Genomic DNA, 110,335 nt, shown 5'->3' with positions numbered 1-110,335 from the left:
TGGTCAAATGCCCTTGCAACGACGCCTCCCTAAAAGAGGTTTTAAATCTTTAACAGCATCAGCTAATGCACAGCTTCGTTTAAGTGAACTGGAATCAATTGCTGTTAATGAGATTGATATTTTGGTCTTAAAGCAAGCAGGTCTGATTGCATCTACAGTCTCTAATGTTAAAGTTATTGCTTCTGGTGAAATTTCTAAGGCAGTTGCTTTGAGGGGTATTAAAGTTACCAAAGGTGCGAGAGCTGCTATCGAGGCTGCTGGTGGTAAGATTGAAATGTAAGGTTTAATATTGTGGCTAATCAACAAACGTCATCAGGTTTATCCAAGTTTGGAGATCTTAAGAAACGTCTTTTGTTTCTATTTGGAGCATTGATTGTTTTTCGAATTGGTGCCCATATACCCGTACCTGGAGTTGATGCTGTTGCTTTAGCTAAATTATACGAAAGCGCTGGAAACGGCATCCTGGGAATGTTGAATATGTTTTCCGGTGGGTCGTTAGAGCGCTTTAGTATATTTGCAATAGGAATCATGCCATATATTTCAGCTTCTATTATTGTACAGCTCGCTTCTGAAATTTTGCCGTCATTGAAGGCTTTAAAAAAAGAAGGGGAGGCTGGTAGAAAGGTAATTACGAAATATACTAGGTATGGTACTGTTTTGTTAGCAATTCTTCAAAGTCTAGGTGTTGCATCTTTCGTATTTCAGCAAGGAGTTGTTGTAACAAGTTCATTTGAGTTTCATGTTTCCACGGTAGTTTCTTTGGTAACGGGAACCATGTTTCTTATGTGGCTTGGGGAGCAAATTACTGAAAGGGGTATCGGGAACGGTATTTCTTTAATTATTACGGCAGGTATTGCTTCAGGTATTCCTTCGGGTATTGCAAAGCTGGTTACACTGACGAACCAAGGTTCTATGAGTATGCTTACGGCGTTGCTTGTTGTATTTGGTGCCTTATTATTAATTTATTTGGTTGTATACTTTGAAAGTGCACAGCGGAAGATTCCTATTCATTATGCAAAACGCCAGTTTAATGGCGGGGTGGGTAGTCAAAATACGCATATGCCTTTCAAGTTGAATATGGCTGGTGTTATTCCCCCAATTTTTGCTTCCAGTATTATTCTATTTCCATCTACTCTTTTAGGTTGGTTTGGTTCGGCTGATACAAATAGTGTTTTGCACAAAATAGCTGGATTGTTACAACACGGTCAATTGCTGTATATGGCTTTATTTGCAGCGACAGTTATTTTCTTTTGTTATTTTTATACGGCTTTGTTTTTTAGCCCTAAAGAAATGGCAGAGAATTTAAAAAAGAGTGGTGCTTTTGTTCCTGGGATTAGACCTGGTGAGCAGACCTCTAGGTATTTAGAAAAAGTTGTATTACGTTTGACATTGTTTGGAGCTCTTTATATTACAACTATTTGTTTAATTCCAGAGTTCTTAACTACGGTTTTAAATGTACCTTTTTATTTGGGTGGCACGTCTTTGTTGATTCTAGTTGTTGTAACGATGGATTTTAGTACACAAATAAATTCGTATAGGCTTACTCAACAGTATGATAAGTTAATGACTCGTTCAGAAATGAAATCATTTTCTCGGAAATAGAATTATGGCGAAAGAAGATACTATCCAAATGCAAGGTGAAATTCTTGAAACTTTACCTAATGCAACATTTAAAGTAAAACTTGAGAATGACCATATTGTATTGGGTCATATTTCTGGGAAGATGCGGATGCATTACATTCGTATTTCTCCGGGAGATAAGGTCACAGTAGAGCTGACACCTTATGATCTAACTAGGGCTCGAATTGTTTTCAGAGCAAGATAAACCAATAAAAGGAAAATAAAATGCGTGTACAACCATCTGTTAAGAAAATTTGCCGAAATTGCAAGATTATTCGTCGAAATCGTGTAGTTCGTGTAATTTGTACTGATCCCCGTCACAAACAGCGTCAAGGTTAATGGAATATTTCTTTTAATGTGATTCTGTGATATAGTGACACACTTTGCCCTAAAAAGGAAAAAATATGGCTCGTATTGCAGGGGTAAATATCCCTAATAACGCACACATCGTAATTGGTCTTCAGGCTATTTACGGTATTGGTGCTACTCGTGCTAAATTGATTTGTGAGGCTGCAAATATTGCGCCTGATACTAAAGCAAAAGATTTGGACGAGACTCAATTAGATGCTTTACGTGATCAAGTTGCCAGGTATGAAGTAGAAGGTGATTTGCGTCGTGAAGTAACTATGAGTATCAAGCGATTGATGGACATGGGCTGCTATCGTGGTTTCCGTCATCGTCGCGGCTTACCATGCCGCGGTCAACGCACTCGTACAAATGCGCGTACCCGCAAAGGTCCGCGTAAAGCGATTGCTGGTAAGAAATAAATTTTAAGGAATTTTATTAATGGCTAAAGCAAACACAGCTTCACGTGTACGTAAAAAAGTACGTAAAACCGTGAGTGAGGGTATTGTGCACGTTCATGCATCTTTCAACAATACCATCATTACAATCACTGACCGTCAAGGCAATGCGTTGTCTTGGGCTACCTCTGGCGGCGCTGGTTTTAAAGGTTCTCGTAAAAGTACACCATTTGCAGCACAAGTTGCAGCAGAAGCAGCTGGTAAAGTTGCCCAAGAGTATGGCGTTAAAAATTTAGAGGTTCGTATTAAAGGTCCAGGTCCTGGTCGCGAATCCTCTGTACGTGCTTTGAATGCTCTTGGTTTCAAGATTACCAGCATTACTGACGTTACCCCGTTGCCTCATAACGGTTGCCGTCCGCCTAAAAAACGTCGTATTTAATATTGGAGTGATTTGAAACATGGCACGTTATATTGGCCCTAAATGTAAGTTGGCACGTCGCGAAGGTACGGATTTGTTTTTGAAGAGTGCGCGCCGCTCTTTGGATTCTAAATGTAAAATGGATTCCGCTCCCGGTCAGCATGGTGCAAAAAAACCGCGTTTGTCAGACTATGGTTTGCAGTTGCGTGAAAAACAAAAAATCCGCCGTATTTATGGCGTATTAGAACGTCAGTTCCGTCGTTATTTCGCAGAAGCTGATCGTCGTAAAGGTTCTACTGGCGAGTTGCTGTTGCAATTGCTGGAATCTCGTTTGGATAATGTCGTTTATCGTATGGGTTTCGGTTCTACCCGAGCTGAAGCAAGACAGCTTGTTTCTCATAAGGCGATAGCTGTAAATGGACAAGTTGTCAATATTCCTTCTTTCCAAGTGAAAGCTGGTGATGTTGTCTCGGTTCGTGAAAAAGCCAAAAAACAGGTACGTATTCAAGAAGCATTGGGTTTGGCAACTCAAATCGGCTTGCCGGGTTGGGTTTCTGTAGATGCAGATAAACTTGAGGGTGTGTTCAAAAACATGCCGGATCGCTCGGAATTGACCGGTGATATTAATGAACAGCTGGTGGTAGAGTTCTACTCTAAATAATGCTAGCTCAGTGAGGGACAGTTAAATGCAGAATAGCACAACCGAATTTTTGAAACCTCGTCAAATTGATGTAAATACTTTTTCTGCAACTCGTGCAAAAGTATCTATGCAACCATTTGAACGTGGTTTCGGTCATACCTTAGGTAATGCTTTGCGCCGTATCTTACTGTCATCCATGAATGGTTTTGCTCCTACTGAAGTGGCTATTGCCGGTGTATTACACGAATATTCTACTCTTGATGGTGTTCAGGAAGATGTTGTTGACATTTTGCTGAATATTAAAGGTATTGTATTTAAGCTCCATGGTCGTAGCCAAGTTCAACTTGTGTTGAAGAAATCAGGTTCAGGTATCGTATCTGCCGGTGATATTGAGTTGCCGCATGATGTAGAAATTCTGAATCCTGGTCATGTCATTTGTCATTTGGCTGATAACGGTCAAATTGAGATGGAAATTAAAGTAGAGCAAGGTCGTGGTTATCAATCTGTTTCAGGTCGTCAGGTAGTTCGTGATGAGAACCGTCAGATTGGTGCAATCCAGTTGGATGCGAGCTTTTCGCCCATCAGCCGTGTTAGCTTTGAGGTTGAACCTGCACGTGTAGAGCAGCGGACGGATCTTGATAAGTTGGTTTTGGATATCGAAACCGACGGTTCTATTGATCCTGAGGAAGCTGTACGCAGTGCGGCACGTATTTTGATTGATCAGATGTCTATTTTTGCTGATTTGCAGGGTACGCCTGTGGAGGAGGTTGAAGAAAAAGCACCTCCTATCGACCCTGTTCTTTTGCGTCCGGTGGATGATCTGGAATTGACAGTACGTTCAGCTAATTGTTTGAAAGCTGAGGATATTTATTATATTGGCGATTTGATTCAACGCACTGAAACCGAGCTTCTTAAAACGCCGAATTTGGGACGTAAATCTTTGAATGAGATTAAGGAAGTATTGGCATCTAAAGGTTTGACACTGGGTTCTAAGTTGGAAGCATGGCCACCTGTAGGCTTGGAAAAGCCTTAATGAAGAATTAAAGGATAATTGATATGCGTCATCGTAATGGCAATCGCAAATTAAACCGTACCAGCAGTCATCGTGCTGCAATGCTGCGTAATATGGCGAATTCATTATTGACTCACGAAACTATTGTAACAACTCTGCCTAAGGCCAAGGAATTGCGCCGTGTAGTAGAGCCGTTGATTACATTGGGTAAAAAGCCGTCATTGGCAAACCGCCGTTTGGCATTTGACCGTACTCGCGACCGTGATGTTGTAGTAAAACTGTTTGGCGATTTAGGTCCTCGTTTTACTGCTCGTAACGGTGGTTATGTTCGAGTGTTGAAATACGGATTCCGTAAAGGTGATAATGCACCTCTGGCACTGGTTGAATTGGTTGACAAACCGGCTGCTGAGTAATTTTAGTCATATAACGCCATCTGCCGAAAAGCAGGTGGCGTTATTTTTGCAATATCTGATAGGTAATAGAGTATTGGCTATCATGTTTAAAATATTAATTGAATAGCTAAGGTTTGCGCGGTAAACTTATATCATTAAAAAATTCTATGATGGTCTATATGATGAATGCCTTCGATATAAAGTCGACAAAGATGGACGTATTGTCTATATCTTTGCATACATCAGACTTGTTTGATTTGGAAGATGTGCTGGTCAAATTGGGCAAGAAGTTTCAAGAGTCTGGTGTTGTTCCATTTGTTCTGGATGTTCAAGAGTTTGATTATCCCGAGTCTTTGGATTTTGCTGCATTGGTTTCGTTGTTTTCAAGGCATGGTATGCAAATTTTGGGTCTGAAGCATTCTGATGAACGTTGGGCTGCTGTGGCTATGAAGTATCATTTGCTATTTTGTCTGTCTCATTCGGAAAATGTTAAAGAACTGGGTCAGGTTGAGGTGCAGAAAACGGAGGATGGTCAGAAAGCAAGGAAAACAGTATTGATTACATCCCCTGTCCGTACCGGTCAGCAGGTTTATGCCGAAGATGGCGATTTGATTGTTACAGGGGCGGTCAGTCAGGGGGCGGAATTGATTGCGGATGGCAATATACATATTTATGCGCCGATGAGGGGGCGTGCTTTGGCCGGTGCCAAAGGCGATACTTCTGCCCGCATATTTATCCACTCCATGCAGGCAGAACTGGTTTCTGTGGCGGGTATTTACCGTAATTTTGAACAGGATTTGCCGGACCATCTGCACAAGCAGCCGGTACAGATATTGTTGCAGGATAACCGATTGGTTATCAGTGCAATTGGCTCAGAGTAATTGTTTGATATTTTGAAAAGGAAATATTGTGGCAAAAATTATTGTAGTAACTTCAGGTAAGGGCGGTGTCGGTAAAACGACTACCAGCGCAAGTATTGCGACAGGTTTGGCATTACGCGGATATAAAACGGCGGTAATTGATTTTGATGTGGGCTTGCGTAACCTCGACCTCATTATGGGTTGCGAGCGTCGTGTCGTTTATGACCTGATCAATGTCATTCAGGGTGAGGCGACACTCAACCAGGCTTTGATTAAAGATAAAAATTGTGAAAACCTGTTTATTTTGCCGGCTTCCCAGACTCGGGATAAAGACGCTTTGACACGCGAGGGTGTCGAAAAAGTGATGCAGGAGCTGTCCGGCAAGAAAATGGGCTTTGAGTATATTATTTGCGACTCTCCCGCCGGTATTGAGCAGGGTGCATTGATGGCGTTGTATTTTGCTGATGAAGCCATTGTAACGACCAATCCTGAGGTTTCCAGTGTGCGTGACTCCGACAGGATTTTGGGAATTTTGCAAAGCAAATCCCGTAAGGCAGAGCAAGGCGGTTCGGTTAAAGAACATCTGTTGATTACGCGTTATTCTCCCGAACGTGTGGCAAAAGGCGAAATGCTGTCTGTACAAGATATTTGCGATATTCTGCGTATTCCTTTGCTGGGTGTGATTCCCGAATCCCAAAACGTCTTGCAGGCATCCAATTCCGGAGAACCGGTCATCCATCAGGACAGCGTAGCGGCTTCCGAGGCATATAAGGACGTTATTGCCCGTCTTTTGGGTGAGAACCGTGAAATGCGTTTCTTGGAAGCTGAGAAAAAAAGCTTCTTCAAACGTCTGTTCGGAGGATAAGGTATGTCATTGATCGAACTTTTATTCGGTAGAAAGCAGAAAACGGCAACCGTTGCCCGCGACCGCCTTCAAATCATCATTGCCCAAGAGCGCGCCCAAGAAGGTCAGGCTCCGGATTACCTGCCGACTTTACGTAAAGAGTTGATGGAAGTCCTGTCCAAATATGTGAATGTTTCATTAGACAATATCCGTATTTCCCAAGAAAAGCAGGATGGTATGGATGTGCTTGAGTTGAACATTACTTTGCCGGAACAGAAAAAGGTATAGGACATGACCTTAACCGAATTGCGGTACATCGTCGCAGTCGCCCAAGAACGTCATTTCGGCAGGGCGGCGCGGCGTTGTTTTGTCAGCCAGCCCACTTTGTCTATTGCCATTAAGAAATTGGAAGAAGAGCTTGCCGTCTCTTTGTTTGACCGGAGCAGCAACGATATTATTACGACCGAGGCGGGGGAACGTATCGTCGCACAGGCGCGTAAGGTGTTGGAAGAGGCGGAGCTTATCAGGCATTTGGCAAATGAAGAACAAAACGAGCTGGAGGGTGCGTTCAAACTCGGGCTGATTTTTACGGTTGCGCCGTACCTGCTGCCGAAACTGATTGTCTCGTTGCGCCGTACTGCACCGAAAATGCCTTTGATGTTGGAAGAGAATTACACGCATACTTTGACCGAGTCGCTCAAACGCGGGGACGTTGACGCGATTATCGTTGCCGAACCGTTTCAAGAGCCGGGCATTGTTACCGAACCCTTGTATGACGAGCCGTTTTTCGTGATTGTCCCGAAAGGGCATTCATTTGAGGAACTGGATGCCGTTTCGCCCCGGATGCTGGGTGAGGAGCAGGTTTTGCTGCTGACGGAAGGCAACTGTATGCGGGATCAGGTGCTCTCAAGCTGTTCCGAATTGGCGGCGAAACAACGCATACAGGGGCTGACCAATACATTGCAGGGCAGCTCGATCAATACAATCCGCCATATGGTCGCCAGCGGTTTGGCAATCAGCGTGTTGCCGGCAACCGCACTGACCGAGAACGATCATATGCTGTTCAGCATTATTCCGTTTGAGGGTACGCCGCCAAGCCGGCGGGTCGTATTGGCGTACCGCCGCAATTTTGTCCGTCCGAAGGCGTTGTCGGCGATGAAGGCGGCGATTATGCAGTCGCAGCTTCACGGGGTAAGTTTTATCCGCGACTAGGCGCAGGCAATGCCGTCTGAAACGGGTTTCAGACGGCATTTGTTATCTAGTCATCAATCAGACAAACTTATCTAATCTGCAAGTGTTTTTTACTGCACTTTCGTACATACATCACGGGAAATTCCGTCTTCGGACACTAATTTGCCTGATTTATCCAGTTGATACACATCATCTTTACCGGGTTTGTCCATCTGCGCGACCAATCCGGTGTACATCATGCTTTCCAAGAGTCGTCCATCCTCCGACTTTTCCAACCACGCCAGCGTTTCGGGGCTGTGCTGTCGTGAAACTTCGCTATATTTGATTTGGCTTTCCGTCAAGGCATTGTTTTCAAAACGCCATTTCCCTGAGCCGACAACACGGTATGCCAAGATATTGCCGTCATCATCAATTTTGAGTATAGCATCGCCACGGAAACTGCCGTCCTGAAGATATTCGACTTTTGCATCACCGTGAATGTTTTCATCAGTGCCGATGCAATGCCATGTACCGACAATCGGAGAAGCTAAGGCGGTTGTTGCGGATAAAAGTACCGGCAGAATAAAGAGTTTCATCGTATTTCCTTTGACGTTCAAGAGATGTAAATCACGAGGCCGGCAATCAGCACCAGTTGGACACCCAGCTTCATCAGTGCGGTACGGCTGACGAAGTAGATAAACCAAGTGCCGGTCAGAATCAACAATAGAATAATCAGCCACGGCCGCCATTTGTTGAGGTGGACGGCTTCGGTAAAGCAGGTATGAATATGAAGTACGACGATGGCGACGATGAGCAATATAGGAACGATGAAGTCCATCATTTGATTTCCTTTTGAGGAGGCCGTCTGAAAACCCCGGTTTCAGGTTTTCAGACGGCATTATTTATTCAATCAAATCAGTCTTTCAACTTCGCCAACTGCGTTTGAACTTTCGCCATTTTGTCTTCCAACTCTGCTAAATCGGCTTTGTCTTTTTCCACCAGATGCGCCGGGGCTTTTTCGGTGTAGCCGGGTTTGGAGAGTTTGGCATTGAGTTTGTCCAAGGCTTTTTGCAGCTTCTCGGCTTCTTTACTCAAACGGGCGGTTTCGGCAGCTTTGTCGATTTCGACTTTCAACATCAGGCGCGCGCCGTTGCAGACGGCGACGGGCGCGTCTTCGCTTTCGGGCAGGGCGGCGACTTGCCGTGCTTCGGTCAGGCGGGTCATCATCGGCAGGTATTTGAGGTAGTCCGCCAAGTCGTCCGCGCTTTCGACAAACAGCGGGGCTTTCACGTTGGGCTGGATGCCCATTTCGCCGCGCAGGTTGCGGACTGCGCCAATCAAATCCTGCAACACGGTCATTTGCCCGAATGCCGTCTGAACAATCTCGCCGCCGTCGGCTTCGGGGAAGCGGGCGAGCATGATGCTGTCGGCGGTTTTCGCGTCGCACATAGGGGCGACGGTTTGCCACAATTCTTCGGTGATGAACGGGATAATCGGGTGCAGCAGGCGCAGGGCGGCTTCGAGTACGCACAATAAGGTATGGCGTGTGGCGCGTTGGCGGCTGGCGCAGCCGGTTTGGAGCTGTACTTTGGCGAGTTCCAAATACCAGTCGCAATAGTCGTTCCACACGAAGCTGTACAGGGTTTCCGCCGCCAAATCAAAGCGGTAGGTTTCATAGGCTTGTGTAACCTGCTCGATGGTCTGATTCAGACGGCCTATGATCCACATATCGGGGAAGGAGTAGCCGAGCGGCTCGGTGGCGGTTGCGCCGTAGCCGCAGTCTTGGTTTTCGGTGTTCATCAAGACGAAGTTGGTGGCGTTCCAGATTTTGTTGCAGAAGTTGCGGTAGCCTTCGGCGCGTTTGAAGTCGAAGTTTACGCTGCGCCCCAAGCTGGCATAGCTCGCCATGGTGAAGCGCAATGCGTCCGCGCCCATGCTGGGGATACCTTCGGGGAAGAGTTTTTTCGTGGCTTCTTCCACTTTCGGCGCGGTTTCGGGTTTGCGCAGGCCTGTCGTGCGTTTCACCAGTAATTTGTCCAAGTCGATGCCGTCAATCAAATCCACAGGGTCGATGACGTTGCCTTCGGATTTGGACATTTTTTTGCCTTCGTGGTCGCGCACGATGCCGTGGATATACACGTCTTTAAACGGCACTTTGCCGGTGAAGTGGGTGGTCATCATAATCATGCGCGCCACCCAGAAGAAGATGATTTCGTAGCCGGTAACCAAGACATTGGACGGCAGGAAGGCTTTGAGTTCGTCGGTTTCAGACGGCCAGCCGAGTGTGGAGAACGGCACGAGCGCGGAGGAGAACCATGTATCCAGTACGTCTTCTTCGCGGGTCAAACCGGTTTTGCCGGCTTGTTTTTCAGCTTCTTCCTGATTGCGGGCAACGTACACATTGCCTGCTTCGTCGTACCATGCAGGGATTTGATGACCCCACCACAGTTGGCGCGAGATGCACCAGTCTTGGATGTTGTTCATCCATTGGTTGTAGGTATTGACCCAGTTTTCGGGGATAAAGCGTACCGCGCCGCTGTCGACGGCTTTTTTGGCTTTGTCGGCGAGGCTTAAGCCTTTGAATTCGCTGTCAGGTTCGCCGCCGTTTGGCGTGGCGGACATGGCAACAAACCATTGGCTGGTCAGCATCGGCTCAATCACCGAACCTGTGCGGTCGCCTTTCGGCGTCATCAGCGTGTGCGCTTTGATTTCGACCAACAGGCCTTGTTCCTGCAAATCGGCAACCATTTGTTTGCGCGCGGCAAAGCGGTCTAAGCCTGCATATTTTTCAGGCAGGGCAAAGCCTTGTTGCGCTTCGCCTTTGAAGTTGAACACTTCGGCGTTTGCCAGCACTTTGGCTTCCAAATCGAACACGTTAATTAGGCGCGTGTCGTGGCGTTTGCCGACTTCATAGTCGTTGAAGTCGTGCGCAGGCGTGATTTTCACGCAGCCGGTACCGAAGTCTTTTTCAACGTATTCGTCGGCGATAACCGGAATGGTGCGGCCGGTCAGCGGCAGGATTAATTCTTTGCCGATTAAGTGGGTGTAACGTTCGTCTTCGGGATTGACGGCAACGGCAACGTCGCCCAGCAGCGTTTCAGGACGGGTGGTTGCCACGATAACGGCTTCGGCGGGATTGCCCGCCAGTGGATAGCGGATATGCCACATAGAGCCTTGTTCTTCCACGCTTTCCACTTCCAAATCCGATACCGCCGTGCCAAGAACGGGATCCCAATTTACCAGGCGTTTGCCGCGATAAATCAAGCCCTGTTCATACAGGCGTACGAACACTTCGGTCACGGTTTCGGCGCGCACGTCGTCCATCGTGAAATACTCGCGCGTCCAGTCGGCAGAGCAGCCCACGCGGCGCATTTGTTGGGTAATCGTGCCGCCGGACACTTCTTTCCATTCCCACACTTTTTCCAAGAATTTTTCGCGGCCCAAGTCATGACGGGACACGTTTTGCGCGGCAAGCTGACGCTCGACCACGATTTGCGTGGCGATGCCCGCGTGGTCGGTGCCCGGAATCCAGGCGGTGTTGTAGCCTTTCATGCGGTAGTAGCGGGTCAGTCCGTCCATAATGGTTTGGTTGAAGGCATGACCCATGTGCAGCGTGCCGGTTACATTGGGCGGCGGCAGTTGGATGGAGAAAGACGGTTTCGTCAAATCCATATCAGGTTGGAAATAGCCTTGGCTTTCCCAGTTTTGATAGTGTTTGGATTCGATTTCGGCGGGGGAGTATTTGTCTAACATATGAAGCCCTGAGAAATAAGATGATTTGATGGTTTGAATTATAGCGCAAATGCCGTCTGAAACGCTTTTGGAGGTTTCAGACGGCATTAAAAGGGTACGGTCAGCGGATGATGCCGCGCGTCGATTGTGCGAAAAAGTCTCGGAATACGGCAAGCTCGGCTTGGGTTTCGGCGCGGCGGAGAATGTCTGCCTTGGCTTCTTCAAACGGAATGCCGCGATGGTAGAGGGTTTTGTACACGTCTTTGACGGCGGAAATCTGCTCTGCGGTAAAACCGTTGCGGCGCATGCCTTCGCTGTTGAGCCCCGCCGGTTCGGCGCGGTAGCCCGATGCCATAAAGTAGGGCGGTACGTCTTTGTGTACGCCTGCGGCGAAGGCGGTCATGGCGTAGTCGCCGATGCGGCAGAATTGGAAAACCAGCGTGTAGCCGCCCAAAACGACGTAGTCGCCGACGGTAACGTGTCCGGCAAGCGAGGCGTTGTTGGCGAAAATGGTGTGGTTGCCGATGACGCAGTCGTGCGCTAGGTGGCAGTACGCCATAATCCAGTTGCCGTCGCCGACGCGTGTTTCGCCGATGCCGGTTACCGTGCCTAAATTAAAGGTGGTGAATTCGCGGATGGTGTTGCCGTTGCCGATAATCAGCTTGGTCGGCTCGTCGCGGTATTTTTTGTCCTGCGGGATTTCGCCGAGGCTGGCAAATTGGAAAATGCGGTTGTTTTCGCCGATGGTGGTATGACCGTTGATGACGGCGTGCGGGCCGATTTCTGTATTCGCGCCGATTTGGACGTTGGGGCCGATAACGGTGTACGCGCCGACTTTGACGCTGGAGTCGAGTTCGGCTTTGGGGTCGATGACGGCGGTCGGGTGGATAAGGGTCATGTTTTTAATACTCCGCTGCTTGTTAAGACAAATAATAGAAAATCACAGTTTGTCGATTTCATCGCAGACCGCAATCACTTGATCGCTAAAATGGCTAAATACTGAAGTAGTATCTACATCCATGTAATTAAGCAGTTCAAAAATAGATTGGTGAATATTTCTAGCGTAGTTGGTATCTTTTATTGCACCTTTAAAACAAATCGGTTCGTGATGTGCCAAACGATTACGGAAATTGTTAATATTGGAAAGTTCTCGAAAAATCCATTTTTGGTTATATTGCACACTTGGTGTAGATTTGGGCTTTTTTGGAAAAACTTTCATCAATACTTTCCCTGTAGCATCAAATTGGGCATCTTTCCCTCCTGCAAATAGATACCGCCAAAAACCGAATCCTAGTCCTGCAACCAATTGGTTGTGGTCAAACTTTCCCCCGCTATTATTTTGTATTTTAGATAATGCAACCTTGATTAATTCAGCAGATTCTTTCGTGCCATTTCTTAAAAAACAACCTTGATATTTCAATGCAGGATTCGTTTGTGGCTGTATGCTGTTATATAACCAGTTTCTGTCTTTAAACGCCTGCTGAAGGCAAATATCAATTTTGTTTCTTAAAACAATCTCAAGTATTGAAACAACATGAAAAAGTTCTCTTGATAAAGATAAATTCAATAAATACAATTCAGCTGCTTTGTCTTCCCCAACGGCATTTTTATACCGTTCCATTCTGAAATCAGAAAAAATACTACAGCATTCCTTATAATTCACGCTAACCCCTGATTCTTTATTTTTAAATTGACGTTTCAAACTATATTTGATATAGTTAGATAAAACTAATCCCCACCGTGTCCCTGGGTTTGAATAAACCTAAACCGGTGGGTTTTCTTTTTATTAGGTCGTCTGAAACTTTCAGACGACCTTTTCCGAACGCTCAAACCACGCGTTTGGCACACATAATCACGGCTTCGACGGCAACTTGCCCGTCCACTTTGGCAACGGCGTTGAATTTGCCGATGCCGCGCCGGCTGGTCAGGAGTTCGACTTCAAAGACGAGTTGGTCGCCGGGGATGACTTGGCGTTTGAAACGGGCTTCGTCTATGCCGGCGAAGAAGAAGAATTCGTTTTCCTTGCGCCCGCCTTCGCTCAAAATCGCCAACGTGCCGCACGCCTGCGCCATCGCTTCGATGATGAGTACGCCGGGCATAACGGGCAGGTCGGGAAAGTGGCCTTGGAACTGCGGCTCGTTCATGGTGACGTTTTTAATCGCGGTCAGGGTTTTCATCGGCTCGAAGGCGGTGATGCGGTCGAGCTGGAGAAATGGGTAGCGGTGGGGGATGAGTTTTTGGATGTCTTTGGCTTCGATGGGGAGTTGAACGTCCATGTTTTTGTGTTCCTTGGAAAAATCGGTTTGGATTTATTGCGTGTCTTTGCCGTCTGAAAGCTGCTGCTCCAGCGTTTTGAGCCGTTTGTTCATTTCGCTTAAGCGGTGGATGTAAACGGCGTTGCGCGCCCATTCTTTATGTTCGGACATCGGGAAGATGCCGGCGAGGTGTTTGCCGCTTTCGGTAATGCTGTGGGTCACGGACGTGCCGCCGCCGATGGTGGTTTTGTCGGCGATTTCGATGTGTCCGACCGTGCCGACACCGCCGCCGATGATGCAGTAGCTGCCTATGGTTACGCTGCCTGAGATGCCGGTTTTGGCGGCGATGACGGTGTGCGAACCGATTTTGCAGTTGTGTCCGATTTGGACTTGGTTGTCGATTTTGGTGCCGTTGCCGACGGTGGTGTCGCTCATCGCGCCGCGGTCGATGTTGGTGTTCGAGCCGATTTCCACGTCGTCGCCCAGCGTTACCGCGCCGGTTTGCGGGATTTTAAACCATGAATCGCCGGCGAAGGCGAGTCCGAAACCGTCCGCGCCGATGACCGCGCCGCTGTGGATTTCGACGCGGTTGCCGAGTGTGCAACCGTAATAAACGACGGCGTTGGGATGCAGGACGACTTCGTCGCCCAGTTTGCAATCGTGTTGGACGACGGCGTTTGCCAAGATGCGGCAGCCTTCGCCGAGTACGGTATTCGCACCGATGTAGGCGTTCGCGCCGATTTCGCAGCTTGCGGGGACGGTCGCGCCCTCTTCGACGACGGCGGTCGGATGGATGCCGCCGCGCGCTTTGACGACGGGTGAAAACAGGCGCGCGACTTTGGCGAAATAGAGATAGGGGTCGTCGGCGACAATCAGGTTGCGCCCTTCAAATCCGTCTGCTGCTTTGGCGGAAACGATGACCGCGCCCGCGCTGCTGTCGTGGACTTCGGCTTTGTATTTCGGGTTGGCGAGGAAGCTGATGTGTTCCGCCTGCGCGTCTGCGAGCGGGCGCACGGCGGTAACGGAAATGTCCTTGCCGCGCCATTCGCCGCCGAGCCGCGCGGTAATTTGGGACAGGGTGTAGGTGGCCGGAATCATGGTTTTCCTGTTCGGTATGCCGTCTGAAAGGGTCAGCGGGCGTTCATTTCTTTAATGACGCTGTCGGTAACGTCGTATTGGGTGTTGACGTAAATCACGTCCTGCAAAATGACATCGTAACCTTCCTGTTTGGCGATTTTGACGATGACGCGGTTGGCGTTTTGCTGGAGGGAGGCAAACTCTTCGTTGCGGCGGAGGTTGTAGTCTTCTTCAAACTGCGCCTGTTTTTTGCGGAACGCTGCGACCAGCCCGCGCCATTTTTCTTCGGCTTGCGCCTTTTGTGCGTCTTTGAGTTTGCCTTCGGCAAGCTGCCTTTCCAAATCCAGGCCTTCGCGTTGCAGTTTTTGCAATTCGTCCTGGCGGGCGGAAAATTCGCCGTCCAGCGTTTTTTGAATGTCGCGCGCCTGCTTGGATTCGAGGTAGATGCGCTCGGTGTTGATAAAGCCGATTTTTTGGAAGGTGTCGGCGTACGCGCCTGCGGTGCAGCACAAACCGATCAGGGCGGCGGCAAACGCGCGGGTAAAACGGGTCATGGTAAAACTCCTTCGGATGTTGCCGCGAAATGCCGTCTGAAGGGCTTCAGACGGCATTTGCGGGATTAGAACGTCGTGCCGAGTTGGAATTGGAAGCGTTGGATTTCGTCTTCCGGTTTTTTCTTCAGCGGGTAGGCGTAGCTGAATTTCATCGGGCCCAAAGGCGAGAGCCAGGTAACCGCGCCGCCGGCGGAATAGCGCAATTCGGTGGCGAAGGTCGATTTGTGGGTATTGCCGGCACCGTAAACGTTTTGAACCCTGCCGCCGGACGTGCCGGCAGCGCCGGTGCCGCCGGTCGCGGAATTGCTGCTGTTGTCGTCGTAGGTTTTGCCGTCCCACACGCTGCCTGCGTCGGCAAACAGGCTCAGGCGGACGGTGCGCGCGTCTTTTGCACCCGGCATCGGGAAGAGCAGCTCGGCGGAAACGTTGGCTTTTTTGTTGCCGCCGTAGCTGATTTTGTCGCCGTATTCGTCATACACTTTCGGGCCGAGCGTGCCGCTTTCGTAGCCGCGCACCGAACCCAGACCGCCGCCGTAGAAGTTTTCAAAGAAGGGGATTTCTTTGGTTTTGCTGTAGCCGTTGGCATAGCCGGCTTCGCCGCCGAGCATCAGCGTGAAGGTTTTGCTCAGGGGGAAGAACCAGGTTTGGTTGTGGGTGGCGGAGTAGTATTGCAGTTTGCTGCCGGGCAGGGCGATTTCGGCATTCACGCCGGTCAGGTAGCCGCGCGTCGGCCACAGGGCATTGTCGGTTTTGTTGCGCCCCCAGCCGACGGTACCTTTGTACAGCCAGCCTTTGAAGCTGCCGTCTGTGCCGTTGGTTTTGCCGTATTGTTTGATAAAGTCGGCATAGCGTTTGGGTGCTTTGCTGTAGGTGTTGACGGTCAGGTGTTCCGCCGCCAGACCGAAATTCACGCGGTCGTATTCGGTAACAGGGATACCCATCCTTACGCCGCCGCCGACGGTGGTGGTTTTATATTGTTTGACACTGGTCGATGCTTTGCGCGGGTCGAAGGCTTTTCCGTAAACATCGTAGCCCAGGCTGACCCCGTCTGCCGTGAAGTACGGGTCGGTAAACGACAGCGAGCCGTTGAGCGTGGTTTTGCTCCGTGAGGCGCGCACGGATGCGGATTTGCCCGTGCCGAAGAGGTTGTCCTGCGATACGCCGGCGGACATCACCAAACCGGTATCCTGCACCCAGCCCGCGCTCAAGTCGAGCGAGCCGGTGGAGCGTTCGGTCAGGCTCATGTTCAAATCGACTTTGTCGGGCGTGCCGGCAAGCGGGACAGCATCAAACTGTACGTTGTCGAAGTAGCCCAACAGCTCGACACGCTCTTTGGAACGTTGCAGCTTGGAGGTGTCGTAAGGCGCGGATTCCATTTGGCGCAATTCGCGGCGGACGACTTCGTCGCGGGTTTTGTTGTTGCCGGTGATGTGGATTTCGTTGACGTAGATTTTCCGGCCCGGTTCGATGTGCAGGACGAAATCGACGGTTTTGGTTTCGGCGTTCGGCAGCGGCTGTACGCTGATTTCGCTGTATGCGTAGCCTGCCGAGCCCATGCGGTTCTGAATCTCACCTAAAACGGCGGTCATCTGCTGACGTTCGTACCATTTGCCGGGCTTCATGGTCAGCAGTTTTTCCAGTTCGGCCTTGGGGACTTCGTTAGTGTCGCCTTCAATCGACACTTTGCCCCAGCGGAAACGTCCGCCTTCGTGGACGGTGATTTTGATGGTCTGCTTGGTTTTGTCTTCGTTGGTTTGGATGTCGGTATCGAGGATGCGGAAATCGAAGTAGCCGTTGTTCTGGTAGAAGTCGGTTACTTTTTCCATGTCTTGGGCAAATTTCTGCTCGTTGAATTGGTTGCTTCGTGTCAGCCAGGTCCAAATGCCGCCTTCGGTCAGCGACATCTGCCGCATCAGTTTGCGGTCGGAATAGACTTGGTTGCCTTCAAATTCGATGTCGGTGATTTTGGCGGATTTGCCCTCGTCAATCGTGATGTCGATGTCGACGCGGTTGCGGGCGAGTTTGGTTACTTTGGGCGTGATTTGGATATTGAGTTTGCCGCGTCCGAGATATTCTTCTTTCAGTCCGGCAACTGCCTGGTTGAGTGTCGCCTGATTAAAGTATTGAGACTGCGCCAGCCCGAACGATTCGAGGTTTTTCTTGATGGCGTCGTTTTGCAGCATTTTTGCGCCGGTGATGTTGAGCGAGCCGATGGTGGGGCGTTCGATGACGGTCAGCAGGAGCTGCCCGTCCGCAGTTTCGACGCGCACGTCGTCGAAAAAGCCGGTGGCGTACAGGCTTTTGATGATTTCCCCGCCGCGATCGTCGTTGTAGGTATCGCCGACTTTGACGGGCAGGTAGTTGAATACGGTGCTCGGCTCGGTACGCTGCAAGCCTTCGACACGGATGTCTTGGATGGTGAAGTCGGCAAATGCCAAAGGCGATATGCCCAATATCATCAGTGCGGAAGCAATCTGTTTCAGTTTCATCGTAAGTTCCTTGTGGTGCGGAATGCGGTTTCAGACGGCATTCCGAAACGTAAAATCTAACCGAGCAGCCGGGTAACGTCGTTGAAGAAGGCGACCGCCATCATCAGCATCATGAGGGCAAGCCCGAAGCGCAAACCGATGTTTTGGACGCGTTCGCCCAAAGGTTTGCCGCGTATCCATTCGGCAGTATAAAACACGAGGTGCCCGCCGTCCAAAACGGGGACGGGCAGCAGGTTCAGCACGCCGAGGCTGATGCTGACCAACGCTAAAAATTCCAAATAACTTTGCAAGCCGAGTTCGGCGGACTGTCCGGCAATGTCGGCAATGGTCAGCGGCCCGGAAATATGGCTGACGGAGGCGTTGCCGCTAATCAGTTTGCCGAAAAATTTGAGGGTTGTCCATGAGTGGGAAACGGTTTTTTCCCAGCCCATGCCGAATGCGCGGACAACAGACGGACGGTAGCTGCGGCGGATCTGCGCGTCCCACGCCCTGTCCGGCTGCGGACGGAGGCCGACGCGCCCGATCAGGGTGTGGTCGGGCTGTTCGACAGTATCGGGGCGGATGTCGGCGGTGTGGGTTTGTCCGGCGCGTTCGTAGGTCAGGGTGATTTTTTTGCCGGGGCTTTGGCGGGTCAGGTTTGCCCATTCCTGCCATGAGGCGATGGGTTTGCCGTCGGCGGCAGTCAGCCTGTCGCCTGGTTTCAGACCTGCTTTTTCGGCGGGGCTGCCTTTTTCCACGCCGCCTGCAACGGTTGTGATTTTAAAGGGCATCAGCCCGATGTAGCCTTGGTTTTTTGCGATTTTGCCGGCTTCCGGCGTGCCTGCGGCATCGATGGTGCGGACGGTTTGCGCGCCCGATGCCGTCTGAACGGCGACGGCGACTTTGCCGGCTTCGAGGTTGAGGACGATTTCGGTTTGCGCGCCGCCCCAATCTGCAACGGGTGTGCCGTTGACGGATTGTATTTTGTCGCCGCTTTGGAAGCCGGCGCGGGCGGCAATGGTGTCGGGTTCGACTGTGCCGACATAGGGGCGCAGTTCGGTTACGCCGAAGGAAAAGCTCAGTCCGTACAGCAAAACCGCCAGTGCGAGGTTGGTCAGTGGGCCGGCGGCGACGATGGCGATGCGCTTGGCGGGGTGTTGTTTGTCAAAAGCGTAGGGTAAATCGGCTTCTGATACTTCGCTTTCGCGCGTGTCGACCATTTTGACGTAACCGCCCAACGGAATCGGGGCGAGGCACCATTCGGTGTCGCCGCGCTTTCGGGTGAAAAACGGTTTGCCGAAGCCGACGGAAAAACGCAGCACTTTTACGCCGCATAATTTTGCAACGGCGTAGTGTCCGAATTCGTGCAGGCTGACCAAAATCAGGATGGCGAAGATAAAAGCTAGAAGGGTGTGCAAATGGTTTTCCTTTGATAACGGTGTTCAGACGGCATCAGCGCAGTGTGCCGATAAATGCCCGCGCTTGTGCGCGTGTCCGAGCATCTTGCGCCAAGAGCTCCCCTATATCGCCTATGCCGTCTGAAAAGTCTTGTGCAAGACAATGGGCGACGGTTTTGGCAATGTCGGTAAACTTAATCTGTCCGTCCAAAAAGGCGGCGACGGCGGCTTCGTTGGCGGCGTTCAATACGCAGGGCGCGGCTCCGCCTGCGTTCATGGCTTCATAGGCGAGCTTCAGGCAGGGGAAGCGGTCAAAGTCGGGCTTTTGGAAGGTCAGCGCGGACAATGCGTCGAAATCAAGGTCGCCGACACCCGAATCGATGCGCTCGGGCAAGCCCAAACAATAGGCGATGGGCGTTCGCATATCGGGATTGCCCAGTTGTGCCAACACGGAGCCGTCGCGGTAGCGCACCATGCTGTGTATCACGGATTGCGGATGGATGACGACTTCGAGCTTGTCAGGCGGACAGTTGAACAGCCAATGCGCTTCAATCAGCTCCAAACCTTTGTTCATCATGGTGGCGGAATCGACGGAGATTTTGCGCCCCATGCTCCAATTGGGGTGTTTGACCGCTTGGGCGGGCGTAATGCTGTCGAACGTGCCTAAATCGGTCGTTAAAAATGGGCCGCCGGAAGCGGTCAGGATAATCGAACGGATGCCGTGTTCGTTCAGACGGCCTGTGTAATCGCGCGGCAAAACTTGGAAAATGGCGTTGTGTTCGCTGTCGACGGGCAACACTGCCGCGCCGTTTGCACGGGCGGTTTCCATAAACAACGCGCCGGAAACCACCAGCGTCTCTTTGTTCGCCAGATAAATGGTTTTGCCTTTTTGCGCCGCTGCGAGCGCGGAAGGCAGCCCCGCCGCCCCGACGATGGCGCACATGACACCGCCGACTTCGTCGGCAGACGCAACGTCAACCAATGCCTGCGCGCCGTGTAAAACCTGAGTCGCCGTGCCGTCGCGTTTCAACAGGGCTTCAAGCCGGGCGGCGTGTTCCGCATCGGCAACGACGGCATATTCGGGGCGGAACGTTTGACATTGAGCCGCCAGTTTCTCGACCTGCTTATGCCCTGCCAGCGCGAATACGCGGAATTTTTCGGGGTGGAGGGAGACAACGTCCAGCGTGCTTTCGCCTATGCTGCCGGTACTGCCTAATATGGTCAGGACTTGTGGTGTCATAATGGGGATAACTTTATACCGGATGCCGTCTGAAGCGTTTTCAGACGGCATAGAATCAATTTAAAACCGACATCATCGCCGCATAGACGCTGATAACGGCAATCAGGCTGTCGGTACGGTCGAACACGCCGCCGTGTCCGGGCAGCAGGTTGCTGCTGTCTTTGATGTCTGCCGCGCGCTTGAGCCAGCTTTCCAAAAGGTCGCCGCATACGCTGACAACGGTCAACACCAAACCGATTAACACGGTATCGAACCAGCCTGTATCGAATGCCAGCCAGCCGGCACTTCGTACGGCGGTCATGTACACGGCCACGCAAACCGCGCCGCCGATTGCGCCTTCCCAGCTTTTTCCGGGGCTGATTGCCGGTGCGATTTTGTGTTTGCCGAACGCCTTGCCGCTGAAATACGCGCAAACGTCGGCAACCCAGACCAGACCCATCACGGCGAGCAGCGGCAGGGCATCATCGGGATGCGGGCGCAGGGATACGAGCGCGAACCAAAACGGCATGACCAGAAGCCAGCCGACGGCATAAACCTGCCAACCGCCGTTGAGCCTCCATTTGAATCTCAACCATAAAGGCATGATGGCGAGCCAAAATGCCAAAACAACATACCAAACCAAATTAGGCAGCATCCAGCCGCCCGCATAGGCAACCACGCCGAAAACCAAGGTTGCGGCGAGGTAATGGTTGGTTTTGATTTTGCACAAACCGCCCATACGGGCATATTCCCACAAGGCAATCAGGGCAATCAGCCCGCAAAATGCAGCCCACAACCATTGCGGCGCGTAAAACAGCATGCCCAGCATCAGCGGCAGCAGCCACATAGCGGTTATTACCCGTTGTTTCAGCATATTCAGTTCCTTTGCTGTTCGATAGGCAGTTGCTCGGAGGTGCGTCCGAACCGCCGTTCGCGTTTTTGGAACGAAGCGACGGCATCGTCCAAAGCCTTGCCGTCAAAATCGGGCCACAAAATATCGGTGAAATACAGTTCGGCATAAGCCATTTGCCAGAGCAGGAAATTGCTGATGCGCGTTTCGCCGCCCGTGCGGATAAACAAATCCGGTTCCGGTGCATCGCCCAGCATCAAGTGTTTGGCCAGCGTGTCTTCCGTAATCTCGGATACGCCTTCGGCAATCAGTTTGTTTGCCGCCTGCAAAATATCCCAACGTCCGCCGTAATCGGCGGCAATGCTCAGGGTCAGGCCGGTATTGTTTGCCGTCAAGGCTTCCGCTTCTTCGATGCCTTGCAGAATCTGCCGATTAAAGCGTTCGCGGCTGCCCAGTATTTTCAGGCGCATATTGTTTTCGTGCAGACGGCGTACCTGTTTTTGCAAAGCCTGTAAAAACAGCCCCATCAGGAACGAAACTTCGTCTTCGGGGCGGCGCCAGTTTTCGGTTGAAAAGGCAAACACGGTCAGATATTGCACACCCAGTTTGGCGCAATGCTTCACCATATTTTCCAATGCGTCCAAACCGCGTTTGTGTCCCATTATGCGCGGGAGGAAACGTTTTTTCGCCCAACGGCCGTTGCCGTCCATAATCACGGCGATGTGCCTCGGGATGGCGGTGTGTTCTAAAACGGCCTGCGTGCTGCTTTTCATGTCTGCCTTTCGCGGTTCGGCGTTCAAATGCCGTCTGAACGCCGAACCGTGCAGGTTAAATTGCCATCAAATCTTCTTCTTTGGCAGTCAGGAGTTTGTCGGCTTCGGTAATGTATTTGTCGGTCAGTTTTTGAACCGCTTCTTCGCCGCGACGTGCCTCGTCTTCGGAAATTTCTTTGTCTTTGAGGAGTTTTTTGATGTGGTCGTTGGCATCGCGGCGCACGTTGCGGATAGAGACGCGGCCTTCTTCCGCTTCGCCGCGCACGACTTTAATCAGGTCTTTGCGGCGTTCCTCGGTCAGCATGGGCATCGGTACGCGGATCAGGTCGCCGACCGCTGCCGGGTTCAGTCCCAAGTTTGAATCGCGGATGGCTTTCTCGACTTTGGCCGCCATATTGCTTTCAAACGGTTTCACGCCGATGGTGCGCGCGTCCAAAAGCGTTACGTTGGCAACCTGGCTGACGGGGACCATGCTGCCCCAGTATTCGACTTCCACTTGGTCGAGCAGGCCGGTATGCGCGCGGCCGGTACGCACTTTCGCCAGATTTTCTTTCAGCACTTCGACCGAACGCTGCATCTTGCCTTCGGCTGTTTTTTGAATATCGTTGATCATATTGTTCTTTCGGTAAGATAAGGTAGGCGGGCAGCCGTCTGAAACGCGCTTCAAACCTTTCAGACGGCATGAAAACTGTTAACTGCGAATAGTACCGTTATTCGGGCATGACGACAAGGCAGGCGGATTGGGGATGCCGTCTGAAGCGGCAGGTGTTTCAGACGGCATCGTGTCCGGCCGTCAGCCGTGTTCCCGTGTTTCAAGCAGGCTTTGGCGCAGGTGTTGGCGTTCGTGGGCATCCAGCCATTTGCGGCGGGTGCGTTGCAGCAGGATGACGAGGGCGGAAATTTCCTGACGCATATTGGTGCTGAGCCAGAGGAAGCCCTGCCATTGGTAGTGGAGGTGTTCGGCGAGGGCTTCCAGTTCGGGGTTGATGTCGGTGTCGATGCGGATGCGGCGGGCGTGTCTGCCGTTGATAAGGGCGACGGTTTGTTGCAGGTCGGTTTGGAGCAGTGTGAAGTGGCGGTCGAGCAGCCGGATTTCGCTGCCGTTAAGTTTGGGAGACTGTAACTTGGCGGCGGTGGTCAGGAGCAGCTCGGTGGTGTTGACGATTTTGCGGTGGGCGTGCTGCATCGCTTCCATCATATTGCCGCCGATATGGCTTTCGCCGGATGTGGCGGCGAGGTGGCTGCGGCTTTTGACCATACGGGCGTTGATTTGGCGCATTTTAACCATATTCTGCTCCAAACGTTCGCGCGTCATGCGCCTGCCGTTGCTGATTTCGGCAATCATTTTGCTGCAGTCGGTCAGGTTGTCGGCAAGCATGAAACGCCACATCAGTGTGGATTTCAGCGGCAGGAGTTTGGCGGCGGCGATGGCGATGGCCGCGCCGATGAGGACGTTCATCGCGCGCATGAGTCCGCTGTCGAGCCATTCGCTGCCGTTGTCGCCGATGAGCATGCACATTGTCAGCCCCGCCAGCATAGGGACGTAACCGTTTTTGCCGACCGCCGCCCAACCGGCCAGTGCGCTTGCCGTGCCGATAGTAAGGTAGAAGAGGAGGTTGTCGTGGAAATAATGTTGGTTAAGCCATAAAACGCCCAAACCCGCGCCCAGTCCGATAACTGTGCCGAGCATGCGTTCCACTGCCTTAGAGTAAATGGCGCCTTGGAACTGGAGCATGCCGAGGACGACGAAGACGGTCATGCCTATCCATTCGCCGTGTTGGAGGTGGAGCAGCCGGGCGAGTGCGGTGGCGAAGAGGACGGCTCCGCCGAGCCGCACGGCGTGGATGAGGCGGCGGTGGCGGTAGCGTTCGTAGGAGTTGAGCCAGCGGCTGACGAGGCGGTTGCGTTGCGAGGAGTTCATATCGGTTGTGCCGTCTGAAGCGGAAATGTGAAAAAGCACAGGCTTCCCGGGGAAGGGAGGGTCTGTGCTTGGTATTGGTGCCGGAGAAGGGAATCGAACCCCCGACCTTCGCGTTACGAATGCGCTGCTCTACCGACTGAGCTACACCGGCGTTTTTTGTTATGATATATATGAACGGTTGTTTGTGCAACTTTTCAGGCGGCTGCCTGGGTTTTGCACGGTATAATGCGGTTTGCTTCGGAAGAGGGGGGCGGAGATGTTTGTGAACGAGAAATATCCTTATGCGGCCCTGTTTGCGGGGCTGGTGTTTTTGACGCTGCCGTTTGCGTTGGCGGTGCATGATGCCTTGGCATTTGCGTTCGGACGGACGGGGCTGCTGGTGTCGGTGTCGGACGGCGGATTCGGCTGGCGAGGAGGCTGGGACGGCGTGGTGTGGTTTGTGTATGGCGTGTTTGCGTTTTTGAATGTGGTTGTATCGGCGGGTCTGACGAAGCTGGCGTATAAGAAGATGATGCGGCGGCATTCCCGTTACGCGCTGTTTCTGTCGGGCGTGGCGGCTTGCGCGGCGGCGGCGGTGGCTTGGATTTTCGAGCTGTTGTTGGGCAGTGCCGCCTTGGGCGGGCTGCGCGGGGAGGCGGTGTTGGAATATGCGTTTGCCGTGTGGCTGGTGGCGATGCTGACGCTGCCCAAACGCTTGACGCGCGCGCCGGTGCAGCCGGTGGTGTTTCACAGGAAAAAATAGGTTGGAACGGGAAATGCCGTCTGAAACGCCGATACGCGGTTTCAGACGGCATGTTTTTCCGTTAACATTACGCCTGAACATGGACAGGATAGGGATATGGAACGCAAAGAACGCCTGCGTGCAGGCATTGCCGCGATGGGGCTGGATATTTCGGAAACGGCGCAGGACAGGCTTTTGGCCTATGTGGATTTGTTGAAAAAGTGGAACAAAACCTACAATCTGACCGCCCTGCGCGACGAGGAAAAAATGGTTGTCCATCATCTTTTGGACAGCCTGACGCTGCTGCCCTATATCGAAGGCGCACAGACGATGCTGGATGTCGGTTCGGGCGGCGGACAGCCCGGCATTCCGGCGGCGGTGTGCCGTCCCGATTTGCAGATTACGCTGTTGGATGCGAATACGAAGAAAACGGCTTTTTTACAGCAGGCGGTTATCGAGTTGGGATTGGACAATGTGCGCGTGGTGTCGGGGCGCGTGGAGGCGGTTTCGGACGTGTGTGCCGATGTGGTTACCAGCCGTGCGTTTGCAGAACTGGCGGATTTTGTGTCGTGGACGGGGCATCTGTTGAAAGACGGCGGATACTGGGCGGCGATGAAGGGTGTATATCCGCAGGAAGAAATCGACCGCCTGCCGCAGGATGTGTGCGTCGAAAAAGTCCAAAGGCTCGACGTGCCGGATTTGGACGCGGAACGCCATATCGTTATCCTGAGCAAGCGTTGAGCGCGCTTCAGACGGCATGAATACCTTTTTTGTGCGGATAAAGGTAAAATTCCGCACTGTTTTTCTTTTTTCAACATCAGACGGGACACGGGCGGGATATGAGTGCGAACATCCTTGCCATCGCCAATCAGAAGGGCGGTGTGGGCAAAACGACGACGACGGTAAATTTGGCGGCTTCGCTGGCATCGCGCGGCAAACGCGTGCTGGTGGTCGATTTGGATCCGCAGGGCAATGCGACGACGGGCAGCGGCATCGACAAGGCGAGTTTGCAGTCCGGCGTTTATCAGGTTTTATTGGGCGATGCGGACGTGAAATCGGCGGCGGTACGCAGCAAAGAGGGCGGATACGCTGTGTTGGGCGCGAACCGCGCGCTGGCCGGCGCGGAAATCGAGCTGGTACAGGAAATCGCCCGGGAAGTGCGTTTGAAAAACGCGCTCAAGGCAGTGGCGGAAGATTACGACTTTATCCTGATCGACTGTCCGCCTTCGCTGACGCTTTTGACGCTTAACGGCCTGGTGGCGGCGGGCGGCGTGATTGTGCCGATGTTGTGCGAATATTACGCGCTGGAAGGGATTTCCGACCTGATTGCCACCGTGCGCAAAATCCGTCAGGCGGTCAATCCCGATTTGGACATCACGGGCATCGTGCGCACGATGTACGACAGCCGCAGCAGGCTGGTTGCCGAAGTCAGCGAACAGTTGCGCAGCCATTTCGGGGACTTGCTGTTTGAAACCGTCATCCCGCGCAATATCCGCCTTGCGGAAGCACCGAGCCACGGTATGCCGGTGATGGCTTACGACGCGCAGGCAAAGGGTACCAAGGCGTATCTTGCCTTGGCGGACGAGCTGATGGCGAGGGTGTCGGGGAAATAGGTCAATCCAAATCGGGCTGCCCGTGCCTTTATGCTGTTTGGCCGAGTGCGTTAATATGGCGGATTAAAATAAAAATACTTATATCGTGATTTCTAGAAATATGAACAGCAAAACTAAACTTCGAGTTAATAAAATAATCGAACTGAAGCATCATATTGAGAATTGGGAAACTCAAACAAGCGAAGAGATCGAAAAGCTTCTTGTTGATTTTGAGAAACAGCCTAGGCAAGAAATGTCTTCTTATTATACGGAGCTTTTTAGAGATGTTCAATTTGCGGGTGTTTTGGTGCAAATAGCAAATAAGTATGCGGAAAACAGTAAAATCAATCGCTGTATAGTATCTGCTCTTGGAATGATGATGTGGAGGTATAAGCTTCCTGAGAGTGAGGAAATATATCGCCTTATGTTAGCGAATATTCAAAGAAAGGGAGTAGCTCTTTTTGTAGCATTTCATCTCCCTAAGATGAAAATGTTTGAGGAATTCCCGAATAAATGGGCCTATTTTATGAGTATACCTAAACTCTCTCCTAAAAAGACTTCTGCGGAATACTTTACTAACTTGGTCGAAGAATACATTTACTTTGTACCTATGATGTATAAGTCAGAATTGATTCAATACTTCAGTTTGAAATATAGTGAAACAAAAAGTGAATATCTAAAAGATAGATATAAAAAAATACTAATAACCCTGCGGGATTAGTACTTAATTGAGTAATTTTTATAGTGGATTAACAAAAACCGGTACGGCGTTGCCTCGCCTCAGCTCAAAGAGAACGATTCTCTAAGGTGCTGAAGCACCAAGTGAATCGGTTCTGTACTATTTGTACTGTCTGCGGCTTCGTCGCCTTGTCCTGATTTTTGTTAATCCACTATATCGTCATTCCCGCAAAAACAAAAAAAATCAAAAACAGAAAACTGAAATATCGTCATTCCCGCGCAGGCGGGAATCTAGGTCTGTCGGTACGGAAACTTATCGGGAAAATGGTTTTTCCAACCCTGAGACTCCGGATTCCTGTTTTCGCGGGAATCCGGTTTTTTGAGTTTCAGTCATTTTTGATAAATTCTTGCAGCTTTGGGTTTCTGGATTCCCGCTTTTGCGGGAATGACGAAATTTCAGTTTTTGATTTTTTGTTTTTGCGGGAATGACGGATTTTAGGTTTCTTTTTTGATTTTCTATTTTTCTCGGGAATGACGGTTTGGGTTCTTTCTCTTTGAAGTTGCGATGCTGAAAATGCCGTCTGAAGTTCAGACGGCATTTTTGTGCCGGTTTAAAACAAGGCCTGCTGCGCGAGCAGGTTTCTGACGGGGGCGAAGTCGCGGCGGTGTTCGGGCAGCACGCCGTATTGTTTGAGGGCTTCCAGATGCTGCTTCGTGCCGTAACCTTTGTGTTTGTCGAAACCGTATTGGGGATGGCGTTGCGCCAGTGCGTACATTTCCGCATCGCGTGCGGTCTTTGCCAAAACGGATGCGGCGGAGATTTCGATGATTTTGCTGTCGCCTTTGACGACGGCTTCGGCAGGGATGTTCAAATGTTCGGGAATGCGGTTGCCGTCGATGAATATTTTTTCGGGACGCACAGCCAAACCGTCAACGGCGCGTTTCATGGCGAGCATGGTGGCGTGCAGGATGTTGAGGCTGGCGATTTCTTCGGGCACGGCGGCGGCGACGTGCCACGCAACCGCCTGATTTTTTATCATTTCGGCAAGCGCGTCGCGTTTTTTCTCGCTGAGTTTTTTGGAGTCGGTCAGTCCTGGCAGGTCGAATGTTTCCGGAAGGATGACGGCGGCGGCAAACACGCTGCCGACTAAAGGTCCGCGTCCTGCCTCGTCTACGCCGGCGGTCAGTATGTGCATGATGTTTCCTGTCGGGATGGCGCGATGCCGTCTGAACGGTGTTTCGGACGGCATCGTACCGATGTGTTTATCTCGCGTCTTTAAATCCGCGCTTCAAATGCACCATCAGCAATGCGACGGCAGCAGGTGTTACGCCGGAAATGCGGCTTGCCTGCCCGACGGTTTCGGGTTTGTGCTGGTTGAGCTTTTGCTGCACTTCTGCCGACAAGCCTTTGACTTTGCCGTAATCGATGCCGTCGGGCAATTTTAAGGTTTCAATGTCGCGGCGGCTGTCGATTTCTTCGTTTTGGCGGTCGATATAGCCTTGGTATTTGACTTGGATTTCGACTTGTTCGATAACTTCGGCGGAGAGGTTTTCAGACGGCATCGCGCCTTCGAGCGTCATCAGCGCGGCGTAGTTGAGGTTCGGGCGGCGCAGGAGGTCGTGCAGGTTGGCTTCGCGGCTGAGTTTTTGTCCGAACACGCGGATTTGTTCGCTTTCAGCGAGTTTTTGCGGCGTGTACCACGTTGTTTTCAAACGTTGGATTTCGCGTTCGACGGCTTCGCGTTTTTCGTTGAACATACGCCATTGTTCTTCACCCACCAAGCCGATTTTGTAGCCGTCTTCGGTCAGGCGCATATCGGCGTTGTCTTCCCTGAGTTGCAATCGGTATTCGGCGCGACTGGTGAACATGCGGTAGGGTTCGTTCACGCCTTTGGTGATGAGGTCGTCCACCAATACGCCGAGATAGGCTTGTTCGCGGCGCAGCAGGAGTGGGTCTTGTTCGCGGACGTATTGCACGGCGTTCGCGCCTGCGAGCAGGCCTTGCGCGGCGGCTTCTTCATAGCCGGTGGTGCCGTTGATTTGTCCGGCGAAAAACAGTCCCTCAATGGTTTTGGTTTCGAGGCTGGCTTTGAGGTTGCGCGGGTCGAAGTAGTCGTATTCGATGGCGTAGCCGGGGCGCAGGATATGGGCGTTTTCCAAACCTTTCATACTGCGGACGAGCGCGATTTGGATGTCGAACGGCAGGCTGGTGGAGATACCGTTAGGATAGTATTCGTGCGTGGTCAGGCCTTCGGGTTCGAGGAAAATCTGGTGGCTGTCTTTGTCGGCGAAACGGTTGATTTTGTCTTCGATAGACGGACAATAACGCGGGCCCACGCCTTCGATTTTGCCGGTAAACATCGGGCTGCGGTCGAAGCCTGAGCGGATGATGTCGTGGGTTTGCGTGTTGGTATGCGTAATCCAGCAGGACACTTGGCGCGGGTGCATTTCGGCGTTGCCGCGTACGGACATGACGGGAACGGGCGTGTCGCCGGGCTGTTCGGTCAGTTGGGAGAAATCAATCGTGCGTCCGTCAATACGCGGCGGCGTGCCGGTTTTCAGACGGCCTTGCGGCAGCTTCAATTCGCGCAAACGCCCGCCCAGCGATTTGGCGGCTGGATCGCCCGCGCGGCCGCCTTCGTAGTTTTCCAAACCGATGTGGATTTTGCCGGACAAAAATGTGCCGGCGGTCAGCACCACGGCACGTGCTTTAAACTCCATGCCCATTGCGGTGATCACGCCGCTGATGCGTTCGCCGTCGAGTGTTACGTCTTCGACGGCTTGTTGGAAAAGGTCGAGGTTTTCTTGGTTTTCTAGCATCTCGCGGATAGCGGCTTTATACAAAATACGATCCGCCTGCGCGCGTGTGGCACGGACGGCCGCGCCTTTGCTGGCGTTCAGGCGGCGGAATTGGATACCTGATTTGTCGGTTGCCAACGCCATCGCGCCGCCGAGCGCGTCGAGTTCGCGCACCAAATGTCCTTTGCCGATGCCGCCGATAGAGGGGTTGCACGACATTTGTCCGAGCGTTTCGATATTGTGTGTGAGCAAAAGCGTCTGCGCGCCCATACGGGCGGCGGCGAGCGCGGCTTCCGTGCCTGCGTGGCCGCCGCCGACGACGATGACATCGTAGGTTTTGGGGTAAATCATGTGGGTCATGTGTGTATTGCCTGACGGTGTTTCAGACGGCATTTATAGTGGATTAACAAAAACCGGTACGGCGTTGCCTCGCCTTAGCTCAAAGAGAACGATTCTCTAAGGTGCTGAAGCACCAAGTGAATCGGTTCCGTACTATTTGTACTGTCTGCGGCTTCGTCGCCTTGTCCTGATTTTTGTTAAACCACTATAAATGCCGTCTGAAAAACGAAATGGATTCAAAAGTAAAGGGTTGGGATTGTACGCTTGTTCGCCCTGTTTTTATAGTGGATTAAATTTAAACCAGTACGGCGTTGCCTCGCCTTGCCGTACTGGTTTAAATTTAATCCACTATACAGTGCGCGGAAAGGGAAAAGCCGCTTCGTGAAGAAGCGGCTCCGGTAAGGGCGGGATTTACCAAACGTCGGATTTGATGCGGCGTTTCAGACCCGGATGTTCGGAAAGTTTGAACTCGGGGTCTTTGCCCATTTTCAGCTTGGCGGTGTAATCGCGCAGCAGCATGAATGCCAAGGGCGAGAGCAGCAGGATGGCGACGAGGTTGATCCACGCCATAATGCCCATTGCCATATCCGCCATATCCCATACCAAAGGCACATTGGCAACCGCGCCGAAATAGACCCACGCCAAAACCAGCATACGGAAAACGGCGGTAATCAGCCAATGGCTTTTGATGAATTGGACGTTGGACTCGGCATAGGCATAGTTGCCGATAACGGTGGAAAAGGCAAACATAAACAGGATGACGGCGAGGAAGCCTGCGCCCCATTGCCCCACCTGGCTGACAATCGCCGCCTGCGTCAGTGCCGCACCGCTCAAATCGCCGTAAGGCTGTTGGTAAATCAGGACGATAAAGGCGGTACACGAACAGACGATAATGGTATCGACGAACACGCCCAGCATTTGAATCATCCCTTGCGAAACAGGGTGTTTCACTTCGGCGGCGGCGGCGGCGTTCGGCGCGGAACCCATACCCGCCTCATTGGAATACAGGCCGCGTTTGATGCCCATCATCATGGTGGTTGAAATCAGGCCGCCGAGGAAGCCGCCGCCCGCCGCTTCGACATTAAACGCGTTGCCGAAAATCTGACCGAATACGTCGGGAATCAGGGAAATATTGGCAACGATGATGAAGAATGCCATCAGGAGGTACAAAACCGCCATCAGGGGGACGACGATTTCCGCCGCTTTAGATACGCGCCTGATGCCGCCGAAGATAATCGGCGCGGTTAAAATCACCAGGGCAACGCCGACATAATGAGGCTCCCAGCCCCACGCCGCTTTGACGGTATCGGCGATGGTATTGGTCTGAACCGCTTCAAACACAAAGCCGAAGCAGAAAATCAGGCTCAAGGCGAACAACACGCCCAGCCATTTCTGCCCCAGGCCTTGCGTGATGTAGTAGGCGGGACCGCCCCGGAAATGGTGGTTGTCGTAGTCGCGGACTTTAAAGAGCTGCGCCAGCGAAGATTCGACAAACGCCGAACTCATACCGATTAAGGCGGTTACCCACATCCAAAACACCGCGCCCGGCCCGCCGAGCTTGATGGCGATGGCCACGCCCGCGATGTTGCCCACGCCCACGCGGCTGGCGAGTCCGGTTACAAATGCCTGAAACGGCGTGATGCCGTGAGGGTCGTCCCCCCGTTTGCGGCCGCCGAGCATTTCTTTGATGCTGCGTCCGAGCAGGCGGAATTGGACAAAACCCGTGGCGACGGTGAAGAAAATCCCCGTGCCCAAAAGCATATAGACCAAGTACGACCACATCGGATCGTTGATGGCGCCGACCCAGCCGTGCAGCCATTCGGTAAAGTTTCCGTTCATATTGCTTCCTTAAAGTTGAAACCCGCACATATGGCGGTATGTAAGCAGGCTTTAAATTTTGTAAACGCCTATTCTAGCAGATTGTCAACAAAATCAGAAAAATTTACATCGCCGCGCGCCTGCGGCGTTAGAATCGCATTTTGTTTGGAGCAGACACGATGAAACAGCCTGTTTTTGCCGTTACTTCCGGCGAGCCTGCCGGCATCGGCCCCGATATTTGTTTGGACTTGGCATTTGCACGCCTGCCTTGCCGCTGCGCGGTATTGGGCGACAAAAACCTATTGCGCGCGCGCGCCGAAGCCTTGGGCAAAAGCGTCGTCTTGCGCGACTTTGATCCGGAATCAGGCGGCGTGCCCGAAGAAGGCGTGCTGGAAGTGCTGCACATCCCGACCGCCGAAGCGGTTGAGGCGGGCAAACTCAATCCCGCCAACGCCGCCTATGTGCTGCAACTTCTAGACACCGCGCTCACAGGCATTTCAGACGGCATTTTCGACGGCATCGTTACCGCGCCGCTGCACAAAGGCATCATCAACGACGCGCGCGCAAGCACAGGTTTTTTCAGCGGACACACCGAATATCTGGCGGAAAAAAGCGGCACGGGGCAGGTCGTGATGATGCTTGCCGGCAAAGGCCTGCGCGTCGCCCTCGTAACGACCCACCTGCCGCTGAAAGACGTTGCCGCCGCCATCACGCAACCGCTGATTGAAAGCGTCGCACGCATTCTGCATCACGACTTAAAACACAAATTCGGCATCAAAAATCCCAAAATCCTAGTCGCCGGACTCAACCCCCACGCCGGCGAGGGCGGACACCTCGGACACGAAGAAACCGACACCATTATCCCCGCGCTCGAAAACCTGCGCCGCGAAGGGATAAACCTCGCCGGCCCGTATCCGGCGGATACCTTGTTCCAACCGTTTATGCTCGAAGGTGCGGATGCCGTATTGGCGATGTACCACGACCAAGGGCTGCCCGTGTTGAAATACCACAGCTTCGGACAGGGCGTGAACATCACGCTCGGACTGCCCTTTATCCGCACCTCCGTCGATCACGGCACCGCGCTTGATTTGGCGGCAACCGGCAGGGCGGACTCCGGCAGCCTGATAACTGCCGTAGAGACCGCCGTCGAGATGGCGCGCGGCAGCCTTTAAAGATGATAAAAGACCCGTCATTCCCGCGCAGGCGGGAATCCAGACCTTTGGGCGGCGGCAATATTCAAAGATTATCCGAAAGTTTGGGGTTCTAGATTCCCGTTTTCACGGGAATGACGGAATGTTGCGGGAATCATGGGAATGGCGGAATGTTTCAGTAATCACGGGAATGGCGAAGTTTCAGACGGCATTGCAGGTATCCGAATCTATGTAAAAAAGAGGTTCTGCGAAACAGAACCTCTTTTTGCCGCCGTCGGTTCAGCCTTGCCGGGTTTCGACTTGGATCATTTCTTCGGCAGGGACGGTTGCGGCTTCAGACGGCTTGGGCTGTTCGGAACGGCGCAAACCGCGTCCGGCTTGGACTTCAGGTTGTGCCGCCCATGCCTTCAATGCGGCAGGGTCGGTTTCGATCAGGACGAGTCCGCCGGTTTGTGCGGTTTCCCGTGCCTGTTCCGCCGCAGCCGTAAAGGTTGCGGTTTCAGACGGCATTTCCTGTGTTGCGGCTTTCGGTGCCGCGCCTTCGGGCAGGATGGCGGCGGCGGCACGGCGGATTTTTTCCGCCGCATCATAAACCAGTGCGTCGCCGTTTGAAACGGCGGAAGATGCCGTCTGAACGGGTGTGGCGATGAGCGGATCGGCAATGCTGACGGTAATCGGCGCGTTTGCGTCGGTTTCCCCGAAAACATGGGCGACAGCGGAACGGACTTTGTCGGCGGTATCGTGAATATTCAGGTACTGCTCGATTTTGGCGGCAGACGGGATATTGCGTTTTTTGCCGTTTTGACGGCGGTCGCGCTGATTGTTGCGCTCGCGGCGTTCTTTGGCATCTCGGCTGTCGCGTTCGCGGCGGTTGCGTTCGGATTTGGGCTTGCTGCCTTTGTCTTCTGCGGTATGCGGTTCGGACGGCGTGTTTTCCGCTGTCTGAACGGCTGTTTCGGCAACGGCGGCGGTTTCCAGCGCGGTTTGGCCGCGTTCGTTGCGGCTGCCGTTGCGGCGGCGTTTGCCGGTTTGCACTTCGGTTTCGGACAGTGCGGCATCTGCAACGGTTGCGGCAGGCTGTATGTTGCGGTCTTGGATTTCCGCTTCGTTGGCGCGTTCGGCGGCACGGTCGCCGCGTTCGTTGCGGCGGCGGTTGCCGTTGTTGCGCGTTTCGGCTTTGTCGGCACGCGCTTCCTGTCCGGCAGTTTTGCCTGCCACTTCGCGGACTTCTACTTTGCTGCCTTCGCGTTTGCTGCGGCGCGGGTTTTGGCGGCGGTTGTTGGCGCGGCTGCCGCTGCGGTTTGCCGTGCTGCGTTTTTCGGAGGTTTCGGCAGCGGGTGCGGTTTGGGTTTCGCTGCCGCCGAAAATGCGTTTGAGCCATGCTTTGAAGCTGTCCCACCAGGAGGTTTTTTTCTCGGGGGCGGCAGTCGGGGCGGGGCTGGTGTGGCGCACGCCTTTGACGGCGGGTTCGGGGCGGGCGGCTTTGGCTTTTTCGCCGCCGAACGGTTTGGCGGATTCGTCTTCTTCAGGCTCGGCAACGCGCTTGTAGCTCGGTTCGCCGTCTTCTTCTACGTCGTCGGTGCGGATGCGGTTGATTTCGTAGTGTGGATTTTCGAGGTGGATGTTTGGAATCAGGACGACGTTGACATCCAAACGCTCTTCCATCGCAAACAGCTCGGCGCGTTTTTCGTTCAGCAGGAAGGTGGCGACATCGACGGGCACTTGGGCGTGTACTTCGCCGGTGTTGTCTTTCATTGCTTCTTCTTGAATGATGCGCAAAACGTGCAGGGCGGTGGATTCGATGCCGCGGATGACACCGGTGCCGGCACAGCGCGGACACGCAACATGGCTGCTTTCGCCCAAAGCCGGTTTCAAACGTTGGCGGCTCAATTCCAAAAGGCCGAAGCGGGACAGTTTGCCCATTTGCACGCGGGCGCGGTCTTTTTTGAGCGCGTCGCGCAGGACGTTTTCCACATCGCGCTGGTGTTTGGGGTTTTCCATATCGATGAAGTCGATGACGACCAAACCGCCCAAGTCGCGCAAACGCATTTGGCGGGCGACTTCTTCGGCGGCTTCCATATTGGTTTTGAAGGCGGTGTCTTCGATGTCCGCGCCGCGTGTGGCACGTGCGGAGTTCACATCGATGGAGACGAGGGCTTCGGTGTGGTCGATCACAATCGCGCCGCCGGAAGGCAGGCTGACGCTGCGCGAAAACGCGCTTTCGATTTGATGTTCGATTTGGAAGCGGGAAAACAGCGGCGTGTGGTCTTCGTAGAGTTTCAGACGGCCTATATTGCCCGGCATGACGTAGCTCATGAACTCGGCAACTTGGTCGTAAACTTCTTGATTGTCCACCAAAATCTCGCCGATGTCGGGACGGAAATAGTCGCGGATGGCTCGGATCAGCAGCGAGCTTTCCATAAAGAGCAGGTAGGGGTCATGATGCGCTTTGCCCGCTTCCTCGATGGCCTGCCAGAGTTGTTTGAGGTAGTTCAAGTCCCATTCCAACTCTTCCGCACTGCGGCCGATGCCGGCGGTACGGGCGATGATGCTCATGCCGTTCGGAATGTCGAGTTCCGCCATCGCGGCTTTGAGTTCTTGACGCTCTTCGCCTTCGATACGGCGGGATACGCCGCCGCCGCGCGGATTGTTCGGCATCAATACCAGATAGCGTCCGGCAAGGCTGATGAAGGTGGTCAGTGCCGCGCCTTTGTTGCCGCGCTCGTCTTTTTCGACTTGGACGATGACTTCCATGCCTTCTTTGAGCACGTCTTGGATGCGCGCGCGTCCGCCTTCGTAGTCTTGAAAGTATGAGCGGGAGACTTCTTTAAACGGCAAAAAGCCGTGGCGGTCGGTTCCGTAATCGACGAAACACGCTTCCAGCGACGGCTCGATGCGGGTAATGATGCCTTTGTAGATATTGCCTTTGCGCTGTTCTTTGCCCAGCGTTTCGATGTCCAAGTCCAAAAGGTTTTGGCCGTCGACGATGGCAACGCGCAGCTCTTCGGCCTGCGTTGCGTTGAATAACATTCTTTTCATGATCACCTCGTGGACGGGCGGCATTCGGGCGCGCCGGTCCGGTTCGGCATTCCGTAAGGCTGGGTTTTCCGATGTTCTCGGATGGCACCGGTAATCAGTTTTTGAGTTGAAAATCCGCAGGGATGCACGTTCCGAGGAACCGTGTGCGGAAGGGTCGGATAAAGAAGGCAATAAAGATCGATGCGGCGGTCTGTCTGCCGCGTTCCGAGCGGTATGGTCGGAAAAATGGGGCCGGCTTCTTCTTGTTATCGTTATGCCTGTGTTTTCGGGCGGTTTGCGTTCGGGGCTTGGGGCCCGGCTGTCGTCTTACTTCCGCTCCGAAACGGCAAAATCAATTCAAACTTGACTACGTTCTGCGCCTGCCGGCTGGGAACAGGCGCAGGGAAAATGCTTTGCGGAGTGCGTTTTTAATATAAAATTCCGTTTTAAAGTAAACCGTTTCAGGGGGCGCGGCGGGCGCGCTTTTTGCTGAAACGGATGTTCGGATTATAGATGAAAACGCACGAAATAAGCAAAGATTCGGTCAGCCTGATAGGGGTTGCCGAACACGAGGCGGGGCAACGCCTTGATAACTATCTGATAAAAATCCTCAAGGGCGTGCCCAAGAGCCATATCCACCGCATTATCCGCGCCGGCGAGGTGCGGTTGAACAAGAAACGCTGCAAACCCGACAGCCGTATTGCGGAGGGAGATACGGTGCGGATTCCGCCTGTGCGCGTGGCGGAGAAGGAAATGCCGTCTGAAAGGCGTGCCGCCGTGCCGGCGCGTGCGTTTGAGGCGGTGTATGAGGACGACGCGCTGCTGGTGGTCAATAAGCCTTCCGGCGTTGCCGTCCACGGCGGCAGCGGCGTGAGTTTCGGCGTTATCGAACAGTTGCGCCGCGCCCGTCCGGAGGCGAAGTATTTGGAGTTGGTTCACCGTTTGGACAAGGATACGAGCGGCTTGTTGATGGTGGCGAAGAAACGCAGCGCGCTCGTCAAACTTCACGAAGCCATCCGTAACGACCACCCGAAAAAAATCTACCTTGCGCTGGGCGTGGGCAAACTGCCGGACGACAATTTCCATGTCAAACTGCCCCTGTTCAAATATACCGGCGCACAAGGCGAAAAGATGGTGCGCGTCAGCGAGGACGGGCAGTCGGCGCACACGGTGTTCCGTGTGTTAAGCCGTTTTTCAGACGGCATCCTGCACGGTGTCGGGCTGTCGCACCTGACTTTGGTGCGGGCAACGCTGAAAACGGGTCGTACGCACCAAATCCGCGTGCATCTGCAATCTCAAGGCTGTCCGATTGCGGGCGACGAACGCTACGGCGATTATCAGGCGAACCGTCGTTTGCAGAAGTTGGGTTTGAAACGGATGTTTTTGCACGCATCCGAGCTGCACCTGAACCATCCGCTCACGGGCGAGCCGCTGGTGTTGAAGGCGGAGCTGCCGCCGGACTTGGCGCAGTTTGCGGCGATGTTGGAAAACGGGACGAAAATGTGAACCCCGATGCCGTCTGAAGCCTTCAGACGGCATCGGGACGTGAAAGTGTGGGGACGAATATGGTTGATAAAAAAAGCCCTTTGATTGCCGTCAGTGTCGGCGAAGCATCAGGCGACCTGTTGGGGGCGCACCTGATACGCGCCATCCGAAAGCGTTGCCCGCAGGCGCGGTTTACCGGCATCGGTGGGGAACTGATGAAGGCGGAAGGTTTCGAGAGCCTTTATGATCAGGAGCGGCTGGCGGTGCGCGGCTTTGTCGAAGTGGTCAGGCGGCTGCCGGAAATTTTACGGATACGCAGGGGGTTGGTACGGGATTTGCTGTCGTTGAAACCTGATGTCTTTGTCGGTATCGATGCGCCCGATTTTAATCTGGGTGTGGCGGAAAAGCTGAAACGGTCGGGCATTCCGACCGTGCATTATGTCAGTCCGTCGGTGTGGGCGTGGCGGCGCGAACGCGTGGGCAAAATCGTGCATCAGGTCAACCGCGTGCTGTGCCTGTTCCCGATGGAGCCGCAGCTTTATCTTGATGTGGGCGGACGGGCGGAGTTTGTCGGTCATCCGATGGCGCAACTTATGCCCTTGGAAGACGACCGTGAAACGGCGCGGAAAACTTTGGGCGTGGATGCCGGCATCCCCGTATTCGCCCTGCTGCCCGGCAGCCGCGTCAGCGAAATCGACTATATGGCACCGGTGTTTTTTCAGACGGCATTATTGTTGTTGGAACGCTATCCTGCCGCACGCTTCCTGCTGCCTGCCGCAACGGAGGCGACGAAGCGGCGTTTGGCGGAAATTTTGCAGCGGCCGGAGTTTGCCGGATTGCCGTTGACGGTAACCGACAGACAGTCTGAAACGGTGTGCAGGGCGGCGGATGCGGTGCTGGTAACGAGCGGTACGGCAACTTTGGAGGTGGCGCTGTGCAAGCGTCCGATGGTCATCAGCTACAAGATTTCGCCGCTGACCTATGCTTATGTGAAACGCAAAATCAAAGTGTCGCATGTCGGCCTGCCGAATATCCTGTTGGGTAAGGAGGCTGTGCCGGAGCTGCTTCAACATGATGCCGTACCGGAAAAACTGGCGGCGGCGTTGGCGGACTGGTACGAACACCCCGATAAGGTTGCCGCGCTGCAACAGGATTTCAGGGCATTGCACCTGCTGTTGAAAAAAGATACGGCGGATTTGGCCGCGCGCGTGGTTTTGGAAGAGGCGGGATGTTGAGCGGTTAATGGATTATCTTCCTGAAGCAGCACGTATTACAAAAAAGGGGAGAAATTGTGATTAATGGCACATCAAACAATAAGTATTTTAAGAGGAATTCCAAATGAAACAGAACTGGCCCGAATGGGATTAAGGTTAAAATATAATGGTCTGTTAACTGATTAATTTTGTTATATATGATTATAGTTTATACTAATACGCTTACTTACCTTGTTTCATTTGTTCTTCGTAAATTTCTATTTTAGGCAATTGTGTCAATTCAATAGGGCAAGTTGCTCCCCACCAAAAATGTTCTACATAAAACCAAGGATTATCTGGAAAATATAGCAACATCTCTTCCATATCCGGCCAAATTTTTCTTAATTCATCTACCTGTGTTTTTGGCGAACCGGTTAATATTTTTGGAGGATTTTCACGATAATCGCATAATTCAATAACACCATCTGATAAAAGTTCTTCCAAAAGGTCAAAAAATTTAATTTTTAAATTTGGATCTTTGATATCCATATTTAAATAATTTTTATAAACACCAAAAATACCACCTAAATATTCACAATATTCTAAAAGATTATATTTTATCTTCACATTCATAACGTAACCTTTATCTAAATTTTAATTCTAATCTTTGCCCACGTACTGAATCAGGTTGATTCCTAAACTCAATCACCCATTTTGCTCCAGTTTGTTCTCGGCTAGTTGAAAAATTCCTTAAAATAAAGGAAGGGTTTAAACAACTGAAATTTCATAAGAGTAGTGGAACCAACTTGGACTCAAAAAATCTTAAAACCATTGTTTTTGAAAAGGTAAAATAATATGACAGCTTATACTATTCCAAGAAAAGATTATCAATTTCTGTATATATTTGAAGGTGCTCTATTAAACTATACTTTGAAAAATGATGAATTTCATATCATCGTCAATTGTGTGGATTATCCAGATTTACCTCAAGAAAATCCTACACCAAATTACACAGACTGGGTAAAAATTAAATTCAAGCAGTTCAGCTATCTGAAATTTATCTATGGATACGCTACGAAGAGCCAAGATAAAAAGATCAAAAATGTATTGGAGCTTGGCGAATTAAAGCAGGATGATGAAATCTTGGATTATGGAGGTACGCTGGAATTGATAGGCGGTAGGTATGATCTTCCGACCGGTTTTAGCATAGATATAGTTTGCCGGGAAATAGAGTTAGAATTTTTAGATCAGGAGAGTTTCAATTAAACGAGCCGTAGCTTGTCATGTTGCTCAAGCAACTTTATTGATATGCCGATACGGAGCCTGTCGGCAAAATGCCGTCTGAACAATATCTTTCAGACGGCATTTTGTATGGGGGTTAACGGTTGTTCAGCCCGAGTACGTCCTGCATATCGTACAAACCCGTTTTGCCGTTTACCCAAACTGCGGCGCGGACGGCACCGGCGGCAAAGGTCATGCGGCTGCTGGCCTTGTGGGTGATTTCCACGCGTTCGCCGTCGGTGGCGAAGAGGGCGGTGTGGTCGCCGACGATGTCGCCTGCGCGGACGGTGGCAAAGCCGATAGTGGACGGATCGCGCGGGCCGGTGTGACCTTCGCGGCCGTAAACGGCGCATTGTTTGAGGTCGCGGCCGAGCGCGCCGGCGATGACTTCGCCCATGCGTAACGCGGTGCCGCTGGGGGCATCGACTTTGTGGCGGTGGTGGCCTTCGATGATTTCGATGTCATAGCCTTCGTTTAATACGCGTGCGACGGTGTCGAGGATGTGGAAGGTGAGGTTGACGCCGACGCTGAAGTTGGCGGCGAAGACAACGCCTGTTTTTTCGCCTGCGGCTTGGATGGCGGCTTTGCCCGCATCGTCGAAGCCTGTTGTGCCGATGATGATGTTAACTTGTTTTTCAACGCATTTTTGCAAGTGTTTGAGGGTCGGCTCGGGGCGGGTGAAGTCGATGAGTACGTCACTTTGTGCGAGAACGGCGTCAACGTCGTCTGAAATGGCGATGCCGGTTTTGAGTCCGATGGCGTAGCCTGCGTCCAGCCCGAGGGCTTCTGAGCCTGAGTGTTCGAGCGCGCCGGAAAGGACGGTGTCGGGATGGTTGTTGACGGCTTCAACCAATACGCGTCCCATACGGCCGTTTGTGCCGGCGATGGCGATTTTGAGCGGTGTCATGTGTGTTCCTTATGGTTTGTCTGTGTTTTGGCGGTCTTTGAGGGCTTCGGCAGCGTTTTGCAGGGCGTTGCCTTCGGCGCGGACGAGTACGCCGTTTTCAAAATAGACGGTCAGGTTGCTGCGTTCTTTGATGATGCCGTTGCGGGAGGTGTTGAAGGTATAGTCCCAGCGGTCGGTATGGAATGCGTTGTGCAACATGGGGCTGCCGAGCAGTAGCAGGACTTGGTCTTTGGTCATGCCGGCGCGGAGGGAGGCGACGGCGCGCGGTTCGAGTTCGTTGCCCTGTATGATTTTGAGTTTGTAGGAGGGAAACAGTGAAACGCGTTCGACGCTGCACGCGGTCAGGCTGAACAGGGCGGAAAGGGCGAGGATGAGGGTTTTGTTCACGGGAGAACCTTTCTGTGCAAATCGGGATGTCTAGTGTAGCACTGCTTGAATATTTTATAAAAGCAAACGATAATCATGCGCCCGAGCGGTATCCGCCCTGTCCGCGCATCGGCCTCCGGTGCGGTTTTACTATTGCAAACTGCTATGGTGCGATAGTGGGCAAACAGGCCGAAATTGCGTATTATAGCGTCTATTGTTTTACAGGGATATTGAATATTATGGAAAAATTCAACAATATTGCACAACTGAAAGACAGCGGTCTGAAGGTTACCGGCCCGCGTTTGAAGATTTTGGATTTGTTCGAGACTCATGCGGAAGAGCATTTGAGTGCCGAGGATGTGTACCGTATTTTGTTGGAAGAGGGTGTGGAAATCGGTGTGGCGACGATTTACCGCGTGCTGACCCAGTTTGAGCAGGCGGGTATTTTGCAACGCCACCATTTTGAAACGGGCAAGGCGGTTTATGAGTTGGATAAGGGCGACCACCATGACCATATCGTCTGTGTGAAATGCGGCGAGGTAACGGAATTCCACAATCCCGAAATCGAAGCCCTGCAAGACAAAATCGCGGAAGAAAACGGCTACCGCATCGTCGATCACGCGCTGTATATGTACGGTGTGTGCAGCGGTTGCCAGACTAAGGGCAAACGTTAAATCCGGACGGTTTGTTTTTTCAGACGGCATTCGTCATTTCGAATGCCGTCTGTGTTTTATGGAGGACTGATATGAGTATTCCGTTGCTTGCGCCCGGAGATTATGCGTTCCCCGATCCTGTCCGTGCATTGTCGGAGTACGAAGGGCTGGTCGGTGTGAGCAGGGATTTGGATGCGGGGAGACTGCTTGAGGCGTATCGGAACGGCGTGTTTCCGTGGTTTTCTCGGGACGGGTGGTTTTTTTGGTATGCGATTGGGTCCCGTGCGGTGGTGTTTCCCGACAGGCTGCATATTCCGCGCTCGCTGGCGAAAACGCTGCGCAACAGGGCATATAGGGTGACGGCAAACGGCTGTTTTGCGGAAGTGGTCGCGCATTGTGCGGCAGCGGCGCGCCCGAATCAGGACGGAACTTGGATTGCGCCCGAGTTTCAGACGGCATATTTGAAGCTGCACGAAATGGGACACGCGCATTCGTTCGAGTGCCATTATCCCGATGAAAACGGTAAAACGAGGTTGGCGGGCGGGTTTTACGGCGTTCAGATCGGCAGGGTGTTTTACGGCGAATCGATGTTTGCGTTGCAGCCGGATGCGTCGAAAATCGCGTTTGCCTGCGCCGTGCCGTTTTTGGCGGATTTGGGCGTGGGACTGATAGACTGCCAGCAGGACACGGAACATATGCGCCGTTTCGGTTCGGAGCTGCTGCCGTTTGCGGATTTTGCCGAACGTCTGCGGATGTTGAACGCCGTGCCGTTGAAAGAGGAAATCGGGCGGCGCGAAGTGGCGTGCAGGGGGCTTTGATGGCGGCTTATGCTTCGGTCAGGTTCAAATATGGTGGATTATAGTGGATTAAATTTAAACCAGTACGGCGTTGCCTCGCCTTGCCGTACTATTTGTACTGTCTGCGGCTTCGTCGCCTTGTCCTGATTTAAATTTAATCCACTATAAAATTGGAAATGACGACAGCCGGGTAAAATCACGGTGAAAAATGCCGTCTGAAACTTGAAAACATCGGGTTTCAGACGGCATTTTGTTTGACGGGTTATTGCTTATTTGAGCGGGCGTACTTCGAGTCCGAACATGCGGCGTGCAGTGTTCAGCATTTGACAGCTGAATCCCCATTCGTTGTCATACCATGCGAAGACTTTGACCATGTTGCCGTCAACGACTTTGGTCAGTGTGGCATCGAAGTGGCTGGCTTCGGTGGTGTGGTTGAAGTCCATGGAAACAAGCGGCAGGGTGTTGTAGCCCAAAACACCTTTGAGCTCGCCTTCTTCGGAGGCGGCTTTCAGCAGTGCGTTGATTTCTTCGGCTGTCGTGTCGCGTCCGGCCTGGAAGCTTAAATCGACCAGGGAAACGTTGACGGTCGGTACGCGGATGGCAAGCCCGTCGAGTTTGCCTTTCAATTCGGGCAGTACCAGTCCGACGGCTTTTGCCGCGCCGGTTTTGGTCGGAATCATGTTCTCTATGCCGCTGCGTGCCCGGCGGAGGTCTTTGTGGCGCACGTCGGTTACGGTCTGGTCGTTGGTCAGGGCATGGATGGTCGTCATCGCGCCTTTGACGATGCCGACGCTTGCGCTCAATACTTTGGCGACGGGGGCGAGGCAGTTGGTGGTGCAGGAGGCGTTGGAAACGACGGTCATGTCGTCGGTCAGGATGCCGTCGTTTACGCCGTAAACGACGGTCGCATCGATATCATCGCCGCCCGGTGCGGAAATGAGAACTTTTTTCGCGCCGCTTTCCAGATGTATTTTGGCTTTTTCTTTGCTGGTAAACGCGCCGGTACATTCCATGACCAAATCTACGCCGAGTTCTTTCCACGGCAGTTCGGCGGGATTTCGGGTGGAAAAGTAGGGAATTTTGTCGCCGTTGATGATGAGGTGGCTGCCGTCATGGGATACTTCGGCGTCAAAGCGGCCGTGCACGGTGTCGAATTTGGTGAGGTGGGCGTTGGTTTCAAGGCTGCCGCTGGCGTTGACGGCGACGATTTGGAGCTGGTCTTGGATTTTATAGTCGTAGATGGCGCGCAAAACCTGGCGGCCGATGCGTCCGTAGCCGTTGATGGCGACTTTAATGCCCATGGTTTGTTCCTTTGTTGAGGGGTTGGGTAGATTTTCGGGGCGGATTATAGCAAATTTGTAGTGGCGTGTAATTAATATTTTATTGAAAACGGCGCGGCCGGAAGGGTGGGCGGTAAGGTGCGGACGGCACGGGTGCGGCGGACGGAGAGTTTGATAAAATGCCGTCTGAAACGGTTTTCAGACGGCATTTCGGGGAAGGGTCAGGAGGCGGTGTTTTGTGCGGTTTCCTGTTTGGCTTTGTATTGTTTGAGGTATTCGAGGGCGGCGGCTTTTTCGCTGTCGCTGCCGTATTTCATATCGCGTTGGGCGCGGCGCAACTCGGCGCGTTCGCGGGCTTCGGCTATCTGTTTCGCCTGATAGCCTTGGCGGTTGTCGGCGGCAACGAGGCGTTCTTGTTGGGTTTGCGCTTTTGCCATGGCTTTGGCGATGAGGTCGGCGGGGTTGAACGACGGTTTTTCCGGTGTGTCGGGCGTTTGCGGACGCGCGTTGCGGACGGCGGCTTCGCGTTCGGCAAGCATGGCTTTGCGTTCGTCGGCTTCGCGCTGTTTGCGTTCGTTGCGTTTGAGGTAGCGCGCACGCGCGTGTTCGGCGGCGGCAAAACGGCTGTCGGCGGACAGGCTGAAACGGCGCGCTCGCGGCAGGACGGTGTCGGCAACGGGCTGCATATGGATGCAGTCCACGGGGCAGGGGGCGACGCAGAGTCCGCAGCCGGTGCATTCGTCGGCGATGACGGTGTGCATAAGTTTGCCCGCGCCCATAATGGCATCGGCAGGGCAGGCGCGGATGCAGGCGGTGCAGCCGATGCAGGCGGTTTCGTCTATCCGGGCGAGTGCTTTGGCTTGGGTTTTGGCGGGTGCGACAAGGGGTTTGACGAGCAGGGCGGCAAGGTCGCGGACGACGGTCTCACCGCCCGGGGCGCAGAGGTTGTACGCTTCGCCTGTTGCGACTGCCTGTGCGTAGGGCAGGCAGCCGTCGTAGCCGCATTCGCGGCATTGGGTTTGGGGAAGCAGGCGGTCTATGGCGGCGGCTGTGGCGGTCATGTCGGTGTGCGGCTCAAAATCGAAAGGGCGTATTTTAGCAGAATTGTATGCCGCAACTGTTTCGGACGATGTGTAGTGTTTTGTTATAATGCGGCGGCGTGTGCCGTTTCAGACGGCATTTTTCTGTATTTTCCTGTTCGGACGGCCTATGAATGAATTTTCGCTTGCCCCTATTGTGGTTGTTCTGCTGGTGTCGGTCATTACGGTGATCCTGTGCCGTAAGTTCAACATTCCCTCCATGCTGGGCTACCTGCTGGTGGGCTTTTTAGCGGGGCCCGGTATGCTCAGCCTGATTCCGAAAAGCCATGCGACGGATTATTTGGGCGAAATCGGGATTGTGTTCCTGATGTTCAGCATCGGTTTGGAGTTTTCATTGCCCAAGCTGAGGGCGATGAGGCGGCTGGTGTTCGGTCTGGGCGGTTTGCAGGTCGGCATTACGATGCTGTCGGTGATGGGCATACTGATGCTGACGGGCGTGCCGTTCACTTGGGCGTTTGCCGTATCGGGCGCGTTGGCGATGTCGTCCACGGCGATTGTGAGCCGGATTTTGTCGGAAAAGACGGAATTGGGGCAGCCGCACGGTCAGATGGCGATGGGCGTGCTGCTGATGCAGGACATCGCCGTCGTGCCGCTGATGATTCTGATTCCCGCACTGGCTGGCGGAGGGGACGGAAATATTTGGGCGGCCTTGGGTTTGGCGTTTGCAAAAATGCTGCTGACGCTGGGGCTGCTGTTTTTCGTCGGCAGTAAAATTATGTCGCGATGGTTCAGGATGGTGGCAAAACGCAAATCGTCCGAACTCTTTATGATCAATGTGCTGCTGGTAACGCTGGGCGTGTCCTATCTGACGGCGTTGGAAGGGCTGTCGATGGCGTTGGGCGCGTTTGTGGCGGGGATGCTGCTTTCGGAAACGGAATACCGTTTCCAAGTCGAAGACGACATCCGCCCGTTCCGCGATATTTTGCTCGGCTTTTTCTTTATCACGGTCGGCATGAAGCTGGACATTCAGGCATTGGTCGGCGGCTGGCGGCAGGTATTGATGCTGTTGGCAATGCTGCTGGTGTTGAAGGCACTGGTTGTGTTTGCCATTGCCTTCAAAATGAAACATTCGGTCGGCGACAGCCTCAAAACGGCTTTGTATCTCGCGCAAGGCGGCGAGTTCGGCTTCGTGATGCTGGCCATTGCCGGGCAGCTTGATATGGTTTCGCCCGAATTGGAACAGGCGGCGACGGCGGCGGTTCTGCTGTCGATGATTATCGCGCCCTTCCTCTTGGGCAGCAGCGATGCGCTGGTCGGACGTTTGGTCAAGTCGAGCTGGGACATGAAATCGCTCGATCTGCACAGTATGCTGGTAGAAACCATGAGCAAGTCCGACCATGTGCTGATTGTCGGCTTCGGCAGGGGCGGACAGACGGTCGGACGCGTCCTTGCCCAAGAGGATATTCCGTATTTCGCGCTCGACTTGGACATTGCGCGCGTGCAGGTAGCCAGAAGTGCGGGCGAGCCGGTGTCGTTCGGCGATGCGAAACGCAGGGAAGTATTGGAAGCCGCCGGTCTGGGACGGGCGAAAATGGTGGTGGTTACGCTCAACAATATGCACGAAACGCAACACGTTTTAGACAATGTGCTGTCCATGTATCCCAATATGCCTGTGTATGCGCGCGCCACCGACGACGATTATGTGAAAACGTTTACCGATATGGGCGCGGAAGAGGCTGTGTCCGACACTAAAGAAACCGGACTCGTGCTGGCAGGCTATGCGATGTTGGGCAACGGCGCGTCGTACCGGCACGTCTATCAGACGATGGCAAATATCCGCCACAGCCGTTATGCCGCGTTGGAGGGGCTGTTTGTCGGCAGCGACGACGAAGCGGGATTCGGGGAAAACGGAAAAACGGTTTGCCGCCATGCTTTTTCTTTGGTGCAAGAGGCTTATGCCGTCGGAAAAACAATCGGCGCACTGCCTTTGGACAGGCACGGCATCAAACTGCTGTTCGTCCGCCGCCGTACCGCGAGGATTGAAAATCCCGTTCCTTCCTTCGTTTTGGAAGGCGGAGACATATTAGTCATCGTCGGCAAAAAGGATGAAATTATTTCGTTTGAAAACTGGAGTTTGCAAGGCGATTGAATGGGGCGTTCAAATAATGCTTGCATGAAGGCCGATTATTTGGTTTAATAGTGTTTTCGCAAATCGCAAGGGTGATTAGCTCAGTTGGTAGAGCGTCTGCCTTACAAGCAGAATGTCGGCGGTTCGACTCCGTCATCACCCACCAAGTTTCCTTTCATTGTTGCAAACAATGGATGCGCGGTGGTAGCTCAGTTGGTTAGAGTACCGGCCTGTCACGCCGGGGGTCGCGGGTTCGAGCCCCGTCCGCCGCGCCAAGTTTCACAATACTGACTCTGTCGGTATTTTTTATACACGGGTGATTAGCTCAGTTGGTAGAGCGTCTGCCTTACAAGCAGAATGTCGGCGGTTCGACTCCGTCATCACCCACCAAGTTTCCTTTCATTGTTGCAAACAATGGATGCGCGGTGGTAGCTCAGTTGGTTAGAGTACCGGCCTGTCACGCCGGGGGTCGCGGGTTCGAGCCCCGTCCGCCGCGCCAAGTATTGAAAATACCGACCTTAAGGTCGGTATTTTTTCGTCTGCCCGATTTGATGGGTTTGTCTGTTTTGGGTCTGTTTCGCCCGGATATTGCTGTTTTAATCTGGTTTTGTATCATTGGATGGTATTTTCGATACGGATTCGGACAGTTGTTGCGTGCTGTTCTGATGTTGCTTACCTGTCGTATCAATGGGCAGGAGGATGCTTGCGGATTTTATGGCTTTCTTTCTTGCCGTATTGATTGATGAAGCTTGGAAAAAAAGAGGACTTCCGGTTTTTGGTGATCCTGGTACTTATGTAGTTAATATGGGAAGACAGGTAGGTACAAAAGGGGAGACTTTTATACGAATTATTGTAGTTCCTAATACCGGGAAAATTATTTCTGCTTACCCTGTAATAAAATAGATTAGAGATACATTATGAATCCAAAAATATGTCCGCGCTGCAACCAAGGAATATTGTATATTTTTAAATCAAAATACATTTTGAAAGAAATTATTCTATGTGACGAATGTGATGCCATGTGGTTAAAAGGAATGAAAATTACATATGGAGATTATGATAAAGATTTTTATAATTATGAAATATTTATGAATCAAAATGGCGTATCTTCTCCTTGGGAAGAGGAGAATATTTTTTTAACACCTTACTATGAAAATGAACTTTAACGCAGATAATTTTTGGCGCCACCCTGCTGCCCGTCGAAGCCGGTTTCGGCTTTAAATCCGCCGGCAAAGAGCAAAACCAAAACTACCGCCAAAGCCGGCAAAGCAGCCTGAAAGCCGGCGGCAGCACCAACACCAATGCCCTGTTCAATGCGCAGGTAGGGGGCGTGTTGGGGCAGAATGCGGTGGAGAATTTTGTGGGTTGAAATGTCGGCGGATATGTCGGATGTTTTTGAAAATGCCGTCTGAAGGTTTCAGACGGCATTTTTGTCAGGCGGTTTCGGGTTCTCGGATGGGGAGGTTGAGGAGGGCGGCAGTTCCGGCCAGCAGTGCATCGGCGTACCACATCCAGCCGTAGTCGCCGAATTGTGTGATGACGATGCCGCCGATGTACGAGCCGAGGAATCCGCCGATTTGGTGGCTGAGCATCGTCAGTCCGAACAGGGTGGCGAGGTAGCGCGTGCCGAAGAGTTTGCCGGTAATGGAGGCGGTCGGCGTGACGGTGGCGAGCCAAGTGAATCCGAGTGCGGCGGCGAAAATATAGAAATTAAAGTCGGTCTTGGGCGAAAAAATGTAGATGAGTATCATTGCGGCGCGCGAGGTGTACAGTCCGAACAGGACGTATTTGCCCCGAACGCGGCTTGTGCACCAGCCTGAGAACACGCAACCGGCGATGTTTGCCAGTCCGATGATGGCGATGGATGTCGAGGCGACGGTGGCGGGCAGTCCGCACAGGGCGACTTCCGTGGGTAGGTGGGTTACGAGAAAGGCGATGTGGAAGCCGCAGGCGAAAAAGCTCAGGTGCAGCAGGATGTAGCTTGGGGTTTTGAAGGCGGTTTTGACTGCTTCTCCGAGGCTTTGTCCGTGTGTGGCTTGGGCGTGTTGGGTGTGGGCGGCGTTGTTGCCGCCGGCAAGCCACCATGAGACGGGCAGAATCAGCAGGGCGATTGCGCCCCAAACGTAAAATGTACCCGTCCAGCCGACTTCGGGCAGGACGACGAGTCCTTGAACCAGCGGTGCGAACAGGAATTGTCCTGCCGAACCGCCTGCGTTGACCAGTCCGGATGCCAAGCCGCGTTTGTGTGCGGGGACTTGGGCGGCAACCTGTCCCATAATGATGGAGAAACCGCCTGAGCCTGTGCCGAATGCGAGCAGCAGCCCGACGGCAATCATCAGCCCCCAATAAGTCGGGATGTTGGGGGCAATCAGGCAGGCGCAGACGAGCAGGACTGCGCCGCCACTTAATACTCTGAACGCGCCGAAACGGTCGGCAAGTGCGCCGGACAATGGTTGCGATATGCCCCACATCAGTTGGAAAACGGCGATGATGAGGCTGAATTGGGCAATGCTCAATTCGGTGGTGTTGACGACGGGTTGGACGAACAGTCCGAGCGTCATCCTCATGCCGATGGTAATCAGCAGGATGAATGCGGCGGCGGCAATGACCGCCCAGAGTTTGGGTGTTTTCGATGCGGTGTGCGTCATAATGTGTATTTTGAATCGGTTAAGTTTGCGGATTTTAACAACCCGGATGATTCGGGCTAAATAATTCCTGATTCTTTGGATATAGCCAACGGTATGCCTGCCGATGCCGTCTGAAAGGGCCTGATGGGCGTTTGCGGTTCGGGTTAATATTTGTGCCGTATTTGTTAATTCCGGTTAGTACAACAGGTCGGGCGGGGACGGTGCGAGCCGCCGACCGGTTTTGCACGGGCGGCAATGATGCCCGGCGCAAGGTGCACCGTTTCGGGAGGGGGTGTGATGGGTTTTCTGATTGGTTTGAGCCGCAACCTGACGCGGTTTACGGCTTTGGTCATTTTGCTTGCGTCGGCGGTTGCGTTTATCGGACAGGCTTCGTTTGTATGGGTCAAGGGCGATGTTCAGGCTTTGGTGCCGGGCATCATTATGCTGGGTATGGGGATGACTTTGGGCAGGGAGGACTACCGGATTTTGGCGCAGCGTCCTTTGGATGTGTTTATCGGTGCGGCGGCGCAATATACCGTGATGCCGCTGCTCGCCATCGGTATTGCCAAGCTGTTCGACCTTTCGCCGGGGCTGACTTTGGGGCTGGTGTTGGTGGGGGCGTGTCCGGGCGGCGTGTCGTCCAATATTATGAGCTTCCTTGCCAAAGGCGATGTGGCATTTTCAGTCGGGATGACGACGGTGTCCACGGTGCCGGCTCCGGCCGTCAAGCCTTTGTGGATGACCTGCCTGGTCGGTCAGACGGTGGATATGGACGGTTGTGGGATGTTCCGGTTCAGTGCCGTAGCAACTGTATTTTTGCCCGACGGGGTGAAAAATACAGTTGCTACATCTTCCCCTGCACAACATCTTACGACCGCTGAAAAAATTTCAGGCGGCATTTTTGCCAAATGCAAAAATATCCCGTTATTCCCGCGAAAGCGGGAATCCGGAAACTTAATGCTGCGGCAATTTGTCGGAGACGGCTGAAACTCAACGGGCTAGATTCCCGCCTGCGCGGGAATGACGGGATTTCAAATTACGGGAATTTGCTGGGAAGGCGGCAACCCCTCCGCCGTCATTCCCGCGAAAGCGGGAATCTAGAAACGCAAAGTTGCAAGAATTTATCGGAAATGACCGAAACTCAACGAACCTGGATTCCCGCTTTCGCGGGAATGACGGGGCTTTGGCGGGAATGACGGGGGTTTCGCGGGAATGGCGGGGGTTTCGCGGGAATGGCGGGGGTTTATCAGAAATGACCGAAACTCAAAAGCCGGCAGCCTTGTTTACGCCTTCAAAATATCGAGCAATTTCAAATCGACTTTTTCGGCATCGAATTTATCTTTGGCAATCGCATAACTTGCATTCCCCATCAGGCGGACGGCTTCCCTGTTTTCGATAAAATAAATCATTTTTTCGGCCAAGATGCGGGGATTCCAAGGTTCGATCAGGAAGCCGTTGACCTTGTCGGCGACCGTTTCCCTGCAGCCGGGTACATCCGTCGTAATCACCGCCCTGCCGACGGCCATTGCCTCCTGAGTGCTTCGGGGAACGCCTTCCCTATAAGACGGCAATACGAATATATGATGTTCTTTTATCACTTCGGAAACATTGTTCACAAAACCGGGGAAACGGATAATATCGCGGGCGATAAGCCGTTTCAAATCGCCCCCCCCCCTCCCGCGCGATTTGTCGATTGCGCCCAAAGCGGTAAAAACCGTATTGGGGTATTTGCCCTTAACCCGTTCCGCCGCCCGAATAAAATCATCAATCCCTTTTTCTTTCAGAAATCTGCCGATAAAGAGAAATTTTACGGGTTCTTTTTCATCGGGAATATCCGCTTCGGAATAAGGATATTGCCGCAAATCCAGACCGATTCCGCCCAAAATATGGATGTTTTTTATTTTGATGCCGTATTTGTCCGTCAGTTCGTCTTTGTCGTCGGGGTTTAATACAATCAGGCTTTCCAACATCGGCAGGGCAATGCGGTACAAGGCAGTCAAAATCCCCTTTATGATTTTTGTTTTTAACGGTATGCCTTCCGGCTGCGGGGTAAATGCGAATCCCAAACCTTCCAGCATCCCGACGATTCTGGGCACGCCTGCCAGTTTTGCGGCAAAAGTGCCGAAAATCACGGGTTTTGCGAAATAAGGGAAAACCAAATCCGGCGATATTTTTTTGAGTGCTTTAAATATGAGGAAGGTGGATTTTATATCGGAAAACGGGTTCAGCCCGCTGCGGTTTGAACGGTAGGTAACGGGTGTAACCCCCATTTCCCTGATAATATCCAAATCGTTATCGGAAAACTCCGATACAAAGGCATACACCTGATGGTTTTTGCCGATTAATCTTTTAATGACGGGGGCGCGGAAACCGTAAATGCTGGATGCGACTGTGGTGATAAAAACGATTTTCATAAGGCGGATACCTTGAATATAGGATTGGAAATGCGGTCTGCTACGGCAGGGTTTCATCCTGCAATCCGGCAAGGCTTGGGTTTGCCTGCGTATTATAAGGCTGCCTTGTGTGCCGCGAAGTGCCGGTAACGGGCGGGGTGTTTTGAAAATGCCGTCTGAAACGGTTTCAGACGGCATTTCGATGTCGGCGGCGGCTTTGCGGAATCAGCCTTTGAAGCGTTTGAACACCAGCGTGCCGTTGGTGCCGCCGAAGCCGAAGGAGTTGGAGATGGCAACGTCGATTTCCACGTCGCGTGCTTCGTTGGCGCAGTAGTCCAGATCGCAACCGGCTTCGATGTCCTGTTCAACAAGGTTGATGGTCGGTGGAACTTTGCCGTCGTGTATCGCCAAAATGCTGTACACCGCCTCCACGCCGCCCGCCGCGCCGAGCAGGTGGCCGGTCATGGATTTGGTCGAGCTGACGACGGTTTTGTAGGCGTGTTCGCCGAACGCGCGTTTGAGGGCTTTGGTTTCGTTGGCATCGCCCAAGGGGGTGGACGTGCCGTGTGCGTTGACGTAATCCACGTCTTCGGGATTCAGTCCGGCATCTTTCAGTGCGCGGGTAACGGCGAGCGCAGGGCCTTCTTCGTTCGGCGCGGTAATGTGGTAGGCATCGGAACTCATCCCGAAGCCGACGATTTCGGCGTAGATTTTCGCGCCGCGTTTTTTGGCGTGTTCCAATTCTTCCAACACCAATACGCCCGCGCCTTCGCCGATAACGAAGCCGTCGCGGCCTTTGTCCCACGGACGGGAAGCGGCGGCGGGGTCGTCGTTGCGGGTGGAGAGGGCTTTCATCGCGGCAAAACCGCCCACGCCCAAAGTGCTGATTGCGCCTTCGGCACCGCCTGCAATCATCACATCTGCGTCGCCGTATTTAATTAGTCGGGCGGAATCGCCGATGGCGTGCGCGCCGGTGGTGCAGGCGGAAACCATCCCGTAGCTGGGGCCGCGGTAGCCTTTGAGGATGGTAACGTGTCCGGAAATCAGGTTGATCAGCGAGCCGGGGATGAAGAAAGGGTTGATTTTGCGCGCGCCGCCTTCGATTACGGCTTTGCCTGTGGCCTCGATGCTGGGCAGTCCGCCGATGCCGGAACCGATGTTTACGCCGACGCGGTCTTTATCGAGGTTTTCCACATCGTCCAAACCCGAATCGGCGATTGCCTGAAGCGCGGCGGCGATGCCGTAGTGGATGAATACGTCCATCCGGCGCGCTTCTTTCGCGCTGATGTATTGTCCGATGTCGAAACCGCGCACTTCGCCGGCGACACGGCTGTTGATGTCGGATGCGTCAAAGCGGGTAATCGCGCCGATGCCGCTTTTGCCGGCGAGCAGGTTGTTCCAAGCCTCTGCGACAGTGTTGCCGACAGGGGAAACCTGACCTAAGCCTGTAATGACTACTCTTCTCTGACTCATGATAACCTCGCTGTTGGTTGTCGGAATGGGGGCATATGCGGCTGTCGTGCAGATGCCGTCTGAAATTTGCGGCAGGAGTTCAAACAGTTTGCCATATAAGGGAAAAGCCTCTATTGCGCGGTGCAGCAGAGGCTGTTGTGTCGGGCGACGACCGGTTAGCCGTTGTGGGCATTGATGTAGTCGATAGCCAGTTGGACGGTGGTGATTTTTTCGGCATCTTCGTCGGGGATTTCGCAACCAAAGGCTTCTTCCAAAGCCATAACCAGCTCCACGGTGTCCAAAGAATCCGCGCCCAAGTCGTCTTGGAAGGAAGATTCGTTTTTCACGTCGGCTTCGTTTACGCCCAGTTGTTCAGCAACAATTTTTTTAACTTGTTGTTCGATGTTTGACATATCAGTCGTTCCTTTATGCCTTGCGGCAGGTTGTTTAAGGGAAATAAATCGGTGGTATTGTACCGACTTTTAATAGAGTTTTCTATCTAATGCCTATTATATCAATATTTGCGGATTTGTACATTTTTGGGTGCGGCGGGTTTTGTCGTTCAAGTTTGACCTGTGTGCCGTATGTTTGGCGGGATTTCGGTTAAAATGACGGCATTTCCATCTGAAGCAGAAAGCCCTGTCATGTATCCACTTGCCCGCCGCATCCTGTTTGCACTTGATGCCGAGAAAGCCCACCACTTCACGCTCGACGCGCTCAACACGGTTTATAAATTGGGTCTGATTCCCGTAACCGACAACCGTACCAAACCTGTAAAACTGATGGGTATGGATTTGCCCAACCCTGTCGGACTTGCCGCAGGGCTCGATAAAAACGGCGAATACATCGACGCTTTGGGCGCGCTCGGTTTCGGCTTCATCGAAATCGGCACGGTTACGCCCAAACCGCAGCCCGGCAACCCGCAGCCGCGCCTCTTCCGCGTTCCCGAACACCAAGGCATCATCAACCGCATGGGTTTCAACAACCACGGCATCGACGCGATGATACGCAACATCGAAAAAAGTAAATTCAGTGGCGTATTGGGCATCAACATCGGCAAAAACGCGGTTACGCCCATCGAAAACGCCGCCGATGATTATTTAATCTGCCTCGAAAAAGCCTACGCGCACGCAAGCTACATCACCGTCAACATTTCCTCGCCCAACACCAAAAACCTCCGCGCGCTGCAAGGCGGCGGCGAATTGGGCGCATTGCTCGAGGCTTTGAAAAACAAACAGGCACAGCTTGCCGCCGCCCACGGCAAATACGTTCCGCTCGCCGTCAAAATCGCCCCCGATTTAGATGAGACGCAAATCGAAGACATCGCCCGCGTCGTCAAATCCGTCGAAATGGACGGCATCATCGCCACCAATACCACCATCGACAAATCAAGCCTCGGCAGCCATCCGCTCGCAGGCGAGCAGGGCGGTTTGAGCGGGCTGCCCGTTCATGAAAAAAGTAATCGGGTGTTGAAGCTGTTGGCAGATCACATCGACGGCAAGCTGCCGATTATCGGCGTAGGCGGCATCATGAACGGCAAGGACGCGGCAGAGAAAATCCGCTTGGGCGCGACCGCCGTCCAGGTGTACAGCGGATTGATATACAAAGGTCCGGCATTGGTCAAAGAATGTTTGAAGGCTTTGGCGCGATGACGCGTTCCGCCCAAAATGCCGTCTGAACGCACGTTTTGCCGTTCAGACGGCATTTTCGTTTCCTTTTTCCGCCTGCCGCCCCTTGAAAATCCCTTACGCGCCGCCCTGTTTGAAACAAAGCAAACGCCCGCCGCGAACCGGATAATCTTGATACGCAGCCAAAGCAAGCCCGGCGGTAAGTTGTTAAACATATAAGTAATTGATATAAAAAATAATTTATACTGTGGCGGACGGCTTGGGAAAACGCAAAATATTAACGGCATTGAAATTCATGATGTGGAAAATAAGGATATGGGGATAAAAATAGATTTTAAGTTTAAGGATTCGATATGTTTAAGGACGAACTAAATGAATTTATCCGATTGATATCCGATCCGGAAAGTGAATTGGATGAATGGTATTTGAGCGATTTTAAAGATGAACATATATGGAAAATGCGAAGTTACGAAGCATTTTCATGTTTGCGTGAAACAGTCCCCTATTTGTTTGCTTATCCCCGATACGGGTATGAGCTGTTGGAAATAATTTCCGCGTTAAAAGAAACATCTGATACGACAGAATTATTTTATGAGCCGGGTATCGTGCCTTTGCTGATTGATTTATATAAAGAAGATAGTTATCTGATAAATATGGTCAAACGGATATTCAAATGATGAAAGGGGCTCGGGCGTTTGCTTGGTGGAAGGCAGCTAATCCAATTTGAAGGACGCGGAAGCCGATACGTTAAAGGGTGGGAAATGGAAAACGGGCAACGGAATAACCGGGTTCCTTTGGAAAAAAGGATTTTTTATCTGGAGCATTTGGGGCGGTATCTGATGATTTGCGCCTTATCGGATTATTCCCAAAACAAACATACTGTCGTTATGGCAAATTTCCTCTATCCGGATGACAAAACGGATTGGCGGAATTTGGATGATTTATTCAATGAGTTGGTTTTAGAGGAATTGCAGGCTTCATTTATGGATTGGCATCCGACTGTTGAAGAGGCAATCAGCCGTCATTTGGAAGACTTTTCGTAACAGGCATAATCGGAAGGGGCGGAATGACGGAGCAGGCAACCGGAGTAAAAAATGAACCTTGATTTAACCGCGCAAAAAGTCCGCCTTTCTTGGAAGGATATTCTGTGGGGATATGAGAATAAATACTTGGGTTGGGCTGATGTGGCAGCTTATGCCCGAAAAATGACGCTTTCAGATCATGATGAACGCGTGTTCAAGCTATCTTTAATCAACAAATCCAATATTTTTGAATTAAAACCTGTTCTGGAAGATTTGGCTTCGGAAATGAGGGATTATTCCCCTAAAAATTGGCTGTACGTCCTCTTAAGCGATGTATTCCATAGAAAAGAAGAATTTGAGGATCCTTTGGGGGAAGTTGAAAAAATTTATGCAGATTTCGATTATCCGGAAGAAATAGAATCATTTGTCAGATATATGCCGCCTAAAGACGGTTATACCCCTTCCCATCATCGTGATGAAGAAAATATTGCCCGGCTGTATCTGAATTGGGCAAAATATTTGGGCAAATAAGGCAGGCCGGATTCAAATGCCGTCTGAAATGGGCTTTCAGACGGCATTTTGATTATCCCTTATAATTAGGTCATTTTTATTTTCTCATCAGCAGATACTATCATGGCAACCATTCACACCCTTCTCCTTGTTGACGGCTCTTCTTATCTCTACCGCGCTTATCACGCGATGGCGCAATTGACCGCGCCTGACGGTGCGCCGACGGGGGCGATGTATGGCGTGTTGAACATGCTGCGTCGGCTGCGCTCGGATTATGTGCACGATTATTGCGCGGTAGTGTTTGATGCGAAGGGCAAGAATTTCCGCCACGAGATGTTCCCCGACTATAAGGCGACGCGCCCGCCGATGCCGGACGATTTGCGCCCGCAGGCGGAAGCCTTGCCGGATTTGGTGCGGCTGATGGGCTGGCCGGTGCTGGTGATTCCGCAAGTCGAAGCGGACGACGTTATCGGCACGCTGGCGACAATGGCCGGCGAAGCGGGTTGGAATGTGGTGGTGTCCACCGGCGATAAGGACATGGCGCAGTTGGTGAACGAGCGCGTAACGCTGGTGAACACGATGAGCGGCGAAACGCTGGATATTGAAGGCGTGAAGGAAAAATTCGGCGTGCGCCCCGACCAAATCCGCGATTATCTCGCGCTGATGGGTGATAAGGTGGACAACGTGCCGGGCGTGGAGAAGTGCGGCCCGAAAACGGCGGTGAAATGGCTGGAAGCCTACGGCTCGTTGCAAGGCGTGATGGAACACGCGGCGGAAGTCAAGGGCAAAGTGGGCGAAAACCTGCAAGCCGCTTTGGAACAACTGCCGCTGTCGTATGATTTGGTAACGATTAAAACCGATGTGGACTTGCACACCGAGCTTTCAGACGGCCTCGAAAGCCTGCGCCGCACACCGCCGAAATGGGCGCAACTGGTTGTCGATTTCAAACGCTGGGGCTTCCGCACCTGGCTGAAAGAAGCGGAAAGCCGTATGCACGAAGCGGCGGACGGCGATTTGTTCGGCAGCGATACGATAGGCGAACAGGCGGCGTTGGACATGGAAACGTCGTCTGAAAAAATCATAGAGCATGCCCCAGCCCCTGAAAAACTGGATTATCAAGCCATTACCACTGAAGCGCAGTTTGCCGCCTTGTTGGACAAACTGGCGCAGGCGGAAAAAATCGGCATTGATACGGAAACTACGTCCCTAGACGCGATGAATGCCGCGCTGGTCGGCATCAGCATCGCGTTCCAAGCAGGCGAAGCGGTTTACATCCCCGTAGGACACAGCCTGACTGCCGCGCCCGAACAGCTTGATTTGCAAGACGTATTAGGCCGTCTGAAACCGCATTTGGAAAATCCCGCCCTGAAAAAAATCGGGCAAAACCTCAAATACGACCAACACGTTTTCGCCAACTACGGTATCGCGCTGAACGGCATTGCCGGCGACGCGATGCTCGCTTCCTACATCATCGAGAGCCATCTCGGACACGGTTTGGACGAATTGTCCGAACGCTGGCTGGGCTTGGAAACCATTACCTACGAATCGCTGTGCGGCAAAGGCGCGAAGCAAATCGGTTTTGCCGATGTCGCCATCGGGCAGGCAACCGAATACGCCGCCCAAGACGCCGATTTCGCCTTGCGCCTCGAAGCACACCTGCGCGCGCAAATGGACGAAAAACAGCTTGAAATGTATGAAAAAATGGAGCTGCCCGTCGCGCAGGTATTGTTTGAAATGGAACGCAACGGCGTGCAAATCGACCGCGCCGAACTCGCCCGCCAAAGCGCGGAACTCGGCGCGGAGCTGATGAAGCTTGAACAGGAAGCCTACGCCGCCGCAGGCCAGCCGTTCAACCTCAACTCGCCGAAACAGCTGCAAGAAATCCTGTTCGACAAAATGGGCATTCCCACCAAAGGCCTGAAAAAAACCGCCAAAGGCGGCATTTCCACCAACGAAGCCGTGCTCGAACAGCTCGCGCCCGACTACCCCCTGCCCAAAATCATCCTGCAAAACCGCAGCTTGGCGAAACTCAAATCCACCTACACCGACAAACTGCCCGAAATGATTTCCCTCAAAGACGGCCGCGTGCATACCACCTACGCCCAAGCCGTCGCCATTACCGGCCGCCTCGCCAGCAATAACCCCAACCTGCAAAACATCCCCATCCGCACCGCCGAAGGTAGAAAAGTCCGCCGCGCCTTTACCGCGCCGCCGGGCAGCGTCATCGTTTCCGCTGACTATTCCCAAATCGAGCTGCGCATCATGGCGCACCTCTCCGGCGACAAAACCCTCATCGCTGCGTTCCAAAACGGCGAAGACGTACACCGCCGCACCGCCGCCGAAGTATTCGGCATCGACCCCGAGAACGTCTCGCCCGAACAACGCCGCTACGCCAAAACCATCAACTTCGGCCTGATTTACGGCATGGGCCAATACGGCCTCGCCAAATCACTGGGCATCGACAACATCTCCGCCAAAAACTTTATCGACCGCTACTTCGCCCGCTACCCCGGCGTCGCCGAATACATGCAGCGCACCAAAGAACAAGCCGCCGCGCAAGGCTTTGTCGAAACCCTGTTCGGTCGCCGCCTCTACCTGCCCGACATCCGCAACAAAAACGCCAACGCCCGCGCAGGAGCCGAGCGCGCCGCCATCAACGCCCCCATGCAGGGCACCGCGTCCGACCTCATCAAACGCGCCATGATAGACGTGCGAAACTGGCTTTCAGACGGCATCGGTAGCAAACTGGTCATGCAGGTGCATGACGAACTGGTACTGGAAGTACCTGAAGCCGAACTGGATTTAGTCAAAGAAAAACTGCCGCAGATTATGGCGAAAGTGGACGGCGGATTATTGGATGTACCGCTGGTGGCTGAGGTTGGCGTAGGGGAGAATTGGGAAGAGGCGCATTGAGAATGCACAAGTATTGAACTGTTACGTTTTGATTTATCAAAATTTAAGGAAGTAAAATACTTGATTCAAATGATTGGAAATCAATAGTATTAAATATTGTTTGCGGTATTGTTACAGCTATTATTGTAGGTATATTTACCGGTTTATGGGAAAAATCCAGATATAAATGTCAAGAATGGGTATCTGGAAATTCTGATCGGATACTTGTTCAAGATACGTCGTTTTATCCTAATGATATAAAAGCCTAGAGGAGCTATGAAGTAAAAAGATTTATTGGCGAAGTGTCTTTTTATACACTTACTTATTTGATTATTTTGGCATTTTATCCTATGCCGATTTTATTCAACGACCCTTTTGGTACAAATCGGCTTTATTTGAGTCAAACCAAATATATTGGAATGTATTTTCCTGAAATCTCAATGACTGGCGGATACGCTAATATTTTTGTATGGTTTATTACGCTTACCTTATATGTTCCAATTTTTGGGCTGTCTAAGTTAATGACAAAATGTTTATGGTATCCGTTGATAAACATATTTTGGGACGATAACGAAAATTTGGATAAGGTTGGATTTCTCATTTCTATTGCTTTGAAATCATTATTTATATCAGCTTGTGTGCAGTGGTTATGTTTTGATACGGAATTTTTGCAGGCATTGGAAAATGTCTTAATTTTAACTGTTTTTCCAATTGTTTTTGCGCTATCACAAAATCGGTACCGGCAAGCCGCAGCCTGGATGCCTATTTAGTTGCGCGCGACGGTTGAAACCTAAAACCCGACCCATGCCGTCTGAAGCCCGATAATCCGGGTTTCAGACGGCATCGGGTTACGGCTGCATTTTCAGATGGTGCGGATTTGCCGGTCTGAAATGCCGGATACGCATTTTGCCATCATTTGAAGCTATTTTAACTGGTTGTGTTTTAGTAATCTGTTGATTTCAATTATCTGCAAGGGAAAAGACAATTATTTTTCGGTTGGGAAGAAAGTTATCCTATTGAATATATTGAAGATAATTATATCTATCAATACTATATTAAAATATGGCCTGTTAATTTTTCGGACTAAAACAACTTTATCCGCCCCAGCCTGTTTCGCGGCACTATTTTGAAACGCAGCCGTTTGTTCTGGCGGTGTTTGAACAATCGGTACGATTCCGGCTGTTGCAAGGCGGTTATTCCTAAGTTCGGGCGGCAAACCGCCCTATCGGATACAAAATATTTTCCTCGCCGTTGCGGGATTGAAACCCATCCGGATACCGCCTTGTTTTCAGGATTTGCGGGAAAAAAAGTAATGCGCCCCTTTGGCTGGGTGCAATATATAAGGCTTCCCCACGTCCGGCCGCGTGCCAACCGTCGTCAGGCGGTCTTTAACCTGCTTAACGGTATCCCCTCATCAGGCTGTAACCGTTGGCTTTCATGCAGTAGAAAACCAGCTTGGCGGCTTTCTGTTTTTCCAAACGGTTTGCATCGACATCCTTGCGGCAGTAGCCCAATTGGTCGAGTGCCTCTTGCTTGGAGGCCCCGTCCTTATGCCAATATGCATACGGTGTGGCGCAGGCAGCCAAGAGGGCTGCCGATACCGACATCAAAGCAATACGGTTCACTCTCATTTTTTACCCTTCTGAATAAAATTTAAAAAATTTTAATGTGCTGCATTTGAAATATTATTCTATTTTACAAATTTATTCAACTATAGTTTTATTTTAGTAAGCTATAGTTTATTGTTTGAATATTGGGATTTTTCCATACTCCATGCATGGAAAAACCGACCACCCCAAACCCCTACCGCCTTATCTTCGCCCAAAATATGAGGCAGGTCAGGCGTTTGAAAGAGCTTTCTCAAGAAGAGTTGGCTTTCAGTGCGCGTGTAAGCAAAACCTATATCAGCGAAATAGAACGCGGCAGCCGTTCGGTTTCCATTGATGTGATGGGTCAGATTGCCGATGCGTTGGGTATGCCTTTGGAAGAACTGGTTAGGAAAGACCTGCTGCAACTCAGATAATGTCGGCGCACCCGCCCTATGCTGCCGCCGTCCGCCATCGTACAGTTTCTGTTTTGTTTTCAAACGTCATCCTTCCGTTTCTATTAAAATAGCGCATTCCACTTTTCAGACGGCATCCCTATGTTTCCCGACCAATCCGCCCCCAACCTCCTGCAAGGCTTAAACCCCGAACAACTTTCCGCCGTAACCTGGCCGCCGCAATCCGCCCTCGTTTTGGCGGGCGCAGGCAGCGGCAAAACCCGCGTGCTGACCACGCGCATCGCATGGCTGTTGCAAACCGGTCAGGCAAGCGTGCATAGCATTATGGCGGTAACGTTTACCAACAAAGCCGCCAAAGAAATGCAAACCCGACTCGGCGCGATGATTCCAGTCAACGTCCGCGCCATGTGGCTCGGCACGTTCCACGGCCTCTGCCACCGCTTTTTGCGCCTGCACCACCGCGACGCAGGTCTGCCCTCTTCCTTCCAAATCCTCGACAGCGGCGACCAGCTTTCCCTGATCAAACGCCTGCTCAAAAGCCTAAACATCGCCGAAGAAATCATCGCGCCGCGTTCATTGCAAGGCTTTATCAACGCGCAAAAAGAATCCGGTTTGCGCGCTTCCGTGTTGAGCGCGCCCGACCCGCACACAAGCCGCATGATTGAGTGCTACGCCGAATACGACAAAATCTGCCAACGCGAAGGCGTGGTCGATTTTGCCGAACTCATGCTCCGCAGCTACGAAATGCTGCAAAGCAACGAAATCCTGCGCCGGCACTACCAAAACCGATTCAACCATATTCTGGTCGACGAGTTCCAAGACACCAACAAACTGCAATACGCCTGGCTCAAACTCATGGCGGGCGGCAACGCGGCGGTATTTGCCGTCGGCGACGACGACCAAAGCATCTATCGGTTCCGTGGCGCGCACGTCGGCAACATGACCGCGCTGATGGAAGAATTCCACATCGACGCGCCCGTCAAACTCGAACAAAACTACCGCTCCGTCGGCAATATCCTCGCCGCCGCCAACGCCGTCATCGAAAACAACGACGAACGCCTCGGCAAAAACCTGCGCACCAACGCCGAAGCAGGCGACAAAATCCGCTACTACTCCGCCTTTACCGACCTCGAAGAAGCCCAATTCATCGTGGACGAAACCAAAGCCCTCGAACGCGAAGGCTGGGATTTGGACGAAATCGCCGTCCTCTACCGCAGCAACGCCCAATCGCGCGTCATCGAACAAAGCCTGTTCCGCAGCGGCATTCCCTACAAAATCTACGGTGGGCTGCGCTTTTACGAACGCCAAGAAATCAAACACGCGCTCGCCTACCTGCGCCTTGCCGTCAACCCCGACGACGACAACGCCCTCTTGCGCGTCATCAACTTCCCGCCGCGCGGCATCGGCGCACGCACCGTCGAGAACCTTCAGACGGCATCGCAAGAGCAAGGCGTTTCCCTCTGGCAAGCCGCCTGCAACGCCGGTGCAAAAGCCGCCAAAGTCGCCGCCTTCGTCCGCCTGATTGAAGCCCTGCGCAACCAAGTCGGACAAATGCCCCTGTCCGAAATCATTGTCGGCATCCTCAAAGACAGCGGCCTGACCGAACACTACAAAACCCAAAAAGGCGACAACCAAGACCGCCTCGACAACCTCGACGAACTCGTCAACGCCGCCATCGAATTCAAACCCGAAGACAGCAACTTCGAAACCCTGCCCGAAAACATTTCAGACGACCCCGCCTTCCCCATCCTCGCTTTCTTGAGCAACGCCGCCCTCGAATCCGGCGAAAACCAAGCAGGGGCAGGCGAAAAAGCCGTCCAACTGATGACCGTCCACGCCGCCAAAGGCTTGGAATTTAACGCCGTCTTCCTCACCGGCATGGAAGAAGGCCGCTTCCCCAGCGAAATGAGCCTTGCCGAACGCGGCGGCCTCGAAGAAGAACGCCGCCTCATGTACGTCGCCATCACCCGCGCCAAGAAACGCCTCTACATCACCATGGCGCAGCAAAGAATGCTGCACGGACAAACCCAATTCGGCATCGTCTCCCGCTTCGTCGAAGAAATTCCCCCCGAAGTATTGCACTACCTGTCCGTCAAAAAGACCGCCTACGACAGCTACGGCAGCCCGCGCCCAACCGCCGCGCCCAAAGACAAAATTATCGACGACTACAAACAGCCGCAAACATACGCAGGCTTCCGCATCGGACAAAACGTCCGCCACGCCAAATTCGGCACCGGCGTCATCATCGATGCCGTGGACAAAGGCGAATCCGCCCGCCTGACCATCAACTTCGGCAAACAGGGCGTGAAAGAGCTGGATACCAAGTTTGCGAAATTGGAAGAGGTGTAAATTTAAAATGTAGGTCGAATACTTGTATTCGACAAAAACATTTGACGCGTCTATCGTTTCCGAAAAACCGCTGTTGGAAATGTCGGATTCAAGAATCCGACCTACGGAAAAAAACTGTAGCAAGGACAAGGCAAAAGGCCATCTGAAAACGGGAAGGGCAATTTTGCCGCAACCGCCGCCGCCATTCCCGCGCAGGCGGGAATCCAGACCTTTCGGCACGGAAACTTATCGGATAAAAGGTTTCTTTAGATTCCACGTCCTAGATTCCCGCCTGCACAGGAATGACGGACGGTAAAAGCCGGGTATGAATACCTACCCTCTGTTATCACTGAAATCAATAAGGAAGAACATTATGTCCCAAGTTTTTAAAGATTTTGATTTGTCCTCTGTGTGGGAAACTAATAGTTGGGCAGATGAAAACTACAAAGAAGCCCCGTTTACCCCTGAAATTTTGGCTGCTGTAGAAAGTGAGCTAGGCTATAAATTGCCGCAAAGTTTTATTGCATTGATGGCAGTACAAAACGGCGGAATATTTGTCAAAAACTGCTTTCCGACCACGCAGAGAAATTCGTGGGCAGGCAATCATGTGCAAATTTGCGAGGTATCAGGAATCGGTTTTGAAAAAGAAGGAAGCCTGTGCGGCGAAACAGGGCAAAAACTTTGGCTGGAAGAATGGGAGTATCCGCCCATCGGCGTGTATTTTGCCAACGACCCGTCAGGCGGTCATGCCCTGTTTGCCTTGGACTATCGGGAGTGCGGCAAAAACGGCGAGCCGAAAGTGGTGTTTGTCGAACAAGAATCGGATTTTGAAATCGTCGAACTTGCCCCCGATTTTGAAACCTTTATCCGCAGCTTGCGGCATGAAGATGAGTTTATTGACGAAGAAATATAAAACGGTGGTTGAAAAACCAGAATCATCAAGGGAAAACGGGCGAAATAACAGATAACCGGTTGAATATGTAAGGAAAACGATTCGGCGGAACGTGCCATCCAAGACCTTTGCAAAGAAAAACTGTCCCCGACAGCATTGACATTATTAACAGAACTTATCAAATTTGGAGCTATCTCAAATATAATTCGGTTATCCTTTTGTATCCATTAAATTATATGCTTCAATTAAATGTTGTTCTAGCTCTTGCACTAATTGAGGATTGCGAATTCCTGACACAATCTCAAATTCTTCTGCATCTATGCAAACACCTGCATAAATTTCAATAACAAGGGAACGCAATAATTGAAGTTTTTCTCTTGTTAAAGAAATAATAATGTCATCACCTTTGTAATTGATTATATTCATAATAATTTTATTTTTGCTTGTCAAAGTAAGTTTTGCCTAAGGTTGGTTTAAATGCAGTTCCACCATCTTTTGAATTTGGGTCTCTGATTACAATTGTTCCAGACTTATCATCCCAAATTGCTCTTATGTGTTTGGATTGTAATCTTCGAATTCCCAAGAAAAAAATCGTAATAAGTTTGAAAGTGTCAAATCCCAAGTTTCTTTTGAGCAATATTCTAATATTTTATCAATTTCACTTTTAATAATCTTATGATCAAACTGTTCTAATATTAGTGCATTAGACCAAAAAAAACCTTCTTTATTACAATGATGGGAAATCCATTTAGGAGAACAAATGCAAAGTGAAAAAATAGATGAGCCTTGTTCTCCTTCGATTCCGATATCCAAATCTATCCATCTATGAAAATTATCTGGAATTTCGGGGGTAAATTTTTCAAAATCAATATCATATAAATTTATGCTTTTTAAATCCAATTTAATCATTTTATATTCAAATGTCCATTAGTTAAGGTTTTTCCATCAACACTTCTAGTAACAAAATTAGCTTGCACTCCCGTTGGGTTAAGTGATTCAGGGGTATTTGATTTTGTAGTTGGAGGACGATATAGCCTTGTGCCATCTGCACTTAACATACATCCTTGACAAGATGGACTATTAACTGTTTTAGCTCCGTCTCCAACCCAAATTTTTCCTAACTGTTCAGCCTCTTGACGAGTTGCAGAACCAATACCAAAATTAATTTCTCCCTTTTTATTTGGTTGTATTGTTTTCCAATCATTTACAGCACTTGCTAATCTTGAATCTTGTGCAGCAATGTTTTTTAAGTTTTGCTCAGTTAATTGATTAACTAATTGAGGATAAGTTGCAGCATTGGCTTTTCCTTCCGACGTTATAGATTTAGGTGGTCTATTCCCACCGGCCATTTCCCCGTCTAAAGTCTGCATAGGGCGGGCAGCAGGTGTTTTATAGCCGTTATTTTTAACCCAATCCCATTTGATCGGGTTAAGTTCTACTTTTTTACCTCTCCAAACCGTACCTGCGGCCTCTGCTACGGCAAGGGCAGTTTGGGCAGTAGCTGTAATGTTCGGATGGGCATCAGCCCATTGTCTGGCGGAATTAATGCCGTTTTTACCGCAAAAGCACTGTCCTGTAATAGGCTCGCGGCAGCAAGTTGTGCTTCTGGGCTTGAATTTCCTAATTCATTAATATCTTGTAAAGTTTGCTGCGCAGAGATGTAGGTCGGATATTTGTATCCGACAAAAATATTTGACGCATCTATCGTTTCCGAAATGCCGCTGTTGGAAAATGTCGGATTCGAGAATCCGACCTACGGCTGCTAAAAATTAGATTAGTTTCAAAAATGAAAAATTACTGTTTTTTCATTTTTTATAGCATATTCAAGTACATGAATAATATTTTTCACTAAGGACTCTGTAGAAAAATCTGAATTTTGTAATTTTTCTTTTACAGCCAAAATACTTTCCTTATCTATTAGCCAATCCCCCTCACTTGGTCCAAATAACCAATTATCGGTAATTTCAGAAACAAGCCTCCATAATCCACGATTTTGATATTCAATAATTTGATTTTCCGTAATTTCTACAACTGTTTCAGATTGAATGTTTTTATAAGCCCAATCAATCATTTCAGTATATTCACTAATTGAAACATTGTCTTTTAAACAGAAAATTAATAGGTTGTGTTCATTCATTTGTCTAAGTTCCTGATATGAGTTTGTTGTTGTAAATAATCTTTTGCTTGCTTACCTTGTAAATTACCGGTCTTCACAACATTACCATTTGAATCAAGATACTGTTTTCGTGAATTATCATAGATTCTAAAATAGTTGTTTTCGTTATCTTTTATAATTGTAATTTTTCCATCTAAACTAGTGTATCGAGTTTTGACTTTATCAGGACTTAAAATACCAGGTGCATTGGGAGTTAGTGTTTTGTGCACTGAATCAAAACTTGCTGAACTCCAGTTACTACTAAACTTCTTAAAACTTTGTTTTCTTTTTTCAGCGGCGCTGTTTGGTAAAGATTTGATAGGTTTATTCCCACCTGCCATCTCCCCATCTAAAGTCTGCATAGGGCGGGCAGCAGGTTTTTTATAGCCGGTATTTTTAACCCAATCCCATTTGGTCGGGTTAAGTTCTACTTTTTTACCTCTCCAAACCGTACCTGCAGCCTCTGCTACGGCAAGGGCAGTTTGGGCTGTTGCAGTTATATTCGGATGGGCATCAGCCCATTGTCTGGCGGAATTGATACCGTCTTTTACCGCAAAAGCACTGTCCTGTAATAGGCTCGCGGCAGCAAGTTGTGCTTCCGGACTTAAATTTCCTAAATCATTAATACCTTGTAGAGTCTGCTGAGCGGCTGTATCTGTGACCGGGCTTACCGCACTGTTTGTAATTGCCCCAATCCCTACTCCTTGAAAACCCATTAAAAAAGGATTAACCGCACCTTGGACGATGCCGCGAATATCATCCATACGGTTACCCCACCAATTTTTATTGGGGTCGTTTTCCCATATCAGTTTTCCTGCTTCATCCACACGGCTGAGAAAACCGGAAGCGGCACCGGCATTTTCTTTTAGCCAGCGGTCTGAAAAAGGGGCTTGCGGAACAGTGTTTATCTTTGTTTTTGTAGAAGTTCCTTTGACATAGTAGCTGTATATATCCCTTGCTCCTCCGGGGGGCGGATAATCGCTGCCTTGCGGCCCGTCATATCCATCCTCCGGATGGATTTCCGACCCTGTCCGATGAAGTTGGTAAACAGTAAAACCACCGTCTACACCGCCGCTGAAATCAGAAGTGCTTTTTGAATCATGATTATCGAACGGACTGTGTACTTCATATCCGTGTCCTGAAAAATGGGTTTCATAACCGATAATGCCTTCAAACCCTGTCCGTTCGTGTGTAATAGGCAGTATGGGGCCGACCGCAGTTGCATCAAATGTTTGGACGGCGTAAACCCGATTTTTAACACTGCCGCGGCCATCACCGAACAGATGGTATTTACCACCCGGTTCGTAGTGTTTTGCCTGCATATCATCGCGTAAACGGGCATCCAAACCGTTCGCATGACTAATGGGGATTTGCAGCAACGATATTGCCGCTGCAAACAGCATCATGAATTTTTGAATAGGCAATTTCATTTTGTTTTCCTTGGTAGCAAGCGGTTATGGTAGCGTGAATCAAGGTTGCCCTTGTCTATGTTGTCGCACTGCTTCATTGCTGTATCCATACCCCTCATGACTGTTATCAGTCTCTACGGATGGGGCGGAGTTACCCGTATGATTGCCGTATGGTCGGATATCGGAGAAATCGACCATTAATCCTTCTGTCGGTTTAATTCCTTTGCTTACTTTATACGGCCCCATCCACAATGCGTAATTTTCTTTATAGGCAGCTTCAAACGCATTGGTTTTTGGTTTGATGAGCAATTTTTTATTGGTTCTGTCTACTGCGAAATATTCCAGTTTTGTTTGGGCTTTCAGTGTTTCGGCATTGTATAGGTGCATTTCGGTTCTGTTGCGGATAGTTCCGAATACGTCGATGTTAATAAACACATCTGTATCGGCATTGGCAGGAGAAACAACGTCTATGCCGCGCAGGAAAAATACGGTCTGCACCAAGTGGGAAAGAAAGGCAGTGTCGCGCGGGTTAGTCGTCAAGGTTTCATTTCGATAATCCCCCATCCCGCCAATATTTAAGCCCAGACTGCTCCTACTTCCGCTACCGTCTGATTGGGTGCGCGAGAGTGCAGGGGCATTAAGTGTAGATAAAGAAGTGGTTAAACCTGTCAAACCGCCTGATGTTGTTTCAGCGGTGGTTTCGTAACGTGGATAGGTGTAATCGGTACGGACGGCAGGGCTGTTTATGTATTCGCCGCGAAGCAGTGCATCAATGGAGTAACGCCCTCCCGTCAAACTGCCTGAACCTTGGTCGCCCATAGTGGCAATGTACAATGCAACTTTTCGTCCGTGTAATGCCTGTAAATCCATGTCTTTAACAGCAGCTCTGGCAGAAGCGGCCACAAGTTCTTGTTCGACCGCAAAGCGTTTACCTCCGCCATGCGATGGAATACCTGTCAGTGTCCCGCAGGCGGATAAAATAAAAACTGAAAAAAGAATAGGTATCAGCAGCCGTGCTTGCATAGATTTTCTCCTTTGATGAAAGACAAATTGTATCAAAATTGTAAACAAATCATAAATTAAATAAAATATTTCTTTACTGGTTTTGTGGTTTGGTTTTCAATAGGCTGCCCGCACATAGCGGGATTTGCGGTTGCAATGGCGGCGGCGTATTTTATAGTGGATTAACAAAAATCAGGACAAGGCGACGAAGCCGCAGACAGTACAAATAGTACGGAACCGATTCACTTGGTGCTTCAGCACCTTAGAGAATCGTTCTCTTTGAGCTAAGGCGAGGCAACGCCGTACTGGTTTAAATTTAATCCACTATAGGCTTTTTTCGGTCAGTTGTCGGTTAATCAGTCTCGGCAGTTCGGACAGGGTGTCGCCTTGCGCCAATCGGTTGCGGCATAAGGTGCTGTAATCGGGGATGCTTGGTTTGTTAAAACGGCAAAACAGGTTGAAATCGGTGCGAGTGATGAGTACGGTGTTGCACCTTATGCCGATTTTGTCCGCCTGCTGCAAGGCGGTTTGCCCACTGAAAGGAAAAATGCCGTCTGAACATTGTTCAGACGGCATTTTTAAATGGAAGGCAATATAGTCGGCATATGAAAAATTGATGCATAAGGCAGGATGGGTTTAGGCTTGTTAATTTCCATATAATAAATGGCCGTATGAAGCCCATATGCGACTATATCTGCCGGAATCAGCAGTGAACCAGCGTACCTTCGTTTTCACCCGTTACTACACGTTTGAGCGAGCCTTCTTTGGCGATGCCGAAGACGACAATATTGAGCTTGCGTTCGCGGCAGAGGGCAAAGGCGGTCGCGTCCATGACTTTGAGGTTTTTGTTCAAGGCTTCGTCAAAAGTAATGGTTTCGTAGCGGGTTGCAGACGGGTCTTTTTTGGGGTCTGCGGTGTATACGCCGTCAACGTTGGTGGCTTTGAGCATCACGTCGCAGTTCATTTCCGCACCGCGCAATGCGGCGGCAGTGTCGGTTGTGAAGAACGGGTTACCGGTACCGGCAGCGAAAATCACAACTTTGCCTTCTTCCAAATATTGAATGGCTTTAGGACGGGCGTAAGTTTCAGCGATTTGCTGCATAGACAGTGCGGATTGTACACGCGCTTTGATGCCTAAAGTTTCAAATGCGTCTTTGAGTGCCAACGCGTTCATCACAGTTGCCATCATGCCCATGTAGTCGGCAGTGGCGCGGTCCATGCTGCCTGCTTGTGCAGATACGCCGCGGAAAATGTTACCGCCACCGACAACGATACCGACTTGCACGCCCATTCTCACGATTTCGGCAATTTCGCCGACAGTTTGAACGATGGTGTCGTGATTGATGCCGAATGGATCAGAGCCCATCAGGGATTCGCCGGAGAGTTTCAGTAATACGCGTTTGTATTTGATTTGCTGTGTCATGGGATACCTTGCTTTCTTTAATGTCGTCGGTCGGGGGGGCGGGCCGTCTGAATTTTCAAACGGTCGAAATATTAATGATAGAGTGTGTCGGTTTATTATTGTTTTGGTTTTCAGACGGCCTTTATATTCGGCCGTCTGAAAATAGGTACCGTAAACGGTTTTCTCAAAAAAAAGCACCCTGATTCGTTTGGAATCTAGGTGCTTTCTTTTTCATAAGTGCCTTACACTTTAGCAGCGGCGGCAACTTCGGCCGCGTAGTCAACAACGGCTTTCTCGATACCGTCGCCTACTTTGTAGCGTACGAAGCTAACCACTTCAGTGCCGTTTTCTTTAGCGAATTGGGCAACAGTTTGGTCAGGGTTCATCACGAATGCTTGGCCGTTCAGAGTGATTTCAGCCAAGAATTTACGGATACGGCCTTCAACCATTTTAGCAGCGATTTCGGCAGGTTTGCCAGAAGCAATGGCTTGCTCGGTGTAGATGTGGCGTTCTTTTTCGATGGTTTCGGCATCCACTTCGGCTTCGGATACGCATTGAGGTTTGGCGGCAACGATGTGCATACCGATTTTGCGTGCTACATCTTCAGAGCCTTTGTACTCAACCAATACGCCTTCGGTAGCCAAAGCACCGTGGATGTAGGCAACCAGTTGGTTGGCAGTGTCGATCACTTGGAAGCGGCGAACAGACATGTTTTCGCCCAATTTAGCGATAATGGCTTTACGTTCTGCTTCAACCAGTTCGCTCAGTTCTTCAACGGTAGCCGGTTTTTTCTCGGCAGCAGTTTTCGCAACGAAGTTGGCAAATTCTACGAAGCCGGCGTCTTTAGCAACGAAGTCGGTTTCGCAGTTTACTTCAACCAATGCGCCGACATTGCCGTTGATCGCGTAAGCCAATACGCCTTCGGCAGCAGTACGGCCGGCCAGTTTACCGGCTTTCGCACCGGATTTGATACGCAGGATTTCTTCGGCTTTGTCGAAGTTGCCTTCTGCTTCAACCAAGGCTTTTTTGCATTCCATCATGCCCAGGCCGGTAGCGGCGCGCAGGTCGGCAACCATTTTTGCAGTAATTTCTGCCATTTTGAATCTCCTAGATTTTTGGGAACACGGCCATTGCCGTGTTTGGAAATAGTGGCCGTCTGAAACGGATTTCAGAACGGGATTTGAGAAAAGGGGCATAACGCCCCTCTTCGGTTTGCCGGATTACTCGGCAGCAGCTTCTTGGGCAGCGGCTACGGTTTCTTGCAGCGCTTGGTTTTTGCCTTCCAAAACTGCGTCAGCGATGCCGCGGCAGTACAGGCGGATGGCTTTGGCGGAGTCATCGTTACCGGGGATAACATATTTCACGCCGTCAGGGCTGTTGTTGGTATCGACTACGGCGATAACAGGGATGCCCAGTTTTTCAGCCTCGACCAGAGTACCTTTTTGGTAGCCGGTATCGATAACGAAAATCGCGTCAGGCAGGCCTTTCATGTTTTTGATACCGCCTAAAGAACGTTCCAGTTTTTCAACGTCGCGTTGCATTTCCAGAATTTCTTTTTTGCTGAAACCGCCTTCAGCAGCGTTTTCCAAGGCAGCAGTTTTTTCTTCCAGGCGTTTGATGGATTGCTTAACGGTTTTGTAGTTGGTCAGCATGCCACCCAACCAACGGTAATCGACGAAAGGCATACCGGCACGGGTAGCTTCTTCGCGGATGATGTCGCGGGCTTGGCGTTTGGTACCTACGAACAATACTGTACCTTTGTTGGCAACCAGACGGCGTACGGCTTCTTGCGCCTCTTGGAACATCGGCAGGGTTTTTTCCAAGTTTACGATATGGATTTTGTTGCGCGCACCGAAAATGTATTGAGCCATTTTTGGGTTCCAGAAACGGGTTTGGTGACCGAAGTGGACACCGGCTTCAATCATCTGACGCATAGTAATTTGAGACATGTTATTTCCTTGAAAGGGTTAAAGAGCACACATTCAATCGCATAGAACTTGATAGGCGGCGCCTATTGTCAAGCACCCTTCGGCGAAAGTGGGCATAAGTTTAAAAAATAAAAGCGTGTTTCCGAAATGGAAAACTAACGAATTATAGCGGATAAGATGCCGTCTGAAAAGGGATTCAGGGTTTTGTGCCGCTGTCTTTTTGCCGTTGTGCGCGCTGCTGTTCGAATTCTGCCTGTTCCTGTTGCTTCATCAAGCGGTTGCGGCGGCGGACGGTGATGGCGAAAACCGTGAACACGGTGGGCAGCCCCGCCCAAAAAAACAAATAAATCAAGGCGCGCGCAATACTCGGCTGCGCGGCGGAATACATAACGGCAACAAAAAGATAGCCGATGGCGACGATGTGCCACATTGTGTGCGTCCTGTTTGAATGTTAACAAAATCGTTATAATCGCAATATTCTACCGCAATCCTGAAAGGCCGTCTGAAATGAGGAACGAGGAAAAACGCGCCCTGCGCCGCGAATTGCGCGGGCGGCGTTCGCAAATGGGGCGGGACGTGCGTGCGGCGGCAACGGTAAAAATCAACCGCCTGCTCAAACGTTATATCAAGAAGGGGCGAAAAATCGGCGTGTATTGGCCGATGGGCAACGAACTACGGCTGGACGGCTTTGTCCGTGCGGCGCAAAAACGCGGCGCAAAACTCTACCTGCCCTATATCGAACCGCGTTCGCGGCGGATGTGGTTTACGCCGTATCCTGAAAGCGGAATGGAACGGGAACGCATACGGGGCAGGGCGAGGTTGAACGTGCCGCAGTTTGCAGGTCGGAAAAGGCGTGTGCATGATTTGAACCTCCTGCTTGTGCCAGTGGTCGGTATGGACAGGCTGGGCTACCGCTTAGGACAGGCAGGCGGCTATTACGATGCGACGCTTGCGGCGATGAAATACCGTTTGCAGGCAAAAACCGTGGGCGTGGGCTTTGCCTGCCAGTTGGTGGACAGACTGCCGGTCGAGGCACACGACTTGCCGTTGGACGGTTTTGTGTCGGAGACGGGGATATTGTGTTTTTAGCCGTTCAGACGGCATTCCGGGCGGAAATGCCGTCTGAAGGCGGAATATCGGGAGAAAAGGATGTCGGAAAAGATAATACTGCCGGTCTTGTCATTGGGCGGCGTTCGTCTCGAACCGTTGGATGTGCATCATGAAACGGGTTTGCGCGAGGCGGTTTGCGATGGGGAGGTTTGGAAGTTGGGAGTAACGTCCGCACCTCATCCGGATAGGGTGGCAGACTATATCGGGACAGCATTGGCAACGCGTTTGGCGTTTGCGGTTGTCGATGAAGAGGCGGACAGGGTGGTCGGGACAACGGCGTATTATCATTTTGAACCGCAGATTCCGCGTTTGGATATTGGATTCACATGGTATGCGGCATCGGCACAGCGGACACGGATAAACACCTGTTGCAAAATCATGCTGTTGGATTATGCGTTCGATGTTTTGGCTTGCTGTTGCGTGGGATGGCGCACGGATATTCTGAACCTTGCCTCGCAACGTGCCATCGAACGGCTGGGCGCGGAAAAAGACGGCGTGCTGCGTATGCATATGCTCCGTAAAGACGGCAGTGTGCGCGATACGGTTGTGTACAGTATGCTGAGGGAAGATTGGTGCAAAAACAGGGAAATCCTGACCGGCAGGTTGGCAGGGTATGGCGTGCAGGTGTGAGGCAGTATTTTCAAATTTAAAAAACTTAACGCAATATGCTGACAATCTTTTAAAAATTAATATATAAACAATTTTGATTTTTTATCTATTAAAAATCTGATATATATAGATAAATAACTATTTTTATTTTTCATTTCGCAGTTCCGCGGCTTGGCGGGCGACAGAAAATCTTTGCATTTCCCAGTAAAATCCACTACATTCACGATAACATATTACAAGCCTCTGAAGCGGTGTCGGAAGCCATACCTGCAACGCATTCCAACTCCGAAACGGCGTACTCGGACACACACCATTGCCGGTTTCCCCTGCTTTTGCGATTCAGGCGTTTGTAGTACGGCAAATAACCATAAGGGCAGAAGATGCCTGTTTTTTTAGGAGTAAACCATGGCTGAAGCGACAGACGTTGTCTTGGTGGGCGGCGGCATTATGAGCGCGACTTTGGGCGTTTTGCTCAAAGAACTCGAACCGTCTTGGGAAATCACCCTGATTGAACGCTTGGAAGACGTGGCGTTGGAATCGTCAAACGCGTGGAACAACGCCGGCACGGGGCATTCCGCGCTGTGCGAATTGAACTATGCGCCGCTGGGTGCGGACGGCATCATCAATCCGGCGCGCGCCCTCAATATTGCCGAACAGTTTCATGTCAGCCGCCAGTTTTGGGCGACGCTGGTCGCGGAAGGCAAGTTGGAAGACAATTCCTTCATCAATGCCGTGCCGCATATGTCTTTGGTGATGAACGAAGACCACTGCCGTTATCTGCAAAAACGCTATGATGTGTTTAAAACGCAGAAACTTTTTGAAAATATGGAATTTTCCACCGATCGGAACAAAATTTCCGATTGGGCTCCGCTGATTATGCGCGGACGGGACGAAAACCAACCCGTCGCCGCCAACTACTCCGCCGAAGGCACGGATGTCGATTTCGGACGGCTGACGCGCCAGATGGTGAAATATTTGCAGGGCAAGGGCGTAAAAACCGAGTTCAACCGCCACGTCGAAGACATCAAACGCGAATCCGACAGCGCGTGGGTACTCAAAACCGCCGATACCCGCAACCCCGACGGGCAGCTCACCCTCCGCACCCGCTTCCTCTTCCTCGGCGCGGGCGGCGGCGCGCTGACCCTGCTGCAAAAATCCGGTATCCCCGAAGGCAAAGGCTACGGCGGCTTCCCCGTGTCCGGCCTGTTCTTCCGCAACAGCAACCCCGAAACCGCCGAACAACACAACGCCAAAGTGTACGGGCAGGCCTCCGTCGGCGCGCCGCCGATGTCCGTCCCGCACCTCGACACACGCAACGTGGACGGCAAACGCCACCTTATGTTCGGCCCTTACGCAGGCTTCCGTTCCAACTTCCTCAAGCAAGGCTCGCTTATGGATTTGCCGCTGTCCATCCATATGGACAACCTCTATCCTATGCTGCGCGCCGGCTGGGCGAATATGCCGCTGACCAAATACCTGCTGGGCGAATTGCGTAAAACCAAAGAAGAACGCTTCGCCTCCCTGCTGGAATACTACCCCGAGGCAAACCCCGACGACTGGGAACTCATCACCGCAGGGCAACGCGTCCAAATCATTAAAAAAGACTCCGAAAAAGGCGGCGTGCTCCAGTTTGGTACGGAGATTGTCGCCCATGCCGACGGCTCGCTCGCCGCATTGCTGGGCGCGTCGCCGGGCGCATCGACCGCCGTGCCGCTGATGATCCGGCTGATGCACCAATGCTTCCCCGAGCGCGGCCCGTCTTGGGAAGGCCGTCTGAAAGAGCTGGTACCGGGTTACGGCATCAAGTTGAACGAAAACCCTGAAAGGGCGGATGAAATTATCGCCTATACCGCGAAAGTATTGGATATTTAAGCCGAATCTTTCAAGAAAAGCCGTGCCCCATATGGTGTTGATGCCGCCCCTGCCGGTTGTACCCTTCATCCGGCGGGGCAGGTTTTGATACACGGGGCAGGTAATCGTTTTCCCCCTTTGCGAATAATGGAGCGGTCAAAAAAACAGCGTTTTCATTTCTGAAAACGCTGTTTTTTGTTGCCTGATTAACGTGGGGAACAGTCTTTGAAGACGATTTGGTTGTCAGGTGCGGTAATCATAATGGGCTGTTTGCGGTAGGATTTGCCATCCATCACGCCGGTACCCAAAACATAACCGCCTTCTTTGCCGTAGAATGTTTCCACATTGTCGGATTTGTCCAAATTGACAGGCATTTGCACGCGTTTGCCGTTGATGACGGCGGAAGCGTATGTGGTCAGACCCTGTTTGTTGAAGCCGTAGGTTACTTTGACTTTTTTACCTTGCTGGCAGACGTAGCTGACGGTTTTTTTGGCAACAGTGGGGTTGTCCGTGCCGGCGGCGGCAGCCATACTGCTGAGCGCGATTGCGGAAGACAGGATTGCGGTGGTCAGAAGTTTCATTTTTATTCCTTTGGATAGATGTGGAGTTTGCCCGTTTCGGGCTGTTTGACATTCTAATGTCGGCGTATCCTGAAATAAACAGGAAATTGGATAAAGTTTGTAAAAAGGCAGGTTCGGGCGGTTCGGCGGTTTGAGGCGGGGTGGCAGGCGGGATACGGCGGCCTGTCCGGTGTTTCAGACGGCATTGTTTGCGTTTTTCGGAAATGAAAAACCTCCGGGCATCCGGAGGTTGCGGTTTAACCTTGTTTTTTTCTTTCGGCCTTGGTCTGTTTGGACAATTCGGCATACAGGTCGGGATGGTGTTTTTTCAACAGGGCGGCGATTTCCATATCTTTTTTGTTGACTTTCGCCAAATCGAGGCATTCGATATGGACGAGGCGGAGCAGTTCGCGTACGGGTTTGGGCATCTTGCGGCCGGTTTCGTAGCGCGAGCCTCCGGACTGGGTAACGCCGACCTTGCCCCAGAAGTCTATCTGGTTCAGCCCGGTCTTTTTACGGATGGCTTTAACATCTTCTATATTTTCAAATATTTTCATAAAATTTCCTTTAAGTTTTTCTGGTTGCGGGGCAAATCCCGATTTGCTTTGTTTTTGTAATGTGCCGGGTCAAGCTTGTTTTTATATTGTATATTATATCTGCCGTTTTTTCAGACGGCATTGTTTGTTTTTATGGGGTGGATACGTCCGGCTTCAGGGTTTGCCGGAGGCGGGGCTGACGGTGAGGATTTCGTAGCCGGTTTCGGTAACCAAGACTTCGTGTTCCCATTGGGCGGAGAGGGAGCGGTCTTTGGTAACCACCGTCCAGCCGTCATTGAGGATACGCAGGTGGCGTTTGCCTTGGTTGATCATCGGTTCGACGGTAAAAATCATACCCGGTTTTAGAACGGGGCCTTGTCCTTTTTTTCCGTAGTGCAACACTTGCGGGGCTTCGTGGAAACCGCGCCCGATGCCGTGTCCGCAAAATTCCTGTACGACGGAATAGCCGGCGTTTTCGGCAACCTGTTGGCAGGCGTAGCCTACGTCGCCCAGTGTCGCGCCGGGTTTGACGGCTTCTATGCCCGCCATCATGGAGGCGTGGGTTACGTCGATCAGGCGTTGGGCGATGGGGGAGACTTTGCCGACGGTAAACATACGGCTGGAGTCGCCGTGGAAGCCGTCTTTTTTGATGGTAAGGTCGATGTTGATAATGTCGCCTTCTTTGAGCGGCTTATCGTCGGGAATGCCGTGGCAAATGACGTGGTTGACGGAGGTGCAGCAGGATTTGGGGTAGGGCGGGTTGCCGTAGTGCAGGGGGGCGGGATAGCCGCCTTGGACGTTGACGTGGTAGTCGTAAACGAGTTTGTCGATTTCGTCGGTGGTGATGCCGGGTTTGACGAATTGTCCGATGTAGTCGAGGGCTTCGGCGACGAGTTTGCCCAGTTCGCGCATTTTCTCAATTTCTTCGGGGGTTTTGATGATGATGCCGTTCATAATGCTTCCTTGGATTGCGGGTGTGCCTGCCGTGCCGGGTTAGAAGAGGTTGTCGAGAATTTCTTTATGGGGTTTGGCCGGCGTGTTTTTCGGGGTTTCCGGTTTGGTATGGTTTTCTTTGGGCGTTTCTTTTTCTTTGGGTGTTTCTTTGGGCTGCGCCTGTTTTTCGGGTGTTTCTTTTCGAGGTTCGGGACGGGGGACGTTTGTAGGCAGTACGGGGGTTTCTTTGAGTGTGTTTTCAGCTTGTGTTCCGGCGCCGGTTAACGGATCGGCTGCCCGAGCCGCATCCGAAGGGCGCGGTTTGGCCCGGTTTTTCTTGGGTGCGGCAGGGGACGGCAGTCCGCTGCCGCTTTCGTCTGTGCCGTCCGGCTGTGCGGGTTCGGATGAGGCGGCGTGGTGTTCGGGTTGGGCGGCATCTTGTCCGACTGCGCCGTTTGGCAGCCAGAATTCGGTTTCGCTGGGGCTGTCGGTGTGTTGCGGTTCAGTTTGGAGGGTTTTGTCGCCGTTCGGGTTGAATGTGCTGACGATGCCTACTGCCAATGCGCAGATGGCGGTGATACAGATGAGCAATACGGCGCGTATCAGGAGTTTGGGGGTCAGCCTGAAGGGTTTGTTCGGTTTTTTTGCCATTTTGATTGTGCTTTTGGGGTGTCGGGCAATGCCGTCTGAAGGCGGTTCAGACGGCATTGCCGAGTCAGCGTTGGACGTAGTTTTGGTAGAGGGTGATGACTTTTTGTACGCCGACGGTGGTGCTGACTTTTTGGGTAATCTGCGCCTGTTCTTCGGGGGTGAGGATGCCCATAACGTAGGTTACATTGCCGTAGGTAACGATTTTGACGCGCGCCTGCGTGGCGGGGCTGATGCCCAGCAGCGTGGCGCGGACTTTGGACGTGTTCCAAGTGTCGCCGGCGATGTCGCCGACAGTGCGCGGCAGGGAGGCGACGGTAATGTAGTTGTACACGCCTTCGGCGGCCTGTTCGGAACGTGCAATCTGACCGACGAACTGTTTTTCGCCTTCGGTGGCGACTTGTCCGAGCAGCAGCAGGTGGCGGTTGTAGCCGACGACGGAGATTTGGGGCGTGTAGCCTTTGGTTTGGTTGTTTTGGCGCAGATAGGAACGGGCGGTGGTTTCAATACGCAACGCCATAACGTTGTCGTCGGTTTGTGCGCCGGTGGTTCGGCGGTCGACGGCGGATTTCGCGCCGACCGCCGCCCCGCCGATTACTGCGCTGACGCAGCCGCTAAGGGCAAGGCTGAAAATGGCAGCGGTCAGGATGCGGACGGTGTGCGGTTTGAGTTTCATCGGTGGCTTCCTTTCTTGGGCGTTTCAGACGGCATTGCTTTGCGCCATGCCGTCTGAAAAGGGTTACATTCCTTCAAACAATACGGAGTCGATACAGTCGCACATGGCGTGTATCAGCAAAATATGGTTTTCCTGAATGCGGGCAGTTCGAGGATAGGGAACGTTGAGTAAAACGTCAGTATCTTTGAGTATGGCGGCGATTTTGCCGCCGTCGCGGCCGGTCAGGGCGATGACGTGCATATCGCGTTCGTGTGCGGCTTTGACGGCTTCGATGACGTTGGCGGAATTGCCGGAAGTGGAAATGCCGACGAGAACGTCGCCGGCGCGTCCGAGGGCGCGTACCTGTTTGCTGAAGACGTGGTCGAAGCCGTAGTCGTTGCCGATGGCTGTCAGCGCGGAGGTGTCGGTGGTCAGGGCGACGGCGGCGAGTTCCATGCGTTCTTTTTCAAAACGACCGGTCATTTCGGCGGCGAAGTGCTGGGCATCGGCGGCCGAACCGCCGTTGCCGCACGCCAGAATCTTGCCGTCGTTCATCAGGCATTGCAGCATCAGCTCGGCAGCCTGTACGGTCGGCTCGACCAGTACTTTTCCGGCTTCCTGTTTGGCACGGATGCTTTCGGCAAAATGGGCGGCAACGCGTTCTTGTAATGTCGTCATATCGTCAACCTGTAATATTCTGTATCCACTCGGGCGGGCGGTTTCCTTCGATAAGTACCGCATCGAGGCGGCACGGTACGTTTGTCAACCTGTTCTGTTGCAGATAATACTCTACACTTCGTTGCAGTTTCAATAATTTGGACGGCGAAATGCTATATGCGGCACCGCCGAACCGTTGGTTTTTGCGGTATTTTACTTCAACAAACAGAATCATGCCGCCGTTTTTGACAATTAGGTCGATTTCGCCGTAGGCGCAGTGCCAGTTGCGGGCAAGCAGCGTGCAGCCTTGGGATTGGAGAAAGGCAAGCGCGGCATCTTCCCCTGCCGCACCCTGTTTGTGGTTTAAGCGCATAATCGGTTTAACCTTTATAATGTCTGTTTTTCAGACGGCATTTTTTATGTTTCAGAAACACTTGCAGAAAGCCTCCGACAGCGTCGTCGGAGGGACATTATACGTGGTTGCCACGCCCATCGGCAATTTGGCGGACATTACCCTGCGCGCTTTGGCGGTATTGCAAAAGGCGGACATCATCTGTGCCGAAGATACGCGCGTTACCGCGCAGCTTTTGAGCGCGTACGGCATTCAGGGCAAACTCGTCAGCGTGCGCGAACACAACGAACGGCAGATGGCGGACAAGATTATCGGCTATCTTTCAGACGGCATGGTTGTGGCACAGGTTTCCGATGCGGGTACGCCGGCCGTGTGCGACCCGGGCGCGAAACTCGCCCGCCGCGTGCGCGAGGCCGGGTTTAAAGTTGTCCCTGTTGTCGGCGCAAGCGCGGTGATGGCGGCTTTGAGTGTGGCTGGTGTGGCGGAATCCGATTTTTATTTCAACGGTTTTGTACCGCCGAAATCGGGCGAACGTAGGAAACTGTTTGCCAAATGGGTGCGGGTGGCGTTTCCTATCGTCATGTTTGAAACGCCGCACCGAATCGGGGCAACGCTTGCCGATATGGTGGAATTGTTCCCCGAACGCCGTCTGATGCTGGCGCGCGAAATCACGAAAACGTTTGAAACGTTCTTAAGCGGCACGGTTGGGGAAATTCAGACGGCATTGTCTGCCGACAGCAACCAATCGCGCGGCGAGATGGTACTGGTGCTTTATCCGGCGCAGGATGAAAAACACGAAGGCTTGTCCGAGTCCGCGCAAAATGTGATGAAAATCCTTGCTGCCGAACTGCCGACCAAGCAGGCGGCGGAGCTTGCTGCCAAGATTACAGGTGAGGGAAAAAAGGCTTTGTACGATTTGGCACTGTCGTGGAAAAACAAATGATGCCGGACGGACCGGCACCATAGTGCGAACGGAATCAACGGACACGCCCCGTCATGCGGTACAGCACGTCTTTGCCTTGAATACGGTGGACGACGACCATGGCGACGTGTCCGACGACGACGGCAAACAGCAGCCAGCCCAAATTGCCGTGGAATGTGTTGCCCAAGTTTGCCATCTACTCGATTTTTTCCGGCGAACCCTGCATTACTTCAACGCCGAACACTTTCAACGGGCCGCGGCCGCTGCTGTATTGTCGGATCATGCCGATAACGGGAACGGCAAGCATGAGCAGATACAGAATGCCGTGTCCTGCCGCTGCCGCCTTGCTGTTGCTTTGCGGACGCTTGGCGCGGTTGGCAACCGCCCACACGATGCGCAATGCAATCACCGTCAGCGTGAGGAAGCCGAAAGATTTGTGCAGGCCGAACAGGCTGCCCGCCCATTCCGCCTCTTCGTATAGTGGATTAAATTTAAACCAGTACGGCGTTGTCTCGCCTTGCCGTACTATTTGTACTGTCTGCGGCTTCGTCGCCTTGTCCTGATTTAAATTTAATCCACTATAAATCGTCCACAGGACAATGGTGGTCAGAATGCCGATGAAACCGGCAACGGTCAGCCAGTGCAGCGCGCGTGTCAACGGGTCGTAAACGGCAGGCTGGTTTGTGTCCATAAAAAAACCTTATTATATGTAACGGTTTAAACGGACATTCCGTCGGGTCGGAATGTCAAAAAGGCGCGATTGTACCAAAGAAGTTGGACATATTTTGTTTGCAGGCTGAAGATTTGCTTAAAAATTCATTAAGATGGGCGGAGCAAATAGTTTTGGTACGGCGTGTTGAAATACCGCTTATCCCTTATAATAGCGTCCGAAATTCTGTTCAGACGGCATCAAAACACACGCCATGCCGTCTGAACCCCCATTTGAAACCAACAAACAAGAGCATTGAATGAAATTTATCGACGAAGCAAAAATCGAAGTCGCCGCAGGCAAAGGCGGTAATGGTGCAACCAGTTTCCGCCGCGAAAAATTCGTACCGCGCGGCGGCCCGGACGGCGGCGACGGCGGCAAAGGCGGCAGCGTTTGGGCGGAAGCCGACGAAAACACCAACACCCTCGTCGAATACCGCTTCGTCAAACGCTACCAAGCCAAAAACGGCGAAAAAGGCCACGGTTCCGACCGTTACGGCGCAGGTGCGGACGACATCGTCCTCAAAATGCCCGTCGGCACCCTCATCCGCGACCTCGACACCGACGAAATCGTTGCCGACCTCACCTACCACGGTCAGCGCGTCTGCCTAGCCAAAGGCGGCAAAGGCGGCTTGGGCAATATCCACTTCAAATCCTCCGTCAACCGCGCCCCGAAACAATCCACGCCTGGTGAAGAAGGCGAAACCCGTTCCCTGCAACTCGAGCTTAAAGTCCTCGCCGATGTCGGCCTGTTAGGCATGCCTAACGCCGGTAAATCCACCCTGATTACCGCCGTATCCGCCGCACGCCCCAAAATCGCCAACTACCCCTTCACCACCCTGCATCCAAACTTGGGTGTCGTGCGCATCGACGAAAACCACAGCTTCGTCATGGCCGACATCCCCGGCCTGATTGAAGGCGCGGCAGAAGGCGCAGGCTTGGGACACCGCTTCCTCAAACACCTATCGCGCACCGGCCTGCTGTTACACGTTGTCGATTTGGCGCCCTTCGACGAAACCGTCAATCCCGCCGAAGAAGCACTCGCCATCATCAACGAATTGCGCAAATACGACGAAGAACTCTACGGCAAACCGCGCTGGCTGGTACTGAACAAACTCGATATGCTCGACGAAGAAGAAGCCCAAGCACGTACCGTCGCCTTCCTCGAAGCCATCGGCTGGGACTACCCGAAACCCGATGACCGTTTCCAATTCGACATGGAAACCCCGCGCCTCTTTCAAATCAGCGCACTGACCCACCAGGGCACGCAAGACCTCGTGCGCCAAATCGGGTTGTATCTGAACGAGAAAAAACGCTTGGAAGCCGAAGCGGCTGCCGTGGAAAAAGCCGCCGCGCAAGCGGAAATTGCCGATATGCGGCCGAAAACGGATACCAGCGTGTTTAAGGCGGAGTAGATTTGATAGGTTTAAATAAATGAATGCAGCTCAAATAGATGAGATTCGATTGGAAGTAAATAACAGATTAAATCAGTCTTCTAAATTAAAATTTGCTCAGTTTATGACGCCCTCTATCATTGCTGATTTTATGGCAGGACTTTTTACGCCTAGTCAAAGTAAAATTTCCCGTTTATTAGATTGTGGTGCTGGTATCGGTTCATTAGCTTTAGCAGTAGATAGAAAAAAGATTGGTATTAGTCATACTGATTTTTGGGAAATTGACCCAGTTATGGCTCATGAATTGGAAAAAAATGTCCGTTTTGCTTCATTCACTAGTGATATTCATATTTCTGACTTTATTGAAGACGCTGTTAATAATATACATCGATATCGATATACTCATGCAATTCTGAATCCACCTTATAAAAAATTAAACAGTCGGTCAAAACATCGAAAATTACTTAATAGTATTGGACTTGAGACCGTTAATTTATATAGTGCATTTTTAGGGCTAACCATTCTTCAAATGCAATATTTAGGGCAAATTGTCGCTATTATCCCTCGTTCTTTTTGTAATGGTGCTTATTATAAAAATTTTAGGAAATTTATTTTGCAGCATTGCGCAATCGAACATATTCATATTTTTGAAAGCCGAAAAAAAGTTTTTCACGATGACTGCGTTTTACAAGAAAACATTATTATTAAATTGATAAAAGGAAAAAAACAAGAATCTGTTGTTGTATCCTCTTGTAAAGATAGTGAATTTAATGGATATTCTTCTAATATTTTTCCATTTTCTCAAATTGTAACAGAGGGAGACTCTGAAAATTTTATCCGAATTCCTAACCAAAGTTCAATTAATATTCCACGTGCTTTTAAATATAATTTAACTGATATTGGTTTACAAGCCAGCACCGGTCCAATTGTCGATTTCAGAATAAAATCTCTACTGGAGCAGAATATCAACAATGAAAATATTCCTTTGTTCTATCCACATCATTTTTCAAAAGACGGTCTTATTCACCCAAGACAGCATAAAAAACCTAATGCGATAAAATACACAAAAGATTCTGAAAAATATCTACTGCCTAATGACGGTTGGTATGTAATAGTAAAACGATTTTCTGCGAAAGAAGAAAATAAAAGAATCAATGCTTTTATAATCAATCCTGAAAAGATTCAGCATTCTTTTATTGGGTTAGAAAATCATTTAAATTTTTTTCATATAAACAAACATGGATTTGATGAATTTTTAGCAAAAGGATTAATCTGTTTTTTAAATTCAACTTGGCTAGATAAATATTTCAGAGAGTTTTCTGGCCATACTCAAATCAATATAACTGATTTAAAAAATTTACCTTACCCATCTTTGGATATTTTAAGAAGTTGGGGTAAAAAATATCATTCCGATATGTCTTCCGAAGAAATAAACACTTTTATACAGCAATATGTTTGAAAAATCATCTCACTCTAAAATTGACCAAGCTCTCCAGATATTAGAGCTCTTAAACATGCCTAGAGCACAACAGAATGAACGGACTGCTTTATGCTTATTATGCCTAGCAGGCATAACACCTGATTCTGATTGGGAAAGGGCATTTAATCCATTAGTTGGTATTACACCAATTATGCAGTGGTGCCTGACCCATTATGGCAAAGAATACGCCCCCAATACACGAGAAACATTCAGGCGACAATCTATGCACCAATTCGTTGAAGCAGGTATCTGTTTATATAATCCTGATGAACCCACACGCGCAGTTAACAGCCCCAAAGCAGTATATCAATTGGAATCAAATTTTTTAGCTGTTTTAAAAACTTTTGGCACCTCCAATTTCGAAAGCGAGTTACAAAAATATCTTGAAACACGTCCATCTTTAGTACAAAAGTATGCACTCGAGCGTGCAATGGTACAAATCCCATTAAAACTACCAAATGAACAAACCTTTATGCTATCCGCAGGAAAGCACTCCCAATTAATCAAAGATATTATTGAAATTTTTGGTGCACAATTTGTACCAAACGGCTTATTAGTTTACGTTGGCGATACAGGAAGTAAACATGGCTTCCTTGATACAAAAACTTTTTCTAAATTAGGAATATCCTTAGATAATCATGGTAAATTACCAGATGTTGTTATTTACGATGACACAAGAAATTGGTTGGTTTGCATAGAATCTGTTACTAGTCACGGTCCAGTTGATTCAAAAAGATATTTTGAATTGAAAACATTATTTTCCCAATCTTCAGCCGGATTAGTTTTCATCTCAGCTTTTCCCGACAAAAAAACCTATACACGTTTTAGCAACGAAATTGCTTGGGAAACAGATGTATGGATTGCAGATAACCCCAGCCATATGATTCACTTTAATGGAACACGTTTTTTGGGTCCTTATGACCAATAACATTAATATAATTATTTTATCCATGAAGATTACGCCATGCTAACCATCTACAACACCCTTACCCGTCAAAAAGAACCCTTCGCCCCCATCGACCCTAAAAACGTGCGTATGTACGTTTGCGGTATGACCGTTTATGACTATTGCCACTTGGGCCATGCCCGCGTGATGGTTGTGTTTGACATGATTGCCCGCTGGTTGCGCGAGTGTGGCTATCCGCTCACTTATGTGCGCAATATCACCGACATCGACGACAAAATCATTGCCCGTGCGGCTGAAAACGGCGAGACCATCGGCGAACTGACCGCGCGTTTCATTCAAGCTATGCACGAAGATGCCGATGCTTTGGGTGTGTTGCGTCCCGACATCGAGCCGAAGGCGACGGAAAACATCCCGCAAATGATTGCCATGATTGAGACCCTGATTCAAAACGGCAAGGCTTATCCTGCCGCCAATGGCGACGTTTACTACGCCGTGCGCGAGTTTGCCGCTTACGGACAACTGTCGGGCAAATCGTTGGACGACCTGCGCGCAGGTGAGCGTGTGGAAGTGGACGGTTTCAAACGCGATCCGCTTGATTTTGTGTTGTGGAAAGCCGCCAAAGCAGGCGAACCGGCATGGGAAAGCCCGTGGGGAAACGGTCGTCCGGGCTGGCACATCGAATGCTCTGCCATGAGTGAAAACCTGTTCGGCGACACCTTCGACATCCACGGCGGCGGCGCAGATTTGCAATTCCCGCACCACGAAAACGAAATCGCCCAAAGCGTCGGTGCGACAGGGCATACCTGCGGCCATGACCACGCGCAAACCCACCACGGGCAAAGTATCGCCAGCCACGTCAAATACTGGCTGCATAACGGCTTCATCCGTGTGGACGGCGAAAAAATGTCCAAATCGTTGGGCAACTTCTTTACCATCCGCGAAGTGTTGAAACAATACGACCCCGAAGTCGTGCGTTTCTTCATCCTGCGCGCCCACTACCGCAGCCCGCTGAATTACTCCGACGCGCATTTGGACGACGCGAAAGGCGCGTTGACCCGTCTATACACCACCTTGAAAAACACGCCGGCCGCCGCGTTTGATTTGTCTGAAAACGCCAACGACTACACCCGCCACTTCTATGCCGCCATGAACGACGATTTTGGCACGGTCGAAGCCGTCGCCGTGTTGTTCGAACTGGCAGGCGAAGTGAACAAAACCAACGATGCACACCTCGCCGGCTGCCTGAAAGCCTTGGGCGGCATCATCGGCCTGCTGCAACGCGATCCGATTGAGTTCCTGCAAGGCGGGGCGGTTTCAGACGGCCTCTCCAACGAAGAAATCGAAGACTTAATCGCACGGCGCAAACAAGCGCGCGCGGATAAAAACTGGGCAGAGTCCGACCGCATCCGCGACCTTCTGAACGAACACAAAATCATTCTGGAAGACAACGCCGGCGGTACGACTTGGCGGCGCGGTTGAACTGTATCGGAAAGGGCAAAAGTACCGCCTTTTGCCCTTTTTCCGTTTTCAGACGGCATTTCCCGCTTGAAGCACCGCCGTTTTCAGCAGGCAGGGCCGAATGGGAAATGCCGGGCGGCGCACCGGGTGCCGCTTTGTGTATGGGAACATTGTGAGAACTTATTTTTATTATGCTTAAAATCATTTCCGCCAACGTCAACGGCATCCGCTCCGCCTACAAAAAGGGATTTTACGAATACATCGCCGCATCGGGCGCGGACATTGTCTGCGTGCAGGAACTCAAAGCGCAGGAGGCTGATTTGTCTGCCGATATGAAAAATCCGCACGGGATGCACGGCTATTGGCATTGCGCCGAGAAGCGCGGTTACAGCGGTGTGGCGGTGTACAGCAAACGCAAACCCGACAACGTGCAAATCGGCATGGGCATTGAAAAATTCGACCGCGAAGGGCGGTTTGTGCGTTGCGATTTCGGCAGGTTGAGCGTCATTTCGCTTTATTTGCCCAGCGGCAGCAGCGCGGAAGAACGCCAGCAGGTGAAATACCGTTTCCTCGATGCGTTTTACCCTATGCTCGAAGCGATGAAAAACGAAGGACGCGACATTGTCGTCTGCGGCGACTGGAACATCGCCCACCAAAACATCGACCTGAAAAACTGGAAGGGCAATCAGAAAAATTCGGGCTTCCTGCCCGAAGAGCGCGAGTGGATAGGCAAGGTCATCCATACGCTGGGCTGGACGGATATGTGGCGCACGCTCTATCCCGACAATCCGGGCTACACTTGGTGGAGCAACCGCGGACAGGCGTATGCGAAAGATGTCGGGTGGCGCATCGATTATCAGATGGTTACGCCCGAACTTGCCGCCAAAGCCGTGTCCGCACACGTTTATAAAGACGAAAAATTTTCCGACCACGCGCCGCTGGTCGTGGAGTATGACTATGCTGCCGAATAAAGTTTTGGGTAAATATGATTGGAATGTGGACGGAAAAACGGGAATAGGCGCGGCGTGGGTCGTGGCGGCATTTGTGCTGCCTATGTCGGTGTGGGCGATATTTATGCTGGCGCGGATGCAGGGCTGGCTTGCGCCGACCAAGGCAAACCCGATATGGGCGTTGGTGTGGCTGCTGATTTGCCTGCCCTGCCTGATGATTGCGTCCAAATGTTTGGGTTGGAAAGGCTGGCGGCGGGTGGTGAATATTTTTGCCTGCCTGACCGTGTGCGCCATATTGAGCGTACCCGCTTCGCTGCTCATCGCCTTTACCCTCCGGGACCTGCTGAAATAGGTGGGGCGGTATGCAGGGTTTTGAACTCGAAGATTTGACGCTTTGGCTGATACGCGATGCCGGAGAGGATCAGATGTGGATAGACCGTTGGGCGGTCAGTTATCCCGTCGTGCAGATGTCCGAAGCATCGGCCGGTCAAAGCATAGGGGAATGGCAGGCAGGGCTTCAGACGGCATTCGAACGGATACAGGGCAGGCATATCGCCGTTGTCGCACACGGAGCGGGCGCGGCCGCATTTTTGGCGTGGCTGTATCGGGCAGACATCCTGACCCGGAAGAAAATCGCCAACATCATCCTTGTGCCGCAGCATCCCGATATTTTCTCCGACGATGCGGAGCACACTTTCCAACGCGTCCGCTGTCCTTGCCGTGCCGCATTGGTGGTGTCCGAACACGGCGGCGTGCCGCACGGTTGGGCGCAAAAACAGGCGGATTTGTGGAACGCCCGCCTTTTGCTGTCCCCTCATTCGGGCAGCTTGAACGGTATGCTCGGCGGCTGGCAGTGGGGTATGAAGCTGATGCAGGAAATGTTGCTGGCGTGAACGCTTGCCTTATCGGAATTTCGACCATAGCCGGAAGTCCGCATATCGGGCATTTCGGCGGCTGGGGTTGCAAGGAAAATGCCGTCTGAAACAGGATTCAGACGGCATTTCCATTCAAACAGGGCTTACAGGCTGCCCAACACGATACGCAATACGCGGCGCAACGGTTCGGCCGCGCCCCACAAGAGCTGGTCGCCGACGGTGAACGCGCTGATGTATTCGCCGCCCATGCCCAGTTTGCGGATGCGTCCGACAGGGATGGACAGCGTGCCGGTAACTTTGGCAGGAGTCAGCTCGTGGATGCTGGCTTCTTTTTCGTTGGGGATGACTTTCACCCAGTCGTTTGCACCTGCCAAGATGGATTCGATTTCGGAAACGGGCAGGTCTTTTTTCAACTTCAGAGTGATGGCTTGGCTGTGGCAGCGCATAGAGCCGATGCGCACGCACAAGCCGTCGATTACGGTCGGATTGCCGCTGCGACCGAGGATTTTGTTGGTTTCCACGCCGCCTTTCCATTCTTCTTTGGACTGGCCGTTGCCCAAGTCCACGTCAATCCACGGAATCAGGCTGCCGGCGAGCGGTACGCCGAAGTTGGCTTTCGGATAGTCTTCGCTGCGCAGGAAATCGGACACTTTGCGGTCGATGTCGAGAATCGCGCTGGAAGGATCGGCAAGCTCGTCCGCCACTTTGGCATGAATCGCGCCCATGCCGCTGATGAGTTCGCGCATGTTTTTCGCGCCCGCGCCGGAAGCGGCTTGATAGGTCATGCTGGTCGCCCATTCGACCAAATCATTTTGGAACAGGCCGCCCAAAGCCATCAGCATCAGGGAAACGGTGCAGTTGCCGCCAATGTAGTTTTTCACGCCGTTTTTGAGACCGTTGTCGATGACATCGCGGTTGACAGGGTCGAGGACGATAATCGCGTCGTCTTTCATGCGCAGTGAGGACGCCGCGTCAATCCAGTAGCCGTTCCAGCCGCTGTCGCGCAGGGGTTGGAATACGGATTTGGTGTAATCGCCGCCTTGGCAGGTGACAATGATGTCCATTTTCGCCAGCTCGGCAACGTCGTTCGCATCCAATAATGTTTTAGCCGCCTGACCGAAATCAGGTGCCGCGCCGCCGACGTTGGAAGTGGTAAAGAAGAATGCTTCGGGAATGTGGGCGAAGTCGTTTTCTTCTTGCATACGCTGCATCAAAACCGAACCGACCATGCCGCGCCAGCCGACGAAACCTACTTTCATGTGTTGCTCCTTGAGGAAAATCGTTAACAAAATTATGTATTGCGTAAAGGAAGCGTTTTAACGCCGTATTGGGAAAATGTAAAGTTCTTTATCGAATTTTCTTTTTGGGATTGGCGTTTGCAGCAGCAGGGCGGTAGAATGCCATCTGTTTAAGAACGATTATCAGGAACGGATATGGAAGAAAAAAACGATTACACCGACGCGGTATCCGACAACCGCAACGGGCAGGAAATTGAAGTCGGAATTGCCGGCGCAGGCGACCGGATACTTGCCGCGCTGCTGAACCAATTGTTTACCTTTTTGATTCTGCTGATTCCGTTTGTCGGACTGATTGCCTTTGCCGTCAAGAATGAAGGCAGGATTGTCGGTAGTGAGGAAATATTCGGGCTGCTTTTGGGCATGACTTCCTTTTGGGTAGGACTGGCGGGCATTTTGGTTTATACCGTCGTTCAAATCTACTATATGAGTCGGGACGGGCAGTCATTGGGTAAGAAAATCATGAGAATCCGCGTGTTGAAAACCGACGGACGTAATCCCGGTTTTGTCGGTACGGTTTTGGTACGCGAAATCGCATGGTCGGTTTTGGTTGCCATTATTGCCGCCGTTATCGGTCTTGCAGTAGGTGACAACGGGGAAAACGCCATCAACCTGCTGGCATTCCTTGCCAACTTTGTCCTGCTCTTTATGGTCAAACGCGACCGCCGCACGCTTTACGACATACTGGCGGATACGGTTGTCGTCAAGCTGCCCAAATAAACGGACACGGCAAAATGCCGTCTGAAAGCCTTTCAGACGGCATTTTTATCTTCAGAACCGCTCAAGCATCGTGCAGCGAAGCCGCGTGCAGGGTGTTTTCCATCAATGTGGCAATCGTCATCGGACCCACGCCGCCGGGAACGGGCGTAATCATCGCCGCCCGTTCTTTTGCCGTTTCAAATTCCACGTCGCCGCACAGGCTGCCGTCGTCCAAACGGTTGATGCCCACATCGATAACGACCGCGCCGGGTTTGATCCATTCGCCTTTGACAAAGTTCGGAATGCCCACGCCGACCACCAAAATATCGGCGGCGGCAACTTCATCGGCAAGATTTTTGGTCGCACTGTGGCAGACCGTTACCGTTGCGCGCGCCAGCAGCAGTTCCAAAGCCTGCGGGCGGCCGACGATATTCGACGCACCGACCACGACCGCTTTTTTCCCCTTCGGATCAATGCCGTAAACCTCCAAAAGCGTCATCACGCCCTTGGGCGTACACGGGCGCATCAGCGGCATTTTGACCGCCAGCCTGCCGACATTGTAAGGATGGAAGCCGTCCACGTCCTTATCCGGCGAAATACGTTCCAAAACCGCCTGGTTGTCGAGGTGCTTCGGCAGTGGAAGCTGAACAAGAATACCGTCTACTTCGGAATCGGCATTCAGGCGGTCGACCAGTGCCAACAGTTCTTCCTGCGATGTTGATTCGGGCAGTTCGTAAGACAGTGATTTGATGCCGCATTTTTGGCAGGCGGTTTTCTTGTTGCGGACATAAACCGCGCTGGCAGGGTCGCCTCCGACCAAAACCACGGCCAGGCAAGGCGTGTGCAGATTGTCCTGTTGGCGTTGCGCCACCGCTTCGGCAACCGCCTGCAGGCGTTTTTGCGAAACTTCTTTACCGTTGATCAGTTGTGCCGACATATCCGTCCTTTTGTTTAAACAGGTAGAAAATGCTGAAAATTATCGCATTTTCCGTTTGTTTTTACAGCAGGATGCCGAAAATAAATTTCCTCTGAAATAAAATACGGCTGTTTGGACGGATTAAATATTTTTTCAAATCAAAAAACTATATTTTTCATCTTGGTGTTTTGAAAATAAATGTTGACGCATTTTTCCCTGAGCTGTATAGTTCGCTTCTTCAAGTCGGGGCGTAGCGCAGCCCGGTTAGCGCATCTGCTTTGGGAGCAGAGGGTCGTGAGTTCGAATCCCACCGCCCCGACCAATCAATCAGCACGAATCGGCATGAGCGCCCGTAGCTCAACCGGATAGAGCACCGACCTTCTAAGTCGGGGGTTACAGGTTCGATTCCTGTCGGGCGTGCCAAGAATTTGATTGAAAACCGTTTTTATGGTGGCTGTAGCTCAGTTGGTAGAAGCCCCGGATTGTGATTCCGGTTGTCGTGGGTTCGAGCCCCATCAGCCACCCCAGATAAAGGCCCGTACTTTTCGGTACGGGTCTTTTTCCGTTTGCGCGTACTGTCCGCACCGTCGTACCGGTGCGGCGGTATGCCGTCTGAAAGCTGGGCCGGTCATACGGAAACCGCTTCAGACGGCATTTGCGCCTTCGGCTTTGCCTTTCGTATATGCTTCTGTATCATGTAGGTTTTTCTGTCTTTTATGGTTTCTGTCGGAGGCTTTGATGGTTGGCCATTGGTCTGTCCCTGATTTTGAATCGAAAATCTGTCCGCCCGAGGCGTTGGCGGCGCGTTTGGCGTTGTTGCCGCGCCCGCTGGTGTTTACCAACGGTTGTTTCGACATCCTTCATCGCGGTCATGTTACTTATCTGGCGCAGGCGCGTTCGATGGGGGGCGCGTTGGTGCTGGCGTTGAATACCGATGCTTCGGTGCGGCGTTTGGGCAAGGGCGGCGACCGCCCGATTAATCCTTTGGAGAACCGTGCTGCCGTTGCCGCCGCGTTGGAAAGTGTGGATTTGGTAACGTGGTTTGACGAGGATACGCCGGCGGCGTTGATCGAGGCGGTCAAACCTGAGATTTTGGTCAAGGGCGGCGATTGGGCCGTGGATAAGATTGTCGGAGCAGTGGAAACGTTGGCGCGCGGCGGCAAGGTGTTTTCAATTCCGTTTCTGCACCAGACTTCGACGACGAAGACTTTGGCAAAAATCCGTGCGGCAGAGGGTGGAAAATGACGGTTTTGAAGCCTTCGCACTGGCGGGTGTTGGCGGAGCTTGCCGACGGTTTGCCGCAACACGTCTCGCAACTGGCGCGTGTGGCGGACATGAAGCCGCAGCAGCTCAACGGTTTTTGGCAGCAGATGCCGGCGCACATACGCGGGCTGTTACGCCAACACGACGGCTATTGGCGGCTGGTGCGCCCTTTGGCGGTTTTCGATGCCGAAGGTTTGCGCGCGTTGGGGGAAAGGTCGGGTTTTCAGACGGCATTGAAACACGAGTGCGCGTCCAGCAATGACGAGATACTGGAATTGGTGCGGATTGCGCCGGACAAGGCGCACAAAACCGTATGCGTGACCCACCTGCAAAGTAAGGGCAGGGGGCGGCAGGGGCGGAAGTGGTCGCACCGTTTGGGCGAGTGCCTGATGTTCAGTTTCGGCTGGGTGTTTGACCGGCCGCAGTATGAATTGGGTTCGCTGTCGCCTGCTGCGGCAGTGGCGTGTCGGCGCGCTTTGGGGCGTTTGGGTTTGGAAACGCAAATCAAGTGGCCAAACGATTTGGTCGTCGGACGCGACAAATTGGGCGGTATTCTGATTGAAACGGTCAGGATGGGCGGTAAAACGGTTGCCGTGGTCGGTATCGGCATCAATTTCGTGCTGCCCAAGGAAGTGGAAAACGCCGCGTCGGTGCAATCGCTGTTTCAGACGGCATCGCGGCGGGGCAATGCCGATGCCGCCGTGTTGCTGGAAACATTGCTTGCGGAACTTGATGCGGTGTTGTTGCAATATGCGTGGGATGGATTTGCGCCTTTTGTGGCGGAATATCAGGCTGCCAACCGCGACCACGGTAAGGCAGTTTTGCTTTTGCGCGACGGCGAAACCGTGTGCGAAGGCACGGTTAAAGGTGTGGACGGACAAGGCGTTCTGCACTTGGAAACGGCAGAGGGCGAACAGACGGTCGTCAGTGGCGAAATCAGCCTGCGGCCCGACGACAGGCCGGTTTCCGTGTCGAAGCGGCGGGATTCGGAACGTTTTCTGCTGTTGGATGGCGGCAACAGCCAGCTCAAGTGGGCATGGGTGGAAAACGGCATATTTACAGCAGTCAGCCGTGCACCGTACCGTGATTTGTCCCGTTTGGGCGCGGAGTGGGCGGAAAGGGCGGATGACCGCGTCCGTATTGTCGGTTGCGCCGTGTGCGGGGAATCAAAAAAGGCACAGGTTCAGGAACAGCTCGCAAGTACAATCGAGTGGCTGCCGTCTTCCGCACAGGCTTTGGGCATACGCAACCACTACCGCCACCCCGAAGAACACGGTTCCGACCGCTGGTTCAACGCCTTGGGCAGCCGCCGCTTCAGCCGCAACGCCTGCGTCGTCGTCAGTTGCGGCACGGCGGTAACGGTTGACGCGCTCACCGATGACGGACATTATCTCGGGGGAACCATCATGCCCGGCTTCCACCTGATGAAAGAATCGCTCGCCGTCCGAACCGCCAACCTCAACCGGCCCGCCGGTAAGCGTTATCCTTTCCCAACCACCACAAGCAACGCCATCGCAAGCGGTATGATGGATGCGGTTTGCGGTTCGGTTATGATGATGCACTGCCGTCTGAAAGAAAAAAACGGCGCGGACAAGCCTGTCGATGTCATCATTACCGGCGGCGGCGCGGCGAAAGTTGCCGAAGCCCTGCCGCCTGCATTTTCGGCGGAAAATACCGTGCGCGTGGCGGACAACCTCGTCATCCACGGGCTGCTGAACCTGATTGCCGCCGAAGGCGGGGAATCGGAACACGCTTAGAAAATATGCCCTTTTTCAACACGGGGCGGCATCCGTCCGAATCCATCCGGATTCTGCCGCCCGACAGACTGCCGCCCGGGCGGGCGGGGTTTCAAACATTGAGGAAATTCTGATGAAATGGCTCTTCACCCTTTTGGCGGTACTCAATATTGCCGTATTCGGCGGCACGGTGGGTTATAAATTGGCCGTTAAAGTGGCGGGCGGCGTGCCGGAAAACCGGGCCGCCGAAAACACGCCCCCCGCAACGCCCCCCACCGGCAATGCGGCGGCATCCGGGGAGGATACGGCCGCACTGCTCAAACCGGGCGACATCCTGACCGAAGAACAGGCGGAACAGTTGCGCCTGCAAAAAGAAGCGGAACAGAAAAAACTGAAGGAGAAAAAACAGCGCGAGGAAAAAGCCCGCCGCGAAAAACTCGCCGCCGAAAAGGCGCAGGCGGAACGTGAAAACAGTACGGCGGATACCTCATGCGCCGCGCAGGCAAGCCTCACGATGGACGAAGACGACTACCACCGCATCAAAGGGCTTTTGGGCAAATGGTCGCACGTTGCCAGCAGGAGCGTTGAAAAACGTACCGCCAAAGCCAAACCTACCGACAAAACCTATCGCGTCGTCCTGCCCGTTTCCGCCGATGCCGAAAATCAGGCGGCGGAGCTGTCTGCCAAAGGTTTCAACCCCATACCGTTTGACGGCGCATTGAGTTTGGGTGTCGGCAACAGCCGGGAAAACGCCCAAGCCCTGCAAAACCGGCTTGCCGGCGCAGGATTTGGTGGGGCGCATATTGTTGAACGCGCTGCGGAAACCGGCCGGCAGGACGATTCTTTGAGCGTGTCGCGTATGACGGTTTTGTTTACCGGCGTGAATGCCGCCGATGCGGACGAAATCCGTAAAATCACGTCCCCATACGGCAAACTGAGCCTCAAGTCTTGCAAATAGGCGCGAAAGCCGGACAATAAATGCCAAACCCACCGCGAAGGTGGGTTTGGCATTTCGGTTTTGAGTATCTGATATATAAAAAGGGAATGTATGTCTCGTATATGCCGACTCCAAGTGTGAAAGTGATGATGGGGAAATATGGTGTTTAATGGTTCGGAATTGACGACTTCCGAGTGGTTTTGATTATACGCTAATAATAATAATTATCAATAAAAAATTAAAAATAAATGCGGATTTTTTGTAATACAATGAAAAATAAACAAATTAACCTATACGCCGATGTTTGTGATTCGGGTCGGCAAACTTTCATTGTGCCGGACAAATCGGGGTCGGCAGGCATAGCTGAGGGCTTCGTGCCTGACGGAAATAAGGTTGCCTGTGTTTGAACATCCGTCCGATTTGGCGCGGACAGGGTTGTCATTCGGGGATGTAAAAGCGGTGAAACCGTTGCGGATGAAGGCTTACGGACGGCTTTAGGTATTTTTAAATGTATTCAAACAACAACAAAACGCTTCTTCTGTTGTTGTACTTGGGGCTTGCGCGGCAGCCTGCACACCGTGGAGGCCGGGTGTTTCTTTGGTTGCGGCATCGGGGTGGGCGGCAAGGTTTTCCGGCTGGTTTCCCTGTTCCTCACGACAAAGCCGTGTGCCGGGGAATGGCGGTTTGTCCGTTTCAGGCTGCCGCCGTTTTGAGCCGCGATGCCGTCTGAACCGTTCAGACGGCATTTCGCTACCCTTTCCAATATTCCGCCGAATGCCAAAACGGCTGTCCGACTGTCGGCGTACTCGCTTGCGCTTTGGTGCGCGCTTCGACCGGTTCGGCTTCAAATGCCAGCCGTCCGGATTCGACGGCGAGTGCGAAGGCGCGCGCCATATTGACCGGATCGCCGCTGCGGGAAACGGCGGTATTCAGCAATACGCCGTCAAAACCCCATTCCATCACTTGCGCCGCCTGTGAGGGCAAACCCAAGCCCGCATCGATAATCAGCGGCGTGTCGGGCAGGCGTTCGCGCAGGACTTTTAGCGCATAAGCATGAACCGCGCCCAAACCCGTGCCGATGGGGGCCGCCCACGGCATCAACGCCTGACAGCCCGCATCGAGCAGGCGGCGGCAGGCAATCAGGTCTTCGGTGCAATAAGGCAGCACTTTGAAGCCGTCTTTAATCAGGATTTCCGCCGCTTCGACAAGCTGGAACACGTCAGGCTGCAAGGTGTCGTCGTCGCCGATGAGTTCGAGCTTGATCCAATCGGTTTCAAACACTTCGCGCGCCATCTGCGCCGTCGTAACCGCTTCCTGCACGCTTTGGCAGCCGGCGGTGTTGGGCAGCACGGGCACGCCGGTTTCTTGAAGCAGCGACCAAAATCCCTGCCCGTGCGCCTCACCGCCGCTTCCCGCGCGGCGCAGCGAGACGGTAATCATCGCGGGTTGGGCGATACGGACGGATTGTTTGAGGATTTCGGGTGTCGGGTAGGCGGCCGTGCCGAGCAGCAGCCGCGAAGGGAAAGTTTCGCCGTACAGGGTGAGCATAATGGGTTCCTTGATATGGTTGTCGGGCGCGATGCCGTCTGAAAGCCGGAGGCGTGCCTTTGGGGGTTCAGACGGCATTCAGCCGCCGACGACGGGGCGGACGATGTCGATTTTGTCGCTTTCGTTTAAAACCGTTTCCGCATACGCGCCTTTGGGGACGAAAACGGTGTTGACCGCCACGGCAAAAGGCTGTTGCGGCGCGGTTTGGGCGATGAGGTCGGCAACGGTCGTGCAGTGAAGTTCGGCGGGTTCGCCGTTTAAGATGATGTTCATGGTTTCTCGATATTTCGGTGTTTATAGAGGTTTTTAGACGACCTTTGTAAATGTTGGGTTGCAAGCGAACCTGCAACATTTGTGTCCATTAATATTTTTATGTTCAATTATTTATTATTTTTCTATTTCAATCCCATTAATATAGGCAAATTTAATCATAGTATCTCCAACAAATTCACATATGTCTAATGAAATGCTTTCCTTTGGTAATTCATTCAAAGAATTATAAAAACCAATATACTTTTTTCTTAATTTGTCTTTTTTGATTATTTTATTAAAATACTGCTGCGCCTTAGCTTTTCCGCTAAAATAATAGATGTAATACAATAAATTATAGTCATTCATATCCTCATTTATAATTTTTTTAATATTGGTTTCTGTGTCCTCAAAATCGTCAAATAACGGTATTATATGCTCCCTTATGAGTTTGCTAACATCCTCTACCGTATATTTATAGCTTGCTCCTGCTAACTGCCACCAAGTCCAAGGTTTTCTATTTATCAAACTCCCTAACTCTCCGCCATATATAAAACCATTATTGATATTTGCCTTTTTCATATCTTTTGAGTAAATGGCGATATGTGGAATAAATTGCACGCTACATTGATAATTGTGCCTATCAGCCTGAAAATAGATTTCAAATGTAATATCCCTATTTTTAGATACTCTCTTTAATTTCTGCCCTTTAGAAATTATCTTAAAATCAGGAAATTTACTTGCTATTTCTTGCCATGCTTTTTCACATAACTCTCTTGGTTTCATTGTTATCAAATTGCTCCTTATGTATCTTTTTAAAATTTTAAAATATGATAAAAATGAATAAAATAAAAAATAAATTCCTCTGTAAATATATTATCTGGTACGTCTGGTTTTAGACTTTATTATTTTCAGACGACCTCATTCATTATTCATCCCACAAAGTCTGAAACGCTTTAACCACCGCTTCGGGATTTGCCGCTTCGGTTACAGCGCGGACGGCGGCGAGTGAGGAAACGCCGGTGGCGAGTACGGCTCGGGCGTTGTTCAAGTCGATACCGCCGATGGCGACGACGGGCGTGCCGCCTGCCTGTTTGACGTATTCGCGCAGTTTGTCCAAGCCTTGCGGGGCGGTGGGCATTTGCTTGGTCGTGGTCGGGAAAATCGCGCCGCTGGCGACGTAGCTGGGGTGTACGGACAGGGCGCGGTTGAGTTCGGCGACGGAGTGCGTACTCAAACCCAAGCGCAAACCGGCGGCGGCGATGGTGGCAAGGTCGGCGGTGTCCATGTCTTCTTGTCCGAGATGCACGCCGTATGCGCCCGCTTCGATCGCTTCACGCCAGTGGTCGTTGATGAAAAGCTGCGTGCGGCTGCCACGGCAGGCGGCGACGCAGCGGGCGATTTCGCGTTTCAATTCATCGCCGTGCAGGGTTTTGCAGCGCAGTTGCACCGTGTCGGCACCTGCTTTGACCATGCGCTCCACCCAATCGGCGGTGGGAACGACGGCGTAGAATTTGAGTGGGGATTTCAAGGGGGGGAAGGTCATGGGGTTCCTTTCAGACGGCATTTTTATGTTTCGGTTTGTCGGGCGTGAATGCCCGACCTACGATTGTTTTAATGCCGATGGCAGTCAGATTCCGATATACGCCAAACCGCTTTCTTCATCACGTTCGGGTGCGTCTTTTCCGTCAAACAGGGCAACCGCCAATCTGACGGCGGCGGCGGTTACGGCGGGGGAAATCATAAAGCCGTGGCGGAAAAGGCCGTTGATTTCAATCAGGTGTTGGGCGCGGCTGTAGCGGATTTCGGGGTTGTGGTGGTTGAGCGTGGGGCGCAGGCCGGTAGCGATTTCGAGGATGTCGGCTTCACCGAAGGCAGGATGGACGGCATAAAGCGCGGATAAAAGTTCCAGCCCGGAACGCACGCTGGCAGGGGCTTGGCTTTCGCTTTCGATTTGGGTCGCACCGATGACGAAGACGTGGTTTTCTTTCGGAGCGATGTAGAGCGGATAACGCGGGTGCAGCAGGCGCACGGGGCGGTTGAGCGTGATTTCGGGCGTATAAACCCGCGCCACTTCGCCGCGTATGCCGCGCAGGGTGCTGGTGTGCTCGGGGGCTTGGTTCCAAGCGGTTTTTGAGCCGTAGCCGCGACAGTCGATCAGCCAGTCGTATTGGGCTTGCAGGTCTTCGGGGGCGCATTCGTGTTCCCAATGGCAGGGGACGTTCAGTTCGTCCAAAGCGTCGGCAAGTGCAGACAATATTTGCCGCCCGTCGAGCTGGCCTTCGGTCGGCAGGTAGATGCCGTCTGAAAAACGTCCGCCGAGTTGCGGTTCGCGTTCGGCGATGTTGTCGGCGCGCCAACGGACGATTTCGTCATCTGCCACGCCGCCGCGTTTGAGATGGCGGACGAACTCGCTGGATAATGGCTTGTCCTGCCCGTGCCACACAATCAGGCTGCCGTTTTCCTGCATCATCGTGTGCGTGTTCAGACGGCATCGGATGCCGCGCCAAAGCGGGATACTCTGCCTGCCCAGTTTGATGACTTCGGGCGTTGCCTCGACCGCTTCTGCCGCAGGTGCGAGCATGGCGGCGGCAACATAGGCGGCAGCGTGTTCGCCTTGGCGGGTGCCTTTGTCGAAAAGTGCAATCTGATAACCTTGTTCTGCAAGTTGCAGTGCGGTCAGCCTTCCCGAGAGGCCGCCGCCGAGGATGGCGATACGGGTCATGACGGGTTCCTTTGTATGTCGGATAATTTTTTAAACGGTAGGCGTACCGATATGGTGGCAATGGCGGTAGCAATCATTACGGGCGCGGTCAGGCCGATGCTGCTTTCCCAGCCTGCCGACAGCAGGGAGCGGTAGAGGATAAAGCCGGTCAGCCATAAGGCCAGTCCGACAACATCAAAGCCTTTTACTTCCTCCCGTCGTTTTAAGACGAAGAAGTCGGCAATCAAAACTGCCGCCATCGGCGCAAATACCGAGCCGATAAGCAGCAGGAAGTTTTCATATTCGGTAACGGGCAGGAGGACGGCAAGCAGTGTGCCGACAACGGCGACGGCAATGGCGACGGGTGTTTCCGCAAGTTTGGCGGAAATATTGTTGGCACTTACGCCGGCGGAGTACGCATCGAGAAAAGTGGTGGTAACGGTCGACAGGACGACTGCCAGAATGCCCGTTATGCCCAAGCCCGCGCCCAACAGGATTTTTGCCACATCGGTTTCTCCGGTGAACAACGCCGCTGCCAAACCCAAGGCATACATCCAGCAGCCCGTCAGCGTATAGGCGAGCGTTGCCGTCAGGGTTGCCGCAAACGGGCGGCGTGCTTGGTGTGTGTAGTCGGCGGCCAGCGGCAGCCAGGAAAGCGGCATGACGGCGGACAGTTCGACTGCCGTTCCGAAACTCATGCCGTCTGAAACCTGTGCGGCGGTGCTGCCTGCCGTGGAAAAGACTTCGGCACTCAGCCACAGAACCGCCAACAGCATCAGCACCATCGAACCGGTTTTCAGCCAGCCTGTTTTGCGTGCGCCGAAAACCAGCCACAAGACAATCAGCGCGCCGTTGGCAAAAGCCCACCAGGAAAACGATCCGTTTTGCCAGAGCATTTTGCCCAGTGCGGAACTTGCCGCCGCACCCGAATAAATCATGACGGTCGTCCAGCCGACCAGTTGCAGCACGTTCGCCGCCGAAAATAAGACGGAACCGCCTGTGCCGAACGACAGGCGTATGCTTTCCATCGCGCTTTTTTGCATGAATGCGCCGATATATGCCGCCGCGAAAAACAATATGCCGCCGATGGCATGGCCGAGCAGCAGTGCCGCTAAACCGCGTTGCCAGCCCAAGGGGGCGAGCAGTGTGCCCGTGCTGATTTCGGCAATTGATACCGCCGCGCCGAACCAAATCAGCCCGATGGCGGCGGAAGATGAAGGAGAGGAGGCATTGCCCGACATATCAAGTCCTTAAAAAACATGAAAACGGGGCGGGGAAGTGCGGAAAAGGGAACGGAAGCCCGAAAGGGCGGGGAGGTTTTGTTTCCTACGCAGGCATTACCCCGACAGGTTCTACGGATTTTGCTTTCGCAATCTCAGCCGCCCGGCGATGGGCGGCACTCCGACAAGAAGGCTTTAAGTTTACACAAAGCAACGTGCGTTGGCAAAATTCTTAACATTTTCGGCGGCACGGCGCATTTCCATAACAAATGCCGTATAATCAAGCCCCTGATTTTTTATGCGCCGACACTATGCATCCGACCTATTCCGCCGTACAGGCACGGCTGCTCGAAGCCAACCGCCTTTCCCCCGAACTGCTCGCCAAAAGTCTGTGCATCATCGGCGCGCACCACGTCGATTATGCCGACATCTACTGCCAGCGCACCGCTTATGAAAGCTGGCATTTGGAAGAGGGCATCGTCAAATCGGGCAGCTTCCAAATCGATCAGGGCGTGGGCGTGCGCGCCGTTTCGGGCGATAAAACTGCTTTTGCCTACGCCGACAGCCTGTGTATCGATTCGATCAACCGTTCCGCCCGCGCCGTCCGCGCGATTGGGGCGGCAGGCGGCAAGGTGTCCGCCAAAATGCCGTCTGAAACGCGCGGCAAGCCGGTTTGTTCCGCGTCCGACCCCATTGCCGGCCTCGATTCCGCCGCCAAAGTCGCGCTGTTGAACAAAGTGGAAGCAATCGCCAAAGCCGCCGATCCGCGTATCGTGCAAGTGATGGCGGGGCTGACCTGCGAATACGACATGGTGTACATCGCCCGTTTGGACGGTAAACACGCTGCCGACATCCGCCCGATGGTGCGTCTGAACGTTACCGTTATCGCCAAACAGGGCGAACGCCGCGAACAGGGCAGCGCGGGCGGCGGCGGACGCTACGATTTGGCTTATTTCGATGAAAACTTGGTGCGGCAGTTTGTCGATGCCGCCGTCAAACAGGCACTCACCAACCTCGAATCCCGCCCCGCGCCCGCCGGAGAAATGACCGTCGTTTTGGGCAACGGCTGGCCGGGCGTGTTGTTGCACGAAGCGGTCGGACATGGTTTGGAAGGCGATTTCAACCGCAAAGAAACCAGCGTTTTCTCCGGCCGAATTGGCGAGTGCGTGGCTGCCAAAGGCGTTACCGTTGTGGATCAAGGCGATATTGCCGACAGACGCGGTTCGCTCAATATCGACGATGAAGGCAACGAAACACGCCGCACCGTATTGATTGAAGACGGCATCTTGGTCGGCTATATGCAGGACGAAACCAACGCCCGCCTGACGGGTACGCAATCGACCGGCAACGGTCGCCGAGAAAGCTACGCCTCCGTTCCTATGCCGCGCATGACCAATACCTTTATGGAAAACGGCGGCTATGAGCCGGAAGAAATTATCGCGTCCATTGACAAGGGCATTTACGCCGTCAACTTCGGCGGCGGACAGGTGGACATTACCAGCGGCAAATTTGTCTTCAGCGCATCCGAAGCGTGGTGGGTCGAAGGCGGCAAACTGCAATATCCTGTCAAAGGTGCGACCATTATTGGCAACGGCCCCGAAGTGCTGAAACACGTTTCGATGATAGGCAACGATACCGCGTTGGACAGCGGTGTCGGCGTGTGCGGCAAAGAAGGGCAGAGCGTCCCTGTCGGCGTGGGGCAGCCGACTTTGCGGATTGATGCCGGACTGACCGTCGGCGGCAGCGCAATCTGACGCGGAATCCGGCACGATGCCGTCTGAAGGCTTCAGACGGCATCGCCTTATTCTTTTTTCCGATGTTTGATATTCCTAAGCATTCTTTAACATTATCTTACAAGTTCATTAAAATACCGCCTTTCGTTAAGCTGATTTCTGATTCTGATGAACTGGCCTTATTTAATCGATGCCGCACCCAAATTCGCCGATGCGGCAAAGCTGACGTTGGAATTGTCCGTTTACGGCGTTGTTTTGTCGTTGCTGTTCGGCCTGCCCGTCGCCGTGGTAACGGCATACCGCATCCGCCCCTTCTACGCATTGGCGCGCGCCTATATCGAGCTGTCGCGCAATACGCCCCTGCTGATTCAATTGTTTTTCCTGTATTACGGCCTGCCGAAAATGGGCATCAAATGGGACGGTTTCACCTGCGGCGTAATCGCGCTGGTTTTTTTGGGCGCAAGCTATATGGCGGAAGCCGTCCGTGCCGGCATCCTCGCCGTGCCTAAAGGGCAGGTCGAAGCGGGTAAGGCCATCGGTTTGAGCCGCTTTCAAGTATTCCGCTATGTCGAATTGCCTCAGGCTTGGGCGGTCGCCGTTCCTGCTATTGGTGCAAACGTATTGTTTTTGATGAAAGAAACATCTATCGTCAGCGCGGTCGGCATTGCAGAATTGTTGTTCGTTACCAAAGACATCATCGGCATGGACTATAAAACCAACGAGGCATTGTTCCTGCTGTTTGCTAGCTACCTGATCATCCTTCTGCCCGTTTCGCTTCTGGCGCGCTGGGCAGAAAACCGCGTACGGAGTGCAAAATATGGTGTTTGACTGGCTGTTTGAAGGACAAAACGCGGCGCGCTTGGGCGAAGGCCTGCTGCTGACGGCGCAGATTTCCCTAGCCTCCGTTGCCGCCTCCTGCGTATTGGGCACGCTGTTCGGCTTAGTTTTACGTTCGCGCAACCGGCTCATCCGTTTTGTCGGACGGTTTTATCTCGAAACCATCCGAATCGTGCCGATTTTAGTGTGGCTGTTCGGCCTGTATTTCGGCCTATCCGTCTGGACAAGCATCCACATCGACGGATTTTGGGTCTGCGTCTGGGTATTTACCATGTGGGGCATCGCCGAAATGGGCGATTTGGTCCGCGGCGCATTGGAATCGATTGAAAAACACCAGGTCGAATCAGGCCTGGCACTCGGCTTGAGTCGCGGGCAGGTATTCCGCTACATCGAGCTGCCGCAAAGCATCCGCCGCGTATTGCCCGGTGCTGTCAATCTGTTTACGCGCATGATCAAAACCAGCTCGCTCGCCTCGCTTATCGGCGTCATCGAAGTCGTCAAAGTCGGCCAGCAAATCATCGAAAACTCTTTGCTGACGCAGCCCAATGCTTCATTTTGGGTTTACGGCCTGATTTTTATGCTGTATTTCTTCTGTTGCTGGCCGCTGTCGCTACTGGCGGCAAAACTTGAACAAAAATGGGAACACTGACATGGCTTTACTGAGCATCCGCAACCTGCACAAACAATACGGCAACGTAACCGCCATCCAATCCTTAGACTTGGACTTGGAAAAAGGCGAAGTCATCGTACTGCTGGGCCCGTCCGGCTGCGGCAAATCCACCCTCCTGCGCTGCGTTAACGGTTTGGAGCCGCACCAAGGCGGCAGCATCGTGATGGATGGTGTCGGCGAATTCGGCAAAGACGTTTCCTGGCAAACCGCCCGGCAAAAAGTCGGTATGGTCTTTCAAAGCTACGAACTGTTTGCCCACATGACCGTCATCGAAAACATCCTCTTAGGCCCGTTGAAAGTACAAAACTGCAACCGTGCCGAAGCAGAGGCACAAGCCGACAAACTGTTGGAACGCGTCGGCCTGCTCGACCGCAAAAACGCCTATCCGCGCGAACTCTCCGGCGGACAGAAACAACGCATCGCCATTGTCCGCGCCCTGTGCCTGAATCCGGAAGTCATCCTGCTGGACGAAATCACCGCCGCACTCGACCCCGAAATGGTGCGCGAGGTCTTGGAAGTGGTTTTAGAACTCGCCCGCGAAGGCATGAGCATGCTCATCGTAACCCATGAAATGGGGTTTGCCCGCAAAGTTGCCGACCGCATCGTCTTCATGGACAAAGGCGGCATCGTCGAATCGACCGACCCCGAAACCTTCTTCTCCGCCCCCAAAAGCGAACGCGCCCGCCAATTCTTGGCAGGCATGGACTACTGATTTTATTTTCAGGCCGTCCGAACCCTTTTTCAGACGGCCTCCACTTTCAACCAAACATTTGAAAAGGAAACACTCATGCAATTGAATGCCAAATTCAAAGCCCTCCTCGCCTCCGCCGCCATCGCCATCGGCCTGACTGCTTGCGGAGGCGGCTCCGGCGATGCCCAATCTTCACAAAGCAGCGGCGCGGCAACCGTTGCCGCCATCAAAGAAAAAGGCGTCATCCGTATCGGCGTATTCGGCGACAAACCTCCGTTCGGCTATGTTGACGCCAATGGCAAAAACCAAGGCTTTGACGTTGAAATCGCCAAAGACCTGGCCAAAGACCTGCTCGGCAGCCCCGACAAAGTCGAATTCGTCCTGACCGAGGCCGCAAACCGCGTCGAATACGTCCGTTCCGGCAAAGTCGACCTCATCCTCGCCAACTTCACCCAAACCCCCGAACGCGCCGAAGCCGTTGATTTCGCCGATCCCTATATGAAAGTGGCGTTGGGCGTGGTTTCCCCCAAAGGCAAACCGATTACCGACATCGCGCAACTGAAAGACCAAACCCTGCTGGTCAACAAAGGCACGACCGCCGACGCCTTCTTCACCAAAAGCCATCCCGAAGTCAAGCTGTTGAAATTCGACCAAAACACCGAAACCTTCGACGCGCTGAAAGACGGCCGCGGCGTAGCACTCGCGCACGACAACGCCCTGCTGTGGGCGTGGGCGAAAGAAAACCCGGATTTTGAAGTCGCCATCGGCAACCTCGGCCCCGCCGAATTTATCGCCCCCGCCGTTCAAAAAGGCAACGCCGACCTCCTGAATTGGGTCAACGGCGAAATCGCCGCCATGAAAAAAGACGGCCGTCTGAAAGCCGCCTATGAAAAAACCCTCTTGCCCGTGTATGGCGAGAAAGTCAAACCGGAAGAATTGTTGGCGGAATAAGTTTGTTTGACAAGAAAATCCGTATCCGCATTTGAAGGCGGGTGCGGATTTTTTTCAGCCGCCGAAAATATTGCAAATTCAAAGGAAAAATCAACTATATCATTGTTTTATTTATTTATTTATTTATTTATTTATTTTATCATTCTTGCGTGTACGGAAATCAAGTTCGTCCGTTTTTGCCTGTTTTTGAATTTCGGGAAACTTCCAAATCGTCATTCCAGATAAAACGCTTCAGCCTTATGTTTCCGGATGACCGTTTTTGTGGGAATGACGGCGGAGCGTTTCTGTTATTCGGATAAATTCCTACGGTATTGAAACGGCGATAAGGTGTTTTTCTTTATTATATAATTTCAATGCAAAATGATATTTTTTGAATCAGCGTGCCGCAAAGCCGGAAAAAATGTTCGAGCCGCATCGGCGGCAGACGGGATAAAAAATGACGTTTGACGAATGGTTGGGCTTGTCAAAACTGCCTAAAATTGAAGCAAGAATGCTGTTGCAATATGTTTCGGAATATACGCGCGTGCAGTTGTTGACGCGGGGCGGGGAAGAAATGCCGGACGAAGTCCGACAGCGGGCGGACAGGCTGGCGCAACGCCGTCTGAACGGCGAGCCGGTTGCCTATTTGTTGGGCTGGCGCGAGTTTTACGGACGGCGTTTCGCCGTTAACCCGAACGTGCTGATTCCGCGCCCCGAAACCGAACATTTGGTCGAAGCCGTATTGGCGCGCCTGCCCGAAAACGGGCGCGTGTGGGATTTGGGGACGGGCAGCGGCGCGGTTGCCGTAACCGTCGCGCTCGAACGCCCCGATGCGTTTGTGCGCGCATCCGACATCAGCCCGCCCGCCCTTGAAACGGCGCGGAAAAATGCGGCGGATTTGGGCGCGCGGGTCGAATTTGCACACGGTTCGTGGTTCGACACCGATATGCCGTCTGAAGGGAAATGGGACATCATCGTGTCCAACCCGCCCTATATCGAAAACGGCGATAAACATTTGTCGCAAGGCGATTTGCGGTTTGAGCCGCAAATCGCGCTGACCGACTTTTCAGACGGCCTAAGCTGCATCCGTACCTTGGCTCAAGGCGCGCCCGACCGTTTGGCGGAAGGTGGTTTTTTGTTGTTGGAACACGGTTTCGATCAGGGCGCGGCGGTGCGCGGCGTGTTGGCGGAGAATGGTTTTTCAGGAGTGGAAACCCTGCCGGATTTGGCGGGTTTGGACAGGGTTACGCTGGGGAAGTATATGAAGCATTTGAAATAATTGTTTGCAAAATTGGCGGGTTTCCCGTTATTGGGTTATGATGTGTTTCGATATGTAAACATTTATAGGTTTGGAGCGATAAACAATGAATGCAGTCGTAGTTGCCGTAATCGTTATGCTGGTGCTGTCGCTGTCGCGCGTGCACGTGGTATTGAGCCTGACGGTCGGCGCGTTTGTCGGCGGCGCGGTGGCGGGTATGCCGCTGCAAAACATTGCCGATGCGGCGGGTCAGGTCAGTCAGGCGGGGATTATCCCCGTGTTCAACAAAGGTTTGGAAGGCGGTGCGAAGATTGCGCTTTCTTATGCGATGCTCGGCGCGTTTGCAATGGCGATTACCCATTCCGGCCTGCCGCAGCAGCTTGCCGGCGCGGTCGTCCGCAAGCTGAACCGGGGCGGTATGCCCGACAGCGTGCGTTCGGGCGAGGGCGCGGTCAAATGGCTGCTGCTTTCCATCATCCTTGTGATGGGCATTATGAGTCAGAACATCATCCCCATCCACATTGCCTTTATCCCGATGATTGTTCCGCCGCTGCTTTTGGTGTTCAACCGCCTGAAAATCGACCGCCGCCTGATTGCGTGCGTCATCACTTTCGGGCTGGTTACGACTTATATGTTCCTGCCTTACGGCTTCGGCGCGATTTTTTTGAACGAAATCCTGTTGGGCAACATCCATTCCGCCGCGCCGCAGCTTGATGTGAAAAACATCAACGTGATGGCGGCAATGGCGATTCCCGCGTTGGGAATGCTGGCCGGACTCCTGCTGGCGTTTGTCCATTACCGCAAACCGCGCCTGTACCAAAGCAACAATGCCGATACGGCGGGCAACGCCGATGCGGCAAACCGTCCGCAGCCGTCCGCCTACCGCAGCCTGGCCGCCGCCGCCGCCATTGCCGTATGCTTTGCCATCCAGTTGATGTATGAAGACTCGCTGGTGTTGGGCGCGATGCTCGGTTTCGCCGTATTTATGATGTTGGGGGTCATCAACCGCGACAAGGCAAACGACGTATTCGGCGAAGGCATCAAGATGATGGCGATGGTCGGCTTCATTATGATTGCCGCGCAGGGTTTTGCCGCCGTGATGAATGCGACCGGGCATATCCAGCCGCTGGTGGAAAGCAGTATGGCGATATTCGGCAACAGCAAAGGTATGGCGGCATTGGCGATGCTGGTGGTGGGACTTTTGGTAACGATGGGCATCGGTTCGTCCTTTTCCACTTTGCCGATTATTGCCGCGATTTATGTGCCTTTGTGTGTCGGTTTGGGCTTTTCGCCGCTTGCCACCGTCGCCATTGTCGGCACGGCGGGGGCGTTGGGCGATGCCGGTTCGCCTGCGTCCGATTCCACGCTGGGTCCGACGATGGGGCTGAACGCCGACGGGCAGCACGACCACATCCGCGATTCCGTTATCCCGACCTTCATCCACTACAACATCCCGCTGCTGATTGCCGGCTGGATTGCCGCGATGGTGCTGTAAATGGACGCGGTTCAAGAGTTGGAACACCGCATCACAGAGCTGGAAATCCAATCTGCGCTTCAGGAGGACGTAATCGCCGGCCTGAACGCGATGGTGGCGGAATTGCGGCAGACGTTGGATTTGCAGCAGGCTCAGTTGAGGCTGCTGTATCAAAAAATGCAGGACAGGAATCCCGACGCGCAAGAGCCGTATTCCCTGCGCGACGAAATCCCGCCGCATTATTGATGTGCCGCCGTATCCGGATTTCCTTAAAAAAGGCTGTGTTTGAATATTCCGCCGATGCAAACCTAAGATATATAGTGGATTAACAAAAATCAGGACAAGGCGATGAAGCCGCAGACAGTACAAATAGTACGGAACCGATTCACTTGGTGCTTCAGCACCTTAGAGAATCGTTCTCTTTGAGCTAAGGCGAGGCAACGCTGTACTGGTTTTTGTTAATCCACTATAACTTTAATCAGTCGGACAAAATGCCTTTTATCCGATGGAACCGTTTTCCGCCCGAACGGAAATAAGCGGTTTTCCCCTGTAAACAGATAAAACCAACCGGGTATTCATACACAGCCAAAAAAAAGCCGTCCGAACCCAAAGGGGACAGACGGCCAAACACATTACGGGGAAAACGTCTTACTCAATGAGTCTGCGAAACAGACATTGCTAAAACAACTGCAATTATAAGGTAAGTTTATTTTTTTTTTTTTTTTTTTGCAAAGAAA

Annotated in this window: 115 protein-coding genes, 8 tRNA genes, 4 pseudogenes and 1 riboswitch (1 of these 128 cut by a window edge); of the genes and pseudogenes, 67 read left to right on the top strand and 60 right to left on the bottom strand. The window is 52.1% G+C overall.

Annotation, left to right across the window (positions count from 1 at the left end; all coding sequences use genetic code 11):
* The 13 genes from rplO to oxyR form a co-directional block, all read left to right on the top strand.
* Positions 1-280: the 3' portion of a 50S ribosomal protein L15 gene (rplO, locus tag Q3O06_RS07115; RefSeq protein WP_107819964.1), read on the top strand. It extends 155 nt beyond the left edge of the window; only the last 280 of its 435 coding nucleotides appear in the window; its start codon lies off the left edge, out of view; the stop codon is at positions 278-280.
* Positions 281-291: 11 nt separating this feature from the next.
* Complete coding sequence (gene secY, locus Q3O06_RS07110) at positions 292-1,602, top strand: preprotein translocase subunit SecY (RefSeq protein ID WP_301669754.1); 1,311 nt, start codon at positions 292-294, stop codon at positions 1,600-1,602.
* A gap of 4 nt (positions 1,603-1,606) precedes the next feature.
* Complete coding sequence (gene infA / locus Q3O06_RS07105) at positions 1,607-1,825, top strand: translation initiation factor IF-1 (protein WP_002215452.1); 219 nt, start codon at positions 1,607-1,609, stop codon at positions 1,823-1,825.
* A gap of 20 nt (positions 1,826-1,845) precedes the next feature.
* Positions 1,846-1,959 carry a 50S ribosomal protein L36 gene (rpmJ, locus tag Q3O06_RS07100; RefSeq protein ID WP_003697674.1) on the top strand — a complete coding sequence of 38 codons (114 nt, stop codon included), beginning with the start codon at positions 1,846-1,848 and terminating at the stop codon, positions 1,957-1,959.
* A 65-nt stretch (positions 1,960-2,024) separates the two neighbouring features.
* Positions 2,025-2,387, top strand: coding sequence for a 30S ribosomal protein S13 (gene rpsM / locus Q3O06_RS07095; protein WP_301818239.1), 363 nt, complete (start codon positions 2,025-2,027; stop codon positions 2,385-2,387).
* A gap of 19 nt (positions 2,388-2,406) precedes the next feature.
* On the top strand, positions 2,407-2,802 hold the full coding sequence (gene rpsK / locus Q3O06_RS07090; protein WP_002216249.1) for a 30S ribosomal protein S11: 396 nt from the start codon (positions 2,407-2,409) through the stop codon (positions 2,800-2,802).
* A gap of 19 nt (positions 2,803-2,821) precedes the next feature.
* Entirely contained in the window at positions 2,822-3,442 is a 621-nt protein-coding gene (gene rpsD, locus Q3O06_RS07085; RefSeq protein WP_301667506.1) for a 30S ribosomal protein S4, read from the top strand.
* A 25-nt stretch (positions 3,443-3,467) separates the two neighbouring features.
* Positions 3,468-4,454, top strand: coding sequence for a DNA-directed RNA polymerase subunit alpha (locus Q3O06_RS07080; RefSeq protein ID WP_301818238.1), 987 nt, complete (start codon positions 3,468-3,470; stop codon positions 4,452-4,454).
* Positions 4,455-4,477: 23 nt separating this feature from the next.
* Complete coding sequence (rplQ, locus tag Q3O06_RS07075; protein WP_002216251.1) at positions 4,478-4,846, top strand: 50S ribosomal protein L17; 369 nt, start codon at positions 4,478-4,480, stop codon at positions 4,844-4,846.
* Between the two features lie 146 nt (positions 4,847-4,992).
* The gene (gene minC, locus Q3O06_RS07070; protein WP_301818237.1) at positions 4,993-5,706 is read left to right on the top strand and encodes a septum site-determining protein MinC; all 714 of its coding nucleotides are present in this window, start codon (positions 4,993-4,995) and stop codon (positions 5,704-5,706) included.
* 28 nt (positions 5,707-5,734) lie between these two features.
* Positions 5,735-6,550, top strand: a complete 816-nt coding sequence (gene minD, locus Q3O06_RS07065; protein ID WP_003690053.1) for a septum site-determining protein MinD — start codon at positions 5,735-5,737, stop codon at positions 6,548-6,550.
* A gap of 3 nt (positions 6,551-6,553) precedes the next feature.
* Positions 6,554-6,817: a cell division topological specificity factor MinE gene (gene minE, locus Q3O06_RS07060; protein WP_003749826.1), complete on the top strand. Its 264-nt coding sequence runs from the start codon at positions 6,554-6,556 to the stop codon at positions 6,815-6,817.
* Positions 6,818-6,820: 3 nt separating this feature from the next.
* Positions 6,821-7,741, top strand: coding sequence for a LysR family transcriptional regulator OxyR (gene oxyR / locus Q3O06_RS07055; RefSeq protein WP_002215466.1), 921 nt, complete (start codon positions 6,821-6,823; stop codon positions 7,739-7,741).
* Between the two features lie 89 nt (positions 7,742-7,830).
* Here oxyR and Q3O06_RS07050 read toward each other — a convergent pair whose 3' ends face one another.
* The 16 genes from Q3O06_RS07050 to Q3O06_RS06975 form a co-directional block, all read right to left on the bottom strand.
* Positions 7,831-8,295, bottom strand: a complete 465-nt coding sequence (locus Q3O06_RS07050) for a hypothetical protein (protein ID WP_301818236.1) — start codon at positions 8,293-8,295, stop codon at positions 7,831-7,833.
* 17 nt (positions 8,296-8,312) lie between these two features.
* The gene (locus Q3O06_RS07045) at positions 8,313-8,540 is read right to left on the bottom strand and encodes an enterochelin ABC transporter (RefSeq protein WP_301818235.1); all 228 of its coding nucleotides are present in this window, start codon (positions 8,538-8,540) and stop codon (positions 8,313-8,315) included.
* Positions 8,541-8,614: 74 nt separating this feature from the next.
* On the bottom strand, positions 8,615-11,452 hold the full coding sequence (locus Q3O06_RS07040; RefSeq protein WP_301818254.1) for a valine--tRNA ligase: 2,838 nt from the start codon (positions 11,450-11,452) through the stop codon (positions 8,615-8,617).
* A gap of 100 nt (positions 11,453-11,552) precedes the next feature.
* A complete protein-coding gene (gene lpxA / locus Q3O06_RS07035; RefSeq protein ID WP_301818234.1) occupies positions 11,553-12,329 on the bottom strand; it encodes an acyl-ACP--UDP-N-acetylglucosamine O-acyltransferase in 777 nt (258 codons plus the stop codon).
* 42 nt (positions 12,330-12,371) lie between these two features.
* The gene (locus Q3O06_RS07030; protein WP_107819956.1) at positions 12,372-13,052 is read right to left on the bottom strand and encodes an Abi family protein; all 681 of its coding nucleotides are present in this window, start codon (positions 13,050-13,052) and stop codon (positions 12,372-12,374) included.
* Between the two features lie 205 nt (positions 13,053-13,257).
* Positions 13,258-13,707, bottom strand: a complete 450-nt coding sequence (gene fabZ, locus Q3O06_RS07025) for a 3-hydroxyacyl-ACP dehydratase FabZ (protein ID WP_003675936.1) — start codon at positions 13,705-13,707, stop codon at positions 13,258-13,260.
* 33 nt (positions 13,708-13,740) lie between these two features.
* Positions 13,741-14,784 carry a UDP-3-O-(3-hydroxymyristoyl)glucosamine N-acyltransferase gene (gene lpxD, locus Q3O06_RS07020; protein ID WP_301818233.1) on the bottom strand — a complete coding sequence of 348 codons (1,044 nt, stop codon included), beginning with the start codon at positions 14,782-14,784 and terminating at the stop codon, positions 13,741-13,743.
* A gap of 32 nt (positions 14,785-14,816) precedes the next feature.
* Complete coding sequence (locus Q3O06_RS07015) at positions 14,817-15,317, bottom strand: OmpH/Skp family outer membrane protein (RefSeq protein WP_301818253.1); 501 nt, start codon at positions 15,315-15,317, stop codon at positions 14,817-14,819.
* A 65-nt stretch (positions 15,318-15,382) separates the two neighbouring features.
* On the bottom strand, positions 15,383-17,806 hold the full coding sequence (gene bamA, locus Q3O06_RS07010; protein ID WP_301818232.1) for an outer membrane protein assembly factor BamA: 2,424 nt from the start codon (positions 17,804-17,806) through the stop codon (positions 15,383-15,385).
* Positions 17,807-17,862: 56 nt separating this feature from the next.
* On the bottom strand, positions 17,863-19,203 hold the full coding sequence (gene rseP / locus Q3O06_RS07005; protein WP_301818231.1) for an RIP metalloprotease RseP: 1,341 nt from the start codon (positions 19,201-19,203) through the stop codon (positions 17,863-17,865).
* A 34-nt stretch (positions 19,204-19,237) separates the two neighbouring features.
* A complete protein-coding gene (gene ispC / locus Q3O06_RS07000; protein WP_301818230.1) occupies positions 19,238-20,473 on the bottom strand; it encodes a 1-deoxy-D-xylulose-5-phosphate reductoisomerase in 1,236 nt (411 codons plus the stop codon).
* A gap of 4 nt (positions 20,474-20,477) precedes the next feature.
* Entirely contained in the window at positions 20,478-21,275 is a 798-nt protein-coding gene (locus tag Q3O06_RS06995; protein ID WP_301818229.1) for a phosphatidate cytidylyltransferase, read from the bottom strand.
* Positions 21,276-21,277: 2 nt separating this feature from the next.
* A complete protein-coding gene (uppS, locus tag Q3O06_RS06990; RefSeq protein ID WP_301818228.1) occupies positions 21,278-22,024 on the bottom strand; it encodes an undecaprenyl pyrophosphate synthase in 747 nt (248 codons plus the stop codon).
* A 55-nt stretch (positions 22,025-22,079) separates the two neighbouring features.
* Entirely contained in the window at positions 22,080-22,637 is a 558-nt protein-coding gene (gene frr, locus Q3O06_RS06985) for a ribosome recycling factor (RefSeq protein WP_002244379.1), read from the bottom strand.
* A 180-nt stretch (positions 22,638-22,817) separates the two neighbouring features.
* Entirely contained in the window at positions 22,818-23,945 is a 1,128-nt protein-coding gene (locus Q3O06_RS06980) for an FUSC family protein (protein WP_301818252.1), read from the bottom strand.
* A gap of 75 nt (positions 23,946-24,020) precedes the next feature.
* Positions 24,021-24,096: transfer RNA gene (locus Q3O06_RS06975), tRNA-Thr, on the bottom strand.
* Positions 24,097-24,201: 105 nt separating this feature from the next.
* On the opposite strand from Q3O06_RS06975, the gene Q3O06_RS06970 reads away from it, so the two are divergent.
* The 4 genes from Q3O06_RS06970 (at position 24,202) to Q3O06_RS06955 (ending at position 26,979) form a co-directional block, all read left to right on the top strand.
* A complete protein-coding gene (locus Q3O06_RS06970) occupies positions 24,202-24,687 on the top strand; it encodes a hypothetical protein (protein ID WP_301818227.1) in 486 nt (161 codons plus the stop codon).
* A 96-nt stretch (positions 24,688-24,783) separates the two neighbouring features.
* Positions 24,784-25,407 (top strand): 16S rRNA (guanine(527)-N(7))-methyltransferase RsmG, encoded by a 624-nt coding sequence (gene rsmG / locus Q3O06_RS06965; RefSeq protein WP_301818226.1) that lies wholly within the window; start codon positions 24,784-24,786, stop codon positions 25,405-25,407.
* A gap of 98 nt (positions 25,408-25,505) precedes the next feature.
* Complete coding sequence (locus Q3O06_RS06960; protein WP_002216273.1) at positions 25,506-26,279, top strand: ParA family protein; 774 nt, start codon at positions 25,506-25,508, stop codon at positions 26,277-26,279.
* Positions 26,280-26,379: 100 nt separating this feature from the next.
* Entirely contained in the window at positions 26,380-26,979 is a 600-nt protein-coding gene (locus Q3O06_RS06955; protein ID WP_301818225.1) for a hypothetical protein, read from the top strand.
* 343 nt (positions 26,980-27,322) lie between these two features.
* Here the strand turns inward: Q3O06_RS06955 and Q3O06_RS06950 are convergent, their stop codons facing one another.
* The 4 genes from Q3O06_RS06950 to Q3O06_RS06935 all read right to left on the bottom strand — a co-directional run bounded on the left by Q3O06_RS06950 (position 27,323) and on the right by Q3O06_RS06935 (position 31,913).
* The gene (locus Q3O06_RS06950; protein ID WP_301818224.1) at positions 27,323-27,535 is read right to left on the bottom strand and encodes a hypothetical protein; all 213 of its coding nucleotides are present in this window, start codon (positions 27,533-27,535) and stop codon (positions 27,323-27,325) included.
* 12 nt (positions 27,536-27,547) lie between these two features.
* On the bottom strand, positions 27,548-28,132 hold the full coding sequence (gene rnhB / locus Q3O06_RS06945) for a ribonuclease HII (RefSeq protein ID WP_301818251.1): 585 nt from the start codon (positions 28,130-28,132) through the stop codon (positions 27,548-27,550).
* 67 nt (positions 28,133-28,199) lie between these two features.
* The gene (gene mnmG / locus Q3O06_RS06940; RefSeq protein WP_301818250.1) at positions 28,200-30,095 is read right to left on the bottom strand and encodes a tRNA uridine-5-carboxymethylaminomethyl(34) synthesis enzyme MnmG; all 1,896 of its coding nucleotides are present in this window, start codon (positions 30,093-30,095) and stop codon (positions 28,200-28,202) included.
* Between the two features lie 390 nt (positions 30,096-30,485).
* The gene (locus Q3O06_RS06935; protein WP_301818223.1) at positions 30,486-31,913 is read right to left on the bottom strand and encodes an alanine/glycine:cation symporter family protein; all 1,428 of its coding nucleotides are present in this window, start codon (positions 31,911-31,913) and stop codon (positions 30,486-30,488) included.
* A gap of 158 nt (positions 31,914-32,071) precedes the next feature.
* On the opposite strand from Q3O06_RS06935, the gene pdxA reads away from it, so the two are divergent.
* Positions 32,072-33,064, top strand: coding sequence for a 4-hydroxythreonine-4-phosphate dehydrogenase PdxA (gene pdxA / locus Q3O06_RS06930; RefSeq protein ID WP_301818222.1), 993 nt, complete (start codon positions 32,072-32,074; stop codon positions 33,062-33,064).
* A 258-nt stretch (positions 33,065-33,322) separates the two neighbouring features.
* Here the strand turns inward: pdxA and Q3O06_RS06925 are convergent, their stop codons facing one another.
* On the bottom strand, positions 33,323-36,082 hold the full coding sequence (locus Q3O06_RS06925; RefSeq protein ID WP_301818221.1) for an Rne/Rng family ribonuclease: 2,760 nt from the start codon (positions 36,080-36,082) through the stop codon (positions 33,323-33,325).
* Positions 36,083-36,574: 492 nt separating this feature from the next.
* Between Q3O06_RS06925 and Q3O06_RS06920 the strand changes: the two genes are divergently transcribed.
* Together Q3O06_RS06920 and lpxB are read left to right on the top strand one after the other, a co-directional pair.
* Entirely contained in the window at positions 36,575-37,567 is a 993-nt protein-coding gene (locus tag Q3O06_RS06920) for an RluA family pseudouridine synthase (protein ID WP_301818220.1), read from the top strand.
* A gap of 59 nt (positions 37,568-37,626) precedes the next feature.
* The gene (lpxB, locus tag Q3O06_RS06915; RefSeq protein ID WP_301818219.1) at positions 37,627-38,781 is read left to right on the top strand and encodes a lipid-A-disaccharide synthase; all 1,155 of its coding nucleotides are present in this window, start codon (positions 37,627-37,629) and stop codon (positions 38,779-38,781) included.
* Between the two features lie 201 nt (positions 38,782-38,982).
* Here lpxB and Q3O06_RS06910 read toward each other — a convergent pair whose 3' ends face one another.
* Positions 38,983-39,372 (bottom strand): DUF596 domain-containing protein, encoded by a 390-nt coding sequence (locus Q3O06_RS06910; protein WP_301818218.1) that lies wholly within the window; start codon positions 39,370-39,372, stop codon positions 38,983-38,985.
* Positions 39,373-39,594: 222 nt separating this feature from the next.
* On the opposite strand from Q3O06_RS06910, the gene Q3O06_RS06905 reads away from it, so the two are divergent.
* The gene (locus Q3O06_RS06905; RefSeq protein WP_301818217.1) at positions 39,595-40,005 is read left to right on the top strand and encodes a hypothetical protein; all 411 of its coding nucleotides are present in this window, start codon (positions 39,595-39,597) and stop codon (positions 40,003-40,005) included.
* Positions 40,006-40,117: 112 nt separating this feature from the next.
* Here the strand turns inward: Q3O06_RS06905 and dapB are convergent, their stop codons facing one another.
* Together dapB and Q3O06_RS06895 are read right to left on the bottom strand one after the other, a co-directional pair.
* The gene (dapB, locus tag Q3O06_RS06900) at positions 40,118-40,927 is read right to left on the bottom strand and encodes a 4-hydroxy-tetrahydrodipicolinate reductase (RefSeq protein ID WP_301818216.1); all 810 of its coding nucleotides are present in this window, start codon (positions 40,925-40,927) and stop codon (positions 40,118-40,120) included.
* A gap of 9 nt (positions 40,928-40,936) precedes the next feature.
* Complete coding sequence (locus Q3O06_RS06895; protein ID WP_301818215.1) at positions 40,937-41,314, bottom strand: outer membrane protein assembly factor BamE; 378 nt, start codon at positions 41,312-41,314, stop codon at positions 40,937-40,939.
* 218 nt (positions 41,315-41,532) lie between these two features.
* Between Q3O06_RS06895 and fur the strand changes: the two genes are divergently transcribed.
* The gene (fur, locus tag Q3O06_RS06890) at positions 41,533-41,967 is read left to right on the top strand and encodes a ferric iron uptake transcriptional regulator (protein WP_036469811.1); all 435 of its coding nucleotides are present in this window, start codon (positions 41,533-41,535) and stop codon (positions 41,965-41,967) included.
* Between the two features lie 71 nt (positions 41,968-42,038).
* Positions 42,039-42,764, top strand: a complete 726-nt coding sequence (aat, locus tag Q3O06_RS06885; RefSeq protein WP_301818214.1) for a leucyl/phenylalanyl-tRNA--protein transferase — start codon at positions 42,039-42,041, stop codon at positions 42,762-42,764.
* 248 nt (positions 42,765-43,012) lie between these two features.
* On the opposite strand, the gene gap is transcribed toward aat, so the two are convergent.
* On the bottom strand, positions 43,013-44,044 hold the full coding sequence (gene gap, locus Q3O06_RS06875) for a type I glyceraldehyde-3-phosphate dehydrogenase (protein WP_301818213.1): 1,032 nt from the start codon (positions 44,042-44,044) through the stop codon (positions 43,013-43,015).
* Between the two features lie 200 nt (positions 44,045-44,244).
* Positions 44,245-45,084, bottom strand: coding sequence for an RnfABCDGE type electron transport complex subunit B (locus Q3O06_RS06870; protein ID WP_301818212.1), 840 nt, complete (start codon positions 45,082-45,084; stop codon positions 44,245-44,247).
* A gap of 148 nt (positions 45,085-45,232) precedes the next feature.
* Here Q3O06_RS06870 and Q3O06_RS06865 point away from each other — a divergent pair, with 148 nt between their 5' ends.
* From Q3O06_RS06865 to Q3O06_RS06835, 7 genes are all read left to right on the top strand, one after another.
* On the top strand, positions 45,233-47,212 hold the full coding sequence (locus tag Q3O06_RS06865; RefSeq protein ID WP_301818211.1) for a monovalent cation:proton antiporter family protein: 1,980 nt from the start codon (positions 45,233-45,235) through the stop codon (positions 47,210-47,212).
* Positions 47,213-47,281: 69 nt separating this feature from the next.
* Positions 47,282-47,357: transfer RNA gene (locus Q3O06_RS06860), tRNA-Val, on the top strand.
* A 32-nt stretch (positions 47,358-47,389) separates the two neighbouring features.
* Positions 47,390-47,466 (top strand) — tRNA-Asp (locus Q3O06_RS06855).
* Positions 47,467-47,505: 39 nt separating this feature from the next.
* Positions 47,506-47,581 (top strand) — tRNA-Val (locus Q3O06_RS06850).
* A gap of 32 nt (positions 47,582-47,613) precedes the next feature.
* Positions 47,614-47,690 (top strand) — tRNA-Asp (locus Q3O06_RS06845).
* Between the two features lie 215 nt (positions 47,691-47,905).
* On the top strand, positions 47,906-48,094 hold the full coding sequence (locus Q3O06_RS06840) for a hypothetical protein (protein WP_301818210.1): 189 nt from the start codon (positions 47,906-47,908) through the stop codon (positions 48,092-48,094).
* Between the two features lie 14 nt (positions 48,095-48,108).
* Positions 48,109-48,357: a hypothetical protein gene (locus Q3O06_RS06835; RefSeq protein ID WP_003680115.1), complete on the top strand. Its 249-nt coding sequence runs from the start codon at positions 48,109-48,111 to the stop codon at positions 48,355-48,357.
* Between the two features lie 267 nt (positions 48,358-48,624).
* On the opposite strand, the gene Q3O06_RS06830 is transcribed toward Q3O06_RS06835, so the two are convergent.
* Positions 48,625-49,839 (bottom strand): MFS transporter, encoded by a 1,215-nt coding sequence (locus Q3O06_RS06830; RefSeq protein WP_301818209.1) that lies wholly within the window; start codon positions 49,837-49,839, stop codon positions 48,625-48,627.
* 276 nt (positions 49,840-50,115) lie between these two features.
* On the opposite strand from Q3O06_RS06830, the pseudogene Q3O06_RS06825 reads away from it, so the two are divergent.
* Positions 50,116-50,631 (top strand): annotated as a pseudogene (locus Q3O06_RS06825) (bile acid:sodium symporter family protein); the annotation flags it as partial.
* Positions 50,632-51,101: 470 nt separating this feature from the next.
* On the opposite strand, the gene Q3O06_RS06820 reads toward Q3O06_RS06825, so the two are convergent.
* The 3 genes from Q3O06_RS06820 to acpP form a co-directional block, all read right to left on the bottom strand.
* Positions 51,102-52,232 (bottom strand): glycosyltransferase family 4 protein, encoded by a 1,131-nt coding sequence (locus Q3O06_RS06820; RefSeq protein WP_301818249.1) that lies wholly within the window; start codon positions 52,230-52,232, stop codon positions 51,102-51,104.
* A 204-nt stretch (positions 52,233-52,436) separates the two neighbouring features.
* Positions 52,437-53,684, bottom strand: a complete 1,248-nt coding sequence (gene fabF / locus Q3O06_RS06815; protein ID WP_301818207.1) for a beta-ketoacyl-ACP synthase II — start codon at positions 53,682-53,684, stop codon at positions 52,437-52,439.
* A 155-nt stretch (positions 53,685-53,839) separates the two neighbouring features.
* The gene (gene acpP / locus Q3O06_RS06810) at positions 53,840-54,076 is read right to left on the bottom strand and encodes an acyl carrier protein (protein WP_002215574.1); all 237 of its coding nucleotides are present in this window, start codon (positions 54,074-54,076) and stop codon (positions 53,840-53,842) included.
* Positions 54,077-54,307: 231 nt separating this feature from the next.
* Between acpP and Q3O06_RS06805 the strand changes: the two genes are divergently transcribed.
* The 7 genes from Q3O06_RS06805 to Q3O06_RS06775 all read left to right on the top strand — a co-directional run bounded on the left by Q3O06_RS06805 (position 54,308) and on the right by Q3O06_RS06775 (position 60,485).
* The gene (locus Q3O06_RS06805) at positions 54,308-55,315 is read left to right on the top strand and encodes a quinone-dependent dihydroorotate dehydrogenase (RefSeq protein ID WP_301818206.1); all 1,008 of its coding nucleotides are present in this window, start codon (positions 54,308-54,310) and stop codon (positions 55,313-55,315) included.
* Between the two features lie 15 nt (positions 55,316-55,330).
* Positions 55,331-55,510 (top strand): hypothetical protein, encoded by a 180-nt coding sequence (locus tag Q3O06_RS06800; protein WP_301818205.1) that lies wholly within the window; start codon positions 55,331-55,333, stop codon positions 55,508-55,510.
* Between the two features lie 134 nt (positions 55,511-55,644).
* Positions 55,645-55,968 (top strand): hypothetical protein, encoded by a 324-nt coding sequence (locus Q3O06_RS06795; protein WP_301818204.1) that lies wholly within the window; start codon positions 55,645-55,647, stop codon positions 55,966-55,968.
* Positions 55,969-56,052: 84 nt separating this feature from the next.
* The gene (locus Q3O06_RS06790; RefSeq protein WP_301818203.1) at positions 56,053-56,334 is read left to right on the top strand and encodes a hypothetical protein; all 282 of its coding nucleotides are present in this window, start codon (positions 56,053-56,055) and stop codon (positions 56,332-56,334) included.
* Positions 56,335-56,385: 51 nt separating this feature from the next.
* Positions 56,386-56,844 (top strand): DUF2247 family protein, encoded by a 459-nt coding sequence (locus tag Q3O06_RS06785; protein WP_301818202.1) that lies wholly within the window; start codon positions 56,386-56,388, stop codon positions 56,842-56,844.
* A 102-nt stretch (positions 56,845-56,946) separates the two neighbouring features.
* On the top strand, positions 56,947-59,736 hold the full coding sequence (polA, locus tag Q3O06_RS06780; protein ID WP_301818201.1) for a DNA polymerase I: 2,790 nt from the start codon (positions 56,947-56,949) through the stop codon (positions 59,734-59,736).
* 329 nt (positions 59,737-60,065) lie between these two features.
* Positions 60,066-60,485, top strand: a complete 420-nt coding sequence (locus Q3O06_RS06775) for a hypothetical protein (RefSeq protein WP_301818200.1) — start codon at positions 60,066-60,068, stop codon at positions 60,483-60,485.
* Positions 60,486-61,112: 627 nt separating this feature from the next.
* On the opposite strand, the gene Q3O06_RS06770 is transcribed toward Q3O06_RS06775, so the two are convergent.
* The gene (locus Q3O06_RS06770) at positions 61,113-61,346 is read right to left on the bottom strand and encodes a hypothetical protein (RefSeq protein WP_301818199.1); all 234 of its coding nucleotides are present in this window, start codon (positions 61,344-61,346) and stop codon (positions 61,113-61,115) included.
* Positions 61,347-61,492: 146 nt separating this feature from the next.
* Between Q3O06_RS06770 and Q3O06_RS06765 the strand changes: the two genes are divergently transcribed.
* From Q3O06_RS06765 to Q3O06_RS06755, 3 genes are all read left to right on the top strand, one after another.
* On the top strand, positions 61,493-61,738 hold the full coding sequence (locus tag Q3O06_RS06765; RefSeq protein ID WP_003753308.1) for a helix-turn-helix domain-containing protein: 246 nt from the start codon (positions 61,493-61,495) through the stop codon (positions 61,736-61,738).
* Between the two features lie 120 nt (positions 61,739-61,858).
* A complete protein-coding gene (gene uvrD, locus Q3O06_RS06760) occupies positions 61,859-64,066 on the top strand; it encodes a DNA helicase II (protein ID WP_301818198.1) in 2,208 nt (735 codons plus the stop codon).
* A gap of 352 nt (positions 64,067-64,418) precedes the next feature.
* The gene (locus Q3O06_RS06755; protein WP_301818197.1) at positions 64,419-64,958 is read left to right on the top strand and encodes an SMI1/KNR4 family protein; all 540 of its coding nucleotides are present in this window, start codon (positions 64,419-64,421) and stop codon (positions 64,956-64,958) included.
* Positions 64,959-65,147: 189 nt separating this feature from the next.
* Here the strand turns inward: Q3O06_RS06755 and Q3O06_RS06750 are convergent, their stop codons facing one another.
* The 12 genes and pseudogenes from Q3O06_RS06750 to Q3O06_RS06695 form a co-directional block, all read right to left on the bottom strand.
* Positions 65,148-65,363, bottom strand: a complete 216-nt coding sequence (locus tag Q3O06_RS06750; RefSeq protein WP_301818196.1) for a hypothetical protein — start codon at positions 65,361-65,363, stop codon at positions 65,148-65,150.
* A 123-nt stretch (positions 65,364-65,486) separates the two neighbouring features.
* The gene (locus tag Q3O06_RS06745) at positions 65,487-65,846 is read right to left on the bottom strand and encodes an immunity 8 family protein (RefSeq protein ID WP_002215099.1); all 360 of its coding nucleotides are present in this window, start codon (positions 65,844-65,846) and stop codon (positions 65,487-65,489) included.
* Entirely contained in the window at positions 65,843-66,256 is a 414-nt protein-coding gene (locus Q3O06_RS06740) for a hypothetical protein (RefSeq protein WP_373323505.1), read from the bottom strand. Before Q3O06_RS06740 ends, Q3O06_RS06745 begins: the two co-directional genes overlap by 4 nt.
* A pseudogene (locus tag Q3O06_RS06735) lies at positions 66,257-66,603 on the bottom strand (MafB family polymorphic toxin); the annotation flags it as partial. It abuts the gene before it with no gap.
* Between the two features lie 114 nt (positions 66,604-66,717).
* Positions 66,718-67,074: a DNA mimic protein DMP12 gene (locus Q3O06_RS06730; RefSeq protein WP_118792982.1), complete on the bottom strand. Its 357-nt coding sequence runs from the start codon at positions 67,072-67,074 to the stop codon at positions 66,718-66,720.
* Positions 67,071-68,522, bottom strand: a complete 1,452-nt coding sequence (mafB, locus tag Q3O06_RS06725) for a polymorphic toxin MafB class 3 (protein WP_301818195.1) — start codon at positions 68,520-68,522, stop codon at positions 67,071-67,073. The genes Q3O06_RS06730 and mafB overlap by 4 nt, the downstream gene beginning before the upstream one ends.
* Positions 68,523-68,561: 39 nt before the next feature.
* On the bottom strand, positions 68,562-69,524 hold the full coding sequence (gene mafA / locus Q3O06_RS06720) for an adhesin MafA (RefSeq protein ID WP_301818194.1): 963 nt from the start codon (positions 69,522-69,524) through the stop codon (positions 68,562-68,564).
* 306 nt (positions 69,525-69,830) lie between these two features.
* A pseudogene (locus Q3O06_RS06715) lies at positions 69,831-69,983 on the bottom strand (IS5/IS1182 family transposase); the annotation flags it as partial.
* 223 nt (positions 69,984-70,206) lie between these two features.
* Positions 70,207-70,926, bottom strand: coding sequence for a UMP kinase (gene pyrH / locus Q3O06_RS06710; RefSeq protein ID WP_096108933.1), 720 nt, complete (start codon positions 70,924-70,926; stop codon positions 70,207-70,209).
* 221 nt (positions 70,927-71,147) lie between these two features.
* Entirely contained in the window at positions 71,148-72,002 is an 855-nt protein-coding gene (tsf, locus tag Q3O06_RS06705) for a translation elongation factor Ts (protein ID WP_301818193.1), read from the bottom strand.
* A 123-nt stretch (positions 72,003-72,125) separates the two neighbouring features.
* Positions 72,126-72,854 (bottom strand): 30S ribosomal protein S2, encoded by a 729-nt coding sequence (gene rpsB / locus Q3O06_RS06700; RefSeq protein ID WP_301818192.1) that lies wholly within the window; start codon positions 72,852-72,854, stop codon positions 72,126-72,128.
* A gap of 175 nt (positions 72,855-73,029) precedes the next feature.
* The gene (locus Q3O06_RS06695; RefSeq protein ID WP_301818191.1) at positions 73,030-73,263 is read right to left on the bottom strand and encodes a hypothetical protein; all 234 of its coding nucleotides are present in this window, start codon (positions 73,261-73,263) and stop codon (positions 73,030-73,032) included.
* A gap of 77 nt (positions 73,264-73,340) precedes the next feature.
* Between Q3O06_RS06695 and Q3O06_RS06690 the strand changes: the two genes are divergently transcribed.
* The 3 genes from Q3O06_RS06690 to Q3O06_RS06680 all read left to right on the top strand — a co-directional run bounded on the left by Q3O06_RS06690 (position 73,341) and on the right by Q3O06_RS06680 (position 76,424).
* Positions 73,341-73,922: a 5-formyltetrahydrofolate cyclo-ligase gene (locus tag Q3O06_RS06690; protein WP_301818190.1), complete on the top strand. Its 582-nt coding sequence runs from the start codon at positions 73,341-73,343 to the stop codon at positions 73,920-73,922.
* 60 nt (positions 73,923-73,982) lie between these two features.
* Entirely contained in the window at positions 73,983-74,573 is a 591-nt protein-coding gene (locus tag Q3O06_RS06685; protein WP_107863718.1) for a GNAT family N-acetyltransferase, read from the top strand.
* Between the two features lie 384 nt (positions 74,574-74,957).
* A complete protein-coding gene (locus Q3O06_RS06680; protein WP_301818189.1) occupies positions 74,958-76,424 on the top strand; it encodes a malate:quinone oxidoreductase in 1,467 nt (488 codons plus the stop codon).
* A 185-nt stretch (positions 76,425-76,609) separates the two neighbouring features.
* Here the strand turns inward: Q3O06_RS06680 and Q3O06_RS06675 are convergent, their stop codons facing one another.
* The 7 genes from Q3O06_RS06675 to Q3O06_RS06645 all read right to left on the bottom strand — a co-directional run bounded on the left by Q3O06_RS06675 (position 76,610) and on the right by Q3O06_RS06645 (position 80,765).
* Positions 76,610-76,984, bottom strand: a complete 375-nt coding sequence (locus Q3O06_RS06675; protein ID WP_002225721.1) for an ACP-like domain-containing protein — start codon at positions 76,982-76,984, stop codon at positions 76,610-76,612.
* 236 nt (positions 76,985-77,220) lie between these two features.
* Complete coding sequence (locus Q3O06_RS06670) at positions 77,221-77,520, bottom strand: helix-turn-helix domain-containing protein (RefSeq protein WP_107819570.1); 300 nt, start codon at positions 77,518-77,520, stop codon at positions 77,221-77,223.
* A gap of 153 nt (positions 77,521-77,673) precedes the next feature.
* The gene (map, locus tag Q3O06_RS06665; protein ID WP_301818188.1) at positions 77,674-78,453 is read right to left on the bottom strand and encodes a type I methionyl aminopeptidase; all 780 of its coding nucleotides are present in this window, start codon (positions 78,451-78,453) and stop codon (positions 77,674-77,676) included.
* Positions 78,454-78,492: 39 nt separating this feature from the next.
* On the bottom strand, positions 78,493-79,140 hold the full coding sequence (locus Q3O06_RS06660) for a hypothetical protein (RefSeq protein ID WP_301818187.1): 648 nt from the start codon (positions 79,138-79,140) through the stop codon (positions 78,493-78,495).
* A gap of 7 nt (positions 79,141-79,147) precedes the next feature.
* Positions 79,148-79,756: a BON domain-containing protein gene (locus Q3O06_RS06655; protein ID WP_301818186.1), complete on the bottom strand. Its 609-nt coding sequence runs from the start codon at positions 79,754-79,756 to the stop codon at positions 79,148-79,150.
* Between the two features lie 63 nt (positions 79,757-79,819).
* On the bottom strand, positions 79,820-80,413 hold the full coding sequence (locus Q3O06_RS06650; RefSeq protein ID WP_301818185.1) for a phosphoheptose isomerase: 594 nt from the start codon (positions 80,411-80,413) through the stop codon (positions 79,820-79,822).
* A 4-nt stretch (positions 80,414-80,417) separates the two neighbouring features.
* Positions 80,418-80,765, bottom strand: a complete 348-nt coding sequence (locus Q3O06_RS06645) for a YraN family protein (RefSeq protein WP_301818184.1) — start codon at positions 80,763-80,765, stop codon at positions 80,418-80,420.
* Positions 80,766-80,811: 46 nt separating this feature from the next.
* On the opposite strand from Q3O06_RS06645, the gene rsmI reads away from it, so the two are divergent.
* Positions 80,812-81,687 (top strand): 16S rRNA (cytidine(1402)-2'-O)-methyltransferase, encoded by an 876-nt coding sequence (gene rsmI / locus Q3O06_RS06640; RefSeq protein WP_301818183.1) that lies wholly within the window; start codon positions 80,812-80,814, stop codon positions 81,685-81,687.
* Between the two features lie 34 nt (positions 81,688-81,721).
* Here rsmI and Q3O06_RS06635 read toward each other — a convergent pair.
* A pseudogene (locus Q3O06_RS06635) lies at positions 81,722-82,357 on the bottom strand (cytochrome b).
* Positions 82,358-82,634: 277 nt separating this feature from the next.
* On the opposite strand from Q3O06_RS06635, the gene obgE reads away from it, so the two are divergent.
* From obgE to Q3O06_RS06600, 7 genes are all read left to right on the top strand, one after another.
* Complete coding sequence (gene obgE, locus Q3O06_RS06630) at positions 82,635-83,789, top strand: GTPase ObgE (RefSeq protein ID WP_301818182.1); 1,155 nt, start codon at positions 82,635-82,637, stop codon at positions 83,787-83,789.
* A gap of 19 nt (positions 83,790-83,808) precedes the next feature.
* Complete coding sequence (locus Q3O06_RS06625; protein WP_118792996.1) at positions 83,809-85,227, top strand: Eco57I restriction-modification methylase domain-containing protein; 1,419 nt, start codon at positions 83,809-83,811, stop codon at positions 85,225-85,227.
* Entirely contained in the window at positions 85,220-86,176 is a 957-nt protein-coding gene (locus Q3O06_RS06620) for a BsuBI/PstI family type II restriction endonuclease (RefSeq protein WP_301818181.1), read from the top strand. Before Q3O06_RS06625 ends, Q3O06_RS06620 begins: the two co-directional genes overlap by 8 nt.
* Positions 86,177-86,212: 36 nt before the next feature.
* Positions 86,213-87,634 carry a cysteine--tRNA ligase gene (gene cysS / locus Q3O06_RS06615; RefSeq protein ID WP_301818180.1) on the top strand — a complete coding sequence of 474 codons (1,422 nt, stop codon included), beginning with the start codon at positions 86,213-86,215 and terminating at the stop codon, positions 87,632-87,634.
* A 170-nt stretch (positions 87,635-87,804) separates the two neighbouring features.
* Positions 87,805-88,584 carry an exodeoxyribonuclease III gene (locus tag Q3O06_RS06610; RefSeq protein WP_301818179.1) on the top strand — a complete coding sequence of 260 codons (780 nt, stop codon included), beginning with the start codon at positions 87,805-87,807 and terminating at the stop codon, positions 88,582-88,584.
* Positions 88,571-88,915 carry a hypothetical protein gene (locus Q3O06_RS06605; protein WP_219220832.1) on the top strand — a complete coding sequence of 115 codons (345 nt, stop codon included), beginning with the start codon at positions 88,571-88,573 and terminating at the stop codon, positions 88,913-88,915. Before Q3O06_RS06610 ends, Q3O06_RS06605 begins: the two co-directional genes overlap by 14 nt.
* Before the next feature lie 10 nt (positions 88,916-88,925).
* A complete protein-coding gene (locus Q3O06_RS06600; protein ID WP_301818178.1) occupies positions 88,926-89,456 on the top strand; it encodes an alpha/beta hydrolase in 531 nt (176 codons plus the stop codon).
* 125 nt (positions 89,457-89,581) lie between these two features.
* Here the strand turns inward: Q3O06_RS06600 and asd are convergent, their stop codons facing one another.
* Positions 89,582-90,697, bottom strand: coding sequence for an aspartate-semialdehyde dehydrogenase (asd, locus tag Q3O06_RS06595; protein WP_301818177.1), 1,116 nt, complete (start codon positions 90,695-90,697; stop codon positions 89,582-89,584).
* Between the two features lie 174 nt (positions 90,698-90,871).
* Between asd and Q3O06_RS06590 the strand changes: the two genes are divergently transcribed.
* Positions 90,872-91,453: an RDD family protein gene (locus tag Q3O06_RS06590; protein ID WP_301818176.1), complete on the top strand. Its 582-nt coding sequence runs from the start codon at positions 90,872-90,874 to the stop codon at positions 91,451-91,453.
* A 61-nt stretch (positions 91,454-91,514) separates the two neighbouring features.
* Here the strand turns inward: Q3O06_RS06590 and folD are convergent, their stop codons facing one another.
* The gene (gene folD, locus Q3O06_RS06585; RefSeq protein ID WP_301818175.1) at positions 91,515-92,369 is read right to left on the bottom strand and encodes a bifunctional methylenetetrahydrofolate dehydrogenase/methenyltetrahydrofolate cyclohydrolase FolD; all 855 of its coding nucleotides are present in this window, start codon (positions 92,367-92,369) and stop codon (positions 91,515-91,517) included.
* A gap of 223 nt (positions 92,370-92,592) precedes the next feature.
* On the opposite strand from folD, the gene Q3O06_RS06580 reads away from it, so the two are divergent.
* The 6 genes from Q3O06_RS06580 to Q3O06_RS06555 all read left to right on the top strand — a co-directional run bounded on the left by Q3O06_RS06580 (position 92,593) and on the right by Q3O06_RS06555 (position 96,305).
* Positions 92,593-92,670: transfer RNA gene (locus tag Q3O06_RS06580), tRNA-Pro, on the top strand.
* A 24-nt stretch (positions 92,671-92,694) separates the two neighbouring features.
* Positions 92,695-92,771: transfer RNA gene (locus Q3O06_RS06575), tRNA-Arg, on the top strand.
* Positions 92,772-92,798: 27 nt separating this feature from the next.
* Positions 92,799-92,875 (top strand) — tRNA-His (locus Q3O06_RS06570).
* A 211-nt stretch (positions 92,876-93,086) separates the two neighbouring features.
* Positions 93,087-93,593, top strand: a complete 507-nt coding sequence (locus Q3O06_RS06565; protein ID WP_301818174.1) for an adenylyltransferase/cytidyltransferase family protein — start codon at positions 93,087-93,089, stop codon at positions 93,591-93,593.
* Positions 93,590-95,368 (top strand): bifunctional biotin--[acetyl-CoA-carboxylase] ligase/type III pantothenate kinase, encoded by a 1,779-nt coding sequence (locus Q3O06_RS06560; protein ID WP_301818173.1) that lies wholly within the window; start codon positions 93,590-93,592, stop codon positions 95,366-95,368. Before Q3O06_RS06565 ends, Q3O06_RS06560 begins: the two co-directional genes overlap by 4 nt.
* A 112-nt stretch (positions 95,369-95,480) precedes the next feature.
* The gene (locus tag Q3O06_RS06555) at positions 95,481-96,305 is read left to right on the top strand and encodes an SPOR domain-containing protein (protein WP_301818172.1); all 825 of its coding nucleotides are present in this window, start codon (positions 95,481-95,483) and stop codon (positions 96,303-96,305) included.
* Between the two features lie 473 nt (positions 96,306-96,778).
* Here Q3O06_RS06555 and Q3O06_RS06550 read toward each other — a convergent pair whose 3' ends face one another.
* The 7 genes from Q3O06_RS06550 to cytX form a co-directional block, all read right to left on the bottom strand.
* Complete coding sequence (locus Q3O06_RS06550; RefSeq protein ID WP_301818171.1) at positions 96,779-97,030, bottom strand: histidinol phosphate phosphatase; 252 nt, start codon at positions 97,028-97,030, stop codon at positions 96,779-96,781.
* A 4-nt stretch (positions 97,031-97,034) separates the two neighbouring features.
* Positions 97,035-97,832, bottom strand: coding sequence for a thiazole synthase (locus Q3O06_RS06545; protein ID WP_301818247.1), 798 nt, complete (start codon positions 97,830-97,832; stop codon positions 97,035-97,037).
* Positions 97,833-97,910: 78 nt separating this feature from the next.
* A complete protein-coding gene (thiS, locus tag Q3O06_RS06540) occupies positions 97,911-98,105 on the bottom strand; it encodes a sulfur carrier protein ThiS (protein WP_301818170.1) in 195 nt (64 codons plus the stop codon).
* 114 nt (positions 98,106-98,219) lie between these two features.
* A complete protein-coding gene (locus Q3O06_RS06535; RefSeq protein WP_301818246.1) occupies positions 98,220-98,867 on the bottom strand; it encodes a DUF4304 domain-containing protein in 648 nt (215 codons plus the stop codon).
* A gap of 142 nt (positions 98,868-99,009) precedes the next feature.
* The gene (gene thiE / locus Q3O06_RS06530; RefSeq protein ID WP_301818245.1) at positions 99,010-99,627 is read right to left on the bottom strand and encodes a thiamine phosphate synthase; all 618 of its coding nucleotides are present in this window, start codon (positions 99,625-99,627) and stop codon (positions 99,010-99,012) included.
* 84 nt (positions 99,628-99,711) lie between these two features.
* On the bottom strand, positions 99,712-100,806 hold the full coding sequence (locus Q3O06_RS06525; protein WP_301818169.1) for an FAD-dependent oxidoreductase: 1,095 nt from the start codon (positions 100,804-100,806) through the stop codon (positions 99,712-99,714).
* The gene (cytX, locus tag Q3O06_RS06520) at positions 100,803-102,026 is read right to left on the bottom strand and encodes a putative hydroxymethylpyrimidine transporter CytX (protein ID WP_301818168.1); all 1,224 of its coding nucleotides are present in this window, start codon (positions 102,024-102,026) and stop codon (positions 100,803-100,805) included. The genes Q3O06_RS06525 and cytX overlap by 4 nt, the downstream gene beginning before the upstream one ends.
* Positions 102,027-102,091: 65 nt before the next feature.
* A riboswitch (TPP riboswitch) is annotated at positions 102,092-102,199 on the bottom strand.
* Positions 102,200-102,274: 75 nt separating this feature from the next.
* Here cytX and tldD point away from each other — a divergent pair.
* The 8 genes from tldD to Q3O06_RS06480 all read left to right on the top strand — a co-directional run bounded on the left by tldD (position 102,275) and on the right by Q3O06_RS06480 (position 109,844).
* Positions 102,275-103,759, top strand: a complete 1,485-nt coding sequence (gene tldD, locus Q3O06_RS06515; protein WP_301818167.1) for a metalloprotease TldD — start codon at positions 102,275-102,277, stop codon at positions 103,757-103,759.
* A 147-nt stretch (positions 103,760-103,906) separates the two neighbouring features.
* Positions 103,907-104,566: an amino acid ABC transporter permease gene (locus Q3O06_RS06510; RefSeq protein WP_301818166.1), complete on the top strand. Its 660-nt coding sequence runs from the start codon at positions 103,907-103,909 to the stop codon at positions 104,564-104,566.
* Positions 104,556-105,224, top strand: coding sequence for an amino acid ABC transporter permease (locus tag Q3O06_RS06505; protein WP_301818165.1), 669 nt, complete (start codon positions 104,556-104,558; stop codon positions 105,222-105,224). Before Q3O06_RS06510 ends, Q3O06_RS06505 begins: the two co-directional genes overlap by 11 nt.
* A gap of 1 nt (position 105,225) precedes the next feature.
* Positions 105,226-105,957 (top strand): amino acid ABC transporter ATP-binding protein, encoded by a 732-nt coding sequence (locus Q3O06_RS06500; RefSeq protein WP_301818164.1) that lies wholly within the window; start codon positions 105,226-105,228, stop codon positions 105,955-105,957.
* 75 nt (positions 105,958-106,032) lie between these two features.
* Positions 106,033-106,887, top strand: a complete 855-nt coding sequence (locus Q3O06_RS06495) for an amino acid ABC transporter substrate-binding protein (RefSeq protein WP_301818163.1) — start codon at positions 106,033-106,035, stop codon at positions 106,885-106,887.
* A 436-nt stretch (positions 106,888-107,323) separates the two neighbouring features.
* Positions 107,324-108,145, top strand: coding sequence for a peptide chain release factor N(5)-glutamine methyltransferase (gene prmC, locus Q3O06_RS06490; protein WP_118816630.1), 822 nt, complete (start codon positions 107,324-107,326; stop codon positions 108,143-108,145).
* Positions 108,146-108,230: 85 nt separating this feature from the next.
* Entirely contained in the window at positions 108,231-109,619 is a 1,389-nt protein-coding gene (locus Q3O06_RS06485; protein WP_002218192.1) for a Na+/H+ antiporter family protein, read from the top strand.
* Positions 109,620-109,844 (top strand): SlyX family protein, encoded by a 225-nt coding sequence (locus Q3O06_RS06480; RefSeq protein ID WP_002218191.1) that lies wholly within the window; start codon positions 109,620-109,622, stop codon positions 109,842-109,844. It abuts the gene before it with no gap.
* Positions 109,845-110,335 lie beyond the last annotated feature (491 nt).

Origin of the sequence: Neisseria maigaei (genome assembly GCF_958267405.1) — a bacterium.
Lineage (GTDB): Bacteria > Pseudomonadota > Gammaproteobacteria > Burkholderiales > Neisseriaceae > Neisseria > Neisseria bergeri.
Note: the sequence above shows the minus strand (reverse complement) of the source record. Positions and strands in the feature narration are given on the sequence as shown.

Coding starts and splice junctions, on each gene's coding strand:
- infA (WP_002215452.1), top strand. CDS start 1,607: ATGGCGAAAGAAGATACTATCCAAATGCAAGGTGAAATTCTTGAAACT.
- rpmJ (WP_003697674.1), top strand. CDS start 1,846: ATGCGTGTACAACCATCTGTTAAGAAAATTTGCCGAAATTGCAAGATT.
- rpsM (WP_301818239.1), top strand. CDS start 2,025: ATGGCTCGTATTGCAGGGGTAAATATCCCTAATAACGCACACATCGTA.
- rpsK (WP_002216249.1), top strand. CDS start 2,407: ATGGCTAAAGCAAACACAGCTTCACGTGTACGTAAAAAAGTACGTAAA.
- rpsD (WP_301667506.1), top strand. CDS start 2,822: ATGGCACGTTATATTGGCCCTAAATGTAAGTTGGCACGTCGCGAAGGT.
- Q3O06_RS07080 (WP_301818238.1), top strand. CDS start 3,468: ATGCAGAATAGCACAACCGAATTTTTGAAACCTCGTCAAATTGATGTA.
- rplQ (WP_002216251.1), top strand. CDS start 4,478: ATGCGTCATCGTAATGGCAATCGCAAATTAAACCGTACCAGCAGTCAT.
- minC (WP_301818237.1), top strand. CDS start 4,993: ATGATGGTCTATATGATGAATGCCTTCGATATAAAGTCGACAAAGATG.
- minE (WP_003749826.1), top strand. CDS start 6,554: ATGTCATTGATCGAACTTTTATTCGGTAGAAAGCAGAAAACGGCAACC.
- oxyR (WP_002215466.1), top strand. CDS start 6,821: ATGACCTTAACCGAATTGCGGTACATCGTCGCAGTCGCCCAAGAACGT.
- Q3O06_RS07050 (WP_301818236.1), bottom strand. CDS start 8,295: ATGAAACTCTTTATTCTGCCGGTACTTTTATCCGCAACAACCGCCTTA.
- Q3O06_RS07045 (WP_301818235.1), bottom strand. CDS start 8,540: ATGATGGACTTCATCGTTCCTATATTGCTCATCGTCGCCATCGTCGTA.
- Q3O06_RS07040 (WP_301818254.1), bottom strand. CDS start 11,452: ATGTTAGACAAATACTCCCCCGCCGAAATCGAATCCAAACACTATCAA.
- lpxA (WP_301818234.1), bottom strand. CDS start 12,329: ATGACCCTTATCCACCCGACCGCCGTCATCGACCCCAAAGCCGAACTC.
- Q3O06_RS07030 (WP_107819956.1), bottom strand. CDS start 13,052: ATGGAACGGTATAAAAATGCCGTTGGGGAAGACAAAGCAGCTGAATTG.
- fabZ (WP_003675936.1), bottom strand. CDS start 13,707: ATGGACGTTCAACTCCCCATCGAAGCCAAAGACATCCAAAAACTCATC.
- lpxD (WP_301818233.1), bottom strand. CDS start 14,784: ATGATTCCGGCCACCTACACCCTGTCCCAAATTACCGCGCGGCTCGGC.
- Q3O06_RS07015 (WP_301818253.1), bottom strand. CDS start 15,317: ATGACCCGTTTTACCCGCGCGTTTGCCGCCGCCCTGATCGGTTTGTGC.
- bamA (WP_301818232.1), bottom strand. CDS start 17,806: ATGAAACTGAAACAGATTGCTTCCGCACTGATGATATTGGGCATATCG.
- ispC (WP_301818230.1), bottom strand. CDS start 20,473: ATGCCGTCTGAAAACGCTTCAGACGGCATCCGGTATAAAGTTATCCCC.
- Q3O06_RS06995 (WP_301818229.1), bottom strand. CDS start 21,275: ATGCTGAAACAACGGGTAATAACCGCTATGTGGCTGCTGCCGCTGATG.
- uppS (WP_301818228.1), bottom strand. CDS start 22,024: ATGAAAAGCAGCACGCAGGCCGTTTTAGAACACACCGCCATCCCGAGG.
- frr (WP_002244379.1), bottom strand. CDS start 22,637: ATGATCAACGATATTCAAAAAACAGCCGAAGGCAAGATGCAGCGTTCG.
- Q3O06_RS06980 (WP_301818252.1), bottom strand. CDS start 23,945: ATGAACTCCTCGCAACGCAACCGCCTCGTCAGCCGCTGGCTCAACTCC.
- Q3O06_RS06970 (WP_301818227.1), top strand. CDS start 24,202: ATGTTTGTGAACGAGAAATATCCTTATGCGGCCCTGTTTGCGGGGCTG.
- rsmG (WP_301818226.1), top strand. CDS start 24,784: ATGGAACGCAAAGAACGCCTGCGTGCAGGCATTGCCGCGATGGGGCTG.
- Q3O06_RS06960 (WP_002216273.1), top strand. CDS start 25,506: ATGAGTGCGAACATCCTTGCCATCGCCAATCAGAAGGGCGGTGTGGGC.
- Q3O06_RS06955 (WP_301818225.1), top strand. CDS start 26,380: ATGAACAGCAAAACTAAACTTCGAGTTAATAAAATAATCGAACTGAAG.
- Q3O06_RS06950 (WP_301818224.1), bottom strand. CDS start 27,535: ATGCCGTCTGAACTTCAGACGGCATTTTCAGCATCGCAACTTCAAAGA.
- rnhB (WP_301818251.1), bottom strand. CDS start 28,132: ATGCACATACTGACCGCCGGCGTAGACGAGGCAGGACGCGGACCTTTA.
- mnmG (WP_301818250.1), bottom strand. CDS start 30,095: ATGACCCACATGATTTACCCCAAAACCTACGATGTCATCGTCGTCGGC.
- Q3O06_RS06935 (WP_301818223.1), bottom strand. CDS start 31,913: ATGAACGGAAACTTTACCGAATGGCTGCACGGCTGGGTCGGCGCCATC.
- pdxA (WP_301818222.1), top strand. CDS start 32,072: ATGAAACAGCCTGTTTTTGCCGTTACTTCCGGCGAGCCTGCCGGCATC.
- Q3O06_RS06925 (WP_301818221.1), bottom strand. CDS start 36,082: ATGAAAAGAATGTTATTCAACGCAACGCAGGCCGAAGAGCTGCGCGTT.
- Q3O06_RS06920 (WP_301818220.1), top strand. CDS start 36,575: ATGAAAACGCACGAAATAAGCAAAGATTCGGTCAGCCTGATAGGGGTT.
- lpxB (WP_301818219.1), top strand. CDS start 37,627: ATGGTTGATAAAAAAAGCCCTTTGATTGCCGTCAGTGTCGGCGAAGCA.
- Q3O06_RS06910 (WP_301818218.1), bottom strand. CDS start 39,372: ATGAATGTGAAGATAAAATATAATCTTTTAGAATATTGTGAATATTTA.
- Q3O06_RS06905 (WP_301818217.1), top strand. CDS start 39,595: ATGACAGCTTATACTATTCCAAGAAAAGATTATCAATTTCTGTATATA.
- dapB (WP_301818216.1), bottom strand. CDS start 40,927: ATGACACCGCTCAAAATCGCCATCGCCGGCACAAACGGCCGTATGGGA.
- fur (WP_036469811.1), top strand. CDS start 41,533: ATGGAAAAATTCAACAATATTGCACAACTGAAAGACAGCGGTCTGAAG.
- aat (WP_301818214.1), top strand. CDS start 42,039: ATGAGTATTCCGTTGCTTGCGCCCGGAGATTATGCGTTCCCCGATCCT.
- gap (WP_301818213.1), bottom strand. CDS start 44,044: ATGGGCATTAAAGTCGCCATCAACGGCTACGGACGCATCGGCCGCCAG.
- Q3O06_RS06870 (WP_301818212.1), bottom strand. CDS start 45,084: ATGACCGCCACAGCCGCCGCCATAGACCGCCTGCTTCCCCAAACCCAA.
- Q3O06_RS06865 (WP_301818211.1), top strand. CDS start 45,233: ATGAATGAATTTTCGCTTGCCCCTATTGTGGTTGTTCTGCTGGTGTCG.
- Q3O06_RS06840 (WP_301818210.1), top strand. CDS start 47,906: ATGGCTTTCTTTCTTGCCGTATTGATTGATGAAGCTTGGAAAAAAAGA.
- Q3O06_RS06835 (WP_003680115.1), top strand. CDS start 48,109: ATGAATCCAAAAATATGTCCGCGCTGCAACCAAGGAATATTGTATATT.
- Q3O06_RS06830 (WP_301818209.1), bottom strand. CDS start 49,839: ATGACGCACACCGCATCGAAAACACCCAAACTCTGGGCGGTCATTGCC.
- Q3O06_RS06820 (WP_301818249.1), bottom strand. CDS start 52,232: ATGAAAATCGTTTTTATCACCACAGTCGCATCCAGCATTTACGGTTTC.
- fabF (WP_301818207.1), bottom strand. CDS start 53,684: ATGAGTCAGAGAAGAGTAGTCATTACAGGCTTAGGTCAGGTTTCCCCT.
- acpP (WP_002215574.1), bottom strand. CDS start 54,076: ATGTCAAACATCGAACAACAAGTTAAAAAAATTGTTGCTGAACAACTG.
- Q3O06_RS06805 (WP_301818206.1), top strand. CDS start 54,308: ATGTATCCACTTGCCCGCCGCATCCTGTTTGCACTTGATGCCGAGAAA.
- Q3O06_RS06800 (WP_301818205.1), top strand. CDS start 55,331: ATGCCGTCTGAACGCACGTTTTGCCGTTCAGACGGCATTTTCGTTTCC.
- Q3O06_RS06795 (WP_301818204.1), top strand. CDS start 55,645: ATGTTTAAGGACGAACTAAATGAATTTATCCGATTGATATCCGATCCG.
- Q3O06_RS06790 (WP_301818203.1), top strand. CDS start 56,053: ATGGAAAACGGGCAACGGAATAACCGGGTTCCTTTGGAAAAAAGGATT.
- Q3O06_RS06785 (WP_301818202.1), top strand. CDS start 56,386: ATGAACCTTGATTTAACCGCGCAAAAAGTCCGCCTTTCTTGGAAGGAT.
- polA (WP_301818201.1), top strand. CDS start 56,947: ATGGCAACCATTCACACCCTTCTCCTTGTTGACGGCTCTTCTTATCTC.
- Q3O06_RS06775 (WP_301818200.1), top strand. CDS start 60,066: ATGCCGATTTTATTCAACGACCCTTTTGGTACAAATCGGCTTTATTTG.
- Q3O06_RS06770 (WP_301818199.1), bottom strand. CDS start 61,346: ATGAGAGTGAACCGTATTGCTTTGATGTCGGTATCGGCAGCCCTCTTG.
- Q3O06_RS06765 (WP_003753308.1), top strand. CDS start 61,493: ATGGAAAAACCGACCACCCCAAACCCCTACCGCCTTATCTTCGCCCAA.
- uvrD (WP_301818198.1), top strand. CDS start 61,859: ATGTTTCCCGACCAATCCGCCCCCAACCTCCTGCAAGGCTTAAACCCC.
- Q3O06_RS06755 (WP_301818197.1), top strand. CDS start 64,419: ATGTCCCAAGTTTTTAAAGATTTTGATTTGTCCTCTGTGTGGGAAACT.
- Q3O06_RS06750 (WP_301818196.1), bottom strand. CDS start 65,363: ATGAATATAATCAATTACAAAGGTGATGACATTATTATTTCTTTAACA.
- Q3O06_RS06745 (WP_002215099.1), bottom strand. CDS start 65,846: ATGATTAAATTGGATTTAAAAAGCATAAATTTATATGATATTGATTTT.
- Q3O06_RS06730 (WP_118792982.1), bottom strand. CDS start 67,074: ATGAATGAACACAACCTATTAATTTTCTGTTTAAAAGACAATGTTTCA.
- mafB (WP_301818195.1), bottom strand. CDS start 68,522: ATGAAATTGCCTATTCAAAAATTCATGATGCTGTTTGCAGCGGCAATA.
- mafA (WP_301818194.1), bottom strand. CDS start 69,524: ATGCAAGCACGGCTGCTGATACCTATTCTTTTTTCAGTTTTTATTTTA.
- pyrH (WP_096108933.1), bottom strand. CDS start 70,926: ATGACACAGCAAATCAAATACAAACGCGTATTACTGAAACTCTCCGGC.
- tsf (WP_301818193.1), bottom strand. CDS start 72,002: ATGGCAGAAATTACTGCAAAAATGGTTGCCGACCTGCGCGCCGCTACC.
- rpsB (WP_301818192.1), bottom strand. CDS start 72,854: ATGTCTCAAATTACTATGCGTCAGATGATTGAAGCCGGTGTCCACTTC.
- Q3O06_RS06695 (WP_301818191.1), bottom strand. CDS start 73,263: ATGTGGCACATCGTCGCCATCGGCTATCTTTTTGTTGCCGTTATGTAT.
- Q3O06_RS06690 (WP_301818190.1), top strand. CDS start 73,341: ATGAGGAACGAGGAAAAACGCGCCCTGCGCCGCGAATTGCGCGGGCGG.
- Q3O06_RS06685 (WP_107863718.1), top strand. CDS start 73,983: ATGTCGGAAAAGATAATACTGCCGGTCTTGTCATTGGGCGGCGTTCGT.
- Q3O06_RS06680 (WP_301818189.1), top strand. CDS start 74,958: ATGGCTGAAGCGACAGACGTTGTCTTGGTGGGCGGCGGCATTATGAGC.
- Q3O06_RS06675 (WP_002225721.1), bottom strand. CDS start 76,984: ATGAAACTTCTGACCACCGCAATCCTGTCTTCCGCAATCGCGCTCAGC.
- Q3O06_RS06670 (WP_107819570.1), bottom strand. CDS start 77,520: ATGAAAATATTTGAAAATATAGAAGATGTTAAAGCCATCCGTAAAAAG.
- map (WP_301818188.1), bottom strand. CDS start 78,453: ATGAACGGCATCATCATCAAAACCCCCGAAGAAATTGAGAAAATGCGC.
- Q3O06_RS06660 (WP_301818187.1), bottom strand. CDS start 79,140: ATGCCGTCTGAACCGCCTTCAGACGGCATTGCCCGACACCCCAAAAGC.
- Q3O06_RS06655 (WP_301818186.1), bottom strand. CDS start 79,756: ATGAAACTCAAACCGCACACCGTCCGCATCCTGACCGCTGCCATTTTC.
- Q3O06_RS06650 (WP_301818185.1), bottom strand. CDS start 80,413: ATGACGACATTACAAGAACGCGTTGCCGCCCATTTTGCCGAAAGCATC.
- Q3O06_RS06645 (WP_301818184.1), bottom strand. CDS start 80,765: ATGCGCTTAAACCACAAACAGGGTGCGGCAGGGGAAGATGCCGCGCTT.
- rsmI (WP_301818183.1), top strand. CDS start 80,812: ATGTTTCAGAAACACTTGCAGAAAGCCTCCGACAGCGTCGTCGGAGGG.
- obgE (WP_301818182.1), top strand. CDS start 82,635: ATGAAATTTATCGACGAAGCAAAAATCGAAGTCGCCGCAGGCAAAGGC.
- Q3O06_RS06625 (WP_118792996.1), top strand. CDS start 83,809: ATGAATGCAGCTCAAATAGATGAGATTCGATTGGAAGTAAATAACAGA.
- Q3O06_RS06620 (WP_301818181.1), top strand. CDS start 85,220: ATGTTTGAAAAATCATCTCACTCTAAAATTGACCAAGCTCTCCAGATA.
- cysS (WP_301818180.1), top strand. CDS start 86,213: ATGCTAACCATCTACAACACCCTTACCCGTCAAAAAGAACCCTTCGCC.
- Q3O06_RS06610 (WP_301818179.1), top strand. CDS start 87,805: ATGCTTAAAATCATTTCCGCCAACGTCAACGGCATCCGCTCCGCCTAC.
- Q3O06_RS06605 (WP_219220832.1), top strand. CDS start 88,571: ATGCTGCCGAATAAAGTTTTGGGTAAATATGATTGGAATGTGGACGGA.
- Q3O06_RS06600 (WP_301818178.1), top strand. CDS start 88,926: ATGCAGGGTTTTGAACTCGAAGATTTGACGCTTTGGCTGATACGCGAT.
- asd (WP_301818177.1), bottom strand. CDS start 90,697: ATGAAAGTAGGTTTCGTCGGCTGGCGCGGCATGGTCGGTTCGGTTTTG.
- Q3O06_RS06590 (WP_301818176.1), top strand. CDS start 90,872: ATGGAAGAAAAAAACGATTACACCGACGCGGTATCCGACAACCGCAAC.
- folD (WP_301818175.1), bottom strand. CDS start 92,369: ATGTCGGCACAACTGATCAACGGTAAAGAAGTTTCGCAAAAACGCCTG.
- Q3O06_RS06565 (WP_301818174.1), top strand. CDS start 93,087: ATGGTTGGCCATTGGTCTGTCCCTGATTTTGAATCGAAAATCTGTCCG.
- Q3O06_RS06560 (WP_301818173.1), top strand. CDS start 93,590: ATGACGGTTTTGAAGCCTTCGCACTGGCGGGTGTTGGCGGAGCTTGCC.
- Q3O06_RS06555 (WP_301818172.1), top strand. CDS start 95,481: ATGAAATGGCTCTTCACCCTTTTGGCGGTACTCAATATTGCCGTATTC.
- Q3O06_RS06550 (WP_301818171.1), bottom strand. CDS start 97,030: ATGCCGTCTGAACGGTTCAGACGGCATCGCGGCTCAAAACGGCGGCAG.
- Q3O06_RS06545 (WP_301818247.1), bottom strand. CDS start 97,832: ATGCTCACCCTGTACGGCGAAACTTTCCCTTCGCGGCTGCTGCTCGGC.
- thiS (WP_301818170.1), bottom strand. CDS start 98,105: ATGAACATCATCTTAAACGGCGAACCCGCCGAACTTCACTGCACGACC.
- Q3O06_RS06535 (WP_301818246.1), bottom strand. CDS start 98,867: ATGAAACCAAGAGAGTTATGTGAAAAAGCATGGCAAGAAATAGCAAGT.
- thiE (WP_301818245.1), bottom strand. CDS start 99,627: ATGACCTTCCCCCCCTTGAAATCCCCACTCAAATTCTACGCCGTCGTT.
- Q3O06_RS06525 (WP_301818169.1), bottom strand. CDS start 100,806: ATGACCCGTATCGCCATCCTCGGCGGCGGCCTCTCGGGAAGGCTGACC.
- cytX (WP_301818168.1), bottom strand. CDS start 102,026: ATGTCGGGCAATGCCTCCTCTCCTTCATCTTCCGCCGCCATCGGGCTG.
- tldD (WP_301818167.1), top strand. CDS start 102,275: ATGCCGTATAATCAAGCCCCTGATTTTTTATGCGCCGACACTATGCAT.
- Q3O06_RS06510 (WP_301818166.1), top strand. CDS start 103,907: ATGAACTGGCCTTATTTAATCGATGCCGCACCCAAATTCGCCGATGCG.
- Q3O06_RS06505 (WP_301818165.1), top strand. CDS start 104,556: ATGGTGTTTGACTGGCTGTTTGAAGGACAAAACGCGGCGCGCTTGGGC.
- Q3O06_RS06500 (WP_301818164.1), top strand. CDS start 105,226: ATGGCTTTACTGAGCATCCGCAACCTGCACAAACAATACGGCAACGTA.
- Q3O06_RS06495 (WP_301818163.1), top strand. CDS start 106,033: ATGCAATTGAATGCCAAATTCAAAGCCCTCCTCGCCTCCGCCGCCATC.
- prmC (WP_118816630.1), top strand. CDS start 107,324: ATGACGTTTGACGAATGGTTGGGCTTGTCAAAACTGCCTAAAATTGAA.
- Q3O06_RS06485 (WP_002218192.1), top strand. CDS start 108,231: ATGAATGCAGTCGTAGTTGCCGTAATCGTTATGCTGGTGCTGTCGCTG.
- Q3O06_RS06480 (WP_002218191.1), top strand. CDS start 109,620: ATGGACGCGGTTCAAGAGTTGGAACACCGCATCACAGAGCTGGAAATC.